The following is a 115,343-nucleotide window of genomic DNA, read 5'->3' on the forward strand; positions in this document are numbered from 1 at the left end:
CGACCCGGTGATCACCGAAGGCACAGGCGGCACGACGCAGGCGGTGTTTGAGGTGTCGCTGTCGCGAGCGTCCACCAGCGACCTGACCTTCAACTTCGCCACCGCTGACGGCACAGCCATCGCCGGACAGGACTATGTCGCTAAGAACGGCTCAATCGCCTTCGCTGCGGGGCAAACCATCACATCGGTAGCCATCGATATCATTGGCGAATTAGACTTTGAGGTGGACGAGACGTTCTTCCTCGATGTGACGCTAAACGCCTCCGTTGCGAATCCAGGTGACAATAGGGGTGTCGGGACTATCCTTAATGATGATGTCGAACCAATTTTGGGCAACGACCAGGCGAACAATTTGTCGGGTACCAATGGTAACGATGTAATCAGGGCACTCGAAGGTAACGATACTGTAGAGGGCGGCCCCGGAGCCGACAATCTTGATGGGGGACCGGGCAATGACACGCTTAGCTATGCCAACAGTGTAGCCGCTGTTTCAATCAACCTGTTGAATAGTTCGGCTTCTGGTGGTGATGCGACTGGCGACACCTTCTCAGAGTTCGAAAACATTTTTGGAAGCGGCCTGGCCGACATTCTTGCCGGAGATGGTTCGGACAACATCATTCTCGGGAATAATGGAGCCGATACACTCTTTGGCTCTGGTGGGAACGATACCCTCAATGGCAATATCGGCAATGATACGCTCAATGGCGATAACGGCAACGATACCCTACGCGGTCAGAATGGGACCGATGAGCTGAATGGTGGTGAGGGCAACGACACACTTGAAGGTGGGGCCGGAACCGACACCCTCAACGGCGACGTCGGGGAAGACACCCTGAACGGCGGCGGCGGGCGCGATACCCTCAACGGCGGGGCGGATGATGACCTTCTACTGGGTAGTGCAGGCAACGACACGTTGAATGGCGGCGATGGCAATGATCGGCTCTTCGGCGGTGCGGACTTCGATACTCTGAACGGTGAGGTCGGCAACGATACCCTTGATGGCGGAGCATCGAACGACATCCTTGCCGGTGGCGCTGGAAATGATTCTCTCATTGGCGGCGACGGAAATGACAATCTGAACGGCGGCGGGGGTATCGACGTGCTGTCGGGGAATGCCGGTAATGACGTTATGGCCGGTGGCGCCGATAATGATACCCTGAACGGTGGTGGTGGTAATGACCGGCTCTTCGGCGGAGCCGGAAATGACATCTCCCGCGGTCAGGCGGGCAATGACTTCATCTCGTCGGGCTCCGGGGACGATACCCTTGAAGGGGGAAACGACAATGACAGCCTGTTCGGCGGATTCGGCGAAGACACCTTGCTCGGTGAAGCTGGCAACGATTTTCTGCAAGCGGGCGCCAGCAACGATAGCCTGTTCGGTGGTTCAGGCAACGACACGCTGGAAGGGCGAGAGGGGTCTGACCTGCTGAATGGAGGCTCCGGCGTTGATACGCTGATAGGCGGCACGGGCGCTGATACCTTCGTTTTCGCATCGGGCTTCGGCGACGACACAGTTACAGACTTCCAGGACAACATCGACGAACTGGATCTGACGGCGTTCAACTTCGCCAGCGTCGGCGGCGCGCTGTCGTTCGCAAGCGACGTGGCAGGAGATGTGGTCTTCACCTTCGGTCCCAATACCTTCACGATCGAGAACACCACCCAAGCGCAGCTTGCCGATGACATTTTGATCTGATGCCGCGTCCGGAAGGTCGTCACCTATTCCCGCGCCGAGGTCGCGCGGCATGATCAGCCGCGCCTAACGTTCACCGATCAACCGGAACGCCTTTCGGCGGTGACGGTCAAAACCTTATTCTCTTCCTGCGCAGCCCGCCGCAAACGCAACAGTAGCCGCCTGCGTTTGCGCCCAAAGTTCGAACGTTCCGTAACGTAGATCACAGCAATGGCGGTGGACCTGCAAGGTTTAGTCTGCAACGCTCCTGTGCCAGGGATTTGGGTACACGTCGACGGACGGCCGCAGCCGTTATGGCGAGTTAAGGGGCGAAAAACATGGCAACCATCACGTCACCGGTCGGAAGCGTAACGCCGTTCAGCACCTTCCGCTGGGGCCTCACTGATAATTCTGGCGCAGTGATCGGTTCGATCACGTCGAGCACGGTCGGAACTTTTGCCTGGACAAGCAGCAATGGCGACTTGGGCGTCACGCTGATCGGTACGTTCGTCTATGGCAATGGAACGAGCGCGCCCCCAACCGCCGGCTCGGTGCAGCGCGCAGACTTCGATACGGGCGTTGATGGCAGCATCGATATGGTCATCGACTACGGTTCAAGCCCGCTTGCGGTGAACCCCGATCTCTTCATCGACTCCTTCTCCAGGATCACCTCGGCCTATCTGAACCAGTCCGACATGATCACCCTTGCGGGCGATCAGGATGGTTTTGCTGCCGATGGCGTCGGGAACAGCATTGCCCCCTCGCCGGACACGATACTGTTCACAGGGTTTGGGACGTTCTCCGGTGATTTTTCTGGCGGCCTTTTTTCAGGCCAAGCAAGCGCCAGCGACACCATCACCATCAACACGCCCGATCTTGGCCAACCGTTTGGCAGCGTGCGGGTCACGCGAGCGATTGGCGATACCCAGGATGAGACGATAAGCGGAACCGTGGTCACGGTTTTTGCAGGGGATACGATCACCGATATCTCACCTGACGTCCCGGGCAGTCCGTCCTTTGCGCGCATCCAGATCATCGGAGACGTGGAGGAGCTAGAAGGCAGCAGCGGAACCGCCAACTTCGGCAACGACACCCTCACCGGCGGGGTGGGACGCAACACAATTACTGGCGACGTTCTGTTCACCAGAAATGCCGGAACCCTGACGCTCAACGGCGGGGCCGACATCATCGATGGCGGCGGCGGTGATGACCGGCTTTACGGCGACGTGGCGACGCTTGACGGCAGCGCCCAGCTTTTTGGCGGGAATGATATTATCGACGGCGGAACCGGCGATGATCTCATCGTGGGAGATGCCAATCGCGTGGAGGATAACTCAGTTGTCACGGGCGGCGATGATCGTCTGGACGGCGAAGAGGGCGATGATGTCATCTACGGCGAGTTTCAGCCCTTCACTCTCGCCAATCCTGGCACCGTCGGACCTGGTGGAGATGACCGGATTTACGGCGGCACCGGGGACGATCAGCTTTTCGGCCAGATGGGCGATGACACGATCGATGGCGGCGAGGGCAACGACTTTATCGATGGTGGCGAAGGCGAGGATACGCTGGAGGGCGGGGCTGGCGATGATGTGCTGGTCGCTTTGCTGGGCGACGATACGGTGGATGGCGGCACCCATGACACCGTTGGCGACACTGTCTCCTACAAAGATGCCCAGGGCTTTGTTTTTGTCGACCTGACCCTTCAAGGGTCTGGGCAGCAAACGCAAGCAGGCGGGTTCGACACGCTGATCAATATCGAGAACCTGATCGGCTCCGACTTCAACGATGCTCTCACCGGCGATACGGGCGCCAATACGATTGAGGGAGGCGACGGCAACGATTTGCTCGACGGCGGCGGCGGCGAGGATACGGTTTCGTACGCCAATGCGAGCCAGGCCGTACTCGTCGATCTTGCACAAACCGCGCAGCAGAACACCGGGGGCGCGGGCCTCGACATGCTAAGCGGTTTTGAAAACATCATCGGTTCCGCTTTCAGCGATGTTCTGTTTGGCGATTCCGGCAACAACGAGATTTTTGGCGGCGATGGGGCAGATACAATCCTGCTTCTCAGCGGAACCGGTAACGGTTTTCCCGCTCCCGGCACCGATCGGATCTTCGGCGAAGATGGCGACGATACCATCGGCTACGGCATCATCGGTGTTGGTCAGGCTGGCATCGGAACGGTGGGACGGGTCCTGACGCTGTTCGACGGTGGCGACGGTACGGACACCTTTGCCTTTGAGACATTCTCAAGTGGATTTCGGGTTGACCTCGAAACCGAGGTCTTCGTTCCTTCCGGCCTGTTCGCTCTTCAGGTTGCGACCATACGGGATTTTGAGAACGTCAGCGCCGGAAGCGGTGGCGATACGGTCCGCGGAAATGACGATGCGAACGATCTCGACGGGCGCGATGGCGACGACGTGATCGAAGGCCGAGGCGGTGCCGATGATCTGGACGGCGGTTTGCACGGAGTGATTGGCGATACCGTCAGCTATTCCAGCTCCCCCAGCGGAGTAACGGTCGATCTGTCGGCTGGCACAGGTCAAGGAGGTGACGCTGAAGGTGACGTACTATCCGCTTTTGAAAATATCTCCGGTACCGACCACGACGACAGTTTGAGCGGGGACGCAAACGACAACATCCTTTCTGGTGAAGACGGCGATGACACGCTGGCAGGCGGCGGTGGCGCAGATACCCTCGAGGGTGGGGACGGAACGGATGTTGCGGACTATTCCCAATCAAGTGCGGGTGTTCAGGTCTTTCTCGACGGCACACCAGGCGTAGGCGGAGACGCGCAAGGCGACACGCTTAGCGAGGTTGAAGTCGTTATAGGTTCAGCCTTCGCGGACATCTTGGTTGGTGATGGCGAGACCAATGTGCTCAGCGCTGGCGACGGCACGGACACGCTGAACGGTGATGCTGGTAACGACACGCTCAATGGCAATGTCGGCAATGACACCCTTGATGGTGGCGAAGGCGATGACACGCTGCGCGGTCAGTCCGGTACCGATGGGTTGAGCGGTGGCAATGGCAATGACACCCTCGATGGCGGTGGCGGGACGGATACGCTTGACGGCGATGCCGGTGAGGACACCCTCAATGGCGGCGGTGGTCGCGATACGCTGAACGGTGGCGACGACAATGATCTGCTTATCGGCGGTGCGGGCAACGATACCCTCAATGGCGGTGATGGCGATGACCGGCTGTTTGGGGGTGCGGACTTCGACAATCTCAACGGCGAACTGGGTAACGACACCCTTGATGGCGGAGCCTCCAACGACATCCTCACCGGCGGTGGCGGCAATGACGCGCTCATCGGCGGCGACGGCAATGACAATCTCAATGGCGGCGGCGGCATCGATGTGCTGTCGGGCAATGCCGGCAATGACGTCATGGCGGGTGGGGCGGACAATGACACGCTGAACGGCGGTGGCGACAATGATCGCCTGTTCGGTGGCGCGGGGGACGACACGTCCCGCGGTCAGGCGGGCAACGACTTCATCTCGTCAGGCTCGGGCGATGATCTGCTCGAGGGCGGGATCGGCGACGACTTCCTGTTCGGCGGCTTCGGCGAGGACACCCTGTTGGGAGAGGACGGCAACGACTTCATCCAGGCCGGTGCGAGCAATGATCAGCTGTCGGGCGGTGCCGGTGACGACACGCTGCAGGGCCGCGAGGATGATGACACCCTTGATGGCGGTACCGGCACCGACACGCTGACGGGCGGCACGGGGGTCGACACGTTCATCTTCGCGCCAGCCTATGGCAATGACACCGTCACGGACTTCGAGGATGATATCGACCAGCTTGATCTGACCGCCTTCGGTTTCGCGAGCGTCAACGGCGCGCTGTCCTTCGCCGCCGATGTCGCGGGCGACGTCGTCTTCACCTTCGGACCCAACACATTCACCATCGAGAACACCACACGCGCCGATCTGGCAAACGATATCCTGATTTGATGGGCACAAGCCTTTAGACCGTCAGGCCACGTCGTCAGCTGTTCATAGCAAGGGGCCAATGCCGGTTAGGCGCTATCCAATCTGCGTATAAACTCCCCGCTGCCAACCGGCTGATCGCATTGATCTAGATGGTCCGAGCTGCCCAGCGTACCATGTTGGCGAAGAGCCTCTGATACCCCGCCCATTCCACAAACGGCGTCGGCAACCAATGTTCGCTCATGTCCGACGTCCAGGCAACACTGCGCCCTTCGCCATATATCCACGCGACGAGCAACGGCAGGCCATTCTGCTCTTTAGGCAGGCTGAGGATAGGGCTGGTGCTCTCTTTTGGTGCGACCTCATTGATCCCCAGAAGGTAGGGCCAGTCGCTTGGCACACCATTAAGAATAGGATGGTTAGCCTGATCCACGACCGGCGTTGTTCCCTCTGGAATTTCAAGCCGATCGTCAGATGACAAACAGGTCACGGGCAGGGCGGTCTCGACGGGCGTTTTGTGCCAGCGGGCACGTCCATCGATGCCTTGAAAGGAAAAGTAGCCCCCGATCATAATCAAGCCGCCGCCCTTGCGGGTCCACTGTTCCAACAGCCTGACGCGGTTCGGCACGCGCTGACCGCGAAGCCAGACATCGGGATGCAGCAAAAGGGTGTTTGCGCCAATGTCGGACAGCATGATCACGTCATAGGCCTCAAGGCCTTCCATTGTCAGCGGAAAGTCTTCGGCGGCGTCATGCGCCGTCATGTGCGTCACGTCGATACCCTCGGCCGCCATCGCCTTCAGGAATGGTTTGGAGCCCGTGTGGAACGTCACGCTTCCGAATTGATCGAACCCCTTGAAGTGGGTTGCGGCGCTGACCCAGCTCTCTCCGACAAGAAGGACTTTGGGCATCGGTTTCGCTCCTTTCAGGCTGCGTTAGGATACGATGCGCTGCAACAGCGCGCGCCTTGGATTATCCACCATCAACATGGTGAGTTGGTCAGGCGACAGCCCCATGCGCGCAAGGCGCGGCAGGACAAAGCGGGATACATGCGCGTATCCGTTGCCGCCATAGTGGCAAAGCATCATCTTCAGAAAGACGTCCTGCGATAAAAGTACCTGGGCGCCGAAACCTTTTTCGACCAGCCGGACGATCGCATGGCAAGTCGGCTCATCGCTTGGGCATTGGACCTGTTGATCATCGTACCAGAAGTCCATGCCCATCATGTCGAACTCAATGAAAGCCCCGCGCTCAGCCAGCGATGTTTGGTAGGGCACATCATCAAAGCTGGGATTCATATGGCACAGGATCACCCGGTCGGACGGGTGGCCTTCAGCTTCGGTCAAATCGAGAACCTCATGCGCCAATCGCTCCCAACCGGGCAAATGAACCATCAATGGCAAACCCGTCTCGACCGCAGCCATAGCCGCGCCGCGCAAGGATTTGCGCTCCTCGCTGGTGAAGTCCGCGGACACGCCGATTTCACCGATAAGGCCGATACGCACGCCGGTATCGCCGACGCCATTTGTCGCTTCGGCAATCAGTTCCGCCGAAACATCCTCCGCGCTCATCGAAGCTAAGTGATCGGGGTGCGAGCTTTCCAGATAGTAGCCCGACCCCATGATGATGGTGAGATCGCTTGCCTTGGCAATCCGCTGGAGCGCTTTGGGATTGCGTCCAATCCCCTGACAGGTCGGATCCACAATCGTCCGCCCGCCCTCGCCGCGAAACAAGCCAATCTCACAGATGGCAAGCGCCTCGTCGTCAAGCGCACAATTGTGCTTGTTTGCAAACGGATCATTCCGTAGCTGCCACAGAATATCGGGCGTCACCGGCACATCGCGGATGGGCGATTGGAAGGTCGGATCGCAGCCCCGCCACCAGCATGTGCAATCGTTGAGGATGTGCTCATGGATCAAGGTCGGGCCAAGTCCGTCAGCCGAGACGGGCCCCAATACACTCATGACGGTACTGGAAAATCTATGGGTCATCCGACGTCCTTCACGACGTAGGGCGCATCGTGAAAGCGTATTTCGAGCGCTGTCACCGTGCCAAAGACCTGGGAAAGACGATCACTATCCTGAGGTACCCCGTAGCGGTCTATTGCGTCCTTGAGCCAGAGCGCTTGGGCAGCGAACGCATCATCGACATGCAGCCTGATCCACGCAGCAAGGTCCTGGTTGGAAAGGTCGATCTTCGAAGCGCGCTTACACCACGTCCAGTACATCCATTCCGCCGCAAACATCGCTGTCAGGATGTCAAGAAAGCTGCCTTGTTCGGCAAGTTCAAGCATGCCCGTATCAAAGGCGCGAGCATCGTCCGGCAAAGTGTCCGGCCGTTCGATATCCAACGTGCGATAGCGCTCCTCAAAATAGGGCACCTGCACGTTGGCCAACGCGTCCAGAACGCCAATCATCCATCGTTTGGCGTCCATGTCAGGCGCGCGCGCTGTCGCAAAACTGAAGATTGCAATGGCTGTCTCAACGAATGCACCCTCGTAGGCGAGGTAGCGCTTGAAGACCTCAATGGGTAACCCGTCGGCGCAGACATCCTCCACAAAGCGATGGGTCAGCATCGCGTTCAAAACCGCTTCATTGCGTTCGAGGATCGTGCCGGAAAGGCTCATGCAACCCCGTCGAGGGCAGGCTTGGCGGCATCTACAAACGCTCGGACCCGCTCCGGCTCAACCGGATTCCACCAAACCCCACCTTCCTTGAGGCACGACGCAACGATCACCGCGTCCGCCACCGAGAGGATTTCACCGACATTGTCCGGGTTCACGCCAGAACCGACAAGCACCGGCAGATGGGTGGCGCTGGCCACCTCCTTCAGTTCATCGAGCGTCGCACTGTCGCCCGTTCGCTGCCCCGTTGCGATGACGGCATCGGCATCAAAGAACGCCAGATCACGCGTAAGTTCTGCCACCGAACGGTCGGCCATAATGGCGTGGCTGCCGTGCTTCACATGAGCGTCGGCGAACACTTTGATCCACTCGGCGCGCAGCAGCGAGCGATACCGCATGGCCTCAGCCGCCCTGCCCTCCATGAACCCCTCATTGGCCACATAAGCGTTGGCCCACTGGTTCACGCGGATGAAGTTTGCGCCCGCCGCACAGGCAGTGGCAAAAGCTTGGATGGGCGCATTGGCAAGAACATTGATGCCAAGGGGCACCGCAAAACGCTGATTGAGACGGTCGGCGATGACCGACAGGCAGGCGGCGGTATGGGGCCCGATATCCTCGGGCTTCGAAAAGGGGATATCGCCATGGTTTTCCACGATCAGCCCATGCATGCCACCGGAAACAAGCGCCTGCGCATCGCGCAGGCAGGCGTCGATAATCATCTCCATGCTCGCACCGCGATAGCGCGGCGCGCCAGGTAGCGGCGGGCAATGGATCATTCCGATCAGGGCTTTGGGCCGTCCGAACAGGTCCTCGATTGCCCGGCCATCATTGCTGGAAATCGTCTGCATGGCCCTGCTATCCATCGCTCTGGGTTTGTGCCGACGGCTCGACAGGGTCTGCACGGGTAGATGCCCCCGTTCCGCTTTCACGCTCGTTTTTCACCTTGGATTTGAACGAGAAGCTCGCTGTGAAGATGCGCGTGTTCAGCCAGATAGCGATCAGGATAATCGCACCCGTCACGATCTGCGTGAAGAACGGGGAGATATGCATCAGGATCAGCCCATTGCCGATAACCGCGATGGTCAGCGTGCCAAGCACCGTTCCCAATATCGAACCGCGCCCACCGAACAGCGATGTGCCGCCCAGTACCACCGCCGCGATCACCTGCAGTTCGAAGCCGACCGCCGCATTGGACGAACCGGAGCCAAGCCTGGCAGCGATAAGAAGGCCCGCGATAGCCGAAGCGATGCCCGTGAGCATATAGACGGTCGTAATCGTTCCCTTGGCTGGCATGCCGACACGCCGTGCCGCTTCGGGGTTGGAACCCACAGCGATAACACGCCGGCCATAAAGGTTACGGCTGAGGACGAGCCAGCCGATGGCCGCGATACTCAAAGCAATGATTGCTGGTATCGGGATGCCCATGAGCGTGCCGCGCCCCAGCGCAAAAAAACCGGGCACATCGCTGATCGGAATGGAGAAACCTTGCGTCATGTAGAGCGCGGCACCACGCAGAATTGAGAGCCCGGCCAGCGTGACGATAAAGGCCGGAATGCCCTGGTAGGCCACAAACCAGCCTTGCGCGAAGCCGATTGAGGCGCCGAAGACAAGCATGGCGATCACGACAATTGGCCATGGGACGCCCATCGACAGAATGATCGCTGCGGCGGCATTGACGAGGGCGACCTGAGAGCCGACCGACAGATCGATGCCAGCGGTGATGATCACAAACGTCATCGCCACAGCGACGATCAGGATCGGCGCGGCCTGGCGCAAAACATTGAGCAGGTTGCGCGGCGTCAGGAAGACGTCTGTCATCAGCGAAAAGAAAATGACGCAAACCAGAAAGAAGAACGCAATCGAAAGCACTTGCGCGTGCTCGGCGATGAAATCCGCCAGGGCGGAGCCCTCACCTCGCTCAGTATAGATGACGCTCACAAGGCTTCCCCTTTTCCAACAATCAGTCGGACAAGGTCTTCGAGATTGGTGTCGGCAATTGCGCGCTCGGCGACTTTGGTCCCTTCATACATCACCGCGATCTTGTCGCAGACCTGGAAAAGGTCCTGCAGCCGGTGGGTGATCAGAATGACCGCAACACCGCGCGCCTTCACGCGGTTGATCAACCGAAGCACGGCCTCGACTTCGGCGACCGCAAGCGCGGACGTGGGTTCGTCCATGATGAGAACGCGTGGCTCAAACGACGCTGCACGCGCGATGGCGATAGCCTGACGCTGTCCACCCGATAACTGCGCGACTTTGGCGTTGAGCTTCGGAATTCGGATGTCGAGTGCATCAAGCATGGCACGCGCATGCGTTTTCATCGATGCGCTGTTGAGAAAGGACCAACGGGTCTCTTCCCTGCCCAGAAACAGGTTTCCCATGACATCGATATGGTCGCACAGGCTAAGGTCTTGAAACACCATTTCGATGTTACGCGCACGCGCATCTGACGGGTTTGAGAAGTGGACCAGCTCGCCATCGACATGGATCGTACCGGCATCAGCGATGTAGGTTCCGGAAATAATCTTTGTCAGGGTCGACTTGCCAGCGGCGTTATCGCCAATCAGCCCGACGCATTCTCCCGGCTGAATCTCAAGATCGACACCGCGCAGCGCCTCGATAGAACCAAAGGTCTTGCGAATGCCGCGCAGAGCGATACGCGGCGGCACGTTGGCGCCACCGGGTGAGCCGGAGGGTACGGAACCCTCCGGCTTGCTGCTGTTTATGGGAGAAGCGAGCATTACTCGAAGATGCTGCGGAAATCGTCCACATTGTCGGAAGTGACGATCGTAACCGGCACCGCGACATTCGCTTCGGTGGAGCCGCCACCAGCAAGATCACCAAGGATCTCAACCGCTGTCGCACCCATTTGCGAGGGGTCCTGTTGGATGACGGCAACAACGTAGCCAGCCTCGATACCGCTGATAGCCTGTACCGTCAGGTCCCAACCAAAGACCTTCACGTCGTCCTGCGCCCCCTGGCTTTCGACGGCGGCGATTGCGCCAAGAAGTGCCGGTTCGCCGGTTGCGTAGATCGCATCAAGGTCCGGGTTGGCGGTGATCAGGTTCTCAGCCGCAGCAAGCGCGATGTCCTGAACATTCTGGCCGTCGACGACCGTCGACATTTCAACGCCGTCAGCGCCTTCAATCGTTTCAACGAACCCAGCCTGGCGAATGTTCTGGATCGACGAGTTCAGTGCACCGACGATGCCAACCTTGGCCGAACCACCCATCTCGGCCGCCATGTACTCAAGGAAGAACTCGCCCATCATGGCGCCAGCGGAGGCGTTATCAACGCCAACCTGGGCCGCATGAGGTCCTTCGGGCAGCACCGCATCAACGGCCACAACGGGAATGCCCGCATCCACCGCCTGCTCGACAGCGGGCATAATGCCATTGACGTCGATTGCGACAACAACGATCCCATCCACACCTTGCTCGATATAGGTCTCGATAGCGCTGTTTTGGGCCGCCGGATCGTTGTTGGCGTTGAAGATCACAAGCTCATCGCCCATGCCTGCCGCAGCTTCGGTTGCACCCTCGTTCATCTGGTTGAAGAACAGCGCCTGCTGGTTGATTTGGACCAGAGCGAATGTTTCGTCCGCCAGCGCGGGCGCCGCGGCAAGGCCGAGGGCGGCGGTCGCTGCAAGCAGTGTTGATCTCAGCTTGGATGTCATTGTCAGTCTCCTGTTTAGGCCTCTGCTGAGGCTTTCTTGTGGTTGGGGGGGGCAAAAACGGGCGGCGAACTCACCGAGTGACGATCGATGAGCTGTACGGGCATGACAACCCGGCTTTCCAGAAAGCGCGGGTCGTCCCATTGTCCGTCGATCAGCATCTGCACGGCGCGACGGCCCATAGCGTCCACGGGCTGCTCAACGGCAGTGATGGCTGGCGCGAACAGATGGAGAGACCGTACATTGTCGAAACTGACCAGTGAGATGTCTTCTGGAATTCGAACGCTGCGCTCGCCGAAGACTTCCATCACGCCTACAGTCAACTCGTCAGAGCCGACAAACAGAGCCGTTTCACCGTCGCGTTCCCGCAGGAAGCGCTGGGCCAATTCTCGCCCGGAAGCGGCCGCATGCTCGGTCGCGTAGCTGCGCAAGGGTGTTTCCAACCCAAGCCCGCGTTGCAGACCCTGAAGACGCGCCGAGGTACTAGCCAGATCATCACGACCGCCGAAATAAGCGACCCGTTTATGGCCTGCCTCGCGAAGCCGTTTGCCCGCCAGATAGCCGCCTTGTTCATTATCACACAGGATGTGCGGAGCGCGGACGCCCTCAATGGTTTCATCGAGGATGACCGCGCGCGAGAACCGATTGATCATCTCCGCCATCTTCGGCGAAGGCATGTGGTTGGTCATGAAAACCAGCCCGTCGACCAAGTTCCTCAGGGCGTTATCGAGCGCCGCCATCTCGCGGTCAGCCCGATTCATAGTCGCGTGCAGCGTTACCATTTTGTCCCGCTCGGCCGCACACGCTTCGATAGCTGCCGCCATGCGAGAGAAAAACGGGTTGGCGATGTCCGGAATGATCAGTGCGATAGTGTCGGATTTTCCAAGGCTCAGCCTGCGGGCATGAGGATTGGGCCGATAATCAAGGTCGGCGACGGCGCGGTCGACCCGCTCACGTGTGCGGTTCGGCAGCTCGAGGAAGCCGTTCAGATAGCGCGAAACCGTTGCCACCGACACATCGGCACGCTTGGCGACATCCTTCAGACTGTGCCGGTTACGCGACAAACGCTTGACCTCTTGTAAAGCGGTTTAGTAAACGCATTAACACGTGGAACTGCGACAAATGTCAACCGATTTGCTTAAGACGTTTGTCCAGGGAGAAACGCCTGGTGCCAACGACCCGACAGCATGGTTTGCGACAGCCGCGACCAGCGTAACTCAGCGAAGAGGGTTCATCTCGCATGCGCGCCTACGTCATCGGTAACGCCGTTGTAGATGAGACATTCCTCGTGGAGGCCTTGCCGGTCGAGGGCGAATCTATTCACGCAACTCCGCGCAGCCGCGATGTGGGCGGCAAAGGCGCAAACCAAGCAATCGTTCTGGCGCGCGCCGGCGTTGACGTCACCCTGATAGCCGGTCTGGGCGAGGATGCGCGCGCTGAAACCGTCCGAGCGGCATTGGCACATGAACCCATGGACGTCCGTTTCGTTACCGTCCCCACGGCGGCCACGGACATGTCTGTTGTGATGACCACACCGGATGGTGGCAACGCGATCATCACCACTAATCAGTGTGCAGAAGCTTTGGACGCGCCAACAATCTTGCCGGTCTTGGCTGAGGCGGTCCCCGGCGATGTGATGGTGCTCCAGGGCAACCTCGGTGCCGTCACAACAACCGAGCTGTTTGAAACAGCGCACAAGAAGGGCATGCCGGTTGTGTTTAACCCCTCTCCAGTACGCGCTGAGTTTGCGCAGCTTCTTCCGCGAGCCGCGATGGTCTTCGTCAACAAGATGGAAGCACAGGCCTATTATCTACCAGCACGTACGCACGGCGCAGAGCCGACCCCTGGAAACTTAGGAAAAACGCCAGCGACCACCTTCATCATCACAACGATGGGAAAAGACGGCGCTGTCTTCCAGCGGCATAAAGGGGAGGAAGAGGACGTTCACCTTCCCGCCAAGCCCTGCACGGTCGTTGATGCTACCGGTGCCGGAGATACGTATCAAAGCGCGCTGCTTGCAGCGCTTTTTCGCAAAGGGCGGTCCTGGCTGTCCTTCAATGAACAGGATATTCGTGCGGCTGGTTGTGTCGGCGCGGCCGCTGCAGCCATTTCGATTTCGCGACATGGTACCTTGAGCGCGTTACCCCAGCACGCTGAGCTGGCGAGTTTTCTCGGCAGCCAAGCTAAGCCGGCGCTCTAGGCCGCGATGACCTTCGATACGTAGGTGTGTCAGGTCGGCACCGCAGTAGTGGGTACGACCGCTTGCCTGGGCCATCCAGCACAAGACGGCTCGGTCACCAACACGGAGCGCGTATTCATATCCAGTCCTTGTAAAACTGCCGCACCGGCTCAATCAGGTCCGCAGCAAGGCGTCGAAGTCTCGCTTCTTCTGCCGTGTCGGACCGGTTGAGCGTGCGCGCGATTTCGGCGTGGACCTCCGCCCCATCCACGTTTGTGAACTGACCACCGTGCAGCACAACCTCACCGCCAATGATCACGGTTTCCACCGCATTCGGTTTTGCGCGGCGCACCAGAACGTCTGTGATCGGGAGTGCCGGGTTCTGATAGGGTGACGTCACACTGGTCCAATCCAGCAGGACGATGTCGGCATATCCGCCGATTTCCAGCCGCCCGATGTGGCCTGCAAATGGCGTGGTGGCTGCACCATGCTCGGTCGCCATGCGTAAGATCTGATCCGCCGAAGGAGCGGGTGCCCCATGACCGGATGGCCGGTGCAGCGTCAGGGCGAGACGCATCTCCTGCAGCATATCGCGGTCATCATTGATGCCTGCTTCATCGATACCCAGCGCCACCGGGACACCGCTCTCAAGAAAGGCATTCAAGTCGGCTGTTCCACTCTTGAGCCGTAGGTTGGACGAGCAATTGTGGCACAGACACCCCCCACGCTCGGATAGAAGCGCCAAATCATCCGACGTCATCCAGACCCCGTGCCCGATCGTCAGGTTGGGTCCGATCAATCCGAACGAATCGACATGCTCCAGCGCCGATCCACCTGTACGCCGCCGCGCATATTCAGCCTGGTATGGGGTCTCAAGCAGATGCATGTGTACGGCTGCGCCGGTCTCCTCGGCCATCAAGGCGGCACTTTCGAGGGCGGCCTCGGATAACCAGTGCAGATTGGAGGGTGCGATTTGGATGCCGATCAACGGGTCTGCCGCCCACTGCTCACGCAGGGCATGAAAGACGGAGATTTGGTCCTCTAAGGGAAGACCAAAACCGCTAAGATAGGCCGCAGTGGGCGCCTGTAACTCGGTAGGAAGCGACGCAACAAAGACCTCGTCCGCTTCATAAATCATGCGATTTTGATCGCGCAGAGCAAACGAATACGATGCCCGCATTCCAAGCTCCGTATAGGCGCCGATAATGCGGTTGGCCCTCGCAATCACCGCATCGACGTCACCCGGTGCGCGGCTATGCAGGTGCTGGACCGTCGTCACCCCCGACGCAATCATCTCGAAAGCTGCGTACAGCGTGTCCAAACGCGGATCGACGTCACGCATGGCCAAACGCTCGGGGAACCAGAGTTCCAACGGCTGGTCGCGAGCGCCCATTTGAAAGGGCGTCAGGCCGACATGATGATGCGCATTGATCAAACCGGGTATCGCGACCTGGTTCCGCCCACCAACCTCGTAAACGCCCGGATGAGCTTTCCGCAATTCACCGGCATTGCCGATCTTTTCGATGCGCGATCCGGCGATCAGCAGGCCAGCGTCTTCAACGATTGAGGGTGATCCATCGTCCTGGAACCCTGTCAGGATGCGATCAGCGGTGACCAACATCTGCTTCATGGGATGTGCCCGTCCGATGCACGTGCCATGACCAGTCGAACCGCAGCAGGCAAGGGTTCGATCAGCGGGACCGGTGCTCGCGGCGCCAGAGCACGGGCCGCCACGGCGAGCGGGCCGCCGCCAATAATGATTGCGTCGACTTTCGCTTGCCCAACAGCTGCCGTGATCGTGCTCTCAAGCGCATCTTCGAGGCCATCAGGATCACGCATCAAGGCGGCCGGATCACCACCGGTGGTCCACGTTCCGGCAAAGTTCCGGTGGCCGTGGGACGCAGCTGTCTCGCTTATCCTTTGGCGAAGCTCCGGCGTGGTCGTAACGACCGCAAACCGCCGCCCACCCGCTGCGGCCTCCGCCATGCCAGCTTCCGCAATGCCTGCCACAGGGACTTCGAGTTGGGCGAGAAGGCTCTCACGACCGGGATCACCGAAGGCAGCGACGATCACTCCATCAAATCCGGTAAGCTCTGGCGCCATCGCCCGAACGGCACCATCCGCTAGGTCAAGTGAGGGTTCATCGGTGATCAGTTCGGCCCCAAATGGTGCGGTGAAGCCAGCGATCCGGGCTTCATCTGAAGCGACCTCGTTGGCGATCCTGACCATAGCCGCTGTCGTGTCGGCGGACGTGTTTGGATTGATCAGCGCAAGTCTCAAGGAACGGCCTCGGCGAAAGCGTTGGCAATTTGTATACGCTGCGCCAACCACAACCGCTCACGACGCCGATCCAGCTCCTCAAGAACGTTTTGGAAGGCCTTGAACCGACCCGGCCTGCCGACAATCCGAAGGTGAAACCCAATGTTCAAGAGACGAGGGTGGCCTGCCGCAGCTTCCGCTTCCAACACATCCAAAGCGTCACGAATGTAATCGACCATTTCCGAGGATCGCACAAAACCATTGGGGTGAAAGAACTTCATGTCATTGCTGTCGAGAGCGTAGGGTACGACGAGCAGTCCGCTGGGGTCTCGGTAGGGCAGATCATCGTCAAAGCCATTGGAGGTGTACCGATAGCGCCGCTCCACCAGCAGATCTCTGGTCCATGGGCTCTCGGCTCCCCGGCAAAAGAAACCCAGGGGTTTGTGGCCCGTCGCCGAGGCGATTGCATCGGCTGCCCTGTCGAGATCAGCCGCCTCGGTTTCCCGATCCTGATAGTCTGCGTGCGGCCGCCACTGCCAACCATGGCACGCCACCTCGTGCCCACCCGAGGAAAGCATCGATAGTACCAGCGCGGCGCGCTCGGCAGCGCGTCCGCAGGCAAACAGCGTCATAGGGATGTCAAAACGGCGAAGTGCATCGGCCATGCGCCATGCACCGGCTCGGATGCCATAGGCAAAAATCTGGGCCTGTCCAGGGTCGGAACGGCCCTCTGGCACCACCGATAGGACTTCGCCAATCCGCTCGTTCGTTTGGTCACCATCGAGGATTTGCTGTTCAGCGCCCTCTTCAAAGTTCACGACGACAGAGACTGCCAAACGCGTTCCGTTGGGCCAAGTGAAATCCGGCCACTGGCCAGCATAGCCGATGAGATCGCGCGTCAAGGCTGGTCCTGCTCCTCGCCAAGGTCCGCAAAGCCGGTTGGGCAGGCTGTCGGTTTCCAGGAAGGCAGGCCCAAACCTTCGCGCCAAGCATGGGCAATCTGCGCCCGCGTGGCAAACCAAACGGACTGACGCTGGCAAACATGATCAAGGAACGTTTCCAGCCCCCCGATCCGGCCGGGCCGTCCGATGATGCGTGTATGCAGCCCGATCGAAAGCATGCGCGGTGCGGATGCACCTTCGCGATACAACCGGTCAAAGGCATCGATGCAATAACGCGCAAAGTCATCGCCGAACACGAACCCGCCACAATTATAAAAGCGCATATCGTTGGTATCGAACGCGTACGGAAGAATGATATGCGGACCTGCGGGTGTCTCTACAGTGTAGGGTAGGTCATCATTGTAGGCGTTGCTGTCATATAGAAAGCCCCCCTGCTCGATCAGCAACTGCCGCGTTTTCAGCGATGTGGCGGAACGCGTGTGCCAACCCACCGGAGGCTGGCCACATGCCGCCTCCAAAGCGTTGACGGTCAAGGCAATCGCACGGCGCTCCTGGGCCTCCGGCATGGTGGCATGGCGTTCCCAACGCCAACCATGGGCCGCGACTTCGTGACCAGCCTGAACCGCTTCCTGAGCGATCCATGGTGTTTCCGCGATGGCGCGGCCGCAGGCGTTCAACGTTGCCGGAATGTTGCGCTCTGCCAGCATGTCGCGAATTCGCGGCCATCCCGCCCTTGGTCCGTACTCGAAATGGCTTTCCATGCACAGGTCGCGGGTGCCTTCGATCTTCTCGACGGCCTCATAGATATGTTCGTTATAAGCGTCACCTGCCGCCAGATTAAGTTCGGCACCCTCTTCAACGTTCACAACGATGGAAACTGCAAGGTTCGCGTCACCGGGCCATCGAATAGGCGGCGGCTTTTCTCGATATCCCGCAAAATCTCGAAAGATCATGTTTGTTTGGCCGCTTCCATGAACCGCTGGCACAAATCGGGATCCCATTGCGCCAGGTCATCCGGGTCAGCGTCCTTTCGCATCAAGGCGCTTGAGACAACAAGCCCATCGCTGAAAGACAGAGCAGCTTTGACATTCGATACGGTCACGCCACCCCCGACAAGGATCGGCAGTGCCGGGACCGTTTGCCGAACCGCCTCAACGCGCTGCCTGGTATCATCGAAGCTTGATCCTGTGATGATCAATCCGTCCGCGCCCGACTTGGCGGCCCACTGCGCCGCAAACGGTTGCGGTTCATCCGATAAGGGTCGCGCCGTCCGGTCGTGCACATCCGCGACCAGGGCAATGTCCTCGCGGTTTATCTGGGTGCGGTAGCCAGTCGCTGAGGCGGCCAGAGCACTCTTGGGGCCGGCAGCGGTCATCGCACCGCCGACGAAAACCTTCAACCGCACGAAATCGGCGTTGACGGCGTGCGCGATGGAAAGGGCGGCCCTGGCATCATGTGCTTCAACAATAATGCCAAGACCAAGGCTTGGAAACTCGTTCCGAATGAGACACCCCAGCGCCGCCATCATCGTCAGCGTATCCGGGGCGGCTGTATCGCTGGTGCGGGTCTGGTCTTGCAGTTTAACCCATGGGATACCGGCGTCCACGAAGATGCCCACGTTGGTCAGAACATAATCCTGAAACCAGCTCATGGATCGAAACCGCGACCGTGCAAAATCGGGCAGATGCAACGCCGCGATGATCGGGGGTGGGCCATCAAAGAGCTTTAGTGGCATGCCTGCACTCCGGGCACGAGTAAGGCTCGCGCCGCGGCGCGGTCGTGCGGAAGGGGCCCGTCTGCACCGAAACAGCTGACGATCCTCGCGGCGCTGATCGCGCCGAACTGCGCCGCCTTGAAAGGATGGCCGGTTTCAACCAAACCCGCCAAATAGCCCCCGGAGAAACCATCTCCCGCGCCGGTTGGATCAAGCGTCTTGACCGGTTGGATCGGAACGAGGTCCGCAGTCTGTGCTTCGCGGTTCCACACCAAGCAGCCTTCTGGTCCCAGTTTGACTGTAACAGCACCCCGGCAACGTTGGGCGAGCAATCGAAGGGCATCGGCGTTGTTCGCACCGGGCACCAACGCGCGTAATTCCACCTCGCTGGGCAGGAACGCGTCCAGGCGCGATAGAAGGGGTGTGATTTCATCGAGACTGTGTTCGGCCAGCTGCCAACCGGGATCGGCCGTGATCACAGTGCCCCCGCCTTCGAAAAACGCGCTCATCGCAAGCATTACACTCAGACTGCTTGGCGCAATGTGCGCGCCACGAACCGTCTGCCAATCAGCGGGGATTTGGCCTACGGTTAGGGGGTTGAGGGTGCGGAAGGTGCCGTAGTCAATTTCATCTGGATCTTGTCGCTCGATCAGGGCTGCGCGCCACGCAACAATCTGCTCAGGTGATAGCCAATCGGTGGGGAAACCCGCGTCCGACAAGGCCTCCGAAGGGCTGTTCAACCCTTCTTCACGCCGCCCCTGCTTGTCGTAGATAAACCAACTGCCGGCGGTCAGTTTCGCCGTTGACCATGCGACGCCCGCGAGGTCAATTCCGTGGTGTTCCAAGCGCGACAAAGTCGGCTTTGGGTAGGTTTCGACGGCACAGCTGACCAGTCCGACGCGACATTGCCACAGCAGAGCCCCCACAGCCGAATAGGCACCATTGCCACCCGACTTGCTCAGCCCAACGTCTCCCGCCTCGGTGATAACGTGGTCGACCGTCAAGCCGCCCACGGTGACGAGATCGGGCCCCATCGTTAGAGCCCGAGGTGTGGGGCGCCCAAGCCGAGAGCATCTCGCTCCATTGCGGCATGGTAGCCGAACAGGTGAAGTGGCACGCTGAAGACAATCGGCGCAGTTTCCCACGAAACTTTGGGCAGGTGCCAGGCGATGTCGGCAACTTCGGCAATGTCGGTTTCGCCTTCGGGCAGAAGAGCCAAACAAAAGCCTTTCGAACCCTTGCTCATGATTGCGGTTTCCAAGGCGCGCTCGTGGCTCGCTTCATCTCCGGCTACCAAGAAGAGTGGATCACCGGCCTTCTGCGTTCGGTAGTGATGGTACTCCTCCAGCGGGAAGGCCTCAGCATGGATTGGTGCCAGTTCCTTCAGCTTTGCGGCCCCAAAAGCCGCCGGCGCAAAGAACGGCCCAGCGCCGGCGAGCAAGACAAACTCGACACGAGCAAGATGGCTCGCTACCTGTTTGGCTGGTTCGTAAAACGCCTGCGAAACAGCATCGACCTGACCCGGCAGCTCTGCCAACGCCTGGCGCAGCGACGAGGCGTCATGTCCCCAAGCCTCCGCAATTGACGCAGTCAGTGCCAGCTTCAGCGCCATTGCGGCCGTGCTGGACTGGGTCGGCCAGCCGCCACGGGTCGCACGAATGTGCAAGGCCCCGGGAAACTCCTCCATCAGCGGCGAGCCAAGCGTGTTGGAAAGCCCAATAACATAGGCACCCCTGTCTTGCGCATCCTTCAGCCCATCAATAACCGGCTCTGTCTTCCCGCTTGAGCTCAGCCCAATGACAACCGTTTCATCATCGATGACATCGGTGCCGTAGGTCGCGAAATCAAACGCTTCGCACGGCTCGCTGACCGCACCAAGATAACGCTCCATCGCCTGCCGAACGCCAAAGCCTGATACCCAGCTATCGCCACATCCCACCATGGCGACCCGGCGGATTTTGCGATCCGCAAGGTCCGAACCGATGCCCGACAGCGGATCGACGTTCGCCTCAAGGGTAGCTCTGATAGCATCACCTTGGCTCATCATTTCGGTTTTGGTGAGCGCCACGCGCCGGAAGCGTTCGGGATCACCGGGGGCATCTGAGGAGGACTCGCGTCTGATTTCCTGAATGCGGTGGGCGATGTTCACAAAACACTCCAAATTTGTTCGGTTGAGCAGAGCTGGTCGCTAAGGCTGGTCAAGCCCTAGCGCTTTCGATAATCATCACTTTAATGTAAAACGCAAGTCACTTCCGAAAGCAAGCGAATGGCAACGAGCGACGTTTCCGATCCGATCAATCCCCGGCAGGAACAGATCCTGTCCCTGTTGGAGACGCAGCACACTGTGGAAGTAACAGCCCTGTCGGAGATGTTTGGCGTGTCGGCAGTCACAATACGCACCGACCTCGATATGTTGCAAAAGCGTATGTTGCTCAGACGGGTACGGGGCGGCGCGACCCGAATCAAGCCGGCCCGCTTCGAACGGCCGATCGAACTGCCAAGTCACAATTTCAGCGCACAGAAAGAGCGCATTGGCAAGCTGGCGGCATCGATGGTGCGCAGTGGCGAGACCGTCATTCTGGATGCGGGGACAACCACCACAGCAATGGCGGCAGCACTGCCGCATGAGCTGAACGATGTCGTGGTCATCACGAGCAGCTTGGACATCGCCATCATATTGGAACAGCACCCGGGAATCGCGGTCATTGTAACGGGTGGAACGCTCAAAAAGACGGGCCGCAATCGACGCTCGCGCTCCCTTACACACCCCTTCGCAGGCTTAATTCTTGAGCAGTTGAATGCTGATTGTGCATTCATTTGTTGCGGTGGCATCGACGCCACGCGAGGCTTCACGAACGCCCACTTTGAAGAGGTCGAGATCAAGCGTGCGATGATCGCCTCCTCGCGCCGCACCATCGTGCTTGGAGACCATGGCAAGATTGGACATGTGGCGGGCGCGAGGATCGCTGCTTTAAAGGAAATTTCCGCATTGATTACAGACGATGAGGCCAGTCCTACCGGCTTGCAGCCATTGGAAAGCGCCGGTCTACAGGTCATGCTGGCCTAGCATCGACATAAGGCCCCGAAGCTCGCTCGGCCGATAAGATACGTAAAACGACTTGACCTTGGCATGGAATTTGCTGAAACTTTCGATAGGTGAATTATCGAAAGTGGTTTCACGGTTGTCATCATACGATCGATCGATGGTTCCCATGGCAGACGATGAGCTGCCACTTGGAAAGCACAAGGGAGAATGTTGATGAGATTGACTCGACGCACCGTCCTCGGCGGTATGGCGGCCTCCACCAGCCTGTTGGCCGCACCGACCGTCCTGCGCGCGCAAGCCCGCGAGCTTGTCATGGTAGGATATGGCAACGCATCAGACGCACCACTTATCGCAGCAGGCGAAGAGCTTGGCCGTCGCAATCCTGGCGTTTCATTGCGCGTCATCGGCGGTCTATCCGCTGAAGCGTTGGCGCAGATTAAAGCTGCCCGCGGTAATTCGCCCTACGACCTGGCTGTCATGGGCTCTCCCGCGATCGTCAATGCACTCGCGGAAGACGTCATTGTACCGCTCGACTTCAGCCAGATCCCCAATTCCGGAAACGTTGATCCGCGCTTCATGCCCTACGGCTATGATGTGGGTCAGCCGATCTGGTTCGAAGGTATCGGCATCGCCTATGACACCACCAAGATCACCACGCCACCAATGCGCTGGGAAGACATCTGGAGCGGTGAGTTCAATGGCAGGATCGGCATGTGTCGCCCGCAGTCAAACCTTGGCTTGGGCGTTCTTGCGGCGACGTGCGAAGCATTTGGGATGCCGCAGGATGACATGGCCTTTGCTCTGAACAAATGGGAAGAGCTCAACCCGCTGGTCGGCCGCAGCCCACCCTTGCTGCAACAGATGATCGAGCGCGGTGAAGTGGATTTAGCACCCTTGTGGCACGTCAACACTGCACTGGCTGCCTCATCTGGCCTGCCGATCGGATATGCCAAGATCGCCGGACCCGGACCGCTCATGCTACCGACCAACATTGTCCAATTTGTGAATACGGCCGATGGAACCGCCGATCTGGTTCACGAGTTCACTGACATTCTGCTGACCCCCGATATTCAACAGATGGCTGGCAGCGCGCCGATCTACTTTGGCACCGTTGTCGAAGGGATTGAGGTCTCTGCGGACGCTGCACCCTATGTCCCATCAACTCCAGAAGAGCTCGATGGAACAACGTCTCTCGATTGGCAGGCCTTCGCTCCGCTACGGGGCGAAACGGTCGAGACGTTTGATCGTATGTTTGCCGCATGATGACGAATACTGCCGGTCTTAGGGCCGACAGCGAGAACACGGCCCCGGTGCTGAGCATCGGGGCCGTTAGTAAAAGGTTCGACCGCCTGACGGTTCTCGACAACTGTTCGCTCGATGTTGCCGAAGGCGAGATTGTCACACTTCTGGGCCCGTCAGGCTGTGGCAAGACAACTCTGTTGCGGTGCATTGCCGGCTTCTGGGATGCCGATGCCGGACATATCCAGATCGACGGCCAGGATATGGGCAACATTCCGGTTAACCGCAGGCCGGTGGGCGTGGTCTTTCAAAGCTACGCCCTATTCCCGCATATGACCGTCACTCAAAATGTTGCCTACGCGCTGCGCATGCTGGGTCGTTCGCGGTCCATCATCAACGAACGCGTCGCCAAAGCGCTGGAGACGGTGTCGCTCACCGGGTTCGAAGAGCGCTATCCCAGCCAGTTGTCGGGCGGGCAGCAGCAGCGGGTTGCCATTGCTCGGGTCTTGGTCATGGAGCCCCGGGTCTTGTTGCTGGACGAACCCTTCAATGCACTGGACGCCAAACTGCGCGGCACCATGCAGGTCGAGCTGCGGCAGTTGATCAAGAAGCTCGGTCTGACATCGATCTTTGTTACGCATGACCAGGAAGAGGCCCTCACGATGAGCGACCGTATCGCTATCATGCGAGCCGGCCGGATCGAGCAAGCGGCGCCACCCGACGAAGTGTTCGATAGACCCCAGACCGCTTACGTTGCCGATTTCATCGGCATGTCGAACTTTTTACAAGGCGATGCAGAGAATGGCGCGGTTGCGCTCCCCGATGGTCAGCTTAAACGGACTGATCTGCATGGTCGCGTCCAGGTGATGGTCCGGCCGCACAACATCCGTCTGGATGAGCCTCGGCCTGAAGGTTGGCAAGGTACCATCTCATTTCACCGTCCGGTTGGGCCGCTGGTTGAGTACCACGTCGCCGTGGGAGACGACCGTATCAAGGTCCTGTCGATGCGGCAGGAACAGTCCCAGGTCTTTTCCGACGGCCAAAAAGTCGGTCTGCGCGTCATTGATCCCGCCTATTGTTCCATCTATCCGGCCGAACGTTGATGGCGGTAGCAACGACATCAGTAAAGACAGGCGGATGGGGGGAGCGCGTGGTCGACGCGCTTCTTTCAGGGCGCGGTGTTTGGCCTGCTGTGCCGTCCATCATTGTTTTGATTGTTATGGCGGTGGTTCCCTTTGCGATTTTGTTGTCACTGGGGTTTTCAGACATTGAAGTGGCGCGCGGCGCGATTGTCTCGCAGACCTTTTCGCTGACACATCTGACAACCGCACTGACCGATCCGCTTTATTGGATCACCTTTCAGCGGTCACTGAACCTTGCCCTGACCACAACGTTCTTCTGCCTGCTTTTCGGCTATCCGGTGGCCTATCTTTTTCTGGTCGGTGGGCGCTGGACCAAGCGCATCATTTTGATCCTGACCATCGCTCCCCTACTGACCAGCGGCATTGTGCGGACCTATGCTTGGCTGGTTATTCTGGGTGGGCGCGGTGTCGTGAACTCAACGCTCCTCGGTGTCGGATTGATCGACCAGCCGCTGCGGATCATGAACACGCATTGGGCGGTTCTGATCGGCATGGTGCAGATCCATTTACCGGTGATGATCCTGCCGCTCATTGCCGTGATGAGCAGGCACGACACCCGGCTTGTGGAAGCGGCAGAAAATTTGGGGGCCTCTCATCTTGCCACGTTGCGCACGGTCATTTTCCCCATGAGTGTTCCAGGCATTGGGACAGGTGCCGCACTGGTCTTTACCCTGAGCTACACGACATTTGTCGTTCCGCAGCTTTTGGGCGGCGGCAACTATTTAAATGCCGCCACGATGGTCTACGAACAGGTCGTCTTCTCATTGGATTGGAGCAAGGGCTCGGTCAGCTCACTTATCCTGATGGTCACGTGCCTGATCGTCTTGGTGATCATCGCACTCCTCACCAACCGCTTCACACGTTGGACCAAGGGACGGGCTGCATGACGTTGTTTAAGCGCGCTTCGTTGACCGATATCCTGGGCATTGGCGCGATCTTGGCACTCGCCATTTTCTCGCTTTTCCTGCTCGTGGCCCCCTCCATCATCGTGCTCATAATCTCCTTTGATACACGCGCCTTCGTCAGCTTTCCTCCCGAGGGCTTCACGTTGCGTTGGTATCGGGAAGTCTTCGAGCAGGGTGTTCTTGTCGAAGCGATGATCAACAGCCTGCAAGTCGGCATCACCGTCACCGTCCTGTGCATTGTCCTGGGCGTACCGACAGCGCTCGCCTGCGTGCGCGGTCAGTTTCCTGGCACAACAGCGCTTTCCGTCTTCGTTCTGGTTCCACACATGGTGCCGGGGATTGTTCTTGGGGTCGCCATCCTGTTCGCTGGGGCACTTGTTGGCGTGTCGCCATCGATATGGCTGCAATCCATTTCAATCGCGGTCTTCGTTCTGGCCGTGATGGTCCGAACGGTTCAAAGCCGGTTGATGCGCCTTGACCCTGCGTTGGAAGAAGCCTCTGCCAACCTTCGTGCAAGCCCTTTTCAGAGCCTGCGAACGATCACCTTTCCACTGCTTCTGCCGGCAATCCTTGCGGGGGCGGTGTTCACCTTTGTTGAGGGTTTCGACAATCTTTCGGTCGCCATCTTCACCCACGGTTTTCGCGATCGCCCACTCCCTGTGGAGTTGCTCGCACTCGTTCAGTTCACCAGCACCCCCCTGGTCGCTGCGGTCTCCGGTGTTCAAATCCTGTTGGCGATCATCGCATTGGTGATCGTTGCGATGAGTATCGGGCTCGACAAGGTCAACGACTAATCCTTGTTGGCTATCCGGCCGGTGAGATCCAGATCCCAGAAGGTGTGAGAAGCCCGAGCACGCGCCTTTTTATGCGCCGCCGCGGAACAAGGAGAACCCCCAAGCGGTGAACTTGATCGGCAGGTGAAAATGCTCGGAGACCTGCTCTATCCCAAACCGATAGATCGCCGTTTCCAAGAAAGCCGGGTTGGGCACTTCTATACCGGCCTGCCGGTAATAGGCGGCAACCTCAAATTCGACCTCATACTGACCCGCTGTGACCCCTACTCCGTTTTGGCAGGGATGATGGAGAGTGCCGGATGACGAGCACGATCCCGATGCAAGAAGAACCCGCGGTTCTCCCAGCCTCCACAGACGAACTTCAAGGCCTTCAGCTGGAACACCGCGCGCAATGTCAACGCAGTGAATGGATATGCCTCCGGCACGTGGGTCAGGTTCTCCAATCGCTTCAGACATAAGTTGGTCCTTGGGCCAGTCATCAACGCATCACTTCTCGCGCGTTCCCAACTGGCGGTTCAATGCGGGAGCGCTTTGGCCCGTGTCAAATCGGTGTAAGCCGCGAAAGACGACTGGGGTTTGCTTCCGCCAAATAGAGCGTTCCATCGGGTGCGCCGAAAAGGCCATGGGCGCCGTTCAGCATTGGGCGCGCGCGCCCTAATCGACTGCCATCTGAGCGCATCCGGTGCAGGCTCGGCACCTCATCGCTGACAAAAACATCGCCATCGGCATCGCCCCAAATGCCCACAGGTCGCCGAAACCCATGCCACTCCCTGCGATAGGTTCCCTGGGCATCGAAAAGCTGGATCCGGTGGTTGCAACGGTCGACAACGGCGACCTCTCCGGTTGGTAGGCACCACAACGAGTGCGGTTCGATAAAGGCCCCCGGACCGCTGCCGAAAGACCCCCAAGTTGCTACATGCGCACCAGTCGATGAAAACTTGTGCACATGCCACCCAGCGTACCCATCAGAAACGTAAAACTCGCCTGATGGTGCAAAGGCAATATCGGTGGGGTGGTTGAACGGCTCCCCGGGACATCCCCGTTTCCCGATGCCTCCCAGCTTTTCTCCGCTTGGAGAGAAAACAATAATTTCGTGCATGTCGCGATCGACAACGAAAATTCGCCCATCTGGTGCGGGCGCCATCAGATGGGCGTCCGCAATCTCGGCCCCGCCCCACGCCGTTGTATAGTCTCCGTCGGCGGTCAGAACGATGACCCGAGGTTCATCCGGATCGACATAAGGGTCGTGGCGAAGCAGCACCAGAACCTGGCCCTCCGCTGTCACGACCACATCGGAAACCTTGCCTGTGTTCGCTGGCCAATGGCCGAAGGGTCGATCGATACGGTATCGTTGATCGCCCAGCGCAACAGTCACCGCGTGCAATGGAGGCTCTGTCCGCGGCATCAAGCGTCTTGGAATGGGTGGGTGGTCGCCCAATGGTTTGCGATATCGAGGCGACGCGTCACCCAAACATCGTCATGCTGCATGATGTAATCGAGAAACCGTTCTAGCCCGACAGCGCGGGCCGGGTGGCCGATCAGGCGCATGTGCAGACCCACCGACATCATCTTTGGCGCGGTGGAACCCTCCTTGTACAGCATATCGAAGGCGTCCTTGTGCCATTGGAAATAGTCGTCAGCGGTTGCGAACTGACCGCAAAACTTCGTGTCGTTGTTGGTCAGTGTGTAGGGCACCACGAGATGAGGCTTTCCCTGCGCACCCGTCCAATAGGGTAGTTCGTCGTCATAGCAGTCGGAATCGTAGAGAAATCCACCTTCTTCAACGACCAGCTTGCGGGTGTTGAGGCTGGGGCCATAGCGGCAGTACCAGCCCAGTGGCCGTTCACCCAGGGTCCGCTGAAGGGAGGCTACAGCTTTCTGGATGTGCTCGCGCTCTTCGTCCTCGCTGAGCTCGAAGTGCTTGATCCAGCGCCATCCGTGGCAGCAACAGTCGAAGCCTGACTCCCGTATTGCTCGCGCCGCCTCCAGATTGCGCTCGAGTGCTAGCGCGCATCCGAAGATCGTCATAGGGAGATCGCGTTCTTGGAACAGCCGCATCAGCCGCCAGAAGCCTACCCGGCTGCCATAGGCAAACAGCCCTTCGCCGGCTAAGTCGCGCCCGCCAATGGATTGGCCCAGTCCCTGCGCCTCGGTCAACGCAGTTTCGGTAAAGTCTTCGCCGTCCTGAAACGAGGGCTCCGAACCTTCCTCGTAGTTCATCACGAAGTTGATCGCGATGCGCGCACCATTGGGCCATTTTGGATCGGGAGGATATGCTCCGTAGCCAACAAGATCACGATCGTAGGTCATATCAGAGAACTCACCCCGCACTCATGCGTCTGGTTAGGCCGGTCAGCCGATCCATGATGATCATCAGGACCAGGACGATAACAATGAGTGCCCCGGAGATGGCGGCGACACGGACATCGAGGGTTGTCTCCATCATGCCCCACATCCGGATCGGCAGCATGTTGGTGCGCGCGCTCGATAGGAAGAGTGACACGGGGACGTTGTCCATCGATGCCACAAATGCAAGAAATGCGCCCGCTGCTATCCCTGGTGCGATAAAGGGCAACGTGATGCGCCGGAAGGCATAAAGTCGCGTCGCACCGAGGCTCGCGGAACTTTCGAGAAGCGCCGGGTTGAACTGCGACAGACTTGCAAGGGTCGTGCGGAAGACGAACGGCGCTATGACCACAAGATGACCGATGATCAGGTGATTGAGGGATGGACGAAAACCAAGGATCGCGAAGAACATCAGGGTTGCCAGACCGTACGACAGGCCTGGCAGAATAAGCGGCGACATAAAACTCGCTTCGAGGGCCCTTGCCCGCGCACCCCGGATCTGCGCCATCGCCAAGGCTGCCGCAGTTGCGATCACGCAGGCAAACGCCGTCGCAACGGCGGCTACCCAAAGCGAGTTTGCCAGCGCGGTATGAATATGCCCCGACTGCACAGGGTCGAAGAGCGACCTGTACCATTCAAGAGAGAACCCCGGGGGCGGGAACTGCAGCGCTTGCGACGATGTGAAGGACGTCAAAAGCACAATCAGGACGGGACCAATCAGGATCGCGATACCAAGTGCGGCCAACCCACCCATCACAAAGGAGTAGGAAAGGTCACTTGGAGTGCTGCGCCGCTTTGCCATTGAGGTCCCTACCCTTCAGTCCGTACGCGCGAAGCGGCCAAGCAGGGAGAACAAGGTTACCCCCGCAAGCACCGCAACCAGAAGGGTGACGGATGCGACGGCCGCAAAGGGCCAGTTGTAGACGACCATGGCCTGCTGCCAGATAAGAGAGGGAAGGTAGACGAGCCGCGCTCCGCCGATGATGGATTGCGAAATGAACGCTGTTGTGGCGGACGCAAAAACAAGCGTTGCCCCCGCAATCCAGCCGGGAATCGAAAGCGGCAGCGTAACCTTGAAAAAGGTCCGCCATTTTGAGCCGCCAAGTGCTCGTGACGCGTCGGAGAGGCTCGGATCGATCTGCTGCATCACCGTTATAAGGGGCAACAGCATCAACGGCATTTCGATCTGGCTTAGAGCGATGACGAGCCCAAGTTCCGTTTGAAGCAGGTTAAGCGGCGTTGATGTGAGCCCCAACGCAATCAGCGTCTGATTGACGACGCCTTCTCGCGCCAGGATAGCGATCCAGGCGAAGGTGCGGATCACCACCGAAATCAACAGCGGTAACAGGATAATGAAGATCAGCAATTTGCGCATGCGCGGTCCGCTGGCCACGAACAGCAGCGCGATCGGATAGGCCATGAGGGAGGTCGCGATTACCGCGACCAGTCCCAAGCGCACCGTGTCGTAGACAACGCCGCGATAAAAGGAGTCGCCCCAGAAATCGATCCACGCGTGAAACGAGAAGGCCGTGAAGAAGTCGTCCGCCGCAAACGACATGGCCAGCAAGATGATGAGGGGCGCAGCAAAGAACGCCAGATAGGTCAAACCAAGCGGCGCTGCGAGCCGCCAGTCAACACGTCCGGGTTCTGAGAGTGCCGCGCCCGCCATGGATTTAGCTCGCGGTGATTTCGCGGTTGAAGCGCTCGATCCAATCGGCACGCTGTGGATTGATGATGCTCCAGTCGTGAACAACCATATCGGATAGTTCATCGACGGACTTGATGTAGAGATCCTCGGACAACTCAACATCCTTGTTGACCGGGATCATGTTGTACGGCGAAAGCTGAAGCTGGGACTGCGCGGCCGCTGAGATCGCCGTATCAATGTATTTGTGCGCCTCTTCCACGTTTTCGGCGCCTTTGGCGACGTGAAGCGTCGTCGAGAAGGTGATAGCGCCCGTCTCCGGAGCCATGAACTCAATATCCACGCCGCGTGCTTTCAGCGTCGCGACATTGTTGGTGTTGGTATACATCAGGTCGATCTGACCTTGCTGGAACAAGCCCGGCAGGCCCGCAGGACCGGTCACCGCGGCAACTTTGGGCAGAGCCTCTTGCAGCTTGGCAAAGATGGGCTCCACATCGGTGGCCGAGCCACCGAACACCTTGGACATTTCAATCAGCGACACGGTGCCGAACGTGGTCTGGAACCCCGTCAGGCCAAGGCGCTCAACATAGGGGCTTTCAAACAGCTGCTCCCAACGCGTCGGCGGCGTATCGAAGGCGTTCGGGTTGTAGCAGATACCCACCACCTGCACGTTCACGGTGGCAGCATCGGCGGTGACCATACCTTCCGGCAGTTTCGAGGCGTTGGTCAGCATCGACGCATCTAGCGGTTCGAACAAATCCTGATCACGCGCAGAAGCCGAAGGGCCGGGATCGAGAACAAAAGCATCGAACGGCGCGACGCCACGCCCGGCCCGTGCTTTGGTCACCTGATCGACAGCCCAAAGCGGGTCAAAGGCCACGTCGACATCATGGTTGTCCTTCAGAAGCGGCGCAACGACCGTTCGGTAGGCCTCATCCCAAGTGCCGGGATAGATGGCGGCTGAAAGCGATCCGCTTGCGCGGGCGGCTGAAAACGGCAGCGCCGAAGCGGCGCCGAGCGCGGCAGCGCCCTGCAAGATTGAACGACGGGTCAATTGGGTCATGGCATTGTCCTTCTTGTCATGGGAGGCATCAGCCGCCCGGTTGGGGGAAAAGGATCGGGGTTGCATTTTTGGCGAGGCCGCAGTGCGTCGGCCCCATAGGAGGCGCCGCTTCTCCGGGTCTGCGAGGAGCGGCAACTTTCACGGTGGTTCCCGACGGGGTCTCAACGTCGTGAATAAGCGAGCCACCGATGGGCAGACTGAGAGCGTGCTCAACGATGAAAGCGTCATCCCGCGCTGAGCTGGTCAATTCGAGCTGTTCCGGCCGGGCGGTGACAATCACCGCATCGCCCTTGGCAAAGCCGCTACTGCTCTCGACCCTCCAGATCGCGCCGTTCTTCAGCTTGACCGTATATTGCTGCGCCTTGCGCTCTACGATCTCCCCATCAAACCTGTTCGATGAGCCTATAAAGTCGTTCACAAACAGCGTCTTGGGCTCGTCGTAGATTGCGACGGGTGTGCCGAGCTGTTCGATCTTTCCGCTGTTCATGACCGCGATGCGATCGGCGATCGACATAGCCTCTTCCTGGTCGTGGGTAACCAGTATAGCCGTCAGCGCAAACTGACGCTGCAAACGCTTGATCTCGATCTGCATGTCGAGGCGAAGATTCTTGTCAAGCGCCGCAAAAGGCTCGTCCAGCAGCAAAATTCGTGGTTGGACCGCGAGCGCTCGTGCGAGCGCCACACGTTGCTGTTGGCCACCAGACAGCTGTCGCGGTTTCCGGTCGGCAAACGCTTCCATGCGGACCGTGGCGAGCATTTCGCGAACACGTTCAGCCTGGCTGGCCTTGTCATCGCCGCGTGCATCCAGACCGTACGCGATATTTTCAGCCACACTCATGTGCGGGAACAACGCGTAGTTCTGGAAAACGATACCCACTTCGCGCCGGTTGGGCGGCAGTGTGTCCACGTTTCGGTCGCCAATCACGACACTTCCGCGGGTCTGTTCCAAAAAGCCCGCAACGATGCGCAGCAAGGTGGATTTGCCGCAGCCTGACGGGCCGAGAAGAGCGATCAACTCGCCGCCTGCAACCTCCAAGGTCACATCATCAACTGCCAGGCCTTCCCCATAGCTATGCGTGATGCCGTCGAGGGTGAGATGTTCGCCAACCTGGTCGGTAGAGGCTGCCGTAGAGTGCGCCTGTTCCGAGGAAGGAGCCTTTTTGAGCATGCCACCCGCCTTTGGACCGCTGATGGACCGTAAGGGAAATTACGTGGAGAGGCCTCCGTTATAAGCTGGATCTCGCGGCCTGTCGCGCGCAGCTTTTTTGCATTCAATATGTATTTCTGATTATATATTAGGCGCTTGAATCTCTTGCCACCAACCGGCGCTGCCCTATGACGCTCTGCGCGCCCTGGACCACAGAGCCTCGGCCGCAGCTTGCGCCTGCGTCATGATTTCGGCGGCATTCACCCTTGTCGGGGCGCCATCTCGGACGATCTGTTCGCCGTCGACAAACACGTGACGAACATCGCGACCTTGGCCGACATGGACCAAGTTGCCCAAGGGATCGATAAGCGGCGTGAAGTGCGGGCGGTTGGCATCCATGAGAACAATATCGGCCTTCTTGCCGACTTCCAGCGATCCGATCTCAGCGCTCATACCCATGGCCCTCGCCCCATGGATGCTGGCCATCTCCAACATGTCTTCTGGCTGCCAGTGTTGTGTAATCTTACCCTCTTGCAGCCGTCCGACGGCCAGAGCCCAGCGCATAAGCTCCACCATGTCTGCGTGCATGTTGTCGGTCGACAGGCACAGATTGGCCCCCGCAGCCCGCAGCTTCAGGGTCGGTGCAATCGTTCCGCCGGTGGCGTTCCCCTTGGGAATATGCGCAACATGGACCCCTCCAGCCCCTGTGCGAGCGATGTCGGTCTCGGTCATGAAAATGCAATGAGCCGCGATAAGCCGGTCATTGAGCAATCCAAGATCGTCAAGCAGCTCGGCGGGCGTCTTACCATCGCGCTGACGAATACGATCAACCTCGATCTGGCTTTGCGCCAAGTGCGTGGTCACGATGAGATCAGTATCGTCGCGCGCTTGGCGGATACGCTTCAGAAAGCCCGTTGAACAAGTATCAGGTGCATGGGCAGCAAGCTGGACGCCCAGGCGCCCATCCATTGCACCATGATACCTTTGCACCAATGCCAGTGCCTCACTCAGAGTGCGGTCACCGATCGCTGGATCGTAAGTCCATCGTCCCGCAGACACGCCGGAAAAGTCCACATCATGGATGCGGCCGCACGCGGTGACGCGCAATCCGATCTCCGCCATGGCTGGCAACGTCAAATCGGCATGGACGTAGGTGTCGTTGATCAGTGTTGAGCCAAACAGTGCGGCCTCCAGTGCCCCCAGCCGAGCAAGGGCAACCGCTTCCTCTTCGGTGATCATATGCCCTTGCGGGACACCCGGCGTGTACGCCGGAGCAAACCCCATATCCTCGGCGACCCCACGCACCATTGTCAGGATTGTATGGGTGTGAACATTGATGAGGCCGGGGGTGGCGATCATGTCATCAGCGTCGATAAGCTGGTGCGCCGCCGGTGGGGGGCCGCGCTTCGAGCCCACGTAAGCGAGCCGCTTGTCCTTGGCGATGATCCGCCCATCTCTGATGACCTGGCGGTCCGGATTTGCCGTCAGGATGATCGCGTTTTCGATCACCAGATCGGCGACGTCGTCATCGGGAAAAATCTCGGCCATGGGCAACTAAGACCTCAGGATATGCCGCAGGAACTTCTGCGTCGCCGGGACTTGAGGCGCGGTGAAGATCTGGTCGGGCGGACCATCTTCGGCGATGACACCATCGGCCATGAACACCACCCGATCCGCCACCTCGCGGGCGAAACCCATTTCGTGCGTAACCGCGATCATGGTCATCCCGCCCTCAGCCAACGCTTTCATAACGTCGAGAACCTCCTGGACAAGTTCCGGGTCGAGCGCTGAGGTTGGCTCGTCAAACAGCATAATGCGGGGCTCCATGGCCAGTGCTCTGGCGATCGCCACGCGCTGCTGCTGGCCACCGGACAGTTGGGAAGGGCGTTTGTCCATATGGTCGCCCAACTGCACCCGTCCGAGTTCCTGCTCGGCCAGCGTATCAGCTTCTGATCGCTTCAAGCCCCGCACTTTCTCTGGCCCGATCGCCACATTCTGCCGGGCTGTGAGGTGTGGAAACAGATTGAAACGCTGGAACACAAATCCAAACTGACGGCGCTGCTCAGACATGCGCGCTTCGGAGGCCGACCGCCAACCACCTTGGTCGGCTGCAAAAGACCCACCGACGGTTTCGCCATCAAGCCAGACCGTTCCCTTTGTCGGGTCCTCAAGTCGATTGAGGCAGCGCAAAAAGGTGGTCTTCCCAGACCCAGACGCCCCGATGATCACCACTGCCTGCCCGGCATCGACATCCATATCCACACCCTTCAGAACGGGCGTTTCGCCGAAGTTCTTCTCGATGCCCTCGGCGCGCAAACGGGGAAAGGCGGTCACCATTGCGGCAACCTTTGCTCAAGCTTTTTGGAAAGGACCGATAGGACCTTGAGCAGCAGGTAATAATAAAGGGCCAGCAACATGTAGATTTCAAACGGAACGAAATGCAGCGAGATGATCGCTTGACCGGCACGGGTCAATTCATAGACCGAAATGACCGACAGCAGCGACGAGTTCTTGACGAGGCTTATCAACTCGTTGGTTAGCGGTGGAATCATCTGCCGGTAGGCTTGGGGTAGGAGAATATGGATAAGGATCTGGCGATTGCGCATGCCAATAGACCTGGCAGCCTCGCTTTGGCCTTTCTCGATCGCTCCCACGCCGCCGCGCACGACTTCGGAGACGAAGGCACCGGCGTTGAGCGACAAGGCGACCACGCCAGCCCAAAACTCGTCGAACCGGATTCCAATGACCGGCAGCGCGAAGAAAACCAGAAAAATCTGGATGAGCAGGGGCGTGCCACGAATGAAGTCAACATAGGCGGCAACCAACCACTTAAGTGGCTTCGATCGGGACAGGGACGCCAGACCTAACGCTATACCAAGCGCCAGACCAAAAATGGCCGAGAGGACCGAGACCTGAATGGTCACGATGGCCCCCTCGGCCAGGAGTGGCATCGCCATCGCGATGATGTCCCAGTCGATGGTCACTGTGCAATGCCGGAAAGTGAGACGCGGTTAGCCGAAAGACGGGATCTCGTCAGCCAAATTCATGCGGAAGCCAAACCACTTTTCCTGCAACGCATAAATCTCGTCATTATCCTTCAGCCGCGTCAGTTCCTCGTCGAGGAAAGCGACGATCTCCGGATCCTCTTTCCGCGCCGCTATGCCAGCCCAATTGGGACTGCCCACCGGTCTCACGAGAGCGTATGCGCCCGGTCTATCCTTCATGACCTGCCCCAGTGTCGGCAGTGTATTGAGAACACCATCGACGCTTCCCTGAGAGAGCGCCAGATAGGCTGCGGGGTGGTCATCATAGATTTTCACCTCGGAGAAACCTGAACCCGTCGCGGCGGCGATTTCTTCACTCAGCCCCTCCTGCATGGACTCGCCGGGCGACCCAAGCTTCACGCCTAGCACCATACCCGATAGATCATTCATCGACGTGATCGTCTCGGCGTCTTCAGCGCGTATCAGTAGGGCCTGGGATGCTTCGGCGTAAGGAATGGAAAAGGCGACGCGCTCCAACCGCTCTTTACGGTAGCTCATCGACGACATGATCACATCAAAGCGCCCGGCATAGAGCGCGGGGATGACGCCCGACCACTGCGTGTCGACGAACTCCGGTTCAACGCCAAGCGTTTCACACATAACCGCAGCGAGATCGACGTCATATCCAACGATTTCACCAGCGTCACGGAAGGTGAACGGCGGATAGGTCGCTTCACAGCCAATACGAAGAACGCCTTCGGATTTGATATCGGCAAGCGTTTTGGTCTCCGCAAAGGCAGGGCGCAAACCCGGGAAAGCAAGTACACCACCTGTCGCTGCAGCTGTGGCAAGGAAATGGCGTCGTGTAAGGCGTATCTTTTTCATGACTGGCTCCCTTTTGGCTTGGTTGTTGCGCTAGGGGTAAGCAATGCTCATGCCAGAATTGAGCCGTTGTTTTTATTGATAAATTCAAGACTGCATGCAAAATTGCCTGATGCTTGGGCATACCTGCTTCTCGCGCTATCACCCTGGCATGTCTGGACTATCTGCCGATTGCATCGGCCAGCGCTGACGGCAGACCCTCGCTGGTTTTCGAAGGCAGTTTTGGCCCTGCAAGCGATCGCCCCCCGAGCCGTACGAGCATTTCAGCGGAGCCCACCGCCGCTGAAATCGGGTCGATCGCGGGGCGGACAATCTGCCCCGCTATCTTGGGCGCCAAGCCTGCCAAGGGGGCGCCTGCGAGAATGATACTGTCTGCGCCCGTTGAAGCGGCTGCTTCGTTGGCGACGTCAACCAGGGCGCCAGATATCTCGTCCTGGACGGTTTTGAGCGAGCCAAACGCAACGTCGGGGATATGAATCCCTGCGAAACGCTCTCCCAGTCCGTGAGCGGCAACACACTCTTCGTACCACCGCTGCAGATTGCGCGAGAAGGTCACCAGTGCGAACCGATCGCCCACCATGCACGCGGTCAACATGGCTGCTTCTGAAACACCAATAACGGGAAGGTCGAACAGGTCTCTTGCGGCCGTTAAACCGGGATCACCAAACGCCGCTATGATGACGGCATCAACATCGCTTTGCTGTTCAGCGATGATGGTCAGCACCTCAGCGCCTGCAAGCTGCGCTTCAGGGCGACTTGAGATATACGGCACGCCCGTTTTTGCGGTTACCCCGACAAGCTCAGTACCGTCGGCTGCAAACGTCTGTCCAACCGCCGTCATGCGATCTGTCATGTGCGTTGAGGTGTTTGGGTTCAAGACAAGGATTTTCATGAAGGCTCCAACCCACTCCAAAGACCTGTAGCCTCAAAAACGCTTTCGGCTTCCTGGGCAGCCCGAAGAACGCGCAGATCATCGCCGAAGCGGCCCACGATTTGAAGACCGACCGGCAAGCCACCCCGCCCCCGACCACAGGGAACCGAGATCGCTGGGTTGCGCGCGTGATTGAAGAACGGTGTGAAAACCGCATGCCCGCGCGCCGCGACGGCCTGTCCGCCAATCCTGTCTGGCCCAAGCAAATGGTGTGGCCATGCCACGCAAGGTGTTGTTGGACCAATCAGAAGGTCGGTTGTGGCAAAGAACTCCGAAACGGTCTGGCGTATCTGTCGAGCCGCTTCGAGCGCATCCGCCGTCTCTTTCGCAGAGGCGCTCAAACCGCCCTCAATCTGCTGTGCAAGATCCGGGTCGATCAGATCGGGATGTTCGAGGTAGGCCGCGCCGTGCAGCGCAGCCAGACCCGCGTGCTGAAGTGGCAACAGTTTGTCCTCACTGGCGTCGTCAGGCCATTTTGGATCACGTTCAGCGATCGGCCATCCATTTTGCACGAGGGCATTGATGGCCATTTGAACCGCGGTCTCAACATCATCATCTACCGGCGCATCGAGACCAAAGCGCGAGCTGAACGCAATCACCCCCAGCTCTGACGGCTCCTGCGCCAAAGTGATAGCCGACGCAGGGTCGGACGGGTGAAAACCGCGCATGACATCGAACAGGACCCTTGTGTCAGCAACCGTGCGTGCCATAGGTGCGATCACCGAGATATCCCAGGTCGGCTCTGGGAATCCGGGACCATAAGGTATCGCACCGAGCGACCCTTTGAGACCTACCAATCCGCAATGGCTTGCGGGCCTGCGACCTGACCCGCCAGCGTCCGTCCCCAGCGCAAGCGCAACCATGCCTGCTGCAAGGCCGGCCGCGCTCCCACCCGAGGAACCTCCGGGCGTAAGGCTGAGGTCCATGGGGTGTTTCGTCGGACCGTAAAGAGGCGTTTTCGTCAGCCCCTTACAAGCGAACTCCGAGCACGCTGTGATACCCACTACCACTGCGCCCGCCTTGCGCGCCCGTGCCACCGACACGGCATCGCGGGGAGCGATATGATCGGCAAACAACCGCGACCCCTGCGTCGCGCGCCAGCCTTCGACCCAGATATTATCCTTCACCCCAAGAGGTGCACCAGCCAGCGGCAAGACTTCGCCATCTGCGAGCCGCGCGGCGACGGCTCGGGCGTCGGCCAGGCTGCGTTCTCGGTCGACCTGCACAAACGCGTTCAGCCGTTCGTTCTGGGCGTCAATCTTGTCGAGAGCGTTGGTAACGCTTTCTACCGGGTCGGCGGTGCCGGGCATATGCCGTGATGCTGTGGCGATAGCAGCCCCAGTCATATACCCGCGTGCCCGTTGCCGAAGTGGGATTGAGCTGTGCAGTGCGTTGGCATGTTATCGAACCACTGGAAGCATGCTTGTCTCAACCGAGCATCTATCTGTTTTCCCGCAGAAGCTAGGCCGCCCCATGCAAATCCTTGTCGCATTAGGCGCCGTCGTTGCGCAAATAAGCGGCTGTGAAACAGCATGCGCCTGCTGGGGGTGACGTTGAGATTGCAGGCAGCTAGTAGCGTGGAAAAGTGATCTTCATGTCGAGCCGAACCTAGAGAGCCCAAATGTCAGCACCAGCGCCCCCAGTAGCGGTTCGATCCCGTGACACCACCTATCCGCTCTCGAGGCGACAGGCGGCAGCCAACCAGCTCCTCGAGATCATGCGCGCCCGCATCATTCGTGGCGAGCTACCGCCCGGAAGCCGCATAATCGAACGTGCCCTGTGCGAGGAAATGAACATCTCGCGGACGCCTCTACGGGAGGCGCTCAAGCTCCTGGAGCTCGATGGACTTGTCGACCTGACGCAAAATCGCGGCGCACGTGTTTCAACGTTCACAGCCGAAGAGGCGCTTAATCTGTTTGAGGTCCTCGCTGGTCTGGAAGGACTGGCCGCCGAACTCGCCGTCACCCGGATCGACGAAGCTTCGCTAGAGACGCTGGAAAGACTACACGATCAGATGCAGCGGTGCTTCGACACAGGCGACAAGGATGGCTATTTCGACCTCAACAGCACCATTCATTCGAGGATTATCGAGGCCTCAGGAAACCCGGTTCTGGCCCACACACAGCGCGCTCTGATGCTGCGTGCAAAACGCGGTCGCTACATGGCAATCGTTGATCCGGACCGTTGGGAACAAGCGCTCGGCGAGCACGATGCATTAATGAACGCCTTTCGACAGGGCGACGCGCAAACGGCGGGACGAATATGGCGAACGCATCTGATGCATACCGGGGAAACGGTGGCTCGGGTTCTGCAGAATGAAGGGCCAAACGAAGCGTATGCCTGACGATATGCCCAGTTAGAAAGCAGCAAACACGCTACCCCACCCGCTCACCCGTCTGGGGTCCATGCCAACCGCGCGCATTGTTGCAGCAGCGGTAATCGATACCGAGTCAATGACCGGCACACCCAGCTCAGCCTCCAGTTCGGCAGCAACTGCCGCGCCCCGAAAGTTGGTGCAAACGATGGCGATTGCGTCGGGCTTGCACTCCGCAACGTCACGGATCATCGCTCTCACCAGGTCTATGCCGTGCTCGGCAAAGCTGAAGTTACCCCTGTCTTCCAAACGCCGATCGGCAACGACTTCGATTCCTCGGTGCGCGCAACTCTCGATGATACGGTCCTGAACTTCACTGAGGTAAGGTGTGACCAGCCCCAAACGGCTCACCTGCTGTCGCTTGTAGTAGGCTTCGAATGCCAACATGGTTGAAGTCGCGGCAATCCCCGTTCTCTCTTCAATTGCACGACAAAGCATTTGGTCTTTGTCGAGCCCAAGCCACGCGGCGGATGTCCCATTCCACGCGATGCAACCCACCTTGGCTTCGGCCAGTCGTTCCGCCGCCTCCAAAATCGGCGCGAGTGTAAACTGCGATTGCGAGGCGTCTGACATCGAGATCTCGACCACACGAAACCGTGCAAAATGCACGCTTGCGTCACCGCTAAGTTCAGCAAACATGGCAGCAGTGTAGGGCTCCAGCACGGTGTTCGACGACGGCGTCAGCATACCGACGCGGGGCGCAATCGTCATCGGCACACCCTGATGACAACTGCGTTCCCTGCGCCGCAGCCGGTCGTACCATCACACCTCATTTGCCACCCTTGCGTTGATATCGAACGCCACCCTTCGCGCCTCCGCCAAGACAAGAACAGGGAAGCCGAACGCGCTCACTTCGGACAACCTATCGGGACCATCTGTGTCTTCAACACACCAAGCGCCTGTTTTTTGTGCACGCCTAACCTTTGATCTTTTTCGGGCGCCGTGCACTGTTTCAAACGAAAGAAAGTCGCGCTGGGATCCCTCAAGGGAAAATCAACAGAGGTATACGTCATGAAAACCGCTCTGCTTACCGCTATGGCCGTTGGAGGCGCTTTAGTTCTCTCAACTCAGGCTTACGCGCAGTCTGTCCGCCTGATCTCACAAAACCAAGATCAAAGGGCGCAGCACCCCCCCGAAATGGAAGCGGTTGCGTCTCTTGAAAGCGCAGGGTTCGAGGTCAACCGGAGCGAATTCCAGGCACTGAATATCAATCTCGCAGATGGGCTGCGGCTCCTAAGCTCAGGCGCATTCGAAATGGCAACGATCCAGGTGGGCAGCGTCGCGCGAGACGATCCGTTCTTGGAGGGCATCGATCTCATCGGCGTGTCTACCAATATGACGGATCTCAAGGCCGCCGTCGAAGCCTATCGTGAGCCATTTAACGATCGGCTTGCCGAGAAATTTAATGTCAGGGCTGCTGCAATCTGGCCGTTTGGACCTCAAGTCTTCCTGTGTGGGGCCGAGATCGCATCACTCGATGACATTGATGGTTTGAAGGTTCGGTCCTTTACAGCGTCCATGTCGACGCTGCTGGAGAACTTGGGCGCAACGCCGGTGACGCTCTCTTTCCCAGAAGTTTATCCCGCACTCCAACGCGGTGTTGCGTCCTGCGGCGTGACCTCCCCAACGTCCTCCAACACCGGAAAGTGGCCGGAGGTGACAACACATTTGTATCCGCTATCGGTTTCGGGATCGATCCAGTCGCACATGGTCAATCTTGACTGGTACAACGGCCTGACGGACGAACAGCGCGAAGCTTTCGACGCCGTTATGGCCGATATGGAGGCTGCTCTGTGGGATGTCGCAATCAACACCAACGGCACGGCTCAATCCTGCTCGACCGGTGGCGAGTGCCCTGAAGGGGGTATCTATACATCTTACGGCATGACCCTGGTCCCGGTGTCAGACGAAGACAAGGCAAGGGTTGCCGAGATCTCGGTCACCAACATTCTGCCTGAATGGGCCGCCACATGCGAAAACTCCTTTCCTGGATGCACCGCCATCTGGAACGAGACGGTGGGCGCAGCGCGCGGACTGACAATCGAGTAATCCGCAGGTGACTGCGACAAGGCTCCTTGCGGCCTTCGAGAAAATTGCCGCCGCGCTTGCATTGCTTGCAGGCGCGGCGATCGCGGTGCTCGCGTTCCTGATTGCGATCGACATTGTGGGACGCGACGTCTTCGGAGTTTCGATCCAAGGTACGGACGAGATCGGCGGCTATGTGCTTGCTTTCGTCGGTTCTCTCGGGATGGCGTTAACACTGCTTCGCCGGGGTCACCCGCGTATCGACCTGTTCTTCCGTTTTTTCCCTGCATTCTTGGCCGACCTGCTCCACGTCTTGGCGCAGGTGTCGATGGCAGCTTTTGCCATCTTCATGGCGTGGCACGCATGGGGTGAACTCGGTGACACGCTGCGCTTTGGGGCGATCACAAACACGCCGTTGCAAACTCCACTGTGGGTTCCACAGGCCGTCTGGTTCGCCGGCATGGCTTTTTTTGCGCTGACCGCATGCCTCACAGCAACCCATGGTCTGCTGCTGTTTGCAACCGAACGAAGCGCGATTGGATCCCATTATGGATCGCCGACGGTTGATGAGGATGTGAGCAACTATCAAGGCGCAAGAGGCGTTGGCGATGCTCGGGATTGAAGGGGCCGCCTTGGGCTTTGGCCTGCTACTGTTCTTGCTTTTCATAGGACTTCACATCGCAACCGCCCTTTTCCTCGTCGCAGTCCTCGGCGCGATGGTTTTCTTTGGCGACACCATGATCCGTCCGTTCGGGACGATGATGTGGGGCACGCTCAACAATTTTCTGCTTGTCGCAATCCCGCTCTTCGTCTTCATGGGCGAGATCCTGGTGCGTGGCGGCGTCACGGAGCGTATGTACCGCGCGCTTTCAGATTGGACGAAACCGCTGCCTGGCGGCCTCTTGCACACGAACATTGCCGCTTCGACCGTCTTTGCCTCGATTTCAGGCTCATCTGTTGCAACGGCGGCGACCATCGGGACCGTCGCCTTCCCAACCTTTCGGCGTCAAAGCTATGCTGAGAGTTGGGTGGCCGGCAGCGTCGCATCGGGCGCCACGCTTGGTATTCTAATCCCGCCCTCGATTAATCTGATCATTTATGGCGCGCTCACCAACACATCGATTGGCGCGCTGTTCACTGCGGGTATCCTGCCCGGCGTGCTCTTGGCTGCATCCTTCATGCTCGTCATCGTGATTGCATGCTTGATCAATCCGAGCATCGCCGGTCGACCCGAACGCCTTGCACCGTGGGCCGAGCGCCGAAAACGACTGGTCGATTTGGTGCCACCAATGCTGATCTTCATCCTGATCATGGGGTCAATCTATCTTGGATTTGCAACGCCAACCGAGGCCGCTGGCGTCGGTGTCATCGCCGCGTTCGCACTAACGGCCTTCTATCGCACGCTCAACTGGCCAATGCTCCGTGAAGCGATGCTGTCCGCTGTGACAACGACAGGTATGACGCTTCTGATCCTCATTGCTGCTTTCTATCTGAACTTCATTCTCGGTGTGCTGGGTGTGCCAGCACAGGTATCAGCGTTTGTCGCCTCTTTTGATCTGGCCCCACTCCTGATGGTCTTCATCCTTGTCATATTGTACATGGTGCTGGGATGTTTCCTCGACGCGCTGGCCATGATGATCGCGACCATTCCGATCGTCCTGCCGATCGTCAATCTGCTCGGCTATGATAATATCTGGTTCGGCATCTTTTTGGTTCTGATGTGTGAGCTCGCGCTGATAACCCCACCGGTTGGGATGAACCTCTACGTCACCCAGAGTGTGCGCGGTCGGGGCAATGTGGGAACGGTCATCGCCGGCGTGTTTCCTTTTTTGCTTTGTATCCTGTTCATCGTCAGCCTGATCGCAGTCTTTCCCGGAATTCTCATCGTATGACGGCCGGACGTCGTATTCTGATCGTCAACCCAAACACGTCACCCGAGGTTACAAACACCTTCGCGGAAGCCGCACGCTTTTTGGCCCCGGCGGACGTTGCGTTCGACAGCGTAACTGGCAATTTCGGTGCACGCATTGTCATGACCGAGGCCGAAAACGTCGTGGCTGGTCATTCTGCTCTCGATCTCGTTGCAAGGCATTTCGATGACCATGATGCGATCATCTTGGCCATATCTTTCGACACAGCCCTGTCGGCACTAAGCGCCCTGGTTCCGGTGCCCGTCATCGGGATCACCGAAGCAGCGCTGCGGGTCGCAGCGAAGGGTGGTCGCAAGGTAGGCGTGGTGCTTTTTGGGCACGTGAGCCAACCGCTTTATGAAAAAGTGGTCCGCAGCCACGGGTACCAGCCAGTGGCTTTTGAAGCGGTCACGATCGCATCAACGCAAGACTATCTGACACCCCATGCGAACGACGAAACGATCATAGCTGCCTGCAGGCACCTTCAAGGGGCGGGCGCCGACGCGATCGTGATCTGTGGAGCAGCGATTGTCGGCACCGCCAGCAGGCTACAAAGCGCCGTCACTATCCCGTTATACGATGGAACGGAGGCGGTTGACCGAGCACTCAGCGAAGTCGAGAACGATGCAAAGCAAGAATTGCGCGCCCCGCCTTCGCCCGGCGGAGAAACGGTTGGCCTGTCAGCGGAACTGGCTGCGTTCCTGCGCGGCGATAGGCACGAGCGATGACCGGCCCAGTCCTTTTTCAGAACGTTCGGCTGCTGCAAGCCGATGCGGACCGAGGGATCTCCAACAGTACTGATGTCTTGACGGCCAACGGAACGATTGCGGCCATCGGTTCCACGTTACAACCCCCAGAACAGGCTCGCGTCATAAACGGCGGTGGCAACTTGCTGATGCCGGGCCTCGTGAACGCGCACTTTCATTCATCGGTCACCCATATGAGGGGCCGCTTGCCGTGCCTGCCGCTTGAAATTTTCATGCTTTATGAGAGCCCGGCGCTCGACGTTCTCACACCCACACCGCGCGAAGCCTACTTGCGGACCATGCTCGGTTGTCTGGAGATGCTACGCACGGGGACGACCAGTGTGGGGGACGACTGTTTCTTCGTGCCAGCACCCACGCCGGAAATCATCGATGCGGTCTGCCAAGCTTACGCTGACAGCGGCATGCGCGCGACTGTGGCGATTGATGAACCTGAGCTGTCCGAAGTGGAGAAATTGCCGTTTCTTGGTGATCTGATCCCGCACGATCTTCGCAAGCACCTAGCGCGACGACCCGCATTTGACGGCGCCAAGCTTCTGGGATTGTACCAACATCTGATCAGCAAATGGCACGACACGCATGACGGTCGCATTCGAGCCGCTGTTTCGTGTTCGGCACCTCAGCGCGTTACACCGCAGTACTTTGCAGAACTGGACGACTTATCGAAGAAGCACGATTTAGCCTTCTTTGCCCATATGCTTGAAACCAAACTACAGCGGGTTCTGGGCGACGAGAAATTCGGCGGTCGTTCGCTCGTTCGATATACGCATGATCTCGGGCTTTTGAGCGAACGCATGCTGATCATTCACGCGATATGGGTCGACGATGCAGATCTTGACCTCATCGCCGCAAGCGGAGCGCCTGTGGCGCATAACCCGATCAGCAATGTGCGCTTGGGCAGCGGCGTCATGCCCTTTTGTGCAATCCGTGATCGAGGAATCCCGATTTGTCTGGGGGTCGATGAGGCGATAGCGGACGATGCTATCAATATGTGGTCGGTGATGAAAACGGCCGGGATGATCCACACATTATCAAGTCACGACTACACCCAATGGCCCGCAGCTCAAGAGATCTTGACCTGTGGCACGCAAACAGGGGGTGCGGCGCTGAGAATTCCTCGGCTTGGAACCCTCTGCTTGGGTGCACCGGCCGACCTTATCTTGGTCGATTTGTCGACGCTCGCCTTCCTTCCCCTTAACGATACGGTACGCCAACTTGTTCACGTGGAGCTGGGCCAGTCAGTTCGCCTGACGATGGTGGCGGGCCGGGTCGTTTTTGAAAGCGGAGAGGTGATTTCCGTCGACGAGCAGGTGCTCATGGACGAGGCGCGAGACTTGTTCGGCACAAAACACGCAGCCCTGGAGGCTGCCGAGCAAGAAATCGCATCTCGCCTGCCGTTTTACGAACAGATGTACCGCCGTGCAGCAACGCGAGATGTCGGTTTGCGGCGCAGGCTGGACAGCTGATCCAATGGCGCACCCTTGGACGTACTCGGCCCTTCCAAAACGCCCCGCCTCTCGCTGGCCAAATGGAGCACGCGTAGCTGTCTGGGTCGCTGTAGGCGTTGAGTCGTATCGTCCCAACGATGGAAGAACCGAAGATATCGTACCTGCAGGGCCCGCGCCCGATCTCGTTAACACAGCGTGGCGCGACTATGGCAACCGGGTTGGCGCCTTTCGCCTGTTTGATCGACTTTCGGTGCTGGGGATCAAGCCGACACTTCTGCTCAACACCGATCTCTATGATGAGGCACCGGAGGTTTTGGCCGCAGCTCGAACGGCAGGCGCCGATATTGTCGCGCACGGGCTTTCTAATTCGGACGCTCTGCCGGACATGTCGGCCGAACAGGAACGGCGTTACATCACCTCGTGCCGCAAACGGATCCTGGCAGAGGAGGGCGCACCACCAAAAGGTTGGTCGAGCCCGTGGTTGCAGCATAAGCCAACAACCCTGACACACCTACGAGAGGCAGGCTTCACGACGGTGCTCGATTTTCGGCTCGACGATCAGCCCGTTTGGCTCGCAACGGAATCCGGCCCAATTCTGTCAGTACCCTATGCTGCGGAACTCAATGACAGCACCACCATGATCGGGCGATCAACCGGTGCCGTAGACTTCGCGCACATGATCATCGATGAGTTTGAGGAGTTGTCTAGCGCGCGTTTTGATCAGGCCGTCGTGATGAGCATCGTGCTTCACAGCTTCATTTCCGGCCAGCCTTTTCGGCTCAAGGCGATTACAAAGGCGCTCGAGCATATCAAAGAAGCAGGCGCCGAGGTTTGGTTCACGACACCTGCCAACATCTACGAAGCGGTGGCCGAAGACCCGCATCTTGCCGCAGGACCTTGAAGAGGCGATGGCTCTGCGCTTTTGAACGCTTCATCAAAGGCTCGCGATCGTGTGTGGCGGGCACCGAGACTTTGCGCAGCGGAACACGCTGAGACACGTTCGTATCGACAACTCCCTATGAGTGGTTGGAGCGAAGACTTTGACGAATGAGCACCTCGATAAAGCATCACTGGTGAACCGTCCCCCCCCTCGCTTGGAGTTCAGCAGCGATTATGGTTGCGCGCCTTGATCGTGGCGAGCCTTCGACCCTTTTTTAGATTGCTGCCGGTAGCGGCTCACAACGATAACCCCTAATCACTGAGATGAAGCATTTGCGTCTGCGACTTAGGCGAACCTGCGGCGCGTCCACCTACGAGCGTAACATCTACTCTGCCGTATGCATGCCCATCCGCCGGAGGGTGCTGCGCTCAACAACAACGACAGCATAGTGGAACGCTACTGAGAGGATCACGGACGTTGCGGCCACGGTCCAGATCATCCCGTAATCGAGGAAGCCGCGCGACTGATTGAGCAAATTGCCCAGGCCGCGGCCCGTGGCAAGCCATTCGGCGATCATGACGCCAAGCAGCGCGCGCGGAACCGTCAGACGGGTTGCGGCAAACAGATAGGGCAAAGAGGCTGGTAGCGTGACCAGGCGCATCTCTTGCCAGCGCGACGCACCATAGGCTTGCGGCACGTCCTGAACGCTTTTCGGCACCAATGCCAAGCCTTGAGCCAAGGTGACAAACGCCGGAAAGAAGGTGACTGAAATCGTCACCCAGAGGGTCAGATTTGTGCCACGACCGAGGATGAGAACGAGCAACGGTGTCAAAGCGACGAGGGGCATAGTCTGCGTAACGAGTGCAATGGGCATGGACGCGCGGATTACGCCCGGAACAAGACGGGATGAGATGGCCAACACAAACGCAAAGCTGAGGCCCGCCGCCATTCCGACAAGCGTGATCGGCAGAGTTTCCGCCAGAGCTGCAAGAAGACGCTCTTGAGCATTGGGCGCCGAGGAAGCGAAGAACAGATAGTCCACCACGCCGAGCGGCGTCTTCGAGATCAGCGCCGGCACGCCGGTGATCGCGATGAATGCCCACCAGACCAGGAAGGGTAGCGCGAAGGCTCCGACGATGATCGCGGCCTCGCGAGCCGATCTCTTGTCCCTCACAGTGGCGGGCGGCAAGGCTGTGTTGAGCGTAACGGCTCGCGTCGCGCCTACAAGGCGGCTCGCCAGGAGGGCGAAGATCAAGTAGCTCACCCCGGCGATGAGGGTCGCAACCAGTCCAATGCCCCACAACCGATCTGGCTCCCCACGGCCGAGCGATCCAAGCAAGTAATTGCCCAAACCCCAGCGCCCACCGCCGCCAAACTCAGCCAGAATGGCGCCCAGGACCGCGTTGGGCGCAGCGATGCGGAAGGCCGACAGGATGGCGGGAAGTGCGGCGCGTAACTGCACGAGGCGCAAAACTGACCATCGTCCGCCACCATAGGCCCGAACGACATCAGTTGCCCGGCTGTCGGCTTGGGAGAGGCCGATGACGGTCGCGGTCATGGTGACGAAATAAACGCCCAGGGCCGCGAGCGCGATCCGTGGCGCCATTCCATCCAAGGTAAGCACCAAGATCGGTGCGATAGCGATCGGGGGTAGCGCAAAGACTGCGATGTTCACTCCGCGAAAGAGGCGCAGAAGAGTTGGCGACAGGTAAAACGCTACTCCTGCGGCAATGCCAACAAGGTTACCAAGCAGAAATCCGAAACCGGAGCCATAAAGTGTCGCGCCAATATGGCGAGGATAGTCGCCTCGGTCCTCCCAAAGGCGGGCCAGAATTTCGGTAAAGCCTGGCAATGCCCCGGACGCGATCAGGTCGAGCCGCCCGACAATCTCCCAGATCAGCAGGATGAGAAATGTCGCTCGGACACTGCGCCACACGCCTCCACCCCTACTGGCGGCGTCATCCGCCATGCAGCACCTGGGCGATCCGATCGTTCAGAGCGTGAAAGTCAGGCGAGGAAAACAGGTCTGGCGTGCGTGGGCGTGGGAACGGGATGTCGATGGTACCGACGATCCGTCCTGGATTGGCGTGCATCACGACAACGCGGTCAGCCAGAAAGACAGCTTCGTCGATACCGTGGGTGACCAGCAGCGCGGTCGAGTTGGTTTCCTTCCATATGCGCTGCAGCTCGACGTTCATCTGCCGGCGCAGAATCTGATCGAGCGCGCCAAAGGGTTCATCCATGAACAGGACGCGAGGGTGGGTCACAAGCGCACGGGCGATGGCGACCCGCTGGCGCATGCCGCCTGACAGCTCGCCCGGTAGCGAATTCTCGTAACCCTTCAGACCCACAAGGTCGATCAGAGACAGGATATGATCTGCGTTCTCAGCTGGCCTTCGGCGAAGCACCTCAAGCGGCATTTCCACGTTCTTGCGCACCGTCCGCCATGGCAGCAGAGCAGCATCCTGAAAGGCGGTGCCGGTCGACCCCGCCCGCGCGGCTTCGGCCGGTGGCCGGCCATCCACTTGTACGGCGCCGGTGTCGGCGGGCTCCAATCCTAGACCAATCCGTAGGGCAGTGGATTTCCCGCAACCGGACGGCCCCACCAAGGCCGTGAACGAACCGGCAGGGCAAGACAGGTTGAAGTCACGTAACGCTTCGACCGTCTTGCCCCGTCCCGTGAAGGTCTTGTTGATCCCGGTCAGGGAGATCCCGTCCGGGTTTGTCATCAGATCTCTTCAAGCAACGTCGTATCGAACATATCACGGGTTCCGTCTATCCCCACCTCAGCAAGCGCGGTGAGGTTAGCCTCGATCCCCTCTTCGGTCATGGCAAAGAAACCTCCTTCGGTTTCCATCAAGGGGCGTTGCGCATTGTTGAAGAAGATCTCGTTGGCGATCGTGCGCCCTGTTCCATCGAACCAAGTGTCTGCGAATCTTGGCGGCCAGCCATCCGGATCGGTATAGTTTTCTTCCCAGCCGCGTCGACTTGCGCGCAACCAGCCGATCAGTTGGGCCCGCTTTTCAGCCAGCACCTCTTCGGTCACGACCACCGTGTCATTGTAGATGGTGAAGCCGAAATCGTAGAGCAGAAAGGACGTAGCTTCGACGCCCTGCTGTTCGATTGTGTAGGGAACGTTGGTCGTGAAATCGAGCGAGGCATCGATTTCGCCCTGAATCAGCGGTGTTGGATCATAGGCATACGGCACGATGTTCACCGCGTCGCGATCGATCCCGTTAAGCGCCAGCATTGCTTCCACTGAGATGACATTGACCGGCGGTACGGCGAGCGTCTTGCCGACAAGATCTGCTGGTTCTGCGATCGGATTGGAGGCAAGCGAGACGATCCCGATCGGATTTTTCTGGTACTGCGCGCCAATAATCTTGAACGGTGCGCCCTGATCGACGATCGCCTTGATGGTGGTGTCCGGTGTTGTCAGCGCAAGGTCAGCACGCCCCGCAATGATGGTGCTTTCCGGGATCACGTCCGGGCCGCCGGGCAGATATTCGAGGTCTATGCCTTCCTCTGCGTAGTAGCCGTTCAGCATGCCGATATAGTAACCGATAAACTCCGCATCATTGATCCACGCCGCCTGCATGGTCATTGGCGTATTTGCGAAGCCGCGTATCGGAAAAGCGCTGGAGGCAGCGCCCGCAGCGGCGGCTCCCAGAAAATGGCGACGGTTGATGCGTAAGGTCATGGCACAGTCTCCTTGAGTTTGGGGTGTGGGCAGCTCATGCGAGGCCCTGGATACGTTGCAGTTCCTGCAGCGGTGGGGTTTCGTCGATCTGCTTTTGTTCAAGCAGATCCCATTTGACGCCACTTGGCCGTTTGGCTCGACGGGCCACGGTGTGCATCTGTCCAGGTGTCGCGATTTGATCGACGAGAATGTCGGTTTCAGAGGGCTGAAGCTGGTCTTCGACGAGTTGTACGTCATGGACAACCGCGATGACCGGCGTGTCTTCATCGACGAGGCCAAGGTCGGTGAACATGCCCCATTCGAGGTCGAAAAAGCCGTGGCCTTTGCCGAAGCGAACGCCATTGACCGACACGGCTGAAGCGCCGGTCACGAGCAGATCGAAGCGCCCCCGGCGCGCGATCTCTGCAAGCGTTATAGGCTTGCCAAAATGCTCCATGCCATCCAGCCACGCGGCGTATTGCGCCGCGCCCTTCGGAACCATCTCGGGCTCCATCAGGACGAAGCCGCGATAGATGCCGTAAGTCGACATCACAAACGGCTTGCCCGCCTCAATCATCTGCCGACGCAGATCAGACAGGCAGTTGTCTGGCGTGATGAAAGCGAAGTTTGACGCTTGATACGCGTCGTCATCGACAACCCGCCGGGTCGCCATATCCGAACCTTCAAAGTCCGGAATAACCTCCGCGAAATTCAGGTGAAACCGAGTGTCAGGTCTGGCGACATCATGGAGCTTCGTCCATATTCGCTCGCGCATCATCTTTGATGTTGACATGCTGGACACCGATCTCGTTTCAGTGTTTCAGATCATTGGAACTAGTGTTTCATTCGTCAAGCTGAAACTTTAGGCACCGTTTTTCTGATGGCATCCCGGCTGATCCTGCGCATTCACGAGAAGCAACCCAGACTGACCGGTTCGGAGCAGAAGCTGGCGCATGTTCTGTTGGAAAATCAGGGGATTGTGGAAACCCACACAGCAACGGAGCTGGCCAACCTGGCGGGGGTTTCGAAAGCCACAACCGCTCGCTTCTTCCGTAATCTGGGCTATGCAGATTTCGAGGAAGTGCGGCTGCAAGCTCGGGAAGAACGCAACCGCACCGAGCCATATGCGCGAACATCCATCCTCTCGGAACCGACGGTTCTCGGCCGATCAATCGGCGACCATATGGACCTGGAACTGCGCAATCTGACACGCACCTTCGAAGAGCTGCGCTCGGACCGCCTTCCGGAAATCGCGGCGCTGATCACCGCTGCCCCGAACCTCTGGTTTCTAGGCTTCGGTGCCGAAGAGGGTGTGGCCCGCGTGGGCCGGGCTCTGTTCTCCCAACTGCGACACGGTGTGCACCACATGGCAGGTGCTGGCCAGGATTGGCAAAGCGACCTGGCAATGGCAGGCCCACGCGATGTCCTGGTGCTGGTGACACTCGAACCACGACCCAAGGTGCTGCGCTCGATTGTCTCTTTCGCCCGCACGTCGCGCATCAAGATCATTACGCTGACAGACCACGCCTATCAGCCGCAAGCGTCACGTTTTTCGGACCTCGTTCTACCGTGCCACGTTTCAAGCTACGGACTGGTCCCAACCCACGCGACGCTCGTGTCGATGATCCGTCTTCTGGCTGTTGGCTTTGCGGGCGAAAACCCGGAACTTGTCAAACGCCGTGCTGAGACGCTCGAAACGATATCTGAGGAGCTGGATCTGCTGGAATAGACGCGGTCTGCGGACAAGCAACACCCGCCGCTTAGGTTATGCAAACAGCGGAAAAGTCACACCAAGCGACCAAGCCAACAACAATCCCATCCCTAAGCCCGGGGCAAGCGGCCCGATCCGCTCCGCAATCCATCGTCCGCCAAAACCGAAAACCAGGTAGAATAAAATGATGATGGGTATGATCAGAATGAGGAAAAACAGCCGTTCGAAGTCGAGCGCGACCGCAATACCCAGCGACGCCAAGAAGGCCAGTCGCATCGCCACACGCTGCCACAGTCTCGGCAGGACTGATGCCATCACATTATCGGCGAGCATGTACAACACCGAACCGAGCGCAAGGGCTGTAATGATTGGCGCGCGTGCGGCAGTCGGTGTGAAGTTCGCAAAATAGCGATCGAGTGCCATCCCGAACACAGCAATGCCATAGGCGGCTGCGGCAAAGCCTACGGCCACGCAAAGCCCATCGATGCGGGGCCATGCACCGCGCAGGATAAGCAACTGAAGTGCACCGTAGATGGCCATGTGAACGGCGAGGTAATCGGCCACCAGAACTGGAAGAAACCCTTGCGGGAAAAACAGCGCAAGGGCTGGTGCGACGAGTGGCGGAACTAATAGAGCGGCCAGCACGCGCTTGCCGCCAACCATTGCATCCAGGCGCGAGCGCTGGGGGATGAGCCGCGATAGCGGCCATGCGAGCACCACCGTTCCAGACAGGACCAGACCGACCCAGGCGAGGCGCGCAGGCACCGGTGCGGTCGCATCTCGCCCGTAGGTCATGTTCAGCCAGTCGATCGACCGCTCGATGCCGGGCTTGCTGAATAAAACTCCGACATGTTCCACATTCGGGGCAACGAAAGCCTCGCGGACAACGCCGCCCTGACCGCCTGTGACGAAGGCGTTCTCAGTTGCCGACACATCGACCATCTGGGCTGCCTCCAACGCAAACGCTCGAAGCTGCGGCTCCCATTCACCCGTTACCATCAAGAAGTTGGAAGGCTGCTCAGCCGTTACTGCTTCGGAAAACGGCGAGATAGCAATGACGGCATCAATCGCAGGCTCCGACTGCGCAGCACGGATGATAATATCGGACGCCATAGAATGGCCCAGCAGGCTGACCTGGCCGTTTGCTTCAGCGAGCGCGGAGGCGGCATCTACGACGCGGAGTGTTTCCTCGATGAGCAGGCGGGTCGTACCATCAACTGATGTGACATCGCCCGACATCGGCATGGGGTTCTGCCCGTGCCCTTCAAAATCAAACGAGGCGACGACGTAACCGGCTTGGGCGAGGGCAAGAGCGTAAGCCTCCATAAGCGGCCGCGACCCCGCAAAACCGTGGGCAACCACAATTACAGGCGCAGGATCTGAGCCCGCCATGGCGTAATAGGTGACCGGAGTACCATCAACGACAGCTTCCGTTATCGCCAGACCGCTGCGCTGCGCTTCAAGCTGCCACACGCCAAGCGCGATAGCGACAAGCGCGGATGCAGCGACAACAAGCGCTTTTGAGGATTGCGTCATTGCTTAGATGAGCACATCCATGGCCAGCGACCACAGACCTCCCGCGCTCAAAGCCCAGCGTCCATCAGCGCCTTGATCTGGGCCTCGCCAGTACCCGCGACCAGGCGACCCAGCTCCGCATCACCCCGCAATAGAACAAGGGTGGACCGCCGCGGGATATTGCGGGAGGTCGTGACCTCGTGCCGCCTGTAAGTATCCCAATCGACCTTGATGAACGTCATCGCACGATCGTAGGCGGGGTTTTGTTCCCGCAGCGCGTTGATAACCCGCTCCTGCCGCGCGCACGTCGGACACCAACTCGCCGAGTAATCCACAAAGACCGTTTGACCCGCCGCGAGAGCGGCATCGATCGCGCCGGGCGTGTAGCTCGTGAAGCTGGCATTTGCAGTGGTTGGCAACAGCGCAAGAGCCGCAGCACCAAAGAGGAACAGACGTCTATTCATGAACATGGACCTTTGATCGGTTTGTTTGGTTAGAACCTCACGGAGAGATCTTGAAGCCATATGGGCATGACATTCAGGAGCAAACCTTCGAGGACATGGTGAAGGCGAAAGAAGAGCATCAAACCAATGATGATGAACGTGATACCGATGATCGGTTTTGAACGCTCGGCGAGCCCTGCGAACAATTGTGACCGCTTTCGTAAGCCTTCCTGCGCGCCAATCCCCAGGCCGATAACGAAAGTTGAAACGCCGGCGGCGAAAACCATCATAATCAATGTCACGTAGAGCAGATTTTGGCCTTGGGAGGCGAGGGCAATGGCCCCGCCCAAGGTTGGGCCAATACACGGCGACCAGACGACGCCAAGCAAAAGCCCTCCAACGAACTGTCCGCGCATCGATCCGGTGTCCACCGCATTCATGCGAGCGCCAGCGGTCGACGCCAATCCAGCGGTTGCCAACTCAAATCGCTGCGCAAACGATGGCACGACCAGGACAGTGCCAAACACGATCATCAGAGCCGTACCTATCTGCGCCAGCATTTCCTGCGTCAGCCCGACGCTCGTGCCAAAAGCCGTGACCAAAACCCCGAATACAACGAACGAGGCGCTTAGGCCCGCAGCTAGCGCCACCGGACCGAGACGGTTGGCGTTCAATGCCGTTACCAAAACGATTGGCAGGATAGGAAGAACGCACGGATTTATTAGAGTAAGCAGGCCGGCAATGTAGGCGAAAAAGAAGTCCATATCCGGTGCCTTGAAGCGACGTTGTTGAGCTGATCCTTGCCGGCATATAGTGCACGGAACGCGGCAACACATAGGCGATAGCGCATGGTGGATGCTGCCTTAAGCTTAAGAGACAATCCGCGCAATTGGGTGTCTCAATCGCTTATGATAACGCGTACAAACTGGGCTTTGTCACCACGGTGAAATACGCCCGAAACAAAGCGGTCCTGGGGGCAGTTCGTTGACAAGTTTCGCGTCGGACGTGGCGGCGACACATGCGTTGCTGCAAAGCGTCGTTGAACCGACCCCTTTGCAGCGCAACCAATATTTATCGGACCTTCACAACGCCGATGTTTGGCTGAAGCGCGAAGACCTTTCACCGGTCAGGAGTTACAAGGTGCGCGGTGCGTACTCATTCCTGACCAAAGCGCTTGCGGACAAACCGCATCAAGACTTGTTCGTCTGCTCTTCAGCAGGCAACCACGCTCAGGGTTTTGCCTACGCCTGCCGCGCCTACCATAAGACCGGCATCGTCTTCATGCCTGTGACCACGCCGCAGCAAAAGATTATGAAGACACGGGCGTTCGGAGCGCCCTTCGTCGACATCAGGCTGTTCGGCGACGGCTTCGATGCGGCCAACCAGCAAGCGCTGGAGCACTGCCGCCAAAACGATGGGATGATGGTGCCACCCTTCGATCATCCCGTGATCATCGAAGGGCAAGCAACGGTCGCCAAGGAAATTCTTGAACAACTCCCTGGCGGCACGCACCCCGACAGTATCATTTTGGCCGTCGGAGGCGGTGGCCTGTCCGCGGGCGTGACCCGCTACTGCGCCGACATGGGCTACCGGGGCTCGTTCGTCTTTGTGGAGCCTGACGGAGCACCAAGCCTGCATACCAGCCTTGCCCAGTCGCAGCGCGTCACATTGGACGCAATCGACAACTTTGTGGACGGTGCCGCCGTGGCGCGTATCGGCGAGAACAATTTCGCGCATCTAGAACACTTTACGTCAGACGATGTTGTGCTGGCGCCAACGGACGGGGTCTGCGCCACAATGATCGAGATGCTCAATGTCGAGGGCATTGTGTTGGAGCCCGCAGGTGCTCTGACAATCGACGCGTTGAAGCGGCTCCCCAAGAACCAGATTGCCGGTAAGACCATTGTTTGCATTGCATCAGGCGGCAACTTCGATTTCGAGCGGCTACCCGAGGTTAAGGAGCGCGCGCTGCGCTTTGAAGGCCTTAAGAAGTATTTCGTAATCGGCCTTCCCCAGCGCCCCGGCGCACTGAAGGACTTCTTGTCCTTGTTCGGCCCGGACGACGACATTGCACGCTTCGAATACCTCAAAAAGTCTGCACGAAACTTCGGATCGGTACTTCTGGGCATCGAAACCAAAGCGCCGCAGAACTTTGTCGATTTGTGCACACGCTTCGATCAAGCAGATATCCGCTGGCAAGACATCACCAATGACGAGTTGGTTTCAAGCCTGATCGTCTGACACCAACGGACCGTCGGTGTTCTTATGGATGGCGCTGCCACGCCTGATCTTTGGCACGAAACCTGCAGAGCTTGGCCTTTAGTTGCACATCTGTCCGTTCGGAGCATTAGCGGACGCACCTTGTGACGCGTCAAAAAGGTATGCCATGGCCGACCTCCAGCTGCACAGCATCAGCAAGTCTTACGGCGAAACGAGAGTTCTGCATGAGCTCGATCTGACCATTTCGTCCGGCGAGCTTGTTGCCCTTCTGGGACCCTCTGGTTGCGGTAAAACCACGACCTTGCGGATCGTAGCAGGCTTCATCGAGCCTGAGACTGGTTCGATTATGTTGAAGGGGAAAGATCTTTCCCGTGTTGCAGCCCACAAACGCAACGTTGGAGTTGTGTTCCAGGCTTACGCGCTCTTCCCGCATATGACCGCTGCAGAAAACGTCGCTTTCGGCTTGATGATGCGGCGTGTTGGGCGAGCAGAGCGCGAACGCCGCACGCGGGCTGCGTTGGACCTCGTCTCGCTGTCGCAGTTCGGACATCGCTACCCAGCACAATTGTCCGGTGGGCAGCAGCAACGCGTTGCCCTGGCACGCGCATTGGTGACCGAGCCCGATGTTCTCCTGCTCGATGAACCGCTATCCAACCTCGATGCGGCTTTGCGAAGCGAAATGCGCGACGAGATTTCGCGCGTCCGCGAGCGAATTCATGTCACCACCCTGTTCGTTACCCATGATCAGTCGGAAGCGCTTGCCATGAGCGACTCTGTGGTGGTGATGAACCACGGTCAGATCGTGGAACAAGCGAAACCCGAGACATTGTCTGAGCATCCAACACGGGTGTTTACCGCAGATTTTCTAGGTGGTCGCTCCGTGCTTGCCGGCAGACGTTCGGGAGCGTCCACCTTCGATGTTGGGCTTGGACAGGATCTGCCCATTTTGCCGGCACATAAAAAACATGCTGAAAGCGGCGACCTGACCCATGCGGTCCTGCGTGCCGCTCGGCTCAAGGTCAGACCGAAAAACTCAGATGCTCCCGTCGGAGACATTAACGGCATCAAACTTCCAGCCGAGGTCACGCGATCAACCTTCCTGGGTGATCAACGTCAGATCACGGTGCAGGTGGGCGATGCAACGCTTTCGGTCCTTCAGGCGTCCGATGAGCCGGCACCCGAAGTCGGCTCGATGGCAGACCTGACCGGGCCGGCCTCCGCGATCAGCTACCTGTCGGATCCGCGTCACGCGCCAGCGACAACGCAAGCAGGAGGTTCCGAGCCAGCATCGTGACGTTGCAGCGCAAGCAAGGCTGGTACCGTCCACCGCATGCGCGGCGCATCTACCGACAAACCACAGAGAGTTTCTTACCCCCCAAAAAACAAACGGAGGCTTTCCATGACCAAGACCACACATTCCGGCAAAACAAGCCGCAGCAAAACCCAAACCAACGGGACTGCGCGCAGATTGGACCGTCGACAGTTCACAAAACTATCCGTCGGCGCTGGCCTTGTCGGAGCCTCGGCCCTTGCAACGCCCTATCACTTTGTTCGGCCCGCCAGAGCGGAAATCAACGCCGGCGACAAACTTGTGGTTGGCATCTGGGGCGGCGCGCAGGAACGGATAACCCGCCAGTACTGCGCCGAACCGCTGATGGAACAATACGGCGTCGAGATCGAATATGTGCTCGGTGGGACCGTCGAGCGCCGCGCCCGCGCTTATCAGGAACGCGGCCGCCCGAGCTTTGATGTTATCTACCTCAACGTCTTTGAGTCGCGTCAAGCCGTCCGGGACGGCGTTACCCAAGCGGCGCGACCTGATTTTCCTGGCTTCGACAACCTCTACGACCTGGCCAAACTTGGCGGCTATGGCGTTGCGTTCAACGCCATCACCGTTTGCTACGATCAGACCATGGTCGATAGCCCGATGACCAGTTGGATGGACCTTTGGCGGGAAGATGTTGCGGGCAAGCTTGCCTGGCCGAGCTACCCCGGCGCGCAGGGGACAGCGGCGCTCCTTATGGCGGCGAAAGTCCACGGCGGCGATGAATTCGACATCGATCCCGGCTTTGAAGCCATCGCATCACTGAAGCCATTTGCGGCGTTCCAGTCGAGCCAGTCGCAGCTTTACGGCATGTTTGACGCCGACCAGGCCGCCGCTTCGGTTGAGTTTGGCTCGTTCACCCAGAAATATGCGGACGATGTCAACAACGATATCATTGTGACCAAGCCAACCGAGGGTATGCCGGTTGCGGTCAATGTCGCGTGCATCACCGAAGGCACACAGAACCAGGCACTGGCTGAGGCTTGGGTCGAGCTGCACCTATCCGAAGACTGCCAGCGCGCCTATGCGGAAGAGATTTACTATGGCCCGACCATCCGCTCGCTTGAACTACCGCCGGAGATCGCCGCCAAGTGCGTTTATGGCGAGGAGGATGTGGCAAGTCTGATCGACTTTGATTGGGACCATGTCATCGCGCAGCAGGCCACATGGTCATCGCGGTTCAACCGCGAAATCGCCGGCTGACGGGACCTTCCTACTTGGCTCAAACGACAACAGACCCAAGTACCTCCGTACCGGCGGACACACCAAGCATGCCCGCCGGTAATCGTCTTAACCGATCGAGATCGACCTTGTCGTTCGCCAGCTGGCGGCCCTGGCTCCTCATCGCACCCATGGCACTTTGGATGGCATTGGCGTTTGGCGCACCCATGGGCACGGTCCTAACGCTAAGCCTTCAACAAAACACGTCGATTTTCGCACCTCTTGAATGGGTACCATCTCTTGCTCAATTCCAGCTGGTCCTGACCGACCTCTACTATTTGCGGATCATCGCTGAGACTTTGGGGATAGGCGTAACGGTGGCCCTTATGTCGGCCATTCTGGGATTCCCGATCGCTTTATGGTTGGCGAAACTGCCAAGCCAATGGCGTGGGATTGCGGTGGCGATCGTCTTGATCCCACTGCTGACGAATGTGGTGGTGCGCTCGGTCGGCCTCCTGCTTTTGCTCGCCAATGGCGGGCCGGTCTCATCGCTAACCGGGCTCAATCTGCTGTTCACCGAAGCGGCAGTTGTCATCGCGCTTGTTCAGGTCTTCATGCCCTTTTTGATCATGGCCTTGTTCGACAGCCTGTCGAGCCGTGATCCCCGCCTTGACGAGGCAGCCTCAAGTCTCGGCGCAGGGCCATGCGATCGTTTCTTGTTGGTCACGCTGCCCCTCGCCTTGCCTGCGCTGAGGGCGGGCATAACGATCGTGTTTCTTCTGGCAACGACAGCCTATGTCTCGGCAACTCTGCTTGGCGGCAAGAAGGTTTGGGTGGTCGGTATGCTGGTCTACGAAGAAGCGCTGCTGATCCAGAACTATCCCCTCGCCTCGGCGCTTGCGATGACGTTGCTGATGCTTTGTCTTGCCGGAACGGTGGTCATTAGCGCCCTCTTTCGGCGACTGACGCCATGGCTAGGGGCGCAGGAAACGCCCCCCCAATCTCGAAGCAGGTTTGCACTCCTGCCTCGTGGGTTAGCCGGAACGCTCGATAGGTTTGGTGTTTGGATTGGCCGCGTGCTCTTCGCCGTGGGATTGGCTCTGCTGCTGCTTCCACTGCTGTTTGTCCTGGTGAATTCCGTCAATGACGTCCCCCAAGCCACAACAGCAGCCTGGCGCGGCTTTACGTGGAAATGGTACGAACGCATCCTTTTTGATGGGTCCAGCTACATCGACGCCGCCATTATCTCTGCTCAATTGGGTATAGTCTCGGCACTATGTGCCGTTCTGATCGCGCTTCCCGCCGCCTTTGCCTTGGTCCGCTACCCCAGCCGCGCCATGGGCTTTACCGGCACACTGTTTCTACTCCCACTTGCCCTGCCCGGCATCGCGCTCGCTTTGGGCGTTCTGAAGCTCCTGCAGGTGTTCGTTCTGCTACCACCCTTTATGGGACTGGTCCTGGTTCACGGGGTCCTGATCGCGCCTTTCACGCTGATCATGTTGCGCGCTGCTGTCGAAAATATGGATGTACGTCTTGAGGAAGCCGCAGCCAGCTTGGGTGCTAATCGTCTGGCCACGTTTTGGTACATCGTTTTGCCAACAATAACGCCAGCGATCCTCGCATCAGCGATCATTGCGTTCCTGGTGTCGTTTGGAGAAGTGACGGTCACGGCATTCCTCACCACGGCGAGACTTCTGACCTTGCCGGTGCGGATCTATGCAGACGTCCAATTCGATGTGGAGCCCACCGTGAATGCGGTTTCAGCACTGGTCATCATCGGAACGGGGCTGGCCCTTGTCATTCTCAACCGCTTCATCAGTCTCGACCGTGTCTGGGCCCGATAGCCATGGCAACAGGTTCGCCGCTCGCGGTGACTTAACCCCCTACAGCCCAAAAACAGACGGTCGGAACAGTGCGCGGGAAAAGTGCGCCACAGGCGCTCGCGTCGATCGGAGCCGTAGCGGCGGTCTCCAGCGCAAAGGGGCACTCATCCAAACCAAGACGACGAGGCTTCAGCGGGCTAAACGAGACGGGCAAAAGAGAAAACTCACACCTCGCCATGGGACCGTGGCCGCAAAAAATGCACATGTTCAGCGCACATTGCGCCACCCCCCGCAGCGAGCGTATAGGTCTTGGGTAATCCCACAACCTCAGACTTGGTGAGATGGACGACGTACTACCCGAACGAGTGAGCTTCCGAACCGCCGTCGCGATTCAATTTCGCGTAGTCGGTGCACTTGTTTTGCGTGAGATGCGGACCCGTTTCGGGCATTCCAAATTGGGCTACGTTTGGGCGCTTGGCGAACCGTTTGTCCATATCGCGCTTTTGGCGACAATCTTCTCGTTTCTCGGCCGCGCACCGCTGCTGGGCACAAGCATGCAAGTGTTCTTCTTCACCGGCCTGGTGCCGTTCATGTTGTTCAACAAGGTCAGCAATTCTCTGACGCAGACGATCAACGCCAATAGAAGCCTGTTGGCCTATCCGATGGTACGCCCGATCGATACATTGATCGGGCGCACCTTCTTAGAGAGCGCCACGGTGCTGTGCTCGTCCTTACTGGTGGCGCTGCTGTTCTTCTTTCTTGGCTACCCGGTCCTGCCCGATGACGGTTTGGGCGTTCTGGCGGCTATAGGTGCAGCCGTTTTGCTGGGTGCTGGCGCTGGCACCTTGAACGCTGCGATCACCATTCGATTTCGAGCGTGGGCGACGATATGGTCTTGGATACAATTACCGAGCTTTATCGTGGCTGGTATCTTTTTCGTCGCCGACCAATTACCTGAGACGATCCGTGATTTTGTCTGGTGGATCCCTCTCACCCATGCGGTGGTGGCCTTTCGAGACGCCTATTACAGCTCCTATGAGAGCAACTTCCTGAGCATGTCGTTTCTTATGCTTGTTGCCTTTGGTCTTCTGAGTGCAGGGTTGCTCGTCCTGCGCGCATCGCGTTTCAAGATTTACGAATGATCGAGTTCGAAGCGGTTACAAAGAGCTACAGGGTCGGACGCGACCGGAAGACAGTGCTCAACAATTGCAGCTTCGCGATTCCTCGCGGGCGCAGCCTTGCAGTGATCGGTATAAACGGTGCCGGTAAATCGACTTTGCTTCGGATGATCGCTGGGACCAGCCTGCCCGACCGAGGATATATTCGCCGACGCGGTGTTCGGGTCTCCTTCCCTCTCGGCTTCGCCGGGTCATTCAACGCCGAACTCTCGGGTCTAGAGAACATCCGCTTCGCTAGTCGGGTCTATGACTGCCCTATCGATCAAGTGACCGACTACGTCAAAGACTTTTCCGAATTGGGCAACCATTTATCGATGCCCGTCAAGACCTACTCCTCGGGCATGCGCGCACGGCTCGCTTTTGGCTTGTCCATGGCGCTCGATTTCGATGTTTATCTTGTCGATGAGATCACTGCGGTCGGAGACGCCAACTTCCGCAAAAAGTGTGAGCAGGTTTTTGATAGCAAGCGCGAACATGCTGATGTCATAATGGTATCGCATGGCAACCAGACCTTAAAACGCTTCTGCGAAACGTCTTGCGTGCTTGATCGTGGACAGCTGACCTTTTACGGGACCGTTGAAGAGGGTCTGGAAGTCTACGCTGACGTCTTGAAGCGAGAATCGCGCCCACCTGTGAAAGATACAGTTTGACCGACCAAAACACCCATCAGGCCACCCAGACTGGCGAGCAAGGCAAAGCGGGCAAGGGCCCGCAGGCCGATGTGAAGCCTGATAACGGACAGAAGGCGCCGCCGGCGAACCCGAAGACCAGCAAGCTCAAAGTGGTTCCGCTGCCAACGCTTGACGCATCGAGCGACCAGCCAAAACGCGCTCAATCATGGGCACAGCGTAATTGGAAACTTGTAAGCGCACTCATTGTCGTTGGTCTGCCGACACTTTTGACGGCGATCTATGTGCTGGCCTTCGCCACCGATCGATACGCGGTGGAATCGCAATTCGCGGTCCGCAGCCAGGACAGCACATTCATTGACGCATCAGGTATCCTGGGCGCGCTTGGTGGCGCACCAGATCAGACATCAACCGACTCACATATGGTCGTGGACTATCTGCAGAGCGTTGATTTTATCGATAACCTTCAAGCGTTTCTGGACATTGAGGCCATTTACGGTCGCTCCAACATAGACTTCATTTCGCGGCTGACCGGCTCAACGGAGATTGAACGGCTTGCGGACTATTGGAGCCGTGTCACCAACGTCTATTACGACAATATCAAGGGCACGATCATCCTTGAGACGTCTGCCTTTACGCCCGATGAGTCAGTTGCGGTGGCCGAACGCACCCTCCAGCTTGCCGGAGAACTGGTGAACCGTATCTCACTTGAAGCGCGTAATGAATCGCTGCGCAACGCCAATGCCGACCTTGCCCGCGCTGAGCTACGTCTTGCGCAATCGCGCGAGGCCATGCGCGAATTTCGCGCGCGCGAGCAGATTGCTGACCCGGTCATCCGGGCGGGCTCAGCGCAACAGTTGATCGCCACACTCGAAGGTGATCTTGCAAGAGTTGACGCAGAAATTGCGTCGGCAGGCAATTTCTTGTCTGAGTCCGCCCCCGGCATGATCGTGCTGCAGGCAAGGCGGGAGAGCATCCTTGGCCAGATCGATGCGGCGCGCCGGCAGATCGATGGGTCGACACCGCTAGAAGGCGGGGATGTTGCCCGCATACTTTCAAGCTTCGAAGAGCTGGGAATCGAACAGGAATTCGCTCAGCAGGCCTATACGGCGGCTCTTACATCGCTCGAAGCGGCGCGGGCCGAGGCAGACCGTAACCAGCGCTATCTTGCGGTGTTTGTTCAGCCGCGAGCGCCGGAACGCGCCGAATACCCTAGAGCTGAGGTTGTTATACCAACCGTTTTTGCTTTCTCGCTCTTGGCTTGGGTGATCGGCGTTTTGGGTTTTTACGGCATCCGCGAACACGCGGTGTGACCGGTCAAGACAGCCGAAGCTTCCGAACCAATTCTCGGATCGATCTCAAGCTGCCACGACATACGGATTTCCCGGGAGGATCGTTTGCCAGTCTAGCTTGCCAGAGCTGTTTCCTTTATCTGAACATCTTATGAAATTGCCGAGCAAGCGGATCCAAACGATTGGCCTTGTATACCCCACAGCCTGTTCTCGAAACGATCGGCGACGCGCACTTTGAACCCGCGCGTCCGGAGCCAATAAATTCCACGCCAGGGGTTATCCGGACCATACTAGGGGCGCGGCACAGCCTGATTGGGCAATGGATGCAAAGCCACCATGAGCCTTGCGTCGACGACTTCCGCATCCTCGGCCGACAGGTCGTCCTCCTGAACAGACCTGACGCAATCAAGCATACGCTTGTCACGCACAACGATCGCTACGAACGCAAAGCGCCCGGAATGCGGCGCGTCCTGGAGCCACTGCTTGGCGACGGGCTTTTCATCAGCGACGGCGAGCTGTGGAAGCAACGCCGCTCCCTCGTCGCGGATATCGTGCATAAAAACCGTCTTGGTGAGTTCGCACCGATTATGGAAACGGTTTTACAGGAGACCGTCGAGCGCCAAGCGCAAGAACCGGACGGTTCGCTGATAGACGGCGTCTCGTACATGGCCAAGCTTACCGCTGAGATCATCTCGCGGACCGTGTTTGGAACCAAACTGGGGAACGAGGCCGCCGATGAGATCGTATCGGGCTTCAGCCAGTATCAGCGCGCCGCCAACAGCTTCAATCTTGGCTACTTTCTGGGAGCGGACGAGGGTTGGGCCATCCGGCGCAGCCGACGCCTTAACAGCGCGATTGCGCGGGTTCACCGTCCGATTGAACGCATAGTCGAGCAGCACATTGACGGCGACACCAGCACCGTCTCGATGGTTGCACTTCTCATGCGACGACGCGAGAAAAACCCAGAACTCGACATCGATGTCACCGCAATACGCAACGAGGCCGCGACGATCTTCATGGCAGGTCATGAGACCGTGGCGGTCACGCTCAGTTGGGCGTTTTATTGCTTGTCAAAAGCACGCTGGGCTGATGAGGCGCTGCACCAAGAACTCTCAACCGTTTTGGGCAACCGGCAACCAGTGTATGCCGACTTGCCCAAGCTGCCCTTCTGCAGGGCAGTGATCGAGGAGACTTTACGGCTCTACCCGCCTGTCCCGATTTATGCACGCCAGCCCGACGTTGATGACACGATCATGGGCGTCAAAGTTGAGAAAGCCGGGCTGATCCTTGTTGTGCCGTGGCTCCTGCATAGGACAGCGGCGTTTTGGCCAGATCCACACGCCTTCAAGCCGGATCGCTTTGTCGACAAGGCGCGCCCGCAACCCTTCACCTATATACCCTTCGCCGTGGGGCCTCGCGTATGTGCAGGGTTGGCATTCGGCATGGCCGAGGCGGTCCTTTCGCTGGCAACACTGGCCCAACGCTTTCGTTTTGAAGTTCCCGACGATTACGTCGCAGATCCGCGTTGCCGCATGACGTTGCGCCCGCACGACGGAATGCCCCTGCGAGTGAAGCACCGATGAGCAGCAAGATCGCCGAGCGGCCGCTTCTCGACGTACCGATTGAACACACCACCACAACACGGATACGCGACCTGGGCGAGTATGCCGCCTTTTACGCACTGCGCTGTCTTCCTGTTGATTGGGTCTCGGACTTTGGCAGCTATCTGGCGCGCCTGAATATCAAGCGTAACATGCCGCATGTCGCCGATAACGCCCGCGCAAATCTCAAGATTCTGTGCCCAGATTGGGACGATGAGCGCATTGAAAAGGCTGTGCTGGATTTCCAGGATAATGCAGGGCGCGTTTGGTCTGAATTCGCAACGCTGCACCGTCTCTACGGCCAAGGTCGGCTGACGATCTCGCCGCAATTTGAGGAAAATCTGCGAACAGCCAAAGACGAACCCACACTTATGATGACGGTGCACACCGGCAATTGGGAGGTCTATCCCGCTGCCTTTCAGGCGATGGGCATCGATTTCTTTACGTTTGCGATTGCTCCGGAGACTTGGGCGCAACGGGTGATCGTTTCAAAGGTTCGCGAACAGTTCGATATCACCATTCTGCCACCTGATCGGCGCGGCCTGCATCGCGCAAAGGCTCGTTTACTCGCGGGCGGTCGCGTGGCGATCTTTCCCGACGAAGCAAGGCACGGCCAATCGATGGCCCCGCTGTTTGGTCGGAAGCCACATCGCAAAGGCAATCTGGCTTTGGCGGTCTGGCTCGCAGAGCAGACCGGCGCTCGCATCATGCTCGGCAATTGCCGGCGCGAGGGCAAAGCCCGCTTCTATCTCGACAGCGTCCCTTATTTTCATCTACCCAAAACGACCCTTACGGGTCAGAAACGCACGCTCGAAGCGGTGGCATTCCTCAACGAGCAGGTTGAGCCGCTTGTACGCGACAACCTAAATCAGTGGTATTTTCTCGACGATTCGCTTGATGAAATCACATGACGTCCGCCGAATCGACTGGAATGCCCATTCTTCTCGCCCTTGCGAGGCGAGGAGGCGGTGTAACAAACGCGTTCGGCTCATTGACGCGGCCCATCGCTAGCCTATCGGCGACCTTTTTTACTGCAACCGCACGTCCTTTACGGTTGTAAAAGGAGCCGGGCACTTGGGTGCTCGCTGCCAGCAGACGAACGAATGCAACCCGAAGCTCGGTATCAACTGGATCGGGGCTATGCCAAAAAGATTCTAGCGATCCTTGGTGGGTCAGACCTGGTAAATCGTAGACCGCAACGCCAAGGACCTTGACCGGGAAGCCCATTCGGAGCGCTTGCAGACCAACCGTCGAGTTAATCACGATCGCGCCGTGCGAGCGCCTCAGGAGCGCATCCAGATTACCACCGTCAAGGAAAAGAACGCGATCTCCAACGCCATGGCGCCGCGCAATCTCAGCGACTTCTGCCTCCCAATCGATCCTTCCTGAATCAAGGGGGTGAAGTTTGACCAGCAACCGCATGTCCGCTGGCGCGGATCGTGCAAGCGAACTGATCACATGATCGAGGGAGTCCCGCTGATCAGCGATCGGTGAATTTGCCCTGATTTGCCAATCGGTCTGCAGTTGGAGCGCGTAGAGCGCCATAGGCCAACTAGCCTCTAGGCACAGGCGCTCCACTGCCTCGTAACGGCTTCTTTGTTTCCGCCCTCTCCAAAGCTTCGCAACACCGCTGAGATATTCCTTGTAGGGTTTTTCGAGCAAGTCTGGTGCGTAGTTCCGAAAGATCGGCGCATACAAGAGATTGGTGATATTGTAGATGATCTCATGAGTGGCTTCATGAAGCCAGTGATGGCCAAAACCTCCGGTCTTCGGCAACGCGGCCAGCCCAGACCCATTTTGTCGTATAACAGCAGGATCGGCCGGAAAGTGCGAAAACGCGCTCATGCCACCCCGCTCAAGAGTAAGCCAGCCCGGCCGCAAGTAACCAAATTCGACCGCGTGCGCTTTGATACCACGCTCCATGGCAACGGCTCGCGCCGCTCTGTGATAGGGCTGGCGGTCGCCGTAGTAGACTATGTCAGTGACACCTTCTTCCTCGATCAATCGCGTCAGCCAGACGGACCACACCTCAAGTCTTCCAAAGAAGAGCCGGGTACGGAACGAGGGCCAATAAAGGACGTCACCGCCGCATAATCCGACCCTCACCGTGCGCACGCCCTTCGCTCGCAGAGCAGACGCTAGCTGGCGCCAGAACAGCGAGGGTGGTCCTTGCAAGAACAGGACACACTGGCTTTGCGACGAACCGGGCCCACCGCTCGTCAATTGCCGATCGTTATCGAGCAAGCGACGACTTGAGTGCCGCGAGGTCGGCGGCCTGGTCCAGACCAAACCCCATCTCAATCAGAGCGTTCAGCTCGCTGGCTATGCAATCAAGAGCGCGGTTTATCTCCTCCGAGGTATGCTCGCAGGTCAGGAAGAAGCGAAGTCGCGCCGACTTTTCGGGCACTCCAGGCGGCAAGACCGGAAAAGCGTTGATTCCCAGTTTCAGAAGGCGGTCGGTCAAGCCAACCGCACGCAGGCTGTCGCCAATCATAACGGGGATGATAGAGAGGCCCCAGCTTGGGCCGGTATCAAGCCCGCGTTGCTTGGCGCCTTCGAGGAACTGCTTGCCATTAGCCTGCAGCTTTTCGACGCGCTGTGGCTCAGCCTTCATCAACCGCAGGGCTTCAAGCGCAGCAACGGCATTTGTGACAGGCATCCCAACGCTATACACGAAGCCCGGAGCATAGGACTTCAGATAATCGATCAGAGCGTTCGAACCGGCAACGTAACCACCACAACTCACCACGGATTTCGATAGCGTGCCCATCCAGATATCAACCCCTTGAGGAGGGACGCCGACATGTTCAAAAACGCCACGGCCTGTTTTTCCCATCACGCCCAACGCATGGGCATCATCAACCAATAGCCAGCAGCCGTAACGCTCCTTCAATTCGACCAGACGTGCGAGATCGACCCCATCACCGTCCATCGAGAACAAACCCTCGGTGGCGATCATCGTGCGGCCATAGTGATGGCGTTCGCGCTCGAGGATGGCTTCCAGAGCGTCAAGATCGTTATGAGGATAGGCTCGCCGGGTTGAACCGGAACACTGAGCTCCGACCACCACGCAGTTGTGGATCACCGCGTCATGGACGATGAGGTCTTTTGGCCCCATCAGAGCGGCCACCGTTGAGACCGCAGTGCCGTGACCGGTAACGAAAACAACGGCATCCTCCGCTTCATAAACAGCCGCTAGCTCGGCCTCGAGCTCGCGGTGTATGGCGCGTTCGCCAGCCGTCATACGGCTGGCGGAGACACTCGTCCCCCAGTCAGCTGCCGCTTTTTGCACAGCTTCGGTTATCTGAGGATGCCCGTTAAGTCCCAAATAATCGTACGACGAAAAATTCAGGACAGGCTGACCATCAATCTGGCTGTGGGCTCCAGCCATGGCATCGTGCACATTGTAGTAGGGGTTGTGGATGCCCAAGCCCTTCCCAAAACTGCGCTGTGCATTGATGTTCGAAAACCCGGGGAGGGTTTCAAACGTGGTGTCGTAGGCTTGCGACTTGCGCTTCGGGCTCGAGATTGGCGTGCGCTTTGCCGTCGGCTGAGCGACCCGAACTTGGTCGATACGGTCCATCAGCGAACTCAAACCATCATCGGTCAGACCTACGCGCTCGGACTTTTGGTTCATAAGCGGTCTCAACGTGATGTCGAACGCATAGCTGCATGCGCACGAACAAGGGGGATTAAGGCCACCGGCGCGTTATTGGCTGTCAGACTGCGCGCCGTGAATGGTTAATAGCGCTTCGGCTGTTTTGCTCTGTTCGTCAACCTGTTCGTTTTCATTGGCCAGATCGTTGAGCAGTTTTCGCGCCAGAGCACGCACACTTATATTGCCAATAGCGAGCAGCGGCAACTCGACACCGAACCGGCTTTCAAATCCAAGTCTCAGCTCTAGACCCATCAGGGAGTCCATGCCGATCACAGACAGCGGCTCGTCCGGGTCGATTGCTTCGGCTGGAATACGTAAGATCTTGGATATCTCCTCAACCGTCGTATCGGTGAGATAGTCCAGCATCTCCTCCTCGGACTTCTGCGCTATCATATCGCGCAAATCGATGGCCGACGATGCAGCATCGCGCGATTGCCCTATCTGCAAGTTGGCAAAAGCCGGAGTCGCCAAAACCGCCAGCTTGTCGGCAACCAGACTGCCGCCGATAGCGGTATAGGTTTCAATCGGACCCGCTTGGTCACCCCGAGCCAACAACGCTTCAAGGTGATCAAGCGCTTCGCCCGACGAGACACCCGTCACACCGGTCGTACGTTCGAGCCTTTCACGCAGGTCGTTGTCACGCGAGATAGCGCCTGCATCTGAAATTGCGCCCCAAGCGACAGCTAGACCGGGCAAACCTATTTGCCGACGGTGATACATCAATCCTTCAAGGTAGCCGTTTGCCAGTACATAGGCAGCCTGGCCTGGGCTGCCGATCACCGTTGTAGCCGACGAGTACACCGTGAAGTACTGGAGAGGATCATCCAATGTTGCTTCGTGCAGCGCTTGAGCGGCTATGGTTTTTGGCGCCGTCACGCGGTGAAGCGCGTCAGCCGTGATCCCTTCAATGAAACCGTCCTCAAGCACCATGGCCGTGTGGAGCACACCGACGATCGGGCCATACGTTTCCCGGACCTTGGCGCACAATCGGAAAACCGCATCTGGGTCGGTTCCGTCCACTTTTTCGACAGCTACACGCTCGCCAAGTGCGCGTATGCGCGCGGCAAGCTCCAAATCCTGAACACCGCTGCGGGATGCCAGTACAACTTTCTTTGCACCCTTATCGAGCAGCCGCATTGCCGAAGCGAAGCCAAAGCCTCGTGTTCCGCCAAAAACCAGATGGACCCCCTCGGCTGGCGAAAAGCTCAGACGCTCAGGTTTATGAACCGCTTGTTTCGATGGCTGGACGACGATTTTGCCGATATGCTCAGCGCGTTGCATCAGCCTGAACGCCTCGCCGACATGGGCTCCCTGGAAGGTACGGTGAGGCAACGGTACGAGATCGCCAGCGCTGAGGGCAGAAAGAAGGCGCTCGACGATGGCGTCAATCTTGGATGGGTTCGCCGCCAACAATTCATCGAGGTCAACGCCGAAGTAGCTTCGGTTACGCAAAAACGGCCGCAGGTCCAGCGGCGTGTTTTCCAAGAAGTCTCGCTTTCCTAATTCCACAAACCGCCCGAACGGCTTGAGTGTTCGCAAACTCGCCCACATTTGCTCGCCGGATAGCGAGTTGAGGACGACATCGACGCCACCATGCTCCGCCAATATCTGGCGTTCAAAGTCCGTGTTGCGCGAATTGTAAACAGCCTCGGCGCCTAAAGCCCGAACAAGCTGACGCTTGGCTTCCGTGCCGGCGGTTGCAATAACGCGGGCGCCGCACAAGCGCGCAATTTGGATCGCGGCAAGCCCGAGACCTCCCGCGGCACCATGAATGAGAACCGTCTCACCCGCGTCCAATCGCGCAACGTCACGCAGGGCATACCATGCGGTGGTGAAGGCGACCGGCACTGTCGCGGCAGCCTCGAAGGTCAAGCCGGACGGCATCGGATAAAACTGTGAGCGCGGCGCGCACAGGTGGGATGAAAAGGCGTCACTGGCAAAGCCCATGACCGCATCACCGACCTTGAGATCCGTTACGTTTTGACCGACCCGGGTAACGCGGCCGGTACATTCAAAACCCAATGCTGAACTCGAAAGACCGTGTCCAAGAAGGTCTTCGTCAAGAATGCCCAAGCCAAGCATGACATCACGGAAATTGAGACCGACCGCCTGAACTTCGATCTCGATCTCTTCGCTGTCTGGTGCGTGTCGGGCAGTACGTTTCCAAGCAGCTTCTTCAAAACCTTGACCGGGCAAAAGGGAAAGCTGGGCGCGTGATTGCTGATCACAGGGACGTTGGACTGTGACATCGCCCCTGCGCGCACGCGGCACTCGGATGCACGCGCCGTTGATCACGAATTCGCGCTCAACACCCGGATTAGCCATCAAATCACACAGCAGCGCAGCCGCGCGTTTGTTTGAAAGATCATTGGCCAGATCAACGAGACGAATATCAATGTTCGGATACTCATTCATCGCCACCCGCCCAAAGCGCCAGATGGCGTCTGCATCTGCGTCACCGGTCAGACCATTAGCAAACGCTCCACGCGTAACGATCCATAACGGCACGGCCTCGTCTCGCCGAGACTGTAGTTTCAGCTGACCCGCAAGCCTCAGCGCTCGACGCTCCGCGCGCACGGCTGCTGACAACAGGCTGTTTGGACCATCAGGAAGGTCTAGAAAGATCGGTTCCCCTTCCCCGGACCGCGCGGCTAAAGCTCCTGCCAGCCCATCGTCGATCGGGCAGGACGAAGTTCCCGGAATCAATTGAAGCTTGACCGGCAAGTAGGAGGCTGTTCCACCCTCACGGCGCGCAATAAGGACACCACCGGTAGCGTCGCTCAGGTCATCATCAAAGTGGAAGCCGTCGGCGCCCAAAATGTCACGTGCGCCGTTAGCGGCGTCGGTCATCGCATGAGAAAGCACATCTTGAGCGGGGGATTGTGAATCCAAGCCGGCAAACATCATCTGCAGAGCCGGATCGGCAGGGCCGGTCCAAAGCAAAGCATTGCAGCGCGATGAACACAGGTGCAGTACTTTCGCCAGCTCGTCCATTGCGGCCTTATAATCATACCAGACCGCTCCAAGAACGATCGCGTCAGCCGCTTCTGTTTCGGGTTTTGCCAACTCATCATCTGCACTTTCAGACAACGCAATAAGACGAGTCGAAGGACCAAGTTTGAGCAGCGACTTTGCCTGCTCAGATACGGCCCCACCCGCCGCAGCGATTACCAGCTCAATGGCCCCCTCTCGCACGAACGCCTCGAGCGGTGCCTGTAAGCCCGCCAGCCATCGATCCAACACCAAAACGCGAGGGAGACGCCGGGAGCGCGTTGCGCACAAGCGTTCAAGAGCTGCCACCGTGTCACGACGAGCGGCATCAAACAAAGCGCCCGAAGCACATAACATATCAAATGTCGCCAGGTGACCTCGCGGCTGCGTGCCACCCACTGGCGTTTCATGACCGATATGGCGACCGAAGCGAACCATCAGTTCAGCAGCTGCAAAGATATCTGCATGCGCCTTGGGAAAGCGCTCGGCCATCGTCGCCAGCAACACCTGTGCTGACGGTAAAGTATCGTCTGCCTGTATGCTCCAGGCGTTGTCGTTCTGCTGTGCCAAGTCCGCCTGCTGCAGCATGGACAACGAAGCGCGAACGGCCAAGCGCGCCTCGTCGTCGAGGGCGTCGATTGCACTGAATGAAATGCTCTGGTGCGGCACAAAAGTCTTTGCAACGTCCTGAGCAATAGACAGGCAAAGCGCACGGCTAAGCTGCCACGGCGCCAACACATGCGGCGCCACGCTTGCTCGTTCCTCCAACAATGGCTCGCTTGACGAAGACCCGGCTTCGGAAAAGTCAAAGGCGGTGATCAGGTCAGTCTCAATGACGCGGTTTTTCACCTCCGCGCGGTTGAGCACAACCTGACGCAGATAAACGTTGTTCAAAGTTGCAACCGGACAGCCTTCGCAATCAAAGAGGACCGCATTCACAACCCGTGCCGTCGGCGTTGAGCGCGTTATATCAAGCTGAGCTGTTGCTGCCGCGCCGAACGGTTGCCAAACCGAGATCTCACCGACACGCACAGGAAGGAAAGCGCTTTGAACTCCCTCCTCGCCTGAACCTTCGAGATCAAGAAACAAACCATGGAATGCAGCGTCCACGGCAGAAGGGTCGAGCAAGTGCAAGCTCGCATCAAACGCCCCACAATCCAGACTGCTGGGCTCAAGGTCCGCCTGCATCCGGTTTTCGTGCTTACGCAGGCCGGCTTGTCGCTGGAAGGATGGCCCATAGATCAGCCCGGCATCAGCAGTTGCTCGGTAAATCTCTGATTTGGCAAAGTGCTCAGCCGTTTTTGGTAACGGCTCGAAGGACGACAGGGGCTGACTTTGGTCAATCAAGGAAACCCGTGCGGCGGCATGTAAAGTCCAGTCGTCAGCAAACCGGCGCCGACTCCAGATTTCAATCCGTTTGCGCGACACCTCATAGCGCACCGAAACCTCGCGCATTCCGTCATCGGACACAACAAGCGCACGGAAGACATCAAGATCGTCGAGCCGAACAGGGCCCGCACCGAGCACGTCCATCGCGGCAGCCAGCGCCATCTCCATAAGCGCCGCACCGGGCACGACAATTTCCTGGCCAACCCTGTGATCAGATAGGTAAGGAATAATGCCCGCATCCAGCACCATACGCCATTCTGGAGAGCCGTCAGCCATGCGCGAACCGAGCAATGGATGGCGACGCAACCCCTTGAGGCTGGTCAATTGTCTCAGCGCTTCCGGTGAGTGCTCAATGACAAAGGTTTGGCGCTGCCAAGGATAGGTTGGCAGATCCATACACACAGCTGCGTCGTTGCACGGCCGAGCAACTGCGCCGTGAACCACAGCGCTCGCATAAATCTCGTCAATTGGATTGCCGCTTCCTTGGCCTGTCTCGCTCTTTGCCTCGCGAGCCTTGAGGGTCGGCAGGACCGTCGGCGAAATATCGGCATCGCGCGCGCTTTCAGCAATCGGGTTTACCAGGATTGGGCGCGCTGAAACCTCCAAGAACAGTGAAACACCCATCTCCGCGGCACGCTTGATAGACTGACGGAAGTGGACCGGATTCCGGATGTTTCGCCACCAATAGGCGGCATCCATAGAAGGTCCATCAATCAGCGCATCATCGGTAGAGGAGATGTAAGGTACGGACGGGGCCTGAGGCTTCAGATAGCTGAGCGCCTTGATCAAACCGTCCTTCTCATGGTCGAGGTAACGAGAATGGAAGGGATACTCGACTTCGAGCATTACGGACGCAACGCGGTTCCGACGCGCCGCACCAATAAACCGTTTCAAGCTCTCCAACTCACCGCTGATCGTTGTAGACGAGCGGCTGTTATGTGCTGCAATTGTGAGTTGTGGTTCAAACCGCGTTATCAGCTCTCGTGTCCGGTCAGCATCCGCAGCTACTGCAACCATGCCGCCATGATTGCGTGGCAGGTTTTGGTGGCGGCTCCGATCGAATATCAGTTGGACCGCCTGCTCACGATCAAGCGCTCCGCAAGCCTCAGCAGCGGCGACCTCACCAACGCTGTGACCCACGATCACATCAGGCCGCAAGCCACGCTGGCGCAGAACAGCGTTGAGGGCTGATTGAACACCAAAAATGAGCGCTGGCGCCACGTGAATGTCGGCAATCTTCTCAACGAGATCATCGCTCGCGAGCATGGAACCAATGCGCCATCCCGAAAGCTTTTCAAAGATGTCGTCAATTGCGTCAATTTCAGCAGCAAACGCCCGATCGCCTTTGAGCGCATCCAGACCCATCCCAACCCATTGGCTGCCATGGCCAGAAAACACCAGCGCCACTTTTCCAGCGCCGCCAACGCGCGCCGACGCAAGGCTTGCCTGATCGTCTCCATCAGCGAACGCTGACAAGCTCGAGCGCAGTATCGCAGGCGAGCTAGCGTCAAACGCTGCACGCTCCTTCAGCCAGTCTCTTTGTGCACCGACCGCCTCCACGAAACGATTGGCATCCTCCGGAGATTGCGGCAACGCTGTCGCATACTCGCTTGCCAGAGCCTTGAGCGCCTCGCGCGTATGAGCGGAAACAAACAGCTGCTTCGAGGTTTCAATCGAAGTAGCGGGTTGCACTTCAACCGCAGGCGCCGCTTGCACGATCACATGCGAATTGGTGCCGCCAAAACCGTAGTTGCAAACCCCGGCGCGCAATGGGGAGTCTTGTCTGCCAAGCGTGAGCGGCGCGCGTATCGGCGCAAGGTTCAGCGCATCAAAATCGATATTTGGGTTTCGATCCTCAAGGAAGAGCGTTTGCGGAACAACACCGTTCTCCAGACACAAAATCGTCTTCGCGAGGCCCGCAACGCCCGATGCACACTCCAGGTGCCCGATATTGGACTTGACCGAGCCAACCGGCAGCGGGGTCGATCGGTTCACACCCAACGCAGAGCCAAGTGCCTCGGCTTCAATTGGATCGCCGACCTGTGTCCCGGTACCATGCGCTTCAACGAAGGCAAGTTGGTCCGGACTGACCTCCAGTCTGTCGTACAAATCACGCAGAAGTTGAGCCTGACCCTGCGCCGATGGAACGGAGATGCCGTTCTTGCGGCCGTCAGAATTGGTTCCGGCACCAAGCAATTCAGCGCGCACGCGCAATCCGCGGCCTCCAAGGGCCGGCGAATCACCTTTCTTTAGAACAAGGGCAACCGCGCCCTCACTGCGAACATAACCGTCCGCCGCTGCGGAAAACGGGCGACAAAGCCCAGTCGGCGAGAGCATCCGGGCGCGCGAGAACCCAACGTAAGGAACCGGTGACAAGAGCAGATTGACACCAGCTACAACTGCGACAGGCACGCGGTCGTTGGATAGATCATCGAGTGCATGGGAAAGCGCAACGATCGAAGACGAACACGCCGTATCGATGGTCAGGCTCGGGCCTTTCCAATCGAATGCGTACGAGATGCGATTGGAAACAATCGATAGAGCGACGCCGGTTACAAAATGGCTTTCGATGGCGGACTGATCGCCAGCGACGGAATTCTGGTAATCGACATTTGAGGCACCAACATAGACGCCAACTTTTTCTCCAGCGATCTTTGATGGGGGAATCCCTGCGTCCTCAAGGGCTTCCCAAACCACCTCCATCAAAAGGCGCTGTTGCGGGTCCATCTGGACCGCTTCGCGAGCCGAAATGCCAAATGCGTCGGCATCAAAGTCAAAAGGATGGTCGAGGTAACCGCCAGCCAGCGTATAGCTGTAGCCGGCGGCATCGGCGCGCGGATGCAGGTACCGCTCGACCGAGAAGCGTCCGCTTGGTTGAGGTGAGACCGTGTTTTCGCCACGATCAAGCACATTCCAGAAAGCTTGAAGATTATTGGCACCGGGCAGCCGGGCGGCCATCCCAAGAACGGACGTGCGAGTACTCAAATTGACCTCATTGCCTCAAAAAACCGACGTCGCGCCCCAAAATTGAGGTGCCGCAGATACTACGCCGGCTCAACTGTCAAATCTCTTGGGTTGTGTAAACGGTCGAACGCCCGACGGTGCAAGTAACACTGTCTTGTCAAATGCTACTAGCCCATCACCGTCCCGAAATGGACTTGCGCGCCAAACTTTTCTGTTTGTGGCGCAATCGAGCACCATAGAACCCCTGCGCCCATGCGAGCAGACGTATTGGAAGCGTAGGTCCTGCAAAAAATTTTCCTTTTTTTGCCGCCGACAGCACGGCTCGGGCAACAGAATCAGCCGATACGGTCGGCGCTCCCTTGGCAGTCAAACGAGTCACCTCAGGTCGAAGTGGCATCTCTGCTGCCAATTGCGGCGTATCAGTGTCCGGCGGGAAACCAACGGTCACGCTAATGTTGTGTTGCGCCAATTCAACGCTCAGGACTTCGCCCAAGCCGCGAACCGCAAACTTGCTTGGAGCGTAGGCCGCATAGCCATAAACGCCAGAGAGCGCGACAGACGAGCTTATCAAAACCAATCGGCCACCTCCGTTGCGCACCATTGCGGGGACTGCAGCCCGCAATAGGTTGAGCGTACCGAAATAATTGATGGCCATATGGTCTCTAAAACTGTCACCTGCACCCTCAAGAAACTCTCCTGGAACGGCTATGCCCGCACTTGTCACCACCCAGGCGGGGGCACCGTGTGCGGAGATGACCTCTGCGATGGTTTTCTGGGTCTTTGCCTGGTCGGAGACATCTAGCTGGCAGCAGTAAATCCGGTCGCTTTGAGCCGAACGGGCCAGCGATTCTCTAGCGTTTTTCAGTCCGTCCGCCCCCCGTGCGATCAGAAGAACCGAATATCCCCAAGAAAGAAGTCTGCGAGCGCAAGCCAGCCCAATCCCGCTTGAACCACCTGAAATGATCGCCAGACCACTCATCGCCGCGTAGCCTTGCGCCCAGCCAAATTAGCGCTGAGCATTATCGCCCAACCAATCAGCGCAGGTGGTATGCGGCCGCAAGCTCTGGCAATTCGGGAAAGCGCAGCGGATTTCGTCCGTGGGAAGTCCATCAGCGTCTCAGCACAGCCCTCGGCCGCTCGGCAGCAAACAGATCGCGAGATCGAGCAGCAAATGGGGTGAGTTGAGCGGGTGTGGCATTTTGGTTATAGCAGACGGAGTATCTCTCCCAGTCGCGTACGCCTCCCTGTACCCCTGAGATGCGCATGCTACAGGGACGCCGATGATGAAATCCAGTCGCTTGTTCAATTTCGCAAAAATCGCCTTTGTCGCAATCGCGGTCGCCGGATGCACCGCACTGCCCGGACAAGGTCCGTCAACATCGGCATTCACGCAATCCTCGGCCGCGCAAAGCGGATTCGAGTTGGTTGATGTGGATGCGGATGTCTTGGCGGTTCTTGGCAGCACCGATATGCCTACACTGAGCTTCGGGGGCCGCGGCACCGCCCAGGCACCGGCCATCTCGGTTGGCGATCGCGTCGCGGTATCGGTCTTCGAGGCGGGTTCTGGAGGGTTGTTTATCGGCGCCGGCGATCCCGAATCCGCAGGGACAGGTCCAAACACTGGCGCGATCCCTCAGCAAGTGGTGGGGTCCGATGGCTCCATAACCGTTCCGTATGTCGGACGCGTACGCGTTGCCGGTTTGACGCAAGGTCAGGCAGAGCAGCGGATTCGCACTGCCTTGGAAGGGCAAGCGATTCAACCCCAAGTGTTGATAAGCGTCGTGCAACAAACGGGATCTTCAGTCACCGTTATCGGCGCTGTCGGTGGCGGAGGGCGTGTGCCATTGTCTCAAGCGGGAGATCGAGTTCTCGACGTCCTAGCTGCCGCCGGCGGCGTGAGCATTCCGGTACAAGATGCAATGATCAACGTATCGCGTGGTGGACATACCGCCAGTGTGCCAATGCGGGATATCGTCGCCAACCCATCGGAGAATATCTATGTCCGGTCGGGCGACACAATTACGGTGACCGCCGAACCTCTCGTATTCTTTTCAGCCGGCGCGACGGGCCGAAACGCCGAAGTACCTTTCGGAGGCGAGTCAATCACGGTTCAGCAAGCGGTTTCGCGTGCCGGTGGGCTGTTGGACAATCGGGCCAATCCTTCGGGGGTTTTCCTCCTAAGGTTGGAAAACCCACAAGTGGTCAGTCAACTCATCCCCTCAAGTCCACTGCTCAGCACGGGCGGACTTGTCCCGGTCGCTTATCGCTTTGATTTCCGAGATCCGTACACATTGTTCCTCGCGCAGGCGATGGAGATGCGCCACCACGATACGCTGTTTGTGACCAATGCGGCGTTATCGGACTTCAGCAAATTGACCCAGCTTTTCAACGCTGCTGCCGCTCCTGTCGCAACAACTGCTGGACTTGTGAACTGAGGTTATAGCGGGAAGCGGGTTACAGGGGCGTTTGCCCGCCGCTGTACACAAGCGTATTCCACAGACATCGGTCGACGCTGTGTTTGACTTTGCATCAATGCAAATGAATGACGGCGCGCTTTTAGAGCTTCAGACAACTGAGCAGTATGCGGACCAGAAATTGAAATTCCATAAGGAACTCAGATCTGCGGATTTGTGGGCGGACGAGCTGCCGCCACCGTTTTACAACCGCGATCTACACCGGCAAAAAAACCATATCATTTACTTCACGCCTCGATCGGGGAGCAGTTGGCTAACCCAAGAATTGAGTGCAACAAACCGCCTTGGGAGAGCGGGCGAGTTTTTAAATCCCAGTTTTGTAAAGGCAATAGCCGAAAGCTTAAAACTAAAGCACCATACACTCGAAGCGTATCTTCGCCGCTTAATCGCCAAGTCTAGAACAGGAAACAACCTGTTCACAATTGAATGTACAATCTATCATATTCACGAACTTGGTGCAGATCTATCCACATTCCACCAATACATTAATCCGCATCAAGCATCAGTATTGAATATTAGAAAAAATATTATTGCCCAGGGTATAAGCTTATACAAGGCGACACAGACCAATATATTTCATACGGCAGGGAAAACAGAAAAAGAGATTTCAGAATCAAAGAATTTTTCTGATTTCAATAAACAGAAAATTCTACATTGGATACGTCACATACTTGATCAAGAACGAAAGTTGGCAGCTTACTTTCGCGAGCACGCGATAAGGCCAAAGCTCATGTTTTATGAAGATCATTATCTGGAAGGCGCACGGACGCTGGAGGTAATTGCTGAGCATCTGAACGTGCGGCTCGACGACGATAACGGAAGACGAAACCCTGCACATACAAACGGCCATCACCGTTTGGCAGGCAATTCAAATCGTGTGTTGGAGCAGCAGGTTAGAAATACCTGCGCATCAGAAGTTGCAAAGATCGAGAAGCAGCGGAGCCCTATTCTCGAGTATTTTTCGTCGATCTCACCTTAGCCTGTGTTTGGGCGGTAACCCAACCGGCGCTTCTCCTTCTCCCCGTTCATTCGTAGGGCTCACGTTCAATCAGCTCTTCGAGGGCCACAAGGATATCGTCTGGTTTGTCACGGGCGGACAGGGGTATCAGAGCGCGGCTTGGATAGTCCGCCAAACGTTCGGCTGGCGCTCCGATATCGAAAGCAACCACCGGCATGCCCAACGTCATCAGTTCGGCGGTGACATAAGAAAACGTCTCCGGCCAAATCGATGGCATAAGACAAACCTGAACGCCGTAACTTTCAATAAGGGTCGGGAGATCCAAGGGGTTGTAGGGTCCCGTTACGATGACGTTCGACGGCAATCGCGGTCCATTGATATGGCCAATCAGAACAATCCGTGCCTTTGGGCGGGATTTGAGCAAATGCTTGGCCAATCCATCGACGACGTGCAGTCCTTTTTGAACGTTGATACCCCCAACCACGCCAATCACGAGATCACTGCCCGGCGCTCGCTTGGGCAGCCTATCAAACTGGTGCGGTAATGCGTGCGGCTCAATTCGAATCTTTGGGCCGACAGTCGGGTGAACCGCAGCAATGAGTTGGCTGCTACTGGTGGAGAAGCACAAAATCTCATCGGCTTCTTGTGCGAGTGCCCCCCAGGTTTCGCGCCACTGCGCGAGTGAAGCGCCCATAGGGTTGGCGGCAAATCGCCCCAACATCAGCGCCTCCTGCCCATCGAGAGCACCCATCGGCTCGATATAGCGGGCATGATCATCCAGCAGTGTGTAGGACGCAGCTATGGGATAGAAATCGTGGATCGCCATGGTCAGCCGAGCGTCGGACTGAACTTTCATCCGCCGCATTCTGGCAACTTCCGCCAATGGATCAGGAAAACCCACGCAGTTGTTGTAAAAGATGTGCTTGGGCTTCAACTTTGACCCGACAAAGCGTTCGATTTCGCCAGCGTCTTCGGTCGCAAACTCAAAAACATCACGAGCAATGAACATGGTGAAGCCGTATCGGTCCTCTGGCGAAGGCGGATTTTCCTTGACTGAAAGCAGACCAACGGCCTCGCCGTCCCCTACCAGGCGCTCGATCAGTGACCGTCGGTAGGCATTGGCACCACCGCCCATCTGATGATCGATCACCAGCGTGCAGTTGGCTTGAAAGGCCTCAGCCGCAAGATTCAGCACCGCAGCGTGGCGATAAATGGCAGCCGGATCGCGTTTGATGAACGTGTCGACCCCCTCTTCGTAGTCGGGAAAACGCGCTTGGACCTTGCGCAGGTTCGTTTCAAGCAAATGGCTGCGCTTTTCAGGCTCGAACGACCCTCCATGGGCGTGCTGCACGAACAGATTTGTGACCATCAGGTTTCGGAAACCGGAAGCGCGCGCCCGCAAGGACCAGTCGTTCTCCTCACCAAAACCGAGACCAAAGGTCTCTGCGTCAAGCGGGCCAATCTGCCGCCAGACGTCTCCGTTCATACCCATGCAGAAGCCGACCCCGCTCCAAAGCTCGATCGGATGCTCATCGGCGCGCAGTTTGCCAAAGGCTCTGTCGAGCGCTTCGGTGTCGAGCCCACCAAGCATAGGGTTATCCTCGCAAAAGCGTGGAAAACTGCACACGGTTGCTGCGTTTGAAAACGGAGTCGTTGAACAGACCGTCCTGTCCGCGACGATCGGCGCCATAAGCCGTTCAAGCCATCCCGGTGGAACAACGGTGTCAGAGTTGAGGAGCACAAAATCCCCCGACACTTCTTGCGAGGCTCGGTTGACGGAGCGAACAAAACCCAAATTCTCTTCGTTTTCGATCAGCAGGGCGTTCTCGAACGAAGCAAGCAGAGAGCGCAGCTTCGGGCGCACCCGGACGTCGGGGCCGCAATCTTCAATAACGACCATGCGGTGTTTGGGGTTGGTGTTGCGAAGCAGGCTGCCGAACAATGGCTCGAGATACTCATAGCCATTGTAGACCGGGATAATAATGTCGACAGGCTGGGGCAGATCGGCGGTGAGCGTGGCGCCATCATTGATCAGCGACAGCGCCGCGGACAACTGCATTGGGCGAGCTGGCGGGCTCAGATCGTGTTCGACCGCACCTGATATTTCGCGGATAAGCCGCCGGACCTGGCCCGACGCGATCCACCCGGCTGCAAGCTTGATGTTTCCGATGGTTGCCAGCCGCAACAACGATTTCACTGTCGTAAGAACTGGAAAGGCTTGGCGACGTGGCTTCACAGTTACATCAGAAACGGAGCCGTCATCTAGCTCGAATGCCAAAACCGCCTTTCCAATTGAAAACCCCGGCGCGGGCGCCTCAAGGTAAAACCCGCAGAACTGCGCGAGAGCCTCATCATGCTGTGCAAGTACATCGAGGCGTTCTCGGCCATAATCGACAAGCAGAGCACGCGGGACATGATCGTCATTTCGACCGAATAGACGCGCCTGCATACGTACAACACGCGAACCGTGCCGATCGAACGCCCACCCGCCAAGACGCAACGTTGATGGGCTGACCTGACAAACCTCGACCTGATAAGCGAGGCGCCCATCCACACTTTTGTGTTCTGAACCCGGTTTCGCGGGATAAGGACCTGCCCCGACATCGTTCATGTGACCGACTCAAAAAGGTCAGCAAGAGGATTACGGCCACGATCACGCCATTGGGAAACGCGCTGGCGTAGGTCTTCAGCCAATTGTCGGCGGCGCGCACCATCCTGCATGATCGTGATAATTTCCTGCGCCCAATCATCTGGCCTGTCTCCCAGCATCGGAGCGATGTCTTGCAAGCACGCATACGGTTCGAGCATAGGAAACAGCGCAGCCGCCCGCATCCGGACCGCATCTATTGCTTTGGTTGATGCGCGTGCGCGGTTGAGCACCGTGTCGAAAAGCGGCGCAATCAACAGGTCGGCACCCTCCGCAGCGGTGGTAGCTTCATAGGCCTGCCAATCCAGTTCGCTACGGAACCGGACGTTTGGCAACCCGCGCCAAACACCTGCAAGCACTTTTGGCCCGATGACATCAAGCTCGTAGGTCTCGGTCCGAGCGCAGACCGCGCTCCACACTGAAGCGGCGAGCTCGTGATCTTTGATGTGGCTAAGCTGGGCATGAAACGCGACGCGCCCGCGCCCTTTAACGTCGCGCTGGGCTGCGACGCCGAAATCTCTCTCCCGAGGTATCGGCGGAAACAGCTTGGGATGGGCGCCCGCAAAGCGATCTGCGAGTTCCTCGGTTGAAACGAAGACATCTGTCCAGCGCTGGCGGAACGTACGTAAAGGAAATAGGCCGGAACCAAAGATGTGCGCGCGGTAGTGCATTGGGAGGTTTCGATCGCGCACCATAGCGACATAGTCGTCATCGAAAAAAATACCGGCACCTGCCAGCCGGACAGACGGCTTGTGCAGAAACCGCCACCAACGCGGCGGAAGATAGCGGCACGCCAATAGATAATCGCCATCTTCAAGACCAACCGAGGCCGGATTGGTGGTCATCTTAACCGTCACATGGTTCAGGCCTTCAAGACGACGGGAAAAATAGTACTCGACGGTCGGATTCGGCCCTTGCACGAGGACGACAAGCCGCCTCGCAGGTCCAGATCGTGTGCCCGTGGCGGTAATCGAGGTGTAGTCTGGCAGAAACACAAAAACGCTCTGTGGCGGGAATCGAGAAGATTGGGGGCCTGTGGGTATCTCGCCTTTGTGCGTTAAGCACTAGGCTATTTGGCTGGACCTGTGCGAGAAGCCACAACTCCAAGATAGAGCGGTTGCGCGCTCCACACCCGGGACCAACACGCTATGATCCAACCTCGACTGGAAGTGAAGTCGCTTTCAATTCCCGATGTCAAATTGATCCGGCCGCGCAAATTCGGTGATTCTAGAGGTTTCTTCTGTGAGACCTATAACGCGCGCGACTTTGCTGAAATCGGTATCGACTTTGCTCCTATTCAGGACAATCAGTCCTTGTCCGCCGAAGCAGGCGTTGTCCGTGGGCTGCATTTCCAGACACCGCCCCATGCGCAGGCAAAGCTTTTGAGGGTTTTGAGCGGACGTCTTTTTGATGCGGTCGTCGACTTGCGGCGGGCCTCGCCGACGTTCGGGCAACATGCCACTGTGGAACTGGATAATGATGGGTGGTGGCAACTGTTCGTTCCGGCGGGTTTCGCCCACGGCTTCGTAACCTTAGAGCCCGGCACAGAGGTGCTGTACAAAGTTGATGCCTACTACGCACCGGACAATGATCTAGGGCTTTATTGGGCAGACCCCGACCTCGGCATTGAGTGGCCCATCGACACAGATGGCTGCACCCTGTCGGAAAAAGACAAGAACCAGCCAGCCTGGTCCGACGTGCGCAACACAACCCCTTTCTAGCGCTTGGACCAACAGCAAAGCGACGACCAGCAGGAACACAATGTGATGCCAAAAGTCCTTGTGACGGGAGCCGGTGGCTACATCGGTTCAGCCCTCGTGCCGATGTTGCTCGACGCAGGCTACTCCATTCGCGTCATCGACCGCTTCTTCTTCGGCCGGGAGAAGCTTCCAGAGCATGACAGGCTTGAGGTCATCAAAGAAGATACCCGCCACCTCACTTGCGATCACTTCGCTGGCGTTTACGCGGTTATAGACCTTGCAGCCCTTTCAAACGATCCAAGCGGCGAACTGTTTCAGGAGCAAACCTGGCAAATCAACCATACGGCGCGCGCTGACGCTGCAAGAATGGCCAAGAGCGCTGGGGTCAAACGCTACATCCTGCCTTCCTCATGCTCGATCTACGGTTTTCAGGATGCTGACACGGTCGCTGACGAGACCTCGCCAACCAACCCGCTGACGACCTACGCGAAGGCTAACGAGCGTGCGGAGCGCGATGTCATGCCCCTTGCAGACAGAACCTTCACGGTTGTCGTGCTGCGGCAGGCAACAGTGTACGGTTTTTCTCCGCGGATGCGCTTTGATCTCGCAATCAACGGAATGACCTATGGCGCGTACACAACCGGTCGCTTGCCGCTGATGCGCGATGGCTCGCAGTGGCGCCCTATGGTCCACGTCAAAGACACCGCAAGTGCTCAGATGTTCATGCTGGAAGCGGACGCTTCAGCGATCAACGGCCAGATATTCAATGTCGGCTCGGCAGCCAATGTCTATCAGATTGGCCCTCTTGGTGATCTGGTTGCGAGCACTGTACCGCGAGACGTTGAAATCGAATGGTACGGTGACCCCGACCATCGATCCTATCGCGTGGCTTTTGACAAAATCGAAGCGCTCGGTTGGCGTGCCACTAAAAGAGCTGAGGATGGGGTTTACGAAATCTGCGCTCGGCTTGCTGATGGGTCGATTGAGAAGTCCACAGAAACGATCACCCTTGATTGGTACCGCGAGCTCGTTCGCTGGCATCAGATCATCAAGACTGCCGAAATGCACGGCGGGATTATCGACATATGAGAATCGCTCTGCTTGGCCCATACGGACAGCTGGGCACAGACATTCAACACGTCGCCGCCGCGCGAGACGGTTTTGAGATTGTGCCGGTTGATCGCAGTGTGCTTGATGTTGCCAAGCCCGAGAGAATTCCGGACGCACTGCGCGCGGTAGAGTTCGACGCACTCGTTAATTGCACCAGTTACCATCGAACAGACGAGGCTGAGGGCAATGCCGACCTGGCTTTTGCGGTCAACGCGTTCGCTGTGAAGGCCCTAGCGCAGATCTGTGCGGACCGACAGGCTCGGTTCGTACATATCAGCACAGACTACGTTTTTGGCGCTGCGCAAACCGTATCGGCGGAGCGCAGCCCCCTCACCGAGTCCGATTGTATCGCCCCCCTGAACGTGTATGGCGCTAGCAAGGCGATGGGCGAGAGCCTAGCGCTCATGGCGCACGATGACACCTTTATCCTGAGGGTAGCATCGCTGTTCGGCATTGCCGGGGCGAGCGGCAAAGGCGGCAATTTTGTTGAGACGATGATCCGGGTTGGGCGCGAACGTGGGCAGCTAAGCGTCGTTGATGATGTCCGCATGTCACCGACGGCAACGGCCAATGTCGCCGAGCATCTTGTCGAGCTGCTTATGCGCGAAAGCCCGCCCGGCCTGTACCACACCGTCAATACCGGTGACGCAACATGGTATGAGTTCGCACGCGAAATCATTGACCAGGCGGGCATTGCAGCGACCGTTGACCCATGCACCAGCGCACAATACCCAACGAAGGCGCAGCGACCAGCCTACAGCGTTCTCAGCAATGCAAAGCTCGTCAACGCCATCGGCCCTCTTGCCGATTGGCGCGAGGCGCTCAACCGCTACCTGCGAGCCAAGGGCCACATCAGCTAACCGAGGTACCTGATGACCAAAGCCATCATCCTGGCGGGCGGAACCGGCACGCGCTTGTTCCCCATAACCAAGGCCGTCTGCAAGCAACTGCTGCCGGTCTACGACAAGCCGATGATCTATTACCCGCTGTCGACCCTTATGCTGGCTGACATCCACGAGATTCTGATCATCACACGTGGCGAAGATCGCCCGCTTTTCGAGCGTCTGTTGGGCGACGGAAGCCATTGGGGGCTCGAGATTTCCTACGCGGTACAAGACGAGCCGCGCGGCATAGCCGAGGCATTCGTCATCGGGAAAACGTTCCTCGACGGTCAAGGTTGCGCCCTCATTCTTGGCGACAATGTCTTTTTCGGACACGGCCTTCCCGATCTGCTGCGCAGCGCAATCGCACGCCCCACCGGCGCGACCATATTTTCCTACTATGTCAGCGACCCAGAACGGTACGGCGTCGTCACGTTCGACGATGCGTTCCGCGCTACGGCGATTGTCGAGAAACCAGACAATCCGGCATCCAATTGGGCCGTGACCGGCCTTTATTTCTATGATCGCGACGTCGTCGGAATTGCAGAGCGTCTGCGGCCCTCAGACCGGGGCGAGCTGGAAATCACCGATGTGAATCAGGCTTACCTGAAACGCGGAGACCTGCATGTTGAACGGATGGGCAGAGGCTACGCATGGCTTGATACCGGCACACCCGACTCTCTGTTGCAGGCTGCACAGTTCGTGCAAACCCTCCAGACCCGCCAGGGCTTGCAGATAGCCGATCTGGATGAGATTGCTGCCAGGATGGTCGAGGGTTCCTAACGCAGATTGGATTTCTCATTGCAGGGCTTATCGTTCGCCCACCTCCTGATTGAGCTTACGGCAAATCCATCATTGCCCTGAAAAAGTCATCGCGAACATCCTGCAAAACATCCGCGCGCTGCTTGCTTTCTGCGCTGCAAAGCCAAGCCATCACCGATGCGGGCACCTGCGGCGAGACCAAATCGCTCTGAGCGATCTGTGAAATTGGATTGAGGCCAGCCAAGCGGATCGAGCCCTGCATCGCGGTGTCGGTCGGCGGAATACCAATGAACGTACAACGCACTTTGCTTTCCGCCAGCTCCATGGCGAACATCTGAGTAAGCATGCGCATGGCCGCTTTCGAGGCACAATAGGCCGTCCACCCCTCCATCGGCGTTGTCGCAGCGCCTGTACCGGCATTTACGATTGTACCTTTGGAAGCCTTCAAAAGCGGAAGAGCTGCCAAGATCATGCGATGAACGCCAAGTACATTGACTTCGAAGGCGGGCCTCAGATCGTCCACCGCAAGCGTTTCAGCGTGCCCGATAGGCGCGATGATCCCGGCATTGTTGACCAAAACATCGAGCTGATCCCCCACCGCTTCAATGGCATCGGAGACCTGACTTGGATCGGTAACATCGAGCGCGATCGTTCGGGCACCGGCAAGCAGCGAAGGGTCATCGACACGGCCAAACGTACCAGCGATCACCCGCGCGCCATGATCCAACAAACAGCGGGAAAGGTGTGCACCAATTCCGCGGTCGGCGCCCGTCAAAAGCACAGTCCGACCTGAGAGGTCAGGAACGGGGACAGGGGCGAGATTAAACATCAGGCTTGACCTACGGATTGAGCAGTTATTTAATTGGTCTGTCCAATTTTGGATACAGCGCCGGCGCGAGGGTGTCAAAGGCTCGAAGAAGCCGCCCTGCCGATAGAAGCGCTGATCCGACCGGGGAGGTTCGGACGATCATGCGCATAACTTCCATCGAACCTTTCCCGATTGCCTATCCGGACCCCAACGACTTCGACACCATACGCCGGACGGTCCTCGTCAAGGTGTCAACGGATGACGGCGCCATAGGCTGGGGCGAGTGCATCGCCATGTGGCCGGAAGCCTGCAAAGCGGTCGCAACAATCATCACGGACGGCCTACTGCCCGTCCTTAAGGGTACAGAAGCCGCAGATACCGATACCGCCTGGGCGACCATGCGCCGCCATGTCTGGTGGTACGGCGAAGGCGGCATCGCTTCACTGGCGATTTCCGGCGTCGACATGGCCCTTTGGGACATCAAAGGTAAAGCGATGGGCCAGCCGCTGTACAAGCTACTGGGCGGACTGAAGCACGAGCGCCTGCTCGCGAACGCATCATCCCATGTCAATAAAAAAGGGGAAGCGGCCTGCGTCGCGGAAGTGGAGGGTTTTTTTAAAGCCGGCTTTCGCTCAACCAAACTTGGGTTCGCGAAAAAAGGCGAGAGCACCATCGGGGGCGACCCCGACACCGATGTCAGCTTCATTCGGGCCCTACGGCGCACGCTCGGGGATGATGCTGAAATCCTTGTAGATATCGGCAATGGGGTTCGCTGGGACGTCGACACAGCGATTTCGGTTGCCAATCGCATGGGAGAGTACCGGATCGGCTGGTACGAAGAGCCGCTCTACCCAACAGATGATGTAGGCTACAAAAAACTCGCGGAGAGCACCTCGGTGCGCATTGCATCCGGCGAACGCGAGTTCACGGAAGCGGGATACCGGCGGCAGATGGAGATGGGCGCGGTCGAAGTGTACGGCGTTGATCCGGCCCGTGTTGAGGGTGTGACAGGCTTCAAGCGCGTTGATGAGCTTTGCTCGGCTTACGGCAAGACCATCAACGCGCACGCCTGGTCAACCGCAATCACCACCGCAGCCAGTCTGCACTTGTCGCTTGCCTCACCAAACGCCGAGATCTTCGAATACAAGCCATTCCCGGTCGTCGTTCAGGATGAGCTCGTCGCCGACAAGCTCTGGCACAAGGACGGTTGGGCCTACCCGATCGAGGCGCCAGGTCTTGGTATCGAAGTTCAGGAGGGCGTCGTCAGCCGTCTGGCAGCCGCAGCATGACTGATCGGCAAACCCGTTTCGGCATGAAGCCCCCGACGGTGGAAGACATCACTTCTCCAGGGTTTTCGACGCCCTGGGATGCGCCGATGGTCCCGTCATTTCCATTCGCCTTCCGAAATTGCCAGATCATGACGCTCTACTGGCGCAGCGATCCTGCTGCGGTTGATTTCCTGCTGCCCCCGCCTCTGAAACGAACGTCTGACATCGCCTGCGCACACATTTATCGGATGAACGACCCGGACTGGCTCGGGCCCTATGGCGAGATGAACGTGATGGTCGGCGCCGAGTTACCTGGCAAGGTCTCAGGTGGCTACTCGCCCTATCTCGCGCTCTCATCTGATGGGGGGGTGGTGCATGGCCGCGAGGTGCATGGTCAACCCAAGAAACTTGGCACGCCGACACTTGAAGCGCGTGGGGACCTTCTGGTCGGGACCGTGGAACGCAACGGCATTGACGTGCTCACAGGCACGATGGCGTACAAGCAGGTCCCTTGCGATGCGTCATCAATCAAGCCGCACTTTGATTTCGCCACCAACCTCAACCTCAAGGCGATCGATCACATCGATGGCCGCCCGGCGATCCGCCAGCTGACCTCCCGCGCACTGACGGATGTCACCGTTCACGAAGCGTGGCGCGGGCCGTGCACCGTTGAATTGCGCCCCAACGCCCAGCTGCCGCTGTTCCGCCTGCCGGTCCTCGAACCGCTGGAAGGCTTCTTCTGGCGCGCAGACTTCACCCTCGTCGCTGGAAGTATCTTGCACGACTATCTGGAGGCGCCCTCATGAGTAAGCGTGTCATCGTCACCGATGCGATCTTCCCCGATGTCGAACAGGAACGCACAGCAGCCGAAACGGGCGGGGCGAGGTTCGAGAGTTTCCAGTGCAAGACGGCGGAAGATGTCACAACGGCTGCCCAAGGCGCTGATGTGGCGTTCGTACAGTTCGCACCGTTCACCGACGCGGCCGCCATTGCCATGAACTCCGGCGGGACCGTCATCCGCTACGGCGTCGGCTATGACAATATTGATGTTGAATCCGCGCGGACAGCGGGCCTGAAAGTTGGGTACATTCCCGACTACTGCACCGACGAAGTCGCCGACCACACCGCCGCGCTCGCCTTGTCATTACTGCGCAGGCTGCCCGGCCTCGACGCCTCGGTGCGGGCCGGCGAGTGGGCGGCGGTGAAACATGCTAAGCCGCTCAAACCCTTCGGCGAGACGGTACTTGGCTTTTTCGGGATGGGACAGATCGGGACAGCTGTGCTCGCTTTGCTGAAAGCCTTCGGTTTTCAGTTTATCGTCGCTGACCCGGGCATCACTGATGCGCAAGCCGCCGAGCAGGGCGTCCGCAAAGTGCACGCGCAGACCCTCCTCGCCGAGGCCGACCTGATCACCTGCCACGCGCCCGCAACCTCCGGAACCACGGGCTTCTTCGATGCCAAAGCCTTCACGCAGATGAAATCCACCGCCTACCTCGTGAACACCGCCCGTGGTCAGCTCATTAACGAGACCGACCTTGCCACCGCGCTCCACGACGGCGCCATTGCGGGCGCGGCGCTCGACGTCTTCGAGACGGAACCGCTCCCCAATGACAGCCCCTTACGCGGCGCGCCCAACCTCACCATCACGCCGCACGCTGCGTGGTACTCAGATGCCGCCATTGACAGGCTGCAGCGCCTCGCGGCTACCGACATTACACGTGCTTTGAACGGCGAGGATCCGCGCAAACCGGTTCCCTGACCGGCTGAACTACCGCGCGCGCCGGGGCGATGGCCAAGCGCGCACCACAACCAGACCGGGGCCGATCAACGGCTTCACCAGACCCGAAACGGGAGGAAACGATGAAGAAACTGATGACCGGATGCGCCGCCGCCGCTCTGCTGGCGGGCGGTATGGGCATGATGGCAACGAACGCCTCAGCCGATATGATGCTGGAGGCTGGCCAAGAGGTGAACATGGTGCTTCTGCCGAAGTTCCTCGGCATCCTGGTATTTGACCAAGCCAATGAGGGCGCACAGGAAGCTCATGCGGAACTGGGAAATCCCGGTGAATTGTTGTTTGTCGGGCCAACGCCGGAAAACTCCGTCGCCGGTCAGATTGAAATCATGACCACCTCGGCAACGCAGGGTCAGGGCGCCGTCATGCTGTCGAACAATGCCGGCGATCAAATTGTACCGTCCGCCCAAGCAGCGCAGGAAGCGGGAACGCGCGTTGTGACCTGGGATAGCCCCATTCCCTCCGGTGACGGAGAGGACATCTTCGTTGCACAGGTAGATTTTGGCTCCATCGGTGTCGTGATGGCCGACATGGCACACTCGATACTCGGCGGCGAGGGCCAGATGGCCGTCCTATCGGCAACCCCAGACGCCGCAAACCAGAATGCCTGGATCGCAGCGATGGAAGACGCGCTGACCGATGAGAAATATGCCGGCATCGAGCTCGTCGACATCGTCTACGGCGATGATCAGGCGGAAGTCAGCTACAACCGTGCGCTGGCGCTCGTCGATCAATATCCCGATCTCGGTCTGATCATGTCGCCGACAACCGTCGGCATCCAGGCGTCAGCGAAAGCGATGCAGGATGAAGGCCTGTGTGATCAGGTCAAGGTATCGGGCCTCGGCCTACCCGCCGAGATGGTCTCCTACACCCTGAATGGCTGCGCGCCCGAGTTTGCCCTGTGGGACTTCCGCGACCTTGGCTATCTGACCTACTACACGGCCTACGGCCTTGCGACCGGTCAGCTTACCGGTGACATTGGCGAGAGTTTCACGGCTGGCCGGATGGGTGAGTACACCATCGAGGAAGACCCGGGCCGCGAAGGCTCCAAGCGTATCCTGATGGGTCCGTTCACGGTGTACACCTCCGAGAATGTGGAAGCGGCGGCAAACTAGGGTTTGATCCGCACCACCAAGCCCGGCGCGGTCTTTCTCCCGCCGCGCCGGGCAAACCAAGCTGGACCAATAGATGGCTGCCCCCCTTCTCGTCCTTGAGAACGTCTCCAAGCGTTTCGGCTCGACGCTGGCGCTTAGCGACATGTCTGTCGAACTTCACCCAGGCGAGGTTCACGCCATCGTCGGCGAGAACGGCGCGGGCAAGTCGACCATGATCAAGATCATGACCGGCATACACCGCCCGACAGAAGGCCGGGTTCTGGTCGATGGCAAACCGGTTGCCATTTCCGGCTCACAGGCGGCCCGTAATCTCGGCATCGCCGCAATCTATCAGGAGCCCATGGTCTTCCCTGACCTCGATGTCGCCGAGAACATCTTCATCGCAGAGGTCGGCGGCGGTCTTTTTCACAACCGGAGCAAGCAGCGTAAGGGTGCACGCAAACTCATTGAGCGTATCGGGATGGATCTCGACGTCGACCGCACCGCCGCAGGCCTCACGCTTGCCGAACAGCAGGCCGTCGAGATCGCCCGAGCCTTATCGCAAGACGTCCGCGTTTTGATTATGGATGAGCCCACAGCATCGCTTTCCGCCCACGAAGCGGAGCAACTGCGAAGGGTCGCGAGACAACTCGCTGCCGATGGCGTCTCCGTCGTCTATATCTCGCACAGGCTCGAAGAAATCTTCGAAGTCGCCGACCGCGTGACCGTCATCCGAGATGGAGAGCACATATCCACTCGGCCCATCGGAGACACCAACACCGACACCATCATAGCGGAGATGGTCGGCCGCGAAGTCGGAAACTACTTTGCTAAGGCCGACAGCCACGCGACCGATGACACCATTCTCTCCGTCGATGGCCTGTCGCTTGACGGTGTGTTTGAAAACGTCTCGTTCGACCTTAAACGTGGCGAAATCCTCGCCATGGCGGGGCTGATTGGGGCCCGCCGGACTGATGTTGCCCTCGCTCTGTTCGGTATCACACCTCCAACTAATGGAACGGTTCGCTATAAGGGTGAGCCATTGTCCATCACCTCGCCGAAGCAGGCTATGGACGCGGGCATCGCCTACGTCTCCGAAGATCGCCGCAAACTCGGCCTCGCAATGCCTATGGCGATCCGCGCCAATATCTCATTGGCAACCCTTGGCACGTTGCTGTCCAAACTGGGGCTCATCAACCGTCCAAAGGAAGATGCGACCGCCCATCAGTTCCGCGAGCGGCTCAACATCCGAACACCTGATGTGGAGACCGAAGTGGACATGCTGTCGGGCGGCAACCAGCAAAAGGTGATGCTCGCCAAGTGGCTCAACATGGAGCCCGATCTGCTGATCTTCGATGAGCCAACACGGGGTATTGATGTCGGCGCTAAAGCCGAAGTCCACGACCTGATCCGCGACTTTGTGAAACGGGGAGGCGCGGCCATCGTTATCTCATCCGATCTTCCCGAAGTGCTCGCCATGGGTGACCGCATCCTCATCATGCGTGAAGGCGAGCAGATGGCGATCCTTGATCACGCCGAAGCGAGTCAGGAGCGGATTATGGCGCTTGCGACCGGCCAGCTTCGACGGGAGGCTGCCGCCTGATGCGATTTCTGGCGAGCCTTAATCCGCAAACACTGCGCATCTTAGCGCTTCTGCTTGTGCTGGCTCTCGTGGTGCTCTTCTTCTCGACGCAGATCAACAACTACCTCAACGGACGGCTGTTCAACCGCATCTCGTCATCGGTTGCCATCATGGCCCTGATCGCGACCGCACAGACGCTCGTCATACTGACCCGAAACATCGATCTGTCGGTCGGGTCCGTGGTCGGCTTCACAGCCTTCGCCACGGGATCGATGATCGCGTCCTTCCCAAACCTGCATCCGCTTTTGCTGGTCAGCTATTCGATGCTGATCGGCGCTTGTTTCGGAGCGTTCAACGGTTTCTTTGTCGCCTATGCCCGCGTTCCGGCCATCATCGTGACGCTGGCAACCCTGGCTCTGTTCCGTTCCTTGTTGGTGGAGTTCGCCGATGGACGAAGCATCACCTCGTCGCAGCTACCGCAATGGTTGACCAGCTTCCCAAACACACGGCTGCTTGAGATCGGGCAGTTCCAATTCCGCGCATCTTTTGTGGTCGCCGTGATTGTGGTGATCACCGTTCACATCGCACTGCAGAAACTACGCGCTGCGCGCAAGCTTTACGCTATCGGGTCCAACCCCGAGGCGGCTGCCATGGCCGGCATCAATCAAAAGGCCACCGTCTTCATCGCCTTCGTTTGTGCCGGCGCGCTGGCGGGCCTTGCAGGGTTCATGTTTCTAGCTCGTTTCGGCAACATCACAGTCGTCGCAGGGCTCGGTTTCGAGCTGAAATCGGTCGCTGCAGCCGTGGTTGGAGGCGTCAACATCTTCGGCGGGTCGGGCACAGTGCTCGGCGCGTTGATTGGCGCGGTACTGGTCGATCTCATCGAAACCAGCCTCGTCAGGTGGCCTTTGGTCTCGGAGTTCTGGCGCGAAGCGGTGCTCGGAGCGCTGATCCTCACTGCCGTAGCCCTTGATGCGATCGTCATGCGGCGGCTCATCGCGCTGCGTGCGGCGAAGCACCATGAGAAACGGGAGAAGGAGATCGGAACCGAACCAGTGGTGGAGGCACGAGATGGCTGAGCGCTCAGCACTCTCCACGATGTGGGCCCGGGTGCAGACCTGGGAAGGTTTCCTCGTCTGCGCACTTATCTTCATCGTCCTCATGAACACGGCTCTCTCGCCGCAATTCATGACGCTGACGAACCAGATCAATCTGTTCCAGCTATCGATCGAAAAGATTATCGTCGCGCTCGTGATGACATTCGTCATCATCAACGCCGAGATAGATCTGTCGGTCGGCTCGATGATAGGCCTGGCCGCCTGCGCCTTCGGCTTTTTGTTCCAGGCCGGTGTCGATCCGGTTCTAGCCATCGGCATTGTGCTCGTCATCGGCGCACTCGGAGGCGCGCTCAACGGCGTCTTCATCGCCTATGTCGGCCTGCCTTCACTGGTCGTCACACTCGCGACGCTCATCGGATTCCGCGGCCTCGCCCGTGTACTGGTCGAAGATCGCGGCATCACCGATTTCCCCGAATGGTTTGACGCTCTTGGTCAGAAAGGTCTCGTCGGCCCGATCCCGTTTGCTCTCATCGCATTCTTCGTCCTGTTCGCGGTACTTTGGGTGGTGCTCCAACGCTCCGGCTTCGGACGGCAGACCTATGTAATCGGGACCAATCGGGAGGTCGCGGCCTTTGCCGGTATCGATACAGCGCGCCATAAGCTGATACTGTTCACAGGTTCGGGCCTCGTGTCAGCCTTCGCTGGCCTGCTCTACGCAGCCCGTGTTGGTGCGGTCCGTGGCGATGTCGCGCTCGGCTTCGAGCTTGATATCATAACCATGGTACTGCTCGGCGGCGTAAGCATATTCGGCGGGTCAGGAACGATGCTGGGTACGCTGCTCGCCATTCTGATCGTGCTCAATCTGCGCAACGGCATGGCCCTTCTGAACATCACCGGGCATATCCAGACCGGTGTCATTGGTATCCTTCTCATCGCCTCAGTGCTGCTGCCGCGACTTAACCTGGGCAAATGGCTCGGCTCACCCGCCAGCCGAGAGCCGAGCGCATGAGCGATCCGGTTGCCAAGCTCGATTTCGACAGCCCGCTCCAGCGCATGCCTGTTGGCGAGATGGTGGCACGGCGCGTCCTCGATATGGTCAAGGCCGGTTCGCTCAAGCCTGGTGACCAACTACCAACCGAGCGAGAGCTTGCAAGCTCGCTCAACGTCTCGCGACCATCGGTGCGGGAAGCCATCCGTGGGCTCGCCATTCTTGGCGTGGTGCGCACCGTTCAAGGCGGCGGGGCGTACATATCCGATCTTGATGCCGATGCGCTCCTGGGGCCCATCCAATTTTTTCTGTCACTGCAGGACCTGAATGTCCGCGAATTGTACGACGCGCGCTCACTGATTGAGAGTGATGTCGCCCGCCGTGCGGCTGTCAATATTGGAAAGGGGTCGCTTGAGCGGTTGGATGCGCTACTCACCGCACAGAAAGACTGCTTGGACGACCCCGATGCCTTTCGCGCGTCGGACTATGCCTTTCATGAGATCATCTGGATCGGATCGGGCAACGCGTTCCTCAAGCGGATCGGCGAGAGCCTAAACGTCATCGGTCTTGAGTTCCGCAAGCGTGCGTCTGAAAGCCCCGCGGTGCTGCGCCAGAGCTATGTCGACCATCAGGAACTCGTCTCCGCGCTGAAGGCGCGCGATGCCGACTCTGCAGCGAAGGCAGCCGAACGACACATGCAAAACGTCTACCGGGTGACGATAGAGCAGCCCGACATGAAAGCGGAGGACTCATCATGACAGCACGCATCGGACTCGTGGGCGCGGGCTGGTGGGCAACCTTCAACCATATCCCGACGGTTCAGGCCTTGCCTTATGCCGAAATAGTGGCGATTTGCGATCTGGACGGAGCGCGGGTCACTAAGGTGGGTGAAGCATTCAGCATTGCTGGTCGCTACAACGATCTCGCGGCGATGCTCGCCGAGCAGGAGCTTGATGGCGTCATTGTCTCAACGCCCCACGTGGCCCATCGAGAACCCGCCGTGACGGCACTAGAAGCGGGCTGCCATGTGATGGTCGAGAAGCCCATGGCGACAAGCGCAGCGGATGGCTGGGCAATCGCCGACGCGGCGACACGAGTAGGCAAGCAGGTACTCGTGCCCACGGGCATGAACTTCGAATGGTTCTCGATGAAGGCCGCCGGCTGGGTGCGCGATGGACAGATCGGTGACGTTCGACACGCATCTTGCCAGATGGGGTCCGCGCTCTCTGACCTGTTCGCGGGCGAGCCGATGCTGGAGACCACCGAGCACATGTACCGCCCGCCCGCTTCCACCTGGGCCGATCCGGAACGCGCTGGAGGCTATGGCTGGGGCCAGCTCTCCCATGCGCTGGCGTGGCTGATTTACGTGTCCGATCTGCGAGCGGATGCCGTGTATGCCATGACCGGCAAGTCGAAAACCGGCGTCGACTTTTACGACGCAGCCACGGTACGCGCCACCAACGGCGCCACCGTTGCACTGTCCGGTGCTTCGACGGTGCCCAAGCATGTCGGTATGCATATGGACATTCGCATCTACGGGACGGCGGGCCTCATCTTCTTCGATAACGCCAGCGCGCGGCTTGAGCTTCGCCGGGATGATGGCGCCGATGAGGTCGTCGAAATGGCCACCGAGGATGGCGAGTATGACGGCGCGTTGCCCGTCAAGGTCTTCGCTCAGCTCTGCGCGGGCGAAGCGGTCGAGAATGCCTCCGACGGCACCAATGGCGCGCGGGTCACCGAAATCCTCGATGCGCTTTACCGCTCCGCAGCAAAGGCCGACCTCATCACAATCGGGAGCTGACCATGCAGCTATCTCTTACAGCGTGGTCCATGCCGTCCTGTACGCTCGACGAATGCGCGGCAGTCACAAAAGCACTTGGCATAGGCGCGCTCGATGTCGGGCTGTTTTACCGCTCTGCGCTCGATAAAGAACAGCTTCTATCCGACCCCATCGCAGTTGCTGAACAGGTCAGGGCGCTCGGTATCCGCACGCCCAACTATTATCATCTTTTCGGTGACAGCCTCGACGGTCGCAATCTGGCCTTGCCTGGCACACTCGATGGCAATCTCCAAGACCTCAAAAACGTTCTCACCTTCGCGGACGCGGCTGGCATCGGCACGGTTTTCATCCTCCCGGGCGTGGTGAATCCCGGCCAGTCTCGCGAGGACGCTTTGGTGGTTTCAACGAACAGTCTCACCGAAATGATCGCTCTGTCAGCCGATCATGCGACAACGCTGTGCATTGAACCGCACGTTCACTCATTCACCGAAAGCCCGGACATGGTCATGCGCCTGATCGATGCAACAGGCATCAAGCTGGCGCTCGATTACTCGCACTTCGCCTGTTTGGGTTACCGCCAGGATGAGATCGACCCGCTCGCCCCGCACGCCGCCCATGTGCATTTGAGACAAGCCAAGATGGGCCATCTCCAGACGAAATTTGCACAAGGTACGCTCAATTTCCCAGCCATGTTCGGCACGTTGCGGGATGCAGGTTATTCGGGCGCGTTGGCCATCGAGCCCGTCCATCAGGATTATATGAATACGTGGTTCGATGACGTGCTCACTGAGATCATCGCGCTGCGCGACTGTTTTATCTCTTGGCAAGGAGGGGCCACTTGATGGCTGGTTACGCATGGGTTCTCGAGGTCCGGCCCGGCTACGAGGAGGAATACAAGAAGCGCCATGATGAGATTTGGCCGGAGATGCTCGACGCGTTACGGAAGGCGGGCATCCGCAACTACAACATCTTCCGCCATGGCCTGACGCTGTTCGGCTATTTTGAGACCGATGATCTCGACGCGTCCATCAAGGCGATCAGCGACGATCCTATCAATGCCAAATGGGGCAAGTGGATGGGCCCCATCATGAAGATCGACATCGACGACCAAACGGGGTTTCCGTTCCTCCTGCCTAAGCAGTTTTTCATGGAGTAGTAGGTGGCCCCCAAGCCTTATCTGGAGGTCGCATTGCATGGTGGCTCGGTTACCGCTTGTCTGTCGTCGGCATAAAACGGAGAAACGCATCGATGACCAGCACCAAGCAAATTCTTTTCGGACTGTTGGCAGGCGTGTTCGTTGTTGGACCGGTCTTCGCCCATGACGACCATGTCCACATGCCGCAAGCAGAGATTGCGCAGACCGAGAACCTGGAGGTGACACCGGAAGCCGAGCGGCTAATCGCGGCAGACTTGCAGGCAAATGGTCCAAGCGAAACGAACGGGATAGAAGCCGTGACGTTGTTGGGTTCCGTCTCGTTGGACGGCGAGTTTGCTGATGTGAGCACGCGGATGTTACGCGCTCGAGAACTCGCAATTGCACCTGGTGGCATCGTGGCGGTGCATCAGCATGACGGCCGCCCTGGCGTCGCCTACATCATCTCCGGCCAAATGACTGAACACAGGGCCGGCGAAACCGGACCAGTCGTTAAAGAAGCTGGCGATACCGCATTCGAGCAGACTGGAACCATCCACTGGTGGGAGAACGAAGGCGACACGGTCGCGCGGGTGATCGTCGTCGACATCGTTCCAGCAGAGTAAGCACAGGCCAATCAACCAACAAAAAAGGCGCCCGCTGGGGCGCCTTTTCCTCGTTAAGAAGCGCGTTCCACTAGGCCAGCAAGTCGAAGCGATCAGCGTTCATGACCTTCGTCCAGGCGGCCACGAAGTCGCGCACGAACTTCTCACCATTGTCGTCCTGAGCATAGACCTCGGCGTAAGACCGCAGGATCGAATTCGACCCAAACACAAGGTCAGCACTTGTGGCAGTGAACTTCACATCGCCGGACTTGCGATCACGCAGCTCATAGGTGCCTTCTGCAGCCGGATGCCAAGAGTAGGCCATGTCGGTCAGGTTGACGAAGAAATCGTTCGTCAGTTGCCCCTCGCGATCCGTGAACACACCGTGCTTGATGCCGCCATGGTTGAGACCCATCACGCGCATACCGCCCAAAAGTACCGTCAACTCTGCTGCGGTAAGACCGAGCAGCTGCGCGCGATCGAGCAGCATGTCCTCGGCACTGATCGGGTAGGCTTCCTTCTGCCAATTGCGGAACCCATCCGCGAGCGGCTCGAGCACTGAGAAGCTGTCGGAATCCGTCTGCTCGGCAGACGCGTCGCCACGACCAGGCGTGAACGGCACGGTCACATCATAGCCAGCCGACTTGATCGCGCTTTCAAGGCCAACAACGCCGGCAAGCACGATCACATCAGCAAGCGACGCACCGGTCTGCGCAGCGATTGGCTCGAGAGCGTCGAGCACCTTGCCAAGACGCTCGGGCTCATTGCCGGCCCAGTAGCGCTGCGGCTCAAGGCGGATGCGCGCACCATTGGCGCCACCGCGTTTGTCAGAACCGCGGAACGTGCGCGCCGAGTCCCATGCAGTCGTCAGCATTTCGGTCTGAGACAGACCGGACGCGGCGATCTTCGCCTTGACGGCTTCGACGTCGTAGCCGGTCGAACCTGCGGGGATCGGATCCTGCCATATCAGATCTTCGCCCGGCACATCGGGGCCGAGATAGTTCACCTTCGGGCCCATATCGCGATGGGTTAGCTTGAACCAGGCGCGGGCAAACGCGTCCTCGAAATAAGCCGGGTCTTCCATGAACCGCTTGCAAATGTCGTGGTAGCTCGGGTCGACCTTCATCGCCATATCAGCGTCAGTCATCAAAGGCATCGCACGGCCTGACGGATCGGATGCGTCGAGTGGCTTCTCATCTTCAGGCATGTCTTTCGCGGTCCACTGCCATGCGCCCGCCGGCGACTTGGTCAGCTCCCAGTCGTACCCGAACAGGTACTCAAAATAGCCCATGTCCCACTTGGTCGGGTTCTTGGTCCAAGCGCCCTCAATGCCCGACGTGAAGGTCGTATTGGCCCTGTTTGTCATGCCAGGGTTGTGCCAGCCGAACCCTGCCGCTTCGATACCTTCACCTTCCGGTTCTGGCCCGATCGCGTCATGGGCGCCGCCGCCGCCATGCGCCTTGCCGACCGTGTGACCCCCACACGTCAATGCTGCGGTTTCAACATCGTCCATAGCCATCCGAGCGAATGTTTCGCGCACATGTTGCGCAGTTTTCAGCGGGTCAGGATTGCCGTTGACGCCCTGCGGGTTGACGTAGACGAGGCCCATGTGAACTGCAGCCAGCGGGTTTTCCATTGTCCCCGGCACTTCAAGATCGCCATAGCGGTTCTCCGAAGGCGCCAGCCATTCATTCTCAGAACCCCAGTAGGTATCTGTCTCCGGACCCCAAATGTCTTCACGGCCAAAGCCGAAGCCAAAGGTTTTGAAGCCCATGGATTCGTAGGCCATGTTGCCCGCGAGAATAATGAGATCAGCCCAGCTCAGCGCGTTGCCGTACTTCTTCTTGATCGGCCAGAGGAGCCGCCGGGCTTTATCGAGGCTGGCATTGTCCGGCCATGAGTTGAGCGGCGCGAAACGAATGTTACCTGAACCGGCACCACCACGGCCATCGCCCATCCGGTAGGAGCCCGCAGAGTGCCACGCGAGGCGAATCATCAACCCGCCATAATGACCCCAATCGGCCGGCCACCACTCTTGCTCTTCGGTCATAAGCGCACGGACATCGGCTTTGACGGCTTCGAAGTTGAGACCCTTGACCGCTTCACGGTGGTCGTAGCTCTCGTCCATCGGATTGGTGCGCGCACCATGCTGATGAAGAATGTCCAAGTTCAACGCATTCGGCCACCATTTGGTGACAGCGTTATCCGTCTTCGTGTTGCCGCCATGCATGACAGGGCATACGCCCTTGAGCTTGCCAGTGGGTGCGTTCATGGGTTCCTCCTCAGAGATCGCAATATCGATGGGAGACAGCGAAAAGCGGTACGCATTCGCGTTCGGCCCGCTCCCGATTTCGTGCCGAACTGCGTAGGGATACTTACGTGATTTAGAATGCTTATCAGGTAGGTCCAATTAGGGAAACTTGTAATTTCTGATAATTGCGATAAGATTTTCTGATGTTTGGGCTTACCATCAAGCATATGCGCTATTTCAACAGCCTCGTGGAGCACCGGCATTTCGGTCAGGCTGCTGAAGCAAGCGGGGTGTCTCAACCAGCCCTGTCGATGCAGATCAAAGAGATGGAAGCATTGCTCGGTGCACCGCTATTCGAACGCGGCGCCCGCCGGGTCGCTCTGACGGGATTGGGGGAAGCGCTCGCCGGGCGCATCCGGAGCATCCTCTCCGACATCGACGACCTTGAGGGCATAGCGCGCGCGGCAACCGATGGTTTTCCCGGCCCATTGAGGCTGGGCATCATCCCAACGATCGCGCCTTACCTGCTCCCAAGACTCATTGAAGAGCTTAACGCCAACCATGCTGGCCTCGACCTGCGTGTTCGCGAAACGCAAACGCCACGACTTGTGGAGGATGTGCTCGAGGGCCGGCTCGATATGGCAATCCTTGCCTTACCAGTGTCACGACCCACGCTTACCGAAACCCCGTTGCTAACGGAGAACTTCCTGTTTGTACGACCTCAAACGGACGTACCGGGGCCAGTTCCAAGCCCAGAAAAGCTAGGCGATATGCAGCTCCTGCTGCTTGAAGAAGGTCATTGCTTTCGGGATCAGGCACTCGATTTTTGTAAAATTAGTGAACCTAGGCCGCGCGAGTTGATGGATGGCAGCTCCCTTTCAACCCTTGTGCAAATGGTTGCAGCAGGGATCGGCGTCACCCTCATCCCGGAGATGGCAGTTGAGGTCGAGACAAGGTCAGCCTCTGTCGCACTTGCCCGCTTTTCAGAGCCGCAACCCAGCCGGACCGTTGGTATGATCTGGCGGACATCAAGCCCGCTGGCCGACGAGTTCTCAAACATTGCGGAAACAGTTCGACGGTCAACAGGTCATCTCAACAAGGCGGGCGCTTCTTGTTGACTGTTGCCGGTGTCGTCTACAGCTTTCTGATCATCATTTTGGTGGTCTTTCAGATGGCGCTGGCTTCTGGCGCAGCCCTCGGTGCCTTCACGATGGGTGGCCGCTACCCAGGTCAATTGCCCCCATACCTCCGCCAAGCCGCTGCCATCCAAGCCATGATCCTCACGACGATGGGCCTCTCGGTTGCAGATAGGTCGGGTATCCTAGACCTTAATTGGTATCCCCTCATCTTCTGGGTCGCAACAGGACTGACGGCGTTGACCGCTCTGGGAAGCACGGTCACGGCATCAAAAGCCGAACGCCTGGCATTCGCACCGATCACCATCGCGATGTTGGCTTGCGTAATCATCATTGTGATCCAGACATAGACGCCGCTTGAGGGCCCTTGCAGCAGCCGATGATTAGGCCTTAGGCTCGGGGAAAAAATCGCTGGGGAACGCGTCTTGGTTCGCGCATCGGTCTTACTCGCAGTCTGCCTTGTGTTTGCGACGCTTGTGGCAAGATCGAGTGCTGTTGGACTGGTGCAGCCGGGCATACCTGAACCCGTGACCGACGCAGATTATCTGCCGGTCGACATGGATCAAGCAAAGCTTGGGCAGCTGCTGTTCTACGACCCGATTCTATCGGGCAACAAAGAGGTCTCCTGCGCGACCTGCCATCACCCAGCCTTCGGTACTGGGGACGGATTGTCACTAGGCATAGGCGATGGTGGCATCGGGCTCGGCCCAGATCGGGTGGTCGATCCGGAGAACCCACCCGAACAACGCATCCCACGCAACGCCCAAGCGCTTTGGAATGTGGGAGCGCGCGAATACCGAACACTGTTTCATGATGGCCGCGTCGAGCTTGATGACACTTTCGCAGGCGGCATGCGCACACCGCTGGGCGCGGACATGATGCAGGGCTTCGCGTCGATGCTGTCCGCCCAAACCATGTTCCCTGTCCTAAGCCCCGATGAAATGGCAGGGCACTACTCCGAGAACCCTATAAGTCAGGCGGTGCGACAGGGGTTTATAACCGGTGATGGCGGCGCGTGGGATTTGATCAGCCGGCGTGTCGCAGCGATCCCGGAATACGCCAGTGCGTTCGTCGCGCATTTCGATCATATCCACTATGCCGGCCAGATCGGATTCACCGATATCTCGGACGCAATCGCCGCCTTCATGATCCACGAGTTCCGGTCCGATAGTAGCCCGTTTGATGCCCACCTGAGAGGTCAAGACACCCTACCTGCCGAAGCGCTGGCCGGGCTCGATCTGTTTTATCGTCCGCTGGAGGCGGGTGGCCTTGGATGCGCCAGCTGTCATTCCGGCCCGTTTCAAACCGATCACGATTTCCACGCTATGGGAGCACCTCAGCTAGGGCCTGGAAAGACAGCACGGTTCGAAACACACGCACGCGATGAAGGTAGGTTCAGGGTTACGGGCGACCCGGCCGACCTTTATGCGTTTCGTACACCCGCTCTGCGCAACGTTACTCTAACTGGCCCCTGGGGCCATGCTGGCGGCCATGCGTCCCTTGACGCCTTTATCCTGCATCATGCCGATGCGACCGTGGGCTACACGCCCGACGTCGTTCTACCGCCAATGGGTTCGAATGATTGGCGCGTGTCACAGGACACTGCAGAAAGCGCCGCAATTGTTGCGACGTCCAAACAAGGCACCCGTCGGCTCTCAAGCAGCGAGCTATCAGCAATCATGGCTTTCCTCGAAAGCCTGACCGACCCAGTCGCGACGACAGGACGGCTCGGCATCCCGCAAACGGTGCCAAGTGGGTTGCCCGTAACCAATCCGGAATAACTAGCGAGAGAGACGGACAAGCTGTCCTGATGCCACCTCGTGGACTGTCTCATCGCCCTCCGGCCAAATGACCGTCACGCTTGCCTGCTGGGCCTCGCCAAGTCCGAAGTGCAAAGGTACGGCCTGCCCCCCGGCATGACCGCCACCGATTGTGTTCTGCTGAGATTGTGAACGTCCAGCCGCCTCGACCCGCACAATGGCACCGATTGCATCGCGGTTGCCACCCTCCTGTTCAAGCGCAATCGACAACCAGTTTCCATCACCGGTCGTCATGTTGCGCCACAATTCCATCGGCGCCCGACGGTTCAAGACCACGAGATCCAAAAGCCCATCGCCATCAAAATCCGCCAAGGCTGCCCCACGCGCTCGCGCAGTCGTCGCAACCCCGGCGCCCGAAGCCGCTTCGACGAACGTGCCATCCGCTTGCTGCATCAGCAGATTGTTGGGGTCCTCCATCGCATTACCCGGCATCTGATCCACGTTGCCTTTCGCGATGAACAGGTCGGCCAGCCCATCATTGTCGATATCGCCAAATTGAGCGTGCCAACCTGTCGACGGACGTCCATCTCCACCGGTATGGGGTCGTGTTGCGTAGGTGCCTTGAGCAAAGGGCGCTGGCGCATAGCGGCCATCCGATGTGGCGATCTGCAGAAGCTGATCACCCATCGAGGTGAGCATAACCTCATCGCGCCCATCACCGGTCAGGTCGCGACTTGCGATGCCCATGCCCCAGAGCGATGGACCATCCCAGCCATCGGTTTCATCAAGGAAGCGGCGCTCTGCGATATCCCACATCTGTTCAGACCCACCACGCACATAATAGTGGCGGTCGTTGGAAATGCGCAGTGTCACGCGCCCGCGCGCATCGCGGGCGGCAAGCATCGAGAGCGGACAAAACCCTGGCGCAAGCGTTTCCATCCGATAGCCTGTGCCCTCGGGCCGTAAGATCAAGTTATCGTCACACGCCTCAAACGGCCCGTCAGGATCGTCGCGGTCAACATAGTGGCCAACAGCGATGGTCGGTCGCTCGTCTCCCAGCTCCCACCATGCGGTGAAGGCGGTCGACCATCGATCTTCAAATGCGAGACCCAACTCAGCCGTCATATCGGTGAAGCTGCAATCCGGCCCACCTTTTAGTACCTGATCGGGACCAGCGCGCAGAACATAAACGTCCTGCCACCCATCGGCGTTTACATCGATCGGGTAGGCGCCCGTTACGCCGATAAGCTCGGGCAGGTCGGTTCGTTCGAAGCGAAAATCACCCAGGTTACGCAGCAGCTTGGCGGGGTTGCTGCCGCCTGCCGCCATGATCTCTGGAAGACCATCACCATCACAATCAAAAACCGCTACCCCGCCACCGACGAAATGCTCCCAGCCACCCTCATATCGATGGGATGCGACCTGATCGCTTTGATCCTCAAAAGTAGGTTTTTGAGACAGAGGCTCGGCATACGAGCTTCCGCAGCTGATGAGCGCGCTCGCCCCAATCCCGATCAACAGCAAAATCTGCTTTTGCAGCACAGTGCGCTCCACCTTCGCTTCTCTTTCAGGAACGATATTTGATCGATCCACGTTCTGCTACGCGACACGCCTTCAACGAAAGTCGCACATTGGAAGGATGATAGGGCCTTTCACATAGCATCCAGACCGGGCATGATGTTGGTTGACTGGGCTGAAGTCCGGCATCGCCTTCGCGTGCGTCTCGTGCACCGCGCGCTGCAAGTGCAATAAAAAAGATAAACAAAAACCAACGCAGCACGACCAACACACAAACAATTTTGGGAGGATACCCATGCGCGTATTACTTGCCGCCGCTGTTGTCGCGACAGCCGGATTTGCCACCCCAGCTCTTGCGGACATCACCGTTGGTGTCAGCTGGTCGAATTTTCAGGAAGAACGCTGGAAGACAGATGAAGCGGCTATCGTCGCCGCTCTTGAGGCCGCGGGCGCGGAATATGTTTCCGCCGATGCGCAGTCGTCGTCTGCCAAGCAGCTTGCAGACGTAGAAAGCCTCATTGCACAGGGCGTCGACGCACTGATCATTCTCGCCCAGGACGCTCAGGCTATCGGCCCAGCCGTCCAGGCCGCCGACGATGCCGGCATCCCTGTGGTTGGTTACGACCGTCTGATTGAAGACCCGCGCGCCTTTTACTTGACGTTCGACAATATCGAAGTCGGCCGGATGCAGGCGCGTGCCGTTCTCGCGGAACAGCCCGAGGGCAACTATGTGATGATCAAGGGTTCACCCACAGATCCCAACGCTGACTTCTTGCGCGGCGGCCAGCAGGAAGTCCTGCAAGAGGCAATTGCTTCTGGTGCCATCACCATCGTCGACGAAGCTTATACCGACGGCTGGCTGCCGGCGAACGCCCAGCGCAACATGGAGCAGATCCTGACCGCGCAGGACAACAATGTGGACGCAGTTGTCGCTTCCAACGACGGTACCGCTGGCGGCGTCGTGGCAGCCCTCACGGCACAAGGCATGGAGGGTATCCCTGTGTCCGGCCAAGACGGCGATCATGCCGCCCTCAACCGCGTTGCACTGGGCACCCAGACCGTTTCGGTTTGGAAAGACGCCCGCGACCTTGGTCGCGCAGCAGGCGAGATTGCGGTTGCCCTCGCCGGTGGCGCGATGATGGCTGATGTCGACGGCTCGCAGTCTTGGACCTCTCCGGGCGGCACGGAAATGACAGCCGTGTTCCTTGAGCCAGTCCCTGTAACCGCCGACAACCTCAGCCTTGTCGTTGATGCCGGCTGGATCACACAGGAAGCGCTTTGCCAGGGCGTTTCGGGTGGCCCGGCACCGTGCAACTGATGCACCGGTAACAACCTGATTGGGCCGGATAGCACAGCTGTCCGGCCCTTCTTTCAGAGTGATAAAGACTGCTGCGCCTGCCGAACAGCGTCATGCGGGGATAGCACATGGCCGACACCACCAATGATGCCAATGCGAGCGCAGCGGCAGACCCACCCAAGCGTTCGTTCGTTCAATCGCTTGAGATCGATGTCCGCCTGTTGGGCATGGTCGCGGCCTTTATCGTCATCTGCATCGTATTCAATTTGTTGACCGGCGGGCGCTTCCTCACCCCGCGCAACATCTTCAATCTGACCATCCAAACGGTATCCGTCGCCATTATGGCGACCGGCATGGTTTTCATCATCGTCACCAGGCACATCGACTTGTCAGTCGGTGCGCTGCTGGCCACCTGCTCCGCCATGATGGCGATGATGCAGACCGCGTGGATCCCGCAATTCTTTGGTCTGGAAATTGGCCACCCGATGATCCCGTGGATTGCCATTTTGGTCGGGATAGCTGTTGGAACCCTGCTTGGCGCTTTCCAAGGCTATTTGGTCGGCTACCTCGCAATACCCGCCTTTATCGTCACTCTCGGGGGGCTGTTGGTCTGGCGCAATGTCGGCTGGTACATCACCAACGGCCAGACCATTGGCCCTCTGGATGAGACGTTCCGCGCTTTCGGCGGGATTTCCGGAACATTGGGCGCGCAGTGGAGCTGGATCGTCGGAGCTCTGTTGACCCTCGGCGCCCTGTACGCACTTTTTGCGGCTCGCCAGGCAAAACTAGCGCACGACTTTCCCGTCAAGCCGATGTGGGCTGAAGGCGTTCTGGCGGCGTTGGCTGTTTTCGGAATTATGGGGTTCATTTCAATTCTCAACAGCTATGAGGTTCCGCAGCGCGTTCTCGAGCGGCAGTTTTCGGCGCGCGGCGAGGAGCTGCCTGAGGGCTTCACCGCGTCATACGGACTACCGATTTCGGTACTCCTGCTGATTGCGATCGCGGTGATCATGACCGTTGTGGCACGCAAGACGAAGCTTGGACGGTACATCTTTGCCACCGGCGGCAATCCCGACGCTGCGGAGCTATCGGGTATCAACACCCGCATGCTAACGGTTAAAGTGTTCGCTATCATGGGCGCGTTGGTCGCGATATCGGCCGTGGTAGCCTCAGCCCGCCTCGCCAATCATTCAAACGACATAGGAACGCTCGACGAACTGCGGGTGATCGCAGCTGCTGTGATTGGCGGCACCGCACTCGCAGGCGGAGTGGGCACGATCTACGGCGCGATCTTGGGCGCTCTCATTATGCAATCGCTTCAATCGGGGATGGCGATGGTTGGCGTGGACGCACCCTTCCAGAACATGGTCGTAGGTGCGGTTCTGGTCCTCGCGGTCCTGATCGACACCATTTACCGCAAGCGCACGGGGGACAAGTGATGGCCACCGAAACCACAAACCGCAAAGCACCTGTCGATCGCAGCGGTACACCGCTTGTCGAGCTTAAGGATATCTCAATTGCCTTTGGCGGTATCAAGGCCGTCAACCATGTCTCGGTGGATCTCTATCCTGGGGAAGTTGTGGGACTGCTAGGCCACAATGGTGCGGGCAAATCCACCCTGATCAAGTGCCTGTCGGGCGCCTATCACAAGGATGCCGGCGAGATTTTCATCAACGGAAAGTCAGCAACGATCAACAATCCGCGCGATGCGCGCCGCTACAACATAGAGACCATCTACCAGACGCTGGCACTGGCCGATAACCTCGATGCCGCATCCAACCTTTTCCTCGGTCGTGAACTGACGAACATGACCGGCCTGGTGGACGATGCGGCGATGGAAGCGGAGACGCGCCGCATCATGGGGCGACTTAATCCCAATTTTAAGAAGTTCTCGGCACCTGTTTCGGCGCTGTCGGGGGGCCAGAGGCAGTCGGTAGCGATTGCGCGTGCCGTCTATTTCAACGCCAAGATCCTAATCATGGATGAGCCGACCGCCGCACTTGGACCGCAAGAGACGCAGATGGTTGCGGACCTTATTGAAGAGCTCAAACGACAGGGACTGGGGATTTTCCTGATCGACCATGATGTGCACCAGGTCAAAGAACTATGCGATCGTGCAGCTGTCATGAAGAACGGCGAACTGGTCGGCGTGGTCGATGTCGATGCGGTATCGGTTGATGATATTCTAGCAATGATCATTGCGGGAAAAAAGCCTGAATCGCTAGCAGCTTGAGGCTTGCATCAGCAATGCTAGGCAGCACTCGCGTAAGACTTGTCGTCCTTTTTGACGGTCGGCAAGCGACCGGCTTTGGCAAGCACTTGATTGTAGACCATACCAAGATGCTCGCGCAGCCTGTCGGCATGGAAGCGCTGATCAAATAAGCGGCGCGCTGCCGGACGCATGGAACGAAGCGTTTCGCTCGACACCAATTCAAGAATGTTCGCGAGGTTATCGACCGACAGGTCGAAGGTGTAGCCGGTCTTGCCCTCATCGATCAGAGCGGCCATCCCTGTGCGCGTTGACGCGATCACAGGCGTGCCATTTCGGTAGGCCTCAGGGATCACCAGAGGCAAGCCCTCCCAACGTGAAGGCACGACCAAAGCATCCACCGAGCCAAACCAATCATCGATACGTGCACGCGGAACCCAGCCATGAAAGGTGACATTGGCAAGGTCACGGCGTACCGCTGGCGCTTCAAGCACCGCGGCACCCACCACGTGCAAATGAAGGTCTGGGCGCGGCCCAACAATCCGATCAGCCGCCTCAAGCAAGATATCAAGGCCCTTCTGGCGGTCGAACCGACCGACATATAGAAGGTTTGTGCGGGCTGGCTCGCCGGGTTTTGGAAGGAAAAGGTCGCTTCGCGCGTCCAAGACACGATCCGGTACGCCGTTCTCGACCAACTGATAGTTGCCGCGATAGCCGTGCTCACGCGCAAAATTCAAATCGTGCTTCGACACGCAGATGACCATGTCGGGAAAGCCGGACAACAGGCTCTCGATACGCATCGTCAGCTTCCGCTTGAAGCTCCCTTCGTCGTAGCGATGAGCTGCCCAACCATGCGCGCAATAAAGGCTAGGCGTCCGAACGCGGCACAGCTTCAAGACGATCAGAGCCAGAAGTGAAAATGTGGAGTGAAAAAACAGAAGGTCTGGCTTCTCTTCGCGCATAGCCTTCAAGCTCATACGCACCATACGAATCAGGCTGCCGACGGAGCGCCGTGTGTGCCCAAAGCGATACTGCCGCAGATCTGCGTCGAGATAGCTTGCATGGCTCAACGGGACGACTATGGCGTTATTGATGCGACCAACAGCGTCCGCAATTAAGTTGAGGTAAGTCGCCGGGCCGCCCTTCGCGGTCTCGCAAATATGCAGGACTTTCGTCACGCGTGCTGGCCTCTCCGGCGTTAGACACGACGTCTTCCGCCTTGAATGACATCGCCATACCCAAAAATAGCAGAAGGGAAGCCGGCTGTGTCACAATGTTGCCAATGTGCGTAAACTGATAACCTTAATAGGCCGTGCACGACCCATCGGTCGGTCGCAAACTCAAACTTTGTAAGCCAAACGAAGCGCACCCCAGTGTCGCCCACCAAAATGCAGCGGTAATGAAAGGTCTTTCATGATGGCGTATGCCCCGCCGCCCATATCGCGCCTGTAGGATTGAATAAGGAACGGATCGGTATTGCGACCGGCACGCAAACCGACTTTGTCGTCGAACATGCGCCTGTTGCGACTGTTGGCATTGTTCCAAATGGGATCTGATCCCTGCGGTTTGGAAAACTTTGCGTTGTGCGTCGGCAAGTAGCCATTAACGTCCACCGCTGCGCAAAACACTATCCGGGGGTCGCTTTCGGCAACCTCCTCCTGAATGTCGGCAAACAGGCGGTCAGCCAAATCGGTGAACGCCGTGACGACCTGTTGGGGATCCGTCCCAGGGACAGGGGCATAGTCGCGATCAAAAAGCTTCGGAACCGTGATCGCTCCGGTCTCGAGCGCTTGCGTGATCTTAGCCTCGATTTCAGCGGCGGCCTTGCGCGCCATCGACAAGAAGCGGCCATCATCGGTCGCCAGATCGCTGTCTGCGGTGACCCCAACAAGCCGGTCGGTTTCATCAACTGCTCGACCTATCCGTCCGGCCGCTGCGCTGATGATCTCATTGTTCTCTTGGATAGCACTTTGAATGGTCGCCACTTTGGCGACCAGCGATTGCGAGGTACCTTCAATGTCGCCGATACCGGCTTCCACCACCGCACTTGTTGATGAAATCTCACCGATGGACGTCGAGAGCTCTTCAATCACATGGTCAAGCGCTCCCGTGCTCTCTTTCACGTCCGAGACACCGGCCAGCGCATCTTGGCCCAACGCAATCAACGCGTCAGCTTCGGTATGAAGATCGACGAGAGTTGATTGAATTTGTTGCGTCGCTTGCGATGTTTCAGCTGCTAACTGTTTGACCTCTCCAGCAACGACCGCAAATCCCTTGCCTGCTTCACCGGCTCGGGCAGCCTCGATGGTCGCGTTCAGTGCAAGCAAGTTGGTTTGGCGGGCAATCTGATCAATTGAGGTTGATACCTCAGAGACACTACCCAAAGCAGCCTGCAGACCCTGGAGCTGTGTATTGATCTTGCTGACGGCCTCGATGAGCCGTGCGATATCGGACGCGGCGCGACCCAAGGCGTCACGTGAGTCAGCCATAGACTGCGTCGATGCTTCAGCCACCATTGTGGTGGATGTGACGGAGTCGCGAATAATTGTGGTCTGCTCGCACGTTTGGTCAGCCATCGCGCTGAGTGCGACAAAACTGTCTGTCAGCCCGCGGGTCGCATCGTTGGCCGACTCGATCGCGCCACACACGTCCACCATCTCGACACCGAAAGTCGAAAGGCTCTCGGCAACCTCGGCAAAGGTCTGCCTGGTACCATCAGCCGGAGAAACGCTTTCCGGTGTCGCGTCAGATGCCGCAGTCGATGAGGCAAGTTGAGGAAGGGCGACGTTTTCCTCGCTGAGCGGTTTGGCCTTTTGTTGGAACAAAGCAAACACGGCGAGGGCATCCTTCGTGGCGCGCAAAAAACGGACCACTACAATGCCCCATCAGCGTTAATAGATAACGAAGACGTCTACGTAATTTCCCGCGTGCAAGCGTAAGCCTTGCCACCCTTACGCCTAGCGCTCAGACAGCCTAAGCTGAGCCTCGGGGAATTCGCCGAGCGTATCGGGATCATTGAAAGTGCCAACCCAGATATCGTATTGGCCGGCAAGCGGTCGGGTAAGCGTCAATTGCGGATTGACATCGCCTTCGACACGGTCGTCGTTGCATAACCAGTTGCCATCAGGTTGGTTAATCAGCAGCACGGTATCAGCATCCGAAACTACCGATAGGATAAGCGAACGGTTCGAACTGGTTTCATAGGTGATGCGCACGTCAGGCGCCTCAGCGACGAACCCCGCACAACCTTCGAGCGTATCTCCCGCCGGAATGTAACCACCGGCCTCGACATCAAAGGCACCCTGTGCTGCGGAAAAACCTTCACCAAGTTCCTCATCAGCATACGTCGCGTCCAACGTAAAATCAGGGTACTGTCGTAAATCGGCTGGCTCGGTTTCGCCGGCTACGGTAGCGGCAATCCAGTCTGCGTAAGCTGAAACGCGCGTGTAAGTGGTGAAGCGCTCACCGTCTTCAGCGCACAGTGTTCCGCCCGATACAATTCCGATCTGCGCATATCGATCACCGTGTGGGACCAGCAAAGGGCCGCCGCTATCACCTGCACACGCATCAATCAGATCGCGCCTGTAGCCTGCACAAAGCGCCTCGGGATCACCGCGTTCGTCACACCGGCTGTTCCGCACGATCGGCACCTCCGCAGCCACTAGGACGGCGGATGTTCCGAAGACGCTGCGAACCTCCTGTTCAAAGCCGGGACCTTTGCCCCCAACGCTTCCGGACACCTCAAACGCGCCAGGCGCATTACCCCAACCAGCAACAATGGCGTCTGTGCCGCGTTGCTCAAGATCCTCCAGTTCGTCCGCAGGCGGCAGTTCACTAGTGGTCACAGAAATGGGCTGCCGAAGACGAAGCAGCGCAATATCGTCCGCGCCAACACCCTGATAATCAGGATGCCCGAAGATGGTTTCGACATCAACGATCTGCATACCAGCATCAAGACTGGTGGAACCAAACGCGACAGCCATCGGGCTTGGGTCGGTCGGCACGAAGTCATCAATGCAATGGGCAGCAGTCAAAACCCATTGCGGCGCTATGACAGTGCCGCCGCAGAAATGCGCATCGCGGATGGATAGGCCACCTATCCGGAACAACGAAACCATGTACGGGAAGGTTTCGATCGAGGTAACGCAGCCGCCCATAACTCGGCCATCTGAGCAAAACGCCTCGGCATTGCTGGTGACGCCCACAGGCAACAGAGGCAACGTGCAGCCAAGTGCACCCACCATGGTGACTACGCTCAGCGCCGACTTCGCAGTGTCAAAAGGCGTCTTCATTTTCAGGCTCTCCATCGGTTAGAATTCAGCGAGGAGTGATGGGGCCAAACCCGCCTGCACCATCCATGGTGTCTGGTATCCATCAGAGGCGCTACGAACCTGTTTGGTTAGCTGCGCGAACATCTTTGGCGATGACAAATCGCCAGCTGCGATAGCGCGCAGCACAGCCAGCGCGAAGGGACTGTTGCCAGCTTCCGGCGACCCATCGGATGCGATTTGTCCCGGTGCGGCGGAATAGATCAGCGTAACTGAACCGTTCGAGCCCGAACCAGGGGCTACCAGATCACTGATCGCCGGATTGGCGCGTGTGCCATCTGGACTATCCAAGGGAAGCGGGTTGGCGCGACAGGTATCGATAAAGAGAACAGCATGGGAATTTTGCCGAGCAACCAGCCATCCGACGATCATACTCAACGGCACAGCCTGGGTGGCGAGGTCTGCGCGTGAGCGGACATGTTGGTCATCAGATGGTAGTAGGAATGTCTGCCCCTGATGCGCTATTCCATGTCCACTGATCCATACAAAGGCCAAACCATTCTCCGGGACATCTGCCGCGAACGCTCGAACCGCATCGACCAATACCTTTCGCGTTAAATCCGTCTTTGCAGCACCATCGTGAAGCCTGAAGCCCCTTGCCGCCAAAGCATCGGCTACGGATAGCGCGTCTGCGGATCCGTGGCGCAGGGACCGGGCACGGGCGTATGTGCTCATGCCAATCGTCAACGCATGGGCAGACTGGTACCGCGCCTCATCGAGCGCTCCTACGGCTGCTGATGAGAGGGCGGGACTTGATACGCTTGCGACAGCGAGCGCCGATGCCGCAACCGAACGCCGGGTGAGCCCGCCAGAGCCCAAAGAGGTCGGCGAAGGTTTAGCTGGACGTTTCATACATTCGCTACCGTTGATTGGTTATGTTAGCTGGTGATTATTTTCTTGCAGCTAAAATGCAAGTTTGCGTATTTATAGGGATGGCAGCCGACGCATCGAAGGGGAAAATGGTGGGTAAAAGCGACAGGCGCTTTCAAACCATCATCCGGCCAGTCCGGCGATGGGCGTCTGCCGCGAACACACGAGTCCTTTCCGGCTGAACCGTCTACTGCACCAATGATCGTCTGCCACTGCAATGTTCTGACCAAACAAGCAATTACGCAAGCCATCGAGGAGCTGGTAAGCGCTGATCGCTTCCGTCTGATCACACCGGGTTTGGTCTACAAGCAGCTGGGAAAGCGCGGGAAATGCTGCGGTTGCTTTCCGCAGGTTGTTGGTCTAATTGTCGCTAGATTAGAAGAATTCCAAACTAGCAATCCAGGCTACGTCCTGGAGCGTAAGGATATCATACCCGGTGCCAAACCGGGTCTAGCGCCGGTTCGGTCCAACGCTTTTCAAGCGATAGCCTTGGCCCCGGTTCGCCAGCGCGACGATTAGGCTGCCCGGCAACCCGCCTGTCGGCCGCAAAGTTTCTTTCGGGAGCGCGGCGGAGAGGTCGGGACAGATGTCTCTCCGCCCAGAGTACACAGGACGAACGCCATGAAGGGCAGCGAAAAAGTCATCGAGCGCTTGAATGAGGCGCTTTTTCTCGAGTTGGGGGCAATCAATCAGTACTGGTTGCATTACCGCATGCTGGAAGACTGGGGTTACAGCAAGCTGGCCGCCAAGGAAAAGCAAGAATCGCTCGAGGAGATGGTCCACGCGGATCGTATCACCGAACGGATTCTGTTTCTGGAAGGCCACCCCAATATGCAAACGCTTGCGCCTTTGCGCATCGGTCAGACGGTCAAGGAAGTGTTGGAAGCTGACTTGGCAGGAGAGTATGACGCGCGCGCGTCCTATTCGAAATCGCGCGACATCTGCCACGATGAAGGCGACTATGTTTCAATGAAGATTTTCGAGGAACTGCTTCGAGACGAGGAGGGGCACATTGACTTCCTCGAGACCCAGCTACAGCTGCTCGAGACCATCGGTGAGGAGCGCTATGGGCTTCTCAATGCCTCATCGGCTGACGTTGCAGCCTGACCGTAAAGATTGCAGGGCGCGATGGCGCCCAGCTCCCCTATTCCGCCGCCGTTGAAATCGTCACGTCAGTCGATACGGCTCGGTCAGCACCTAGGCTGTCACCAGAAAGCCGGGCGCGGCGCCCAGCAAGCCAAACCGTCAAAAAGCGATCAAGCCATGCGTTCAT

99 protein-coding genes and 1 pseudogene (1 of these 100 running past the window's edge) are annotated in these 115,343 nt (G+C 58.4%); 50 read left to right on the forward strand and 50 right to left on the reverse strand.

Annotation, left to right across the window (positions count from 1 at the left end; translation table 11 throughout):
- Nucleotides 1-1,696 (forward strand): Calx-beta domain-containing protein (locus AAF739_10590; GenBank protein ID MEM6383111.1); only part of this gene is annotated, 1,696 nt, incomplete at its 5' end.
- A 314-nt stretch (nucleotides 1,697-2,010) separates the two neighbouring features.
- Entirely contained in the window at nucleotides 2,011-5,631 is a 3,621-nt protein-coding gene (locus tag AAF739_10595) for a hypothetical protein (GenBank protein ID MEM6383112.1), read from the forward strand.
- Nucleotides 5,632-5,755: 124 nt separating this feature from the next.
- Here the strand turns inward: AAF739_10595 and AAF739_10600 are convergent, their stop codons facing one another.
- The 8 genes and pseudogenes from AAF739_10600 to AAF739_10635 all read right to left on the reverse strand — a co-directional run bounded on the left by AAF739_10600 (nucleotide 5,756) and on the right by AAF739_10635 (nucleotide 12,966).
- Nucleotides 5,756-6,517: a glutamine amidotransferase gene (locus AAF739_10600; protein ID MEM6383113.1), complete on the reverse strand. Its 762-nt coding sequence runs from the start codon at nucleotides 6,515-6,517 to the stop codon at nucleotides 5,756-5,758.
- Between the two features lie 24 nt (nucleotides 6,518-6,541).
- Nucleotides 6,542-7,597 (reverse strand): phosphotriesterase-related protein, encoded by a 1,056-nt coding sequence (locus AAF739_10605; protein MEM6383114.1) that lies wholly within the window; start codon nucleotides 7,595-7,597, stop codon nucleotides 6,542-6,544.
- Nucleotides 7,594-8,232, reverse strand: a complete 639-nt coding sequence (locus tag AAF739_10610) for a TenA family protein (GenBank protein MEM6383115.1) — start codon at nucleotides 8,230-8,232, stop codon at nucleotides 7,594-7,596. Before AAF739_10610 ends, AAF739_10605 begins: the two co-directional genes overlap by 4 nt.
- Entirely contained in the window at nucleotides 8,229-9,077 is an 849-nt protein-coding gene (locus tag AAF739_10615) for a BtpA/SgcQ family protein (protein MEM6383116.1), read from the reverse strand. Before AAF739_10615 ends, AAF739_10610 begins: the two co-directional genes overlap by 4 nt.
- A gap of 100 nt (nucleotides 9,078-9,177) precedes the next feature.
- A pseudogene (locus AAF739_10620) lies at nucleotides 9,178-10,167 on the reverse strand (ABC transporter permease).
- Nucleotides 10,164-10,970: an ATP-binding cassette domain-containing protein gene (locus tag AAF739_10625; GenBank protein ID MEM6383117.1), complete on the reverse strand. Its 807-nt coding sequence runs from the start codon at nucleotides 10,968-10,970 to the stop codon at nucleotides 10,164-10,166. The pseudogene AAF739_10620 and the gene AAF739_10625 overlap by 4 nt, the downstream one beginning before the upstream one ends.
- On the reverse strand, nucleotides 10,970-11,905 hold the full coding sequence (locus tag AAF739_10630; protein MEM6383118.1) for a substrate-binding domain-containing protein: 936 nt from the start codon (nucleotides 11,903-11,905) through the stop codon (nucleotides 10,970-10,972). Before AAF739_10630 ends, AAF739_10625 begins: the two co-directional genes overlap by 1 nt.
- Before the next feature lie 14 nt (nucleotides 11,906-11,919).
- On the reverse strand, nucleotides 11,920-12,966 hold the full coding sequence (locus AAF739_10635) for a LacI family DNA-binding transcriptional regulator (protein MEM6383119.1): 1,047 nt from the start codon (nucleotides 12,964-12,966) through the stop codon (nucleotides 11,920-11,922).
- Between the two features lie 176 nt (nucleotides 12,967-13,142).
- On the opposite strand from AAF739_10635, the gene AAF739_10640 reads away from it, so the two are divergent.
- Entirely contained in the window at nucleotides 13,143-14,102 is a 960-nt protein-coding gene (locus AAF739_10640; protein ID MEM6383120.1) for a PfkB family carbohydrate kinase, read from the forward strand.
- Between the two features lie 115 nt (nucleotides 14,103-14,217).
- On the opposite strand, the gene AAF739_10645 is transcribed toward AAF739_10640, so the two are convergent.
- The 7 genes from AAF739_10645 to AAF739_10675 are packed head-to-tail and all read right to left on the reverse strand — an operon-like array spanning nucleotide 14,218 to nucleotide 21,105.
- Nucleotides 14,218-15,711, reverse strand: coding sequence for an amidohydrolase family protein (locus AAF739_10645; GenBank protein MEM6383121.1), 1,494 nt, complete (start codon nucleotides 15,709-15,711; stop codon nucleotides 14,218-14,220).
- On the reverse strand, nucleotides 15,708-16,361 hold the full coding sequence (locus tag AAF739_10650) for an aspartate/glutamate racemase family protein (GenBank protein MEM6383122.1): 654 nt from the start codon (nucleotides 16,359-16,361) through the stop codon (nucleotides 15,708-15,710). The genes AAF739_10645 and AAF739_10650 overlap by 4 nt, the downstream gene beginning before the upstream one ends.
- The gene (locus AAF739_10655) at nucleotides 16,358-17,242 is read right to left on the reverse strand and encodes a polysaccharide deacetylase family protein (GenBank protein MEM6383123.1); all 885 of its coding nucleotides are present in this window, start codon (nucleotides 17,240-17,242) and stop codon (nucleotides 16,358-16,360) included. The genes AAF739_10650 and AAF739_10655 overlap by 4 nt, the downstream gene beginning before the upstream one ends.
- Nucleotides 17,239-18,195 carry a polysaccharide deacetylase family protein gene (locus tag AAF739_10660; GenBank protein ID MEM6383124.1) on the reverse strand — a complete coding sequence of 319 codons (957 nt, stop codon included), beginning with the start codon at nucleotides 18,193-18,195 and terminating at the stop codon, nucleotides 17,239-17,241. The genes AAF739_10655 and AAF739_10660 overlap by 4 nt, the downstream gene beginning before the upstream one ends.
- The gene (locus AAF739_10665; protein ID MEM6383125.1) at nucleotides 18,192-18,977 is read right to left on the reverse strand and encodes a BtpA/SgcQ family protein; all 786 of its coding nucleotides are present in this window, start codon (nucleotides 18,975-18,977) and stop codon (nucleotides 18,192-18,194) included. Before AAF739_10665 ends, AAF739_10660 begins: the two co-directional genes overlap by 4 nt.
- Nucleotides 18,968-19,990, reverse strand: a complete 1,023-nt coding sequence (locus AAF739_10670; protein MEM6383126.1) for a carbohydrate kinase family protein — start codon at nucleotides 19,988-19,990, stop codon at nucleotides 18,968-18,970. Before AAF739_10670 ends, AAF739_10665 begins: the two co-directional genes overlap by 10 nt.
- A 2-nt stretch (nucleotides 19,991-19,992) precedes the next feature.
- Nucleotides 19,993-21,105, reverse strand: a complete 1,113-nt coding sequence (locus AAF739_10675; protein MEM6383127.1) for an SIS domain-containing protein — start codon at nucleotides 21,103-21,105, stop codon at nucleotides 19,993-19,995.
- 117 nt (nucleotides 21,106-21,222) lie between these two features.
- Between AAF739_10675 and AAF739_10680 the strand changes: the two genes are divergently transcribed.
- The 5 genes from AAF739_10680 (at nucleotide 21,223) to AAF739_10700 (ending at nucleotide 26,082) form a co-directional block, all read left to right on the forward strand.
- Nucleotides 21,223-22,023 carry a DeoR/GlpR family DNA-binding transcription regulator gene (locus AAF739_10680; protein MEM6383128.1) on the forward strand — a complete coding sequence of 267 codons (801 nt, stop codon included), beginning with the start codon at nucleotides 21,223-21,225 and terminating at the stop codon, nucleotides 22,021-22,023.
- 192 nt (nucleotides 22,024-22,215) lie between these two features.
- Nucleotides 22,216-23,265 (forward strand): extracellular solute-binding protein, encoded by a 1,050-nt coding sequence (locus tag AAF739_10685; GenBank protein ID MEM6383129.1) that lies wholly within the window; start codon nucleotides 22,216-22,218, stop codon nucleotides 23,263-23,265.
- Nucleotides 23,262-24,344, forward strand: coding sequence for an ABC transporter ATP-binding protein (locus AAF739_10690; GenBank protein MEM6383130.1), 1,083 nt, complete (start codon nucleotides 23,262-23,264; stop codon nucleotides 24,342-24,344). Before AAF739_10685 ends, AAF739_10690 begins: the two co-directional genes overlap by 4 nt.
- A 47-nt stretch (nucleotides 24,345-24,391) precedes the next feature.
- A complete protein-coding gene (locus AAF739_10695; protein ID MEM6383131.1) occupies nucleotides 24,392-25,270 on the forward strand; it encodes an ABC transporter permease in 879 nt (292 codons plus the stop codon).
- Nucleotides 25,267-26,082, forward strand: a complete 816-nt coding sequence (locus tag AAF739_10700; GenBank protein MEM6383132.1) for an ABC transporter permease — start codon at nucleotides 25,267-25,269, stop codon at nucleotides 26,080-26,082. Before AAF739_10695 ends, AAF739_10700 begins: the two co-directional genes overlap by 4 nt.
- Nucleotides 26,083-26,151: 69 nt before the next feature.
- On the opposite strand, the gene AAF739_10705 is transcribed toward AAF739_10700, so the two are convergent.
- The 13 genes from AAF739_10705 to AAF739_10765 form a co-directional block, all read right to left on the reverse strand.
- On the reverse strand, nucleotides 26,152-26,538 hold the full coding sequence (locus tag AAF739_10705) for a hydroxyisourate hydrolase (GenBank protein MEM6383133.1): 387 nt from the start codon (nucleotides 26,536-26,538) through the stop codon (nucleotides 26,152-26,154).
- Between the two features lie 85 nt (nucleotides 26,539-26,623).
- On the reverse strand, nucleotides 26,624-27,457 hold the full coding sequence (locus AAF739_10710; protein ID MEM6383134.1) for a peptidase: 834 nt from the start codon (nucleotides 27,455-27,457) through the stop codon (nucleotides 26,624-26,626).
- A 29-nt stretch (nucleotides 27,458-27,486) separates the two neighbouring features.
- Entirely contained in the window at nucleotides 27,487-28,392 is a 906-nt protein-coding gene (locus AAF739_10715) for an allantoinase PuuE (protein MEM6383135.1), read from the reverse strand.
- 10 nt (nucleotides 28,393-28,402) lie between these two features.
- Nucleotides 28,403-29,230: an ABC transporter permease gene (locus AAF739_10720; GenBank protein MEM6383136.1), complete on the reverse strand. Its 828-nt coding sequence runs from the start codon at nucleotides 29,228-29,230 to the stop codon at nucleotides 28,403-28,405.
- Between the two features lie 15 nt (nucleotides 29,231-29,245).
- A complete protein-coding gene (locus tag AAF739_10725) occupies nucleotides 29,246-30,097 on the reverse strand; it encodes an ABC transporter permease (protein ID MEM6383137.1) in 852 nt (283 codons plus the stop codon).
- A gap of 4 nt (nucleotides 30,098-30,101) precedes the next feature.
- Nucleotides 30,102-31,136, reverse strand: coding sequence for an extracellular solute-binding protein (locus AAF739_10730; GenBank protein ID MEM6383138.1), 1,035 nt, complete (start codon nucleotides 31,134-31,136; stop codon nucleotides 30,102-30,104).
- 28 nt (nucleotides 31,137-31,164) lie between these two features.
- Nucleotides 31,165-32,304 (reverse strand): ABC transporter ATP-binding protein, encoded by a 1,140-nt coding sequence (locus AAF739_10735; protein ID MEM6383139.1) that lies wholly within the window; start codon nucleotides 32,302-32,304, stop codon nucleotides 31,165-31,167.
- Nucleotides 32,305-32,469: 165 nt separating this feature from the next.
- Nucleotides 32,470-33,831, reverse strand: coding sequence for an amidohydrolase family protein (locus AAF739_10740; GenBank protein MEM6383140.1), 1,362 nt, complete (start codon nucleotides 33,829-33,831; stop codon nucleotides 32,470-32,472).
- Nucleotides 33,832-33,837: 6 nt separating this feature from the next.
- Nucleotides 33,838-34,620 carry an amino acid ABC transporter ATP-binding protein gene (locus AAF739_10745; GenBank protein MEM6383141.1) on the reverse strand — a complete coding sequence of 261 codons (783 nt, stop codon included), beginning with the start codon at nucleotides 34,618-34,620 and terminating at the stop codon, nucleotides 33,838-33,840.
- Nucleotides 34,614-35,267, reverse strand: a complete 654-nt coding sequence (locus AAF739_10750) for an amino acid ABC transporter permease (GenBank protein ID MEM6383142.1) — start codon at nucleotides 35,265-35,267, stop codon at nucleotides 34,614-34,616. The genes AAF739_10745 and AAF739_10750 overlap by 7 nt, the downstream gene beginning before the upstream one ends.
- A gap of 27 nt (nucleotides 35,268-35,294) precedes the next feature.
- Complete coding sequence (locus tag AAF739_10755) at nucleotides 35,295-36,152, reverse strand: transporter substrate-binding domain-containing protein (GenBank protein MEM6383143.1); 858 nt, start codon at nucleotides 36,150-36,152, stop codon at nucleotides 35,295-35,297.
- Between the two features lie 157 nt (nucleotides 36,153-36,309).
- On the reverse strand, nucleotides 36,310-37,041 hold the full coding sequence (locus AAF739_10760) for an aspartate/glutamate racemase family protein (GenBank protein ID MEM6383144.1): 732 nt from the start codon (nucleotides 37,039-37,041) through the stop codon (nucleotides 36,310-36,312).
- Entirely contained in the window at nucleotides 37,038-38,390 is a 1,353-nt protein-coding gene (locus tag AAF739_10765; protein ID MEM6383145.1) for an amidase, read from the reverse strand. Before AAF739_10765 ends, AAF739_10760 begins: the two co-directional genes overlap by 4 nt.
- A gap of 311 nt (nucleotides 38,391-38,701) precedes the next feature.
- On the opposite strand from AAF739_10765, the gene AAF739_10770 reads away from it, so the two are divergent.
- Nucleotides 38,702-39,424: a GntR family transcriptional regulator gene (locus AAF739_10770; protein MEM6383146.1), complete on the forward strand. Its 723-nt coding sequence runs from the start codon at nucleotides 38,702-38,704 to the stop codon at nucleotides 39,422-39,424.
- A gap of 12 nt (nucleotides 39,425-39,436) precedes the next feature.
- On the opposite strand, the gene AAF739_10775 is transcribed toward AAF739_10770, so the two are convergent.
- The gene (locus AAF739_10775) at nucleotides 39,437-40,165 is read right to left on the reverse strand and encodes an aspartate/glutamate racemase family protein (GenBank protein ID MEM6383147.1); all 729 of its coding nucleotides are present in this window, start codon (nucleotides 40,163-40,165) and stop codon (nucleotides 39,437-39,439) included.
- Between the two features lie 300 nt (nucleotides 40,166-40,465).
- On the opposite strand from AAF739_10775, the gene AAF739_10780 reads away from it, so the two are divergent.
- Genes AAF739_10780 through AAF739_10805 form a run of 6 tightly spaced genes read left to right on the forward strand, consistent with a single transcriptional unit; the run spans nucleotide 40,466 to nucleotide 46,502 of the window.
- Nucleotides 40,466-41,503 carry a TRAP transporter substrate-binding protein gene (locus AAF739_10780; protein MEM6383148.1) on the forward strand — a complete coding sequence of 346 codons (1,038 nt, stop codon included), beginning with the start codon at nucleotides 40,466-40,468 and terminating at the stop codon, nucleotides 41,501-41,503.
- Nucleotides 41,504-41,510: 7 nt separating this feature from the next.
- Nucleotides 41,511-42,101, forward strand: a complete 591-nt coding sequence (locus AAF739_10785) for a TRAP transporter small permease (GenBank protein MEM6383149.1) — start codon at nucleotides 41,511-41,513, stop codon at nucleotides 42,099-42,101.
- Complete coding sequence (locus AAF739_10790; GenBank protein ID MEM6383150.1) at nucleotides 42,088-43,371, forward strand: TRAP transporter large permease; 1,284 nt, start codon at nucleotides 42,088-42,090, stop codon at nucleotides 43,369-43,371. The genes AAF739_10785 and AAF739_10790 overlap by 14 nt, the downstream gene beginning before the upstream one ends.
- Nucleotides 43,368-44,117, forward strand: coding sequence for an aspartate/glutamate racemase family protein (locus AAF739_10795; GenBank protein MEM6383151.1), 750 nt, complete (start codon nucleotides 43,368-43,370; stop codon nucleotides 44,115-44,117). Before AAF739_10790 ends, AAF739_10795 begins: the two co-directional genes overlap by 4 nt.
- Complete coding sequence (locus AAF739_10800; GenBank protein MEM6383152.1) at nucleotides 44,114-45,619, forward strand: amidohydrolase family protein; 1,506 nt, start codon at nucleotides 44,114-44,116, stop codon at nucleotides 45,617-45,619. The genes AAF739_10795 and AAF739_10800 overlap by 4 nt, the downstream gene beginning before the upstream one ends.
- A gap of 4 nt (nucleotides 45,620-45,623) precedes the next feature.
- Nucleotides 45,624-46,502 carry a polysaccharide deacetylase family protein gene (locus AAF739_10805; protein MEM6383153.1) on the forward strand — a complete coding sequence of 293 codons (879 nt, stop codon included), beginning with the start codon at nucleotides 45,624-45,626 and terminating at the stop codon, nucleotides 46,500-46,502.
- Between the two features lie 364 nt (nucleotides 46,503-46,866).
- Here AAF739_10805 and AAF739_10810 read toward each other — a convergent pair whose 3' ends face one another.
- From AAF739_10810 to AAF739_10825, 4 genes are read right to left on the reverse strand one after another with little or no spacing between them, the layout of a single operon-like run.
- Nucleotides 46,867-48,450, reverse strand: coding sequence for an ABC transporter permease subunit (locus AAF739_10810; GenBank protein MEM6383154.1), 1,584 nt, complete (start codon nucleotides 48,448-48,450; stop codon nucleotides 46,867-46,869).
- Entirely contained in the window at nucleotides 48,440-49,210 is a 771-nt protein-coding gene (locus AAF739_10815) for an ABC transporter ATP-binding protein (GenBank protein MEM6383155.1), read from the reverse strand. Before AAF739_10815 ends, AAF739_10810 begins: the two co-directional genes overlap by 11 nt.
- Nucleotides 49,210-50,181 carry an ABC transporter substrate-binding protein gene (locus AAF739_10820; GenBank protein MEM6383156.1) on the reverse strand — a complete coding sequence of 324 codons (972 nt, stop codon included), beginning with the start codon at nucleotides 50,179-50,181 and terminating at the stop codon, nucleotides 49,210-49,212. The genes AAF739_10815 and AAF739_10820 overlap by 1 nt, the downstream gene beginning before the upstream one ends.
- 34 nt (nucleotides 50,182-50,215) lie before the next feature.
- Nucleotides 50,216-50,953 (reverse strand): 5-formyltetrahydrofolate cyclo-ligase, encoded by a 738-nt coding sequence (locus AAF739_10825; GenBank protein MEM6383157.1) that lies wholly within the window; start codon nucleotides 50,951-50,953, stop codon nucleotides 50,216-50,218.
- A gap of 87 nt (nucleotides 50,954-51,040) precedes the next feature.
- On the opposite strand from AAF739_10825, the gene AAF739_10830 reads away from it, so the two are divergent.
- Nucleotides 51,041-51,889 carry a MurR/RpiR family transcriptional regulator gene (locus tag AAF739_10830; protein ID MEM6383158.1) on the forward strand — a complete coding sequence of 283 codons (849 nt, stop codon included), beginning with the start codon at nucleotides 51,041-51,043 and terminating at the stop codon, nucleotides 51,887-51,889.
- Between the two features lie 36 nt (nucleotides 51,890-51,925).
- Here AAF739_10830 and AAF739_10835 read toward each other — a convergent pair whose 3' ends face one another.
- The 3 genes from AAF739_10835 to AAF739_10845 are packed head-to-tail and all read right to left on the reverse strand — an operon-like array spanning nucleotide 51,926 to nucleotide 54,593.
- Nucleotides 51,926-53,407, reverse strand: coding sequence for an alpha/beta fold hydrolase (locus tag AAF739_10835; protein MEM6383159.1), 1,482 nt, complete (start codon nucleotides 53,405-53,407; stop codon nucleotides 51,926-51,928).
- Nucleotides 53,408-53,454: 47 nt separating this feature from the next.
- Entirely contained in the window at nucleotides 53,455-53,850 is a 396-nt protein-coding gene (locus AAF739_10840) for a thioredoxin family protein (GenBank protein MEM6383160.1), read from the reverse strand.
- Between the two features lie 29 nt (nucleotides 53,851-53,879).
- On the reverse strand, nucleotides 53,880-54,593 hold the full coding sequence (locus tag AAF739_10845; GenBank protein ID MEM6383161.1) for a cytochrome c biogenesis protein CcdA: 714 nt from the start codon (nucleotides 54,591-54,593) through the stop codon (nucleotides 53,880-53,882).
- A 220-nt stretch (nucleotides 54,594-54,813) separates the two neighbouring features.
- On the opposite strand from AAF739_10845, the gene ilvA reads away from it, so the two are divergent.
- The 9 genes from ilvA (at nucleotide 54,814) to AAF739_10890 (ending at nucleotide 65,968) form a co-directional block, all read left to right on the forward strand.
- Nucleotides 54,814-56,070 (forward strand): threonine ammonia-lyase IlvA, encoded by a 1,257-nt coding sequence (ilvA, locus tag AAF739_10850; protein MEM6383162.1) that lies wholly within the window; start codon nucleotides 54,814-54,816, stop codon nucleotides 56,068-56,070.
- A gap of 145 nt (nucleotides 56,071-56,215) precedes the next feature.
- Nucleotides 56,216-57,343 carry an ABC transporter ATP-binding protein gene (locus AAF739_10855; protein ID MEM6383163.1) on the forward strand — a complete coding sequence of 376 codons (1,128 nt, stop codon included), beginning with the start codon at nucleotides 56,216-56,218 and terminating at the stop codon, nucleotides 57,341-57,343.
- Nucleotides 57,344-57,448: 105 nt separating this feature from the next.
- A complete protein-coding gene (locus AAF739_10860; GenBank protein MEM6383164.1) occupies nucleotides 57,449-58,576 on the forward strand; it encodes an extracellular solute-binding protein in 1,128 nt (375 codons plus the stop codon).
- A gap of 161 nt (nucleotides 58,577-58,737) precedes the next feature.
- Complete coding sequence (locus AAF739_10865) at nucleotides 58,738-60,378, forward strand: ABC transporter permease subunit (GenBank protein MEM6383165.1); 1,641 nt, start codon at nucleotides 58,738-58,740, stop codon at nucleotides 60,376-60,378.
- A gap of 320 nt (nucleotides 60,379-60,698) precedes the next feature.
- Entirely contained in the window at nucleotides 60,699-61,499 is an 801-nt protein-coding gene (locus AAF739_10870; protein ID MEM6383166.1) for an ABC transporter permease, read from the forward strand.
- A complete protein-coding gene (locus AAF739_10875) occupies nucleotides 61,496-62,185 on the forward strand; it encodes an ABC transporter ATP-binding protein (GenBank protein ID MEM6383167.1) in 690 nt (229 codons plus the stop codon). The genes AAF739_10870 and AAF739_10875 overlap by 4 nt, the downstream gene beginning before the upstream one ends.
- Nucleotides 62,182-63,477, forward strand: coding sequence for a hypothetical protein (locus AAF739_10880; protein MEM6383168.1), 1,296 nt, complete (start codon nucleotides 62,182-62,184; stop codon nucleotides 63,475-63,477). The genes AAF739_10875 and AAF739_10880 overlap by 4 nt, the downstream gene beginning before the upstream one ends.
- Before the next feature lie 302 nt (nucleotides 63,478-63,779).
- Nucleotides 63,780-65,039, forward strand: coding sequence for a cytochrome P450 (locus AAF739_10885; GenBank protein ID MEM6383169.1), 1,260 nt, complete (start codon nucleotides 63,780-63,782; stop codon nucleotides 65,037-65,039).
- Nucleotides 65,036-65,968: a hypothetical protein gene (locus AAF739_10890; protein ID MEM6383170.1), complete on the forward strand. Its 933-nt coding sequence runs from the start codon at nucleotides 65,036-65,038 to the stop codon at nucleotides 65,966-65,968. Before AAF739_10885 ends, AAF739_10890 begins: the two co-directional genes overlap by 4 nt.
- Here AAF739_10890 and AAF739_10895 read toward each other — a convergent pair.
- The 4 genes from AAF739_10895 to AAF739_10910 form a co-directional block, all read right to left on the reverse strand.
- On the reverse strand, nucleotides 65,961-67,085 hold the full coding sequence (locus tag AAF739_10895; GenBank protein ID MEM6383171.1) for a capsular biosynthesis protein: 1,125 nt from the start codon (nucleotides 67,083-67,085) through the stop codon (nucleotides 65,961-65,963). The two genes, AAF739_10890 and AAF739_10895, sit on opposite strands and share 8 nt — an antisense overlap.
- Nucleotides 67,086-67,290: 205 nt before the next feature.
- The gene (locus AAF739_10900; GenBank protein MEM6383172.1) at nucleotides 67,291-68,694 is read right to left on the reverse strand and encodes an aminotransferase class I/II-fold pyridoxal phosphate-dependent enzyme; all 1,404 of its coding nucleotides are present in this window, start codon (nucleotides 68,692-68,694) and stop codon (nucleotides 67,291-67,293) included.
- Between the two features lie 72 nt (nucleotides 68,695-68,766).
- Nucleotides 68,767-76,080 carry an SDR family NAD(P)-dependent oxidoreductase gene (locus AAF739_10905; GenBank protein MEM6383173.1) on the reverse strand — a complete coding sequence of 2,438 codons (7,314 nt, stop codon included), beginning with the start codon at nucleotides 76,078-76,080 and terminating at the stop codon, nucleotides 68,767-68,769.
- A 154-nt stretch (nucleotides 76,081-76,234) separates the two neighbouring features.
- Nucleotides 76,235-77,038 carry an SDR family NAD(P)-dependent oxidoreductase gene (locus AAF739_10910; protein MEM6383174.1) on the reverse strand — a complete coding sequence of 268 codons (804 nt, stop codon included), beginning with the start codon at nucleotides 77,036-77,038 and terminating at the stop codon, nucleotides 76,235-76,237.
- A 301-nt stretch (nucleotides 77,039-77,339) separates the two neighbouring features.
- Here AAF739_10910 and AAF739_10915 point away from each other — a divergent pair, with 301 nt between their 5' ends.
- Complete coding sequence (locus tag AAF739_10915) at nucleotides 77,340-78,494, forward strand: polysaccharide biosynthesis/export family protein (protein MEM6383175.1); 1,155 nt, start codon at nucleotides 77,340-77,342, stop codon at nucleotides 78,492-78,494.
- A gap of 79 nt (nucleotides 78,495-78,573) precedes the next feature.
- Complete coding sequence (locus AAF739_10920; protein MEM6383176.1) at nucleotides 78,574-79,512, forward strand: Stf0 family sulfotransferase; 939 nt, start codon at nucleotides 78,574-78,576, stop codon at nucleotides 79,510-79,512.
- A 46-nt stretch (nucleotides 79,513-79,558) separates the two neighbouring features.
- Here the strand turns inward: AAF739_10920 and AAF739_10925 are convergent, their stop codons facing one another.
- Together AAF739_10925 and AAF739_10930 are read right to left on the reverse strand one after the other, a co-directional pair.
- The gene (locus AAF739_10925) at nucleotides 79,559-82,102 is read right to left on the reverse strand and encodes a glycosyltransferase (protein ID MEM6383177.1); all 2,544 of its coding nucleotides are present in this window, start codon (nucleotides 82,100-82,102) and stop codon (nucleotides 79,559-79,561) included.
- Complete coding sequence (locus tag AAF739_10930; protein ID MEM6383178.1) at nucleotides 82,099-83,133, reverse strand: hypothetical protein; 1,035 nt, start codon at nucleotides 83,131-83,133, stop codon at nucleotides 82,099-82,101. Before AAF739_10930 ends, AAF739_10925 begins: the two co-directional genes overlap by 4 nt.
- Before the next feature lie 153 nt (nucleotides 83,134-83,286).
- Here AAF739_10930 and rfbC point away from each other — a divergent pair, with 153 nt between their 5' ends.
- Genes rfbC through rfbA form a run of 4 tightly spaced genes read left to right on the forward strand, consistent with a single transcriptional unit; the run spans nucleotide 83,287 to nucleotide 86,612 of the window.
- Nucleotides 83,287-83,859, forward strand: a complete 573-nt coding sequence (gene rfbC / locus AAF739_10935) for a dTDP-4-dehydrorhamnose 3,5-epimerase (protein MEM6383179.1) — start codon at nucleotides 83,287-83,289, stop codon at nucleotides 83,857-83,859.
- A gap of 45 nt (nucleotides 83,860-83,904) precedes the next feature.
- On the forward strand, nucleotides 83,905-84,927 hold the full coding sequence (locus AAF739_10940) for an SDR family oxidoreductase (GenBank protein MEM6383180.1): 1,023 nt from the start codon (nucleotides 83,905-83,907) through the stop codon (nucleotides 84,925-84,927).
- Nucleotides 84,924-85,808: a dTDP-4-dehydrorhamnose reductase gene (gene rfbD, locus AAF739_10945; GenBank protein MEM6383181.1), complete on the forward strand. Its 885-nt coding sequence runs from the start codon at nucleotides 84,924-84,926 to the stop codon at nucleotides 85,806-85,808. The genes AAF739_10940 and rfbD overlap by 4 nt, the downstream gene beginning before the upstream one ends.
- 9 nt (nucleotides 85,809-85,817) lie before the next feature.
- Nucleotides 85,818-86,612 carry a glucose-1-phosphate thymidylyltransferase RfbA gene (gene rfbA, locus AAF739_10950; protein MEM6383182.1) on the forward strand — a complete coding sequence of 265 codons (795 nt, stop codon included), beginning with the start codon at nucleotides 85,818-85,820 and terminating at the stop codon, nucleotides 86,610-86,612.
- 55 nt (nucleotides 86,613-86,667) lie between these two features.
- On the opposite strand, the gene AAF739_10955 is transcribed toward rfbA, so the two are convergent.
- Nucleotides 86,668-87,420 (reverse strand): SDR family NAD(P)-dependent oxidoreductase, encoded by a 753-nt coding sequence (locus AAF739_10955; protein MEM6383183.1) that lies wholly within the window; start codon nucleotides 87,418-87,420, stop codon nucleotides 86,668-86,670.
- Nucleotides 87,421-87,560: 140 nt separating this feature from the next.
- Between AAF739_10955 and AAF739_10960 the strand changes: the two genes are divergently transcribed.
- From AAF739_10960 to AAF739_11015, 12 genes are all read left to right on the forward strand, one after another.
- Complete coding sequence (locus AAF739_10960) at nucleotides 87,561-88,688, forward strand: mandelate racemase/muconate lactonizing enzyme family protein (GenBank protein ID MEM6383184.1); 1,128 nt, start codon at nucleotides 87,561-87,563, stop codon at nucleotides 88,686-88,688.
- Complete coding sequence (locus AAF739_10965; GenBank protein MEM6383185.1) at nucleotides 88,685-89,473, forward strand: acetoacetate decarboxylase; 789 nt, start codon at nucleotides 88,685-88,687, stop codon at nucleotides 89,471-89,473. The genes AAF739_10960 and AAF739_10965 overlap by 4 nt, the downstream gene beginning before the upstream one ends.
- Nucleotides 89,470-90,426, forward strand: a complete 957-nt coding sequence (locus tag AAF739_10970) for a C-terminal binding protein (protein ID MEM6383186.1) — start codon at nucleotides 89,470-89,472, stop codon at nucleotides 90,424-90,426. Before AAF739_10965 ends, AAF739_10970 begins: the two co-directional genes overlap by 4 nt.
- A gap of 101 nt (nucleotides 90,427-90,527) precedes the next feature.
- Nucleotides 90,528-91,577 carry a rhamnose ABC transporter substrate-binding protein gene (locus tag AAF739_10975; GenBank protein MEM6383187.1) on the forward strand — a complete coding sequence of 350 codons (1,050 nt, stop codon included), beginning with the start codon at nucleotides 90,528-90,530 and terminating at the stop codon, nucleotides 91,575-91,577.
- A 73-nt stretch (nucleotides 91,578-91,650) separates the two neighbouring features.
- Nucleotides 91,651-93,159, forward strand: a complete 1,509-nt coding sequence (locus tag AAF739_10980) for a sugar ABC transporter ATP-binding protein (GenBank protein ID MEM6383188.1) — start codon at nucleotides 91,651-91,653, stop codon at nucleotides 93,157-93,159.
- Nucleotides 93,159-94,217 (forward strand): ABC transporter permease, encoded by a 1,059-nt coding sequence (locus AAF739_10985; GenBank protein MEM6383189.1) that lies wholly within the window; start codon nucleotides 93,159-93,161, stop codon nucleotides 94,215-94,217. The genes AAF739_10980 and AAF739_10985 overlap by 1 nt, the downstream gene beginning before the upstream one ends.
- The gene (locus tag AAF739_10990) at nucleotides 94,210-95,205 is read left to right on the forward strand and encodes an ABC transporter permease (protein ID MEM6383190.1); all 996 of its coding nucleotides are present in this window, start codon (nucleotides 94,210-94,212) and stop codon (nucleotides 95,203-95,205) included. The genes AAF739_10985 and AAF739_10990 overlap by 8 nt, the downstream gene beginning before the upstream one ends.
- Nucleotides 95,202-95,942: a FadR/GntR family transcriptional regulator gene (locus tag AAF739_10995; protein ID MEM6383191.1), complete on the forward strand. Its 741-nt coding sequence runs from the start codon at nucleotides 95,202-95,204 to the stop codon at nucleotides 95,940-95,942. The genes AAF739_10990 and AAF739_10995 overlap by 4 nt, the downstream gene beginning before the upstream one ends.
- The gene (locus AAF739_11000; GenBank protein MEM6383192.1) at nucleotides 95,939-96,985 is read left to right on the forward strand and encodes a Gfo/Idh/MocA family oxidoreductase; all 1,047 of its coding nucleotides are present in this window, start codon (nucleotides 95,939-95,941) and stop codon (nucleotides 96,983-96,985) included. The genes AAF739_10995 and AAF739_11000 overlap by 4 nt, the downstream gene beginning before the upstream one ends.
- 2 nt (nucleotides 96,986-96,987) lie before the next feature.
- Entirely contained in the window at nucleotides 96,988-97,806 is an 819-nt protein-coding gene (locus AAF739_11005; protein MEM6383193.1) for a sugar phosphate isomerase/epimerase, read from the forward strand.
- The gene (locus tag AAF739_11010) at nucleotides 97,806-98,120 is read left to right on the forward strand and encodes an L-rhamnose mutarotase (protein MEM6383194.1); all 315 of its coding nucleotides are present in this window, start codon (nucleotides 97,806-97,808) and stop codon (nucleotides 98,118-98,120) included. Before AAF739_11005 ends, AAF739_11010 begins: the two co-directional genes overlap by 1 nt.
- A 92-nt stretch (nucleotides 98,121-98,212) precedes the next feature.
- Nucleotides 98,213-98,722 (forward strand): cupin domain-containing protein, encoded by a 510-nt coding sequence (locus tag AAF739_11015; GenBank protein MEM6383195.1) that lies wholly within the window; start codon nucleotides 98,213-98,215, stop codon nucleotides 98,720-98,722.
- Nucleotides 98,723-98,792: 70 nt separating this feature from the next.
- Here the strand turns inward: AAF739_11015 and katG are convergent, their stop codons facing one another.
- Entirely contained in the window at nucleotides 98,793-100,973 is a 2,181-nt protein-coding gene (gene katG, locus AAF739_11020; GenBank protein ID MEM6383196.1) for a catalase/peroxidase HPI, read from the reverse strand.
- Between the two features lie 182 nt (nucleotides 100,974-101,155).
- On the opposite strand from katG, the gene AAF739_11025 reads away from it, so the two are divergent.
- The 3 genes from AAF739_11025 to AAF739_11035 all read left to right on the forward strand — a co-directional run bounded on the left by AAF739_11025 (nucleotide 101,156) and on the right by AAF739_11035 (nucleotide 103,869).
- A complete protein-coding gene (locus AAF739_11025; protein MEM6383197.1) occupies nucleotides 101,156-102,070 on the forward strand; it encodes a hydrogen peroxide-inducible genes activator in 915 nt (304 codons plus the stop codon).
- Nucleotides 102,064-102,438 carry a hypothetical protein gene (locus tag AAF739_11030; GenBank protein ID MEM6383198.1) on the forward strand — a complete coding sequence of 125 codons (375 nt, stop codon included), beginning with the start codon at nucleotides 102,064-102,066 and terminating at the stop codon, nucleotides 102,436-102,438. Before AAF739_11025 ends, AAF739_11030 begins: the two co-directional genes overlap by 7 nt.
- A 111-nt stretch (nucleotides 102,439-102,549) precedes the next feature.
- Complete coding sequence (locus tag AAF739_11035; GenBank protein MEM6383199.1) at nucleotides 102,550-103,869, forward strand: cytochrome-c peroxidase; 1,320 nt, start codon at nucleotides 102,550-102,552, stop codon at nucleotides 103,867-103,869.
- On the opposite strand, the gene AAF739_11040 is transcribed toward AAF739_11035, so the two are convergent.
- On the reverse strand, nucleotides 103,870-105,339 hold the full coding sequence (locus AAF739_11040) for a CRTAC1 family protein (GenBank protein ID MEM6383200.1): 1,470 nt from the start codon (nucleotides 105,337-105,339) through the stop codon (nucleotides 103,870-103,872).
- Nucleotides 105,340-105,661: 322 nt separating this feature from the next.
- Here AAF739_11040 and xylF point away from each other — a divergent pair, with 322 nt between their 5' ends.
- The 3 genes from xylF (at nucleotide 105,662) to AAF739_11055 (ending at nucleotide 108,896) form a co-directional block, all read left to right on the forward strand.
- A complete protein-coding gene (xylF, locus tag AAF739_11045; GenBank protein ID MEM6383201.1) occupies nucleotides 105,662-106,684 on the forward strand; it encodes a D-xylose ABC transporter substrate-binding protein in 1,023 nt (340 codons plus the stop codon).
- Between the two features lie 107 nt (nucleotides 106,685-106,791).
- Nucleotides 106,792-108,102: a sugar ABC transporter permease gene (locus AAF739_11050; protein MEM6383202.1), complete on the forward strand. Its 1,311-nt coding sequence runs from the start codon at nucleotides 106,792-106,794 to the stop codon at nucleotides 108,100-108,102.
- A complete protein-coding gene (locus tag AAF739_11055) occupies nucleotides 108,102-108,896 on the forward strand; it encodes an ATP-binding cassette domain-containing protein (GenBank protein MEM6383203.1) in 795 nt (264 codons plus the stop codon). Before AAF739_11050 ends, AAF739_11055 begins: the two co-directional genes overlap by 1 nt.
- A 17-nt stretch (nucleotides 108,897-108,913) precedes the next feature.
- Here AAF739_11055 and AAF739_11060 read toward each other — a convergent pair whose 3' ends face one another.
- The 4 genes from AAF739_11060 to AAF739_11075 all read right to left on the reverse strand — a co-directional run bounded on the left by AAF739_11060 (nucleotide 108,914) and on the right by AAF739_11075 (nucleotide 114,052).
- Nucleotides 108,914-110,050 (reverse strand): glycosyltransferase, encoded by a 1,137-nt coding sequence (locus AAF739_11060; GenBank protein MEM6383204.1) that lies wholly within the window; start codon nucleotides 110,048-110,050, stop codon nucleotides 108,914-108,916.
- Nucleotides 110,051-110,212: 162 nt separating this feature from the next.
- On the reverse strand, nucleotides 110,213-111,706 hold the full coding sequence (locus tag AAF739_11065) for a methyl-accepting chemotaxis protein (protein ID MEM6383205.1): 1,494 nt from the start codon (nucleotides 111,704-111,706) through the stop codon (nucleotides 110,213-110,215).
- 123 nt (nucleotides 111,707-111,829) lie between these two features.
- Nucleotides 111,830-113,164 carry a serine protease gene (locus AAF739_11070; protein MEM6383206.1) on the reverse strand — a complete coding sequence of 445 codons (1,335 nt, stop codon included), beginning with the start codon at nucleotides 113,162-113,164 and terminating at the stop codon, nucleotides 111,830-111,832.
- Nucleotides 113,165-113,182: 18 nt separating this feature from the next.
- Nucleotides 113,183-114,052 (reverse strand): caspase family protein, encoded by an 870-nt coding sequence (locus AAF739_11075; protein MEM6383207.1) that lies wholly within the window; start codon nucleotides 114,050-114,052, stop codon nucleotides 113,183-113,185.
- Between the two features lie 639 nt (nucleotides 114,053-114,691).
- On the opposite strand from AAF739_11075, the gene bfr reads away from it, so the two are divergent.
- A complete protein-coding gene (bfr, locus tag AAF739_11080; GenBank protein ID MEM6383208.1) occupies nucleotides 114,692-115,177 on the forward strand; it encodes a bacterioferritin in 486 nt (161 codons plus the stop codon).
- A 37-nt stretch (nucleotides 115,178-115,214) separates the two neighbouring features.
- Here the strand turns inward: bfr and AAF739_11085 are convergent, their stop codons facing one another.
- Nucleotides 115,215-115,343, reverse strand: partial view of a glutamine amidotransferase gene (locus AAF739_11085; protein ID MEM6383209.1) — the final stretch only. It continues 651 nt past the right edge of the window; only the last 129 of its 780 coding nucleotides appear in the window; the start codon falls outside the window, past its right edge — the gene reads right to left on this strand; its stop codon occupies nucleotides 115,215-115,217.

The organism is Pseudomonadota bacterium, from assembly GCA_039024915.1.
GTDB lineage: Bacteria > Pseudomonadota > Alphaproteobacteria > Rhizobiales > MH13 > MH13.

Excerpts from the sequence above, each read along its gene's own strand:
- AAF739_10595 (MEM6383112.1), top strand. The coding sequence starts at position 2,011 with ATGGCAACCATCACGTCACCGGTCGGAAGCGTAACGCCGTTCAGCACC.
- AAF739_10600 (MEM6383113.1), bottom strand. The coding sequence starts at position 6,517 with ATGCCCAAAGTCCTTCTTGTCGGAGAGAGCTGGGTCAGCGCCGCAACC.
- AAF739_10605 (MEM6383114.1), bottom strand. The coding sequence starts at position 7,597 with ATGACCCATAGATTTTCCAGTACCGTCATGAGTGTATTGGGGCCCGTC.
- AAF739_10610 (MEM6383115.1), bottom strand. The coding sequence starts at position 8,232 with ATGAGCCTTTCCGGCACGATCCTCGAACGCAATGAAGCGGTTTTGAAC.
- AAF739_10615 (MEM6383116.1), bottom strand. The coding sequence starts at position 9,077 with ATGCAGACGATTTCCAGCAATGATGGCCGGGCAATCGAGGACCTGTTC.
- AAF739_10625 (MEM6383117.1), bottom strand. The coding sequence starts at position 10,970 with ATGCTCGCTTCTCCCATAAACAGCAGCAAGCCGGAGGGTTCCGTACCC.
- AAF739_10630 (MEM6383118.1), bottom strand. The coding sequence starts at position 11,905 with ATGACATCCAAGCTGAGATCAACACTGCTTGCAGCGACCGCCGCCCTC.
- AAF739_10640 (MEM6383120.1), top strand. The coding sequence starts at position 13,143 with ATGCGCGCCTACGTCATCGGTAACGCCGTTGTAGATGAGACATTCCTC.
- AAF739_10645 (MEM6383121.1), bottom strand. The coding sequence starts at position 15,711 with ATGAAGCAGATGTTGGTCACCGCTGATCGCATCCTGACAGGGTTCCAG.
- AAF739_10660 (MEM6383124.1), bottom strand. The coding sequence starts at position 18,195 with ATGATCTTTCGAGATTTTGCGGGATATCGAGAAAAGCCGCCGCCTATT.
- AAF739_10665 (MEM6383125.1), bottom strand. The coding sequence starts at position 18,977 with ATGCCACTAAAGCTCTTTGATGGCCCACCCCCGATCATCGCGGCGTTG.
- AAF739_10670 (MEM6383126.1), bottom strand. The coding sequence starts at position 19,990 with ATGGGGCCCGATCTCGTCACCGTGGGCGGCTTGACGGTCGACCACGTT.
- AAF739_10680 (MEM6383128.1), top strand. The coding sequence starts at position 21,223 with ATGGCAACGAGCGACGTTTCCGATCCGATCAATCCCCGGCAGGAACAG.
- AAF739_10685 (MEM6383129.1), top strand. The coding sequence starts at position 22,216 with ATGAGATTGACTCGACGCACCGTCCTCGGCGGTATGGCGGCCTCCACC.
- AAF739_10690 (MEM6383130.1), top strand. The coding sequence starts at position 23,262 with ATGATGACGAATACTGCCGGTCTTAGGGCCGACAGCGAGAACACGGCC.
- AAF739_10700 (MEM6383132.1), top strand. The coding sequence starts at position 25,267 with ATGACGTTGTTTAAGCGCGCTTCGTTGACCGATATCCTGGGCATTGGC.
- AAF739_10705 (MEM6383133.1), bottom strand. The coding sequence starts at position 26,538 with ATGTCTGAAGCGATTGGAGAACCTGACCCACGTGCCGGAGGCATATCC.
- AAF739_10715 (MEM6383135.1), bottom strand. The coding sequence starts at position 28,392 with ATGACCTACGATCGTGATCTTGTTGGCTACGGAGCATATCCTCCCGAT.
- AAF739_10720 (MEM6383136.1), bottom strand. The coding sequence starts at position 29,230 with ATGGCAAAGCGGCGCAGCACTCCAAGTGACCTTTCCTACTCCTTTGTG.
- AAF739_10725 (MEM6383137.1), bottom strand. The coding sequence starts at position 30,097 with ATGGCGGGCGCGGCACTCTCAGAACCCGGACGTGTTGACTGGCGGCTC.
- AAF739_10730 (MEM6383138.1), bottom strand. The coding sequence starts at position 31,136 with ATGACCCAATTGACCCGTCGTTCAATCTTGCAGGGCGCTGCCGCGCTC.
- AAF739_10735 (MEM6383139.1), bottom strand. The coding sequence starts at position 32,304 with ATGCTCAAAAAGGCTCCTTCCTCGGAACAGGCGCACTCTACGGCAGCC.
- AAF739_10740 (MEM6383140.1), bottom strand. The coding sequence starts at position 33,831 with ATGGCCGAGATTTTTCCCGATGACGACGTCGCCGATCTGGTGATCGAA.
- AAF739_10745 (MEM6383141.1), bottom strand. The coding sequence starts at position 34,620 with ATGGTGACCGCCTTTCCCCGTTTGCGCGCCGAGGGCATCGAGAAGAAC.
- AAF739_10755 (MEM6383143.1), bottom strand. The coding sequence starts at position 36,152 with ATGAAAAAGATACGCCTTACACGACGCCATTTCCTTGCCACAGCTGCA.
- AAF739_10760 (MEM6383144.1), bottom strand. The coding sequence starts at position 37,041 with ATGAAAATCCTTGTCTTGAACCCAAACACCTCAACGCACATGACAGAT.
- AAF739_10765 (MEM6383145.1), bottom strand. The coding sequence starts at position 38,390 with ATGCCCGGCACCGCCGACCCGGTAGAAAGCGTTACCAACGCTCTCGAC.
- AAF739_10770 (MEM6383146.1), top strand. The coding sequence starts at position 38,702 with ATGTCAGCACCAGCGCCCCCAGTAGCGGTTCGATCCCGTGACACCACC.
- AAF739_10775 (MEM6383147.1), bottom strand. The coding sequence starts at position 40,165 with ATGACGATTGCGCCCCGCGTCGGTATGCTGACGCCGTCGTCGAACACC.
- AAF739_10780 (MEM6383148.1), top strand. The coding sequence starts at position 40,466 with ATGAAAACCGCTCTGCTTACCGCTATGGCCGTTGGAGGCGCTTTAGTT.
- AAF739_10790 (MEM6383150.1), top strand. The coding sequence starts at position 42,088 with ATGCTCGGGATTGAAGGGGCCGCCTTGGGCTTTGGCCTGCTACTGTTC.
- AAF739_10795 (MEM6383151.1), top strand. The coding sequence starts at position 43,368 with ATGACGGCCGGACGTCGTATTCTGATCGTCAACCCAAACACGTCACCC.
- AAF739_10800 (MEM6383152.1), top strand. The coding sequence starts at position 44,114 with ATGACCGGCCCAGTCCTTTTTCAGAACGTTCGGCTGCTGCAAGCCGAT.
- AAF739_10805 (MEM6383153.1), top strand. The coding sequence starts at position 45,624 with ATGGCGCACCCTTGGACGTACTCGGCCCTTCCAAAACGCCCCGCCTCT.
- AAF739_10810 (MEM6383154.1), bottom strand. The coding sequence starts at position 48,450 with ATGGCGGATGACGCCGCCAGTAGGGGTGGAGGCGTGTGGCGCAGTGTC.
- AAF739_10815 (MEM6383155.1), bottom strand. The coding sequence starts at position 49,210 with ATGACAAACCCGGACGGGATCTCCCTGACCGGGATCAACAAGACCTTC.
- AAF739_10820 (MEM6383156.1), bottom strand. The coding sequence starts at position 50,181 with ATGACCTTACGCATCAACCGTCGCCATTTTCTGGGAGCCGCCGCTGCG.
- AAF739_10825 (MEM6383157.1), bottom strand. The coding sequence starts at position 50,953 with ATGTCAACATCAAAGATGATGCGCGAGCGAATATGGACGAAGCTCCAT.
- AAF739_10830 (MEM6383158.1), top strand. The coding sequence starts at position 51,041 with ATGGCATCCCGGCTGATCCTGCGCATTCACGAGAAGCAACCCAGACTG.
- AAF739_10835 (MEM6383159.1), bottom strand. The coding sequence starts at position 53,407 with ATGACGCAATCCTCAAAAGCGCTTGTTGTCGCTGCATCCGCGCTTGTC.
- AAF739_10840 (MEM6383160.1), bottom strand. The coding sequence starts at position 53,850 with ATGAATAGACGTCTGTTCCTCTTTGGTGCTGCGGCTCTTGCGCTGTTG.
- AAF739_10845 (MEM6383161.1), bottom strand. The coding sequence starts at position 54,593 with ATGGACTTCTTTTTCGCCTACATTGCCGGCCTGCTTACTCTAATAAAT.
- AAF739_10855 (MEM6383163.1), top strand. The coding sequence starts at position 56,216 with ATGGCCGACCTCCAGCTGCACAGCATCAGCAAGTCTTACGGCGAAACG.
- AAF739_10860 (MEM6383164.1), top strand. The coding sequence starts at position 57,449 with ATGACCAAGACCACACATTCCGGCAAAACAAGCCGCAGCAAAACCCAA.
- AAF739_10865 (MEM6383165.1), top strand. The coding sequence starts at position 58,738 with ATGGCATTGGCGTTTGGCGCACCCATGGGCACGGTCCTAACGCTAAGC.
- AAF739_10870 (MEM6383166.1), top strand. The coding sequence starts at position 60,699 with ATGGACGACGTACTACCCGAACGAGTGAGCTTCCGAACCGCCGTCGCG.
- AAF739_10875 (MEM6383167.1), top strand. The coding sequence starts at position 61,496 with ATGATCGAGTTCGAAGCGGTTACAAAGAGCTACAGGGTCGGACGCGAC.
- AAF739_10885 (MEM6383169.1), top strand. The coding sequence starts at position 63,780 with ATGCAAAGCCACCATGAGCCTTGCGTCGACGACTTCCGCATCCTCGGC.
- AAF739_10890 (MEM6383170.1), top strand. The coding sequence starts at position 65,036 with ATGAGCAGCAAGATCGCCGAGCGGCCGCTTCTCGACGTACCGATTGAA.
- AAF739_10900 (MEM6383172.1), bottom strand. The coding sequence starts at position 68,694 with ATGAACCAAAAGTCCGAGCGCGTAGGTCTGACCGATGATGGTTTGAGT.
- AAF739_10910 (MEM6383174.1), bottom strand. The coding sequence starts at position 77,038 with ATGAGTGGTCTGGCGATCATTTCAGGTGGTTCAAGCGGGATTGGGCTG.
- AAF739_10915 (MEM6383175.1), top strand. The coding sequence starts at position 77,340 with ATGATGAAATCCAGTCGCTTGTTCAATTTCGCAAAAATCGCCTTTGTC.
- AAF739_10925 (MEM6383177.1), bottom strand. The coding sequence starts at position 82,102 with ATGAACGATGTCGGGGCAGGTCCTTATCCCGCGAAACCGGGTTCAGAA.
- rfbC (MEM6383179.1), top strand. The coding sequence starts at position 83,287 with ATGATCCAACCTCGACTGGAAGTGAAGTCGCTTTCAATTCCCGATGTC.
- AAF739_10940 (MEM6383180.1), top strand. The coding sequence starts at position 83,905 with ATGCCAAAAGTCCTTGTGACGGGAGCCGGTGGCTACATCGGTTCAGCC.
- rfbD (MEM6383181.1), top strand. The coding sequence starts at position 84,924 with ATGAGAATCGCTCTGCTTGGCCCATACGGACAGCTGGGCACAGACATT.
- AAF739_10955 (MEM6383183.1), bottom strand. The coding sequence starts at position 87,420 with ATGTTTAATCTCGCCCCTGTCCCCGTTCCTGACCTCTCAGGTCGGACT.
- AAF739_10960 (MEM6383184.1), top strand. The coding sequence starts at position 87,561 with ATGCGCATAACTTCCATCGAACCTTTCCCGATTGCCTATCCGGACCCC.
- AAF739_10965 (MEM6383185.1), top strand. The coding sequence starts at position 88,685 with ATGACTGATCGGCAAACCCGTTTCGGCATGAAGCCCCCGACGGTGGAA.
- AAF739_10970 (MEM6383186.1), top strand. The coding sequence starts at position 89,470 with ATGAGTAAGCGTGTCATCGTCACCGATGCGATCTTCCCCGATGTCGAA.
- AAF739_10975 (MEM6383187.1), top strand. The coding sequence starts at position 90,528 with ATGAAGAAACTGATGACCGGATGCGCCGCCGCCGCTCTGCTGGCGGGC.
- AAF739_10980 (MEM6383188.1), top strand. The coding sequence starts at position 91,651 with ATGGCTGCCCCCCTTCTCGTCCTTGAGAACGTCTCCAAGCGTTTCGGC.
- AAF739_10985 (MEM6383189.1), top strand. The coding sequence starts at position 93,159 with ATGCGATTTCTGGCGAGCCTTAATCCGCAAACACTGCGCATCTTAGCG.
- AAF739_10990 (MEM6383190.1), top strand. The coding sequence starts at position 94,210 with ATGGCTGAGCGCTCAGCACTCTCCACGATGTGGGCCCGGGTGCAGACC.
- AAF739_10995 (MEM6383191.1), top strand. The coding sequence starts at position 95,202 with ATGAGCGATCCGGTTGCCAAGCTCGATTTCGACAGCCCGCTCCAGCGC.
- AAF739_11000 (MEM6383192.1), top strand. The coding sequence starts at position 95,939 with ATGACAGCACGCATCGGACTCGTGGGCGCGGGCTGGTGGGCAACCTTC.
- AAF739_11005 (MEM6383193.1), top strand. The coding sequence starts at position 96,988 with ATGCAGCTATCTCTTACAGCGTGGTCCATGCCGTCCTGTACGCTCGAC.
- AAF739_11010 (MEM6383194.1), top strand. The coding sequence starts at position 97,806 with ATGGCTGGTTACGCATGGGTTCTCGAGGTCCGGCCCGGCTACGAGGAG.
- AAF739_11015 (MEM6383195.1), top strand. The coding sequence starts at position 98,213 with ATGACCAGCACCAAGCAAATTCTTTTCGGACTGTTGGCAGGCGTGTTC.
- katG (MEM6383196.1), bottom strand. The coding sequence starts at position 100,973 with ATGAACGCACCCACTGGCAAGCTCAAGGGCGTATGCCCTGTCATGCAT.
- AAF739_11025 (MEM6383197.1), top strand. The coding sequence starts at position 101,156 with ATGTTTGGGCTTACCATCAAGCATATGCGCTATTTCAACAGCCTCGTG.
- xylF (MEM6383201.1), top strand. The coding sequence starts at position 105,662 with ATGCGCGTATTACTTGCCGCCGCTGTTGTCGCGACAGCCGGATTTGCC.
- AAF739_11050 (MEM6383202.1), top strand. The coding sequence starts at position 106,792 with ATGGCCGACACCACCAATGATGCCAATGCGAGCGCAGCGGCAGACCCA.
- AAF739_11055 (MEM6383203.1), top strand. The coding sequence starts at position 108,102 with ATGGCCACCGAAACCACAAACCGCAAAGCACCTGTCGATCGCAGCGGT.
- AAF739_11070 (MEM6383206.1), bottom strand. The coding sequence starts at position 113,164 with ATGAAGACGCCTTTTGACACTGCGAAGTCGGCGCTGAGCGTAGTCACC.
- AAF739_11075 (MEM6383207.1), bottom strand. The coding sequence starts at position 114,052 with ATGAAACGTCCAGCTAAACCTTCGCCGACCTCTTTGGGCTCTGGCGGG.
- bfr (MEM6383208.1), top strand. The coding sequence starts at position 114,692 with ATGAAGGGCAGCGAAAAAGTCATCGAGCGCTTGAATGAGGCGCTTTTT.